Here is an 87,352-nt window from a genome sequence, read left to right on the forward strand (position 1 = left end):
CGGAAAGGCCGATTATCCAACACGCATCATCCTTGGTGACCATAGGAGCTCCTTCGCTTTCGCCTGCTATCTAAGCAAGAAAGATTATAGGAAAAGTCCCAGTATCCAAAGCGGTCTAACACAACGCATAAAAGGTACATGGGTTAAGCATTCTTTCTCAAACGCATATTACGTATGGCATCAATCATATGTACCGCATTAATATCTTGCCATCTTTCCCGCAATCACGAAGGCGCAGGACTCTTCCATCATGCCGAACACACTCTTTACGAAACGCCTCCGCAATACCGAGCACAGCATATCCTCCGACTCTGCCATGGCGTGATCGATAGACCATCCCTTTGCCTCCCGAACCGCGGCGCATAGGTGGCACCGACGTGCTGCTTCAATACGCGCGCCCCTTGCAGGGCGCGACTCGCCCAACGGGTACAAAAAGCCCTCGGGGCAGTGATTTCAATCCACGCACCCCATGCGGGGTGCGACGTTATCGCCTCCAGCCCCGCGTGGGCGTACACGCAATTTCAATCCACGCACCCCTTGCGGGGTGCGACTGTCGTTCAGCTTAATCATGGTGGCTATCTTTTCATTTCAATCCACACACCCCTCGCGGGGTGCGACTCCGAGCACCGCGCGCTCCGCCTCGTCGATGACATTTCAATCCACGCACCCCTCGCGGGGTGCGACCTGCTTCTGGGTCTTCCCCGTACTTCTCCACAAATTTCAATCCACGCACCCCTCGCGGGGTGCGACAGGGGCTCCGGTCCCCGAAGCGCTACGGCACGCGATTTCAATCCACGCACCCCTCGCGGGGTGCGACTTAGGGCGTCCGTGACGATGCCGGAGATGCCTGAATTTCAATCCACGCACCCCTCGCGGGGTGCGACCCGCAAGTACGGCGCAATCCCGACCGGCATCACGCAATTTCAATCCACGCACCCCTCGCGGGGTGCGACGCCGTTCGCCCGCTCCCATTCGACCACGTGCTTATTTCAATCCACGCACCCCTCGCGGGGTGCGACACGGCCCAGCAGTTGGACGCGCTCATGCGCAGGAAATTTCAATCCACGCACCCCTCGCGGGGTGCGACCCGGCGCGTAACGACACAAGCGCTCCTTGGCATAATTTCAATCCACGCACCCCTCGCGGGGTGCGACGCAGTCGACCTCCCTGCACTCGCCGCTTTCCGGAATTTCAATCCACGCACCCCTCGCGGGGTGCGACCGAGCACGGTCCGCCGATGGGCGGGCTGCAGTAATTTCAATCCACGCACCCCTCGCGGGGTGCGACTGTACGGCCTGGCATCAGAGTTTCCCCAGCTAGATTTCAATCCACGCACCCCTCGCGGGGTGCGACCTTCGAGCCATCCATCGGTGACGCCGATGCTCTTATTTCAATCCACGCACCCCTCGCGGGGTGCGACGGCCTTCGCGGCGGCAGTGTGACTTGATTCGTCGATTTCAATCCACGCACCCCTCGCGGGGTGCGACGGCTCCGTGTCGCGCCAGCGCTCGTGGCCGTCGAAATTTCAATCCACGCACCCCTCGCGGGGTGCGACATCGCTCTAGCCTAGCAGAAAACGACAACATGTCAGTATTTCAATCCACGCACCCCTCGCGGGGTGCGACTGGTCGCTGTATCCGCGATTGATGCCGTAAGCCTATTTCAATCCACGCACCCCTCGCGGGGTGCGACACCGCAAGGTGAACAACGCCCTCATCGCCGAGATATTTCAATCCACGCACCCCTCGCGGGGTGCGACAGCTCATTCCGTCCGGAAGCACTCCGTGCAGGATATTTCAATCCACGCACCCCTCGCGGGGTGCGACTGCTCGTTGGCGTACATCCGCCCATCGCCCGCGTAATTTCAATCCACGCACCCCTCGCGGGGTGCGACGACGGCCTCTCCTATCTCGCACTCGATGCTCCATATTTCAATCCACGCACCCCTCGCGGGGTGCGACGCAGGTTCGAACCGCCCGCGATCACGTACGTGAATTTCAATCCACGCACCCCTCGCGGGGTGCGACGCTGAAGGCCATGGTGGCGCGCATAGCGTACGAATTTCAATCCACGCACCCCTCGCGGGGTGCGACGAACGTCCGCCACGACAACAACCGCATCGACCGAATTTCAATCCACGCACCCCTCGCGGGGTGCGACGAGGAGAGCCATGAAAGGCGAGGAGGTCATCAAAGATTTCAATCCACGCACCCCTCGCGGGGTGCGACGCTAAGCCTCACGTATGGGAGCTGTCAGAACGAATTTCAATCCACGCACCCCTCGCGGGGTGCGACGCCGAGGATTCCACGGGCATAGCTTCGCAGACTTTATTTCAATCCACGCACCCCTCGCGGGGTGCGACTTCGCGGTTGTATATAACTGCATACGATGGCGATATTTCAATCCACGCACCCCTCGCGGGGTGCGACATTTGCCGTCGCTCCAGCTTGAGCCGTTTGCCGTATTTCAATCCACGCACCCCTCGCGGGGTGCGACTCCACGTTCTCCTCAAGCCACTCGGTGTAGGCGGGATTTCAATCCACGCACCCCTCGCGGGGTGCGACGCCAATCAGTCCAGCTGCTGCCGCGCTTATGGCTCCATTTCAATCCACGCACCCCTCGCGGGGTGCGACGCAGGCGCTCACGACCAAACGAAGACCTGGCAGATTTCAATCCACGCACCCCTCGCGGGGTGCGACCGACACCATCGACACCACGAACGGGGCGGTCGAATTTCAATCCACGCACCCCTCGCGGGGTGCGACATCTCGTAGTCGATGCGCTGCAACACCTGGTCGTTATTTCAATCCACGCACCCCTCGCGGGGTGCGACATCTCGTAGTCGATGCGCTGCAACACCTGGTCGTTATTTCAATCCACGCACCCCTCGCGGGGTGCGACGGAGCTGCTGCGCGGGGAGGGAGAGGGGGTCCTCGATTTCAATCCACGCACCCCTCGCGGGGTGCGACCTGGAGAAAATGGCATGCTTGGATGCATCGTATAATTTCAATCCACGCACCCCTCGCGGGGTGCGACTGCCTAATGAACGATACTGGAGGAGTTAAGGCGTTATTTCAATCCACGCACCCCTCGCGGGGTGCGACATCCATCCTGGTGTCGCAAGGCGACCTGATGCCCGAATTTCAATCCACGCACCCCTCGCGGGGTGCGACTGCGAAGTCCGTGAAGTTCGGCGTGGTTGTCAAATTTCAATCCACGCACCCCTCGCGGGGTGCGACAGGATGGAGCTGGTCGAGTCGAACAACCTCGCCGATTTCAATCCACGCACCCCTCGCGGGGTGCGACCGAAGAGAAAGGACGGAGCGTGGGCATCAAGGAAAATTTCAATCCACGCACCCCTCGCGGGGTGCGACCGAAGGGGAGATCCGCGCCCTCGATGAGCGTCTTATTTCAATCCACGCACCCCTCGCGGGGTGCGACTTTCGCCCTACGCGATCGAGGAGCTTTCCGAGGAATTTCAATCCACGCACCCCTCGCGGGGTGCGACGACCGTGGTGGAGGACGTCAACATGACCGACTCCGATTTCAATCCACGCACCCCTCGCGGGGTGCGACATAGGGCGCCTTCCTCGAGCGAGTGGGCGTCCCCAATTTCAATCCACGCACCCCTCGCGGGGTGCGACGAGAAGGAAGGCCTCAATCCGATAGAGGGCCTTGAATTTCAATCCACGCACCCCTCGCGGGGTGCGACTTAGCGGACATTAGGGATATTTAGGGATATGATAATTTCAATCCACGCACCCCTCGCGGGGTGCGACCTTTCGTAGACGAGTGCGTCGCTTCGGTCGCCTGTATTTCAATCCACGCACCCCTCGCGGGGTGCGACGTACGACCTGGCCGTGTCCGTGTTCGAGTGGAAATTTCAATCCACGCACCCCTCGCGGGGTGCGACGCCTTGCGCTTGTCTGACATCAGCCTCATGCTTGATTTCAATCCACGCACCCCTCGCGGGGTGCGACGACTTCGCCGCATTCGCATTCGATGCAGTCATAATTTCAATCCACGCACCCCTCGCGGGGTGCGACCCCGTTCGACCAGTCGCACATCATCTTGAGCATATTTCAATCCACGCACCCCTCGCGGGGTGCGACCAGACTTTCATGAATCGCGTTCTTCCGTCGAAAATTTCAATCCACGCACCCCTCGCGGGGTGCGACCGGAGAGCCAGTAACGGACTCGGGGAACGCCCATATTTCAATCCACGCACCCCTCGCGGGGTGCGACTGAATGACGATCCCGTCCCCGAAACAACGGTCGATATTTCAATCCACGCACCCCTCGCGGGGTGCGACCGCCATGGACAACCGCGAATCCAATCAACCAAAATTTCAATCCACGCACCCCTCGCGGGGTGCGACCGCAGTATATTGTACAGAAAAATGCATGCCTTACAAAATATCGGAAACGACGAAGCAAAAGCGCTTCACTTGGGTCGATATGTGCTCCCCTGCCAACCTCTCTGCTCCTACGCAAGGTGCGAACCTCACGCATCGCGCATGATTGCCCCATGTTCGCATTTGACCAAATTTGAACATTCCCGCACAGCAACTCATTCCTTTGCCGTCGAAAGGCTGTCGCATTCTATAATATCCCGTCGCATCCACTTTCCAGACTCAAAACCATCGCGACGCAATTTGCGGATACACCGCATCTGCACCACCAGCGAAGGAGCACCATTGGACATCATCACCGCGCTCGCCCGCGAGCTCAGCATCGCGCCCGCCCGCATCCAGGCCGTCATCGACCTGATCGACGGCGGGGCAACCATCCCGTTCATCGCGCGCTACCGCAAAGAGGCCACCGGCGGCATGGACGACGCCACGCTCCGCACGCTCGACGAGCGCCTGACCTACCTGCGCAACCTGGAAGCCCGCAAAGAAGAGGTCATCCGCGCCATCGAGGAGCAGGGCAAGCTCACGCCCGATCTGCGCGCCGCCATCGAAGACGCCACGGTCATGCAACGCGTGGAAGACCTGTATAAACCCTATAAGAAGAAGCGTGCCACCCGCGCATCTAAGGCGCGCGACGCCGGTCTTGAGCCCTTGGCCAATCTCATTCTCCTGCAGTCCACCGCAAAAGGCGATCCGCTTGCCATGGCAGCCCGCTACGTAAACGCCGATGCAGGCTACGCCACGCCCGAAGCGGCCCTCCAGGGCGCCCAAGACATCGTGGCGGAAGTGGTGGCCGAAGACCCCGAAAACACCGCCGACCTGCGAGCATTCACCCACAAGACAGCCAGCCTCGACGTGGAGGCTACCGACTCCTCCGAAAAAACGGTCTACGACTCCTACTACGACTTTTCCGAGCCCACGCGCCGCATCCCCAACCATCGCGTGCTGGCCATCAACCGCGGCGAGAAGGAGGGCAAGCTGCGCGTACACGTGCGGGTTGACCAGGACGCCGCCATCGCACGCCTCTCTCGTCGCATGCCGCGCCGCCATGGAATCTTCGCAGACGCCCTGGACGCCGCCGTATCCGACGGCTACAAGCGCCTGATGGCGCCCTCGCTCGAACGCGAGCTTCGCGCCGAACTCACCCGACGCGCCCAGGAAGACGCCATCGCCGTGTTCGCCAAAAACACCAAGAGCCTCCTTTTGCAGCGCCCCGTGCGCGGCGCCCGCATAATCGCCCTCGACCCCGGGTACCGCACGGGCTGCAAAGTGGCGGTGCTGGACGAAACCGGCAAGCTGCTTGACTACACCACCGTCTACCCCACCCCGCCGCGCTCCGATGCCGCGGGCACCAAGCGCACGCTGGCCGCACTCGTACGTAAACACCGCATCAACACCATCGTCATCGGAAACGGCACCGCCAGCCGCGAGACGGAGGAGGTGGTGTCCGACTTCATCGCCGAGAGCGCGCCCGACGTGCGGTACACCATCGTGAACGAAGCCGGAGCCTCGGTGTACTCGGCCTCTAAGCTCGCAAGCGAGGAATACCCCGATCTGGACGTGACCACGCGCGGCGCCATGAGTCTGGGCCGCCGTCTCCAAGACCCCCTCTCGGAGCTGGTGAAGATTCCACCCGCCTCCATCGGCGTCGGCCAGTACCAGCACGATCTCGACCAGACCGAGCTGGGCCGTGCATTGGGCGTGGTTGTGGAAGACGCCGTGAACAGCGTGGGCGTCGACCTGAACACCGCGAGCGCCAGCCTGCTCGGCTACGTGTCGGGCATCACTCCCACCGTCGCGCGAAACATCGTGACCTACCGCGAAGAGCACGGCCCCTTTACCAGCCGCGCTCAGCTCAAGAAGGTTCCCAAGCTGGGGCCCAAGGCCTTCACCAACTGCGCAGGCTTTCTGCGCATCGGGGGCGGCGCCAACCCGCTCGATGCCACAAGCGTGCATCCCGAAAGCTACGACGTGGCAAAACGCCTGCTGGAACGTCTTGGGCTCAAGCCATCTGCGCTCGCCCAGGGCGGCATTCCCCACGTGGCCGAGCGCGTGGGCAAGGTGGAGGCGATGGCGGCTCAGCTGGAATGCGGCGCGCCCACCCTGCGCGACATCATTGCCGAGCTGGAAAAACCCGGGCGCGATCCGCGCGACGATGCTCCGGAGGTGGTGTTCAGCCGTTCGGTCAAAAGCCTCGACGACCTGCGCGAAGGCATGGAGCTCACCGGCACCGTGCGCAACGTGGTAGACTTCGGCGCGTTCGTGGATGTCGGCGTGAAGCAGGACGGGCTGGTACACGTGTCTAAAATGGCCGAGCGCTTCATCAAGCATCCCAGCGAAGTGGTGAGCGTGGGCGACACCGTAACCGTATGGATAATCGGCATCGACCGCGATCGCGGCAAGATATCGCTCTCCATGGTGCAAGGTAAATAGTCAAAAGAAGGGCGGCAACTATGGCATCTGAAGAAAAGGTCTTCTCGATGAAGTTCGCCAAGGTCTATCCCCTGCTCGTTGCCAAAGCGGAACGCAAGGGAAGAACGAAGGCCGAGGTGGACGAAGTGACCGCGTGGCTCACAGGCTACGACGCGCAAGCCATCGATGAGCTTGCGCAGTCAGATGCCACGTATCGGGAGTTTTTCGAACGGGCTCCCTGCATGAATCCACGCCGCAGCCTGGTGACCGGCGCAGTCTGCGGCGTACGCGTAGAGGAAATCGAGAACCCTCTCATGCGCGACATCCGCATCCTGGACAAACTCGTGGACGAACTTGCCAAAGGCCGCCCGATGGAAAAGGTGCTCCGAAGCGCTGATGCGAAGTAGCCCCCTCGACGGCGAAGGCGGCGCGCTACCGTTCCCTATCCTCATCGGCGGCCAAGAGTTCGCGCAGGTCGGCGCGGGGTACCTTGGCTGCCAGCGGCTTACGCAGATAGCACAGCTTGTCCTCGCACTGGGCGCACGTAAGACGCGCATTGGTGCGCTCGTCGAAACGCTCGGGGTGGCGAATGGCGGCAAGCTCCCACCGCACGAGGATGACCAGCGCCATCGCAATCAGCAGCCATCCGAACCAACCGCCTACGAACACGAGCGGCGTGGCCACCATGATGGCGTCCCAATTGAAAATCTGGCAGGTAGTGCAGCAGCGGTTGCGCATGAGGAACAGCTGCAGCGGGCACCAGAACACCACGCAAATCATGTCGAACACGAAGTAAATCAGCGACCACAGAATCGCCGTGCGCTCGTTAAGCACGCCAAAGTGATGCAGCGTGACCGCCCCAATCACATTGAGGGCAATCCAGAACACGATAACCGGCACGATTTCACGCGTGCGGTCACGATAAAGCACGGCGCGTAGCGATTTATCCACTGCCAGGTCTTTTTCGTCGAACGAAAACACGTTCAGAAAGTCCACGTTGTTGAGCAGCCTGCGTGCGAACGAGACGATAGACCCGCCGCGTTCGGCAAGTGCCGCGAGCGTCTCGGACAATGCGGTCCTGCCCTCTTCCGCTAAGCGTTTACCCAGGTCAGCGATGTATTGAAACTGAGCTTGCAGGCCTTCGCGCCCACCTTTGAACGTAATCGCCGTGGGAATGTGGTACATGCGATACTGCTTGAGGCTTCCCGAGGAAATGGGCGCACGCACGAAAAACTTGGTCAGGAAGTCCGCCGCCAACGCGATGGACACGAGATCGATGAAGTTGAACCCGCCCGGCAGCCCGAACGTGCGCGACGGGCTGAGCGCTTCGCGATCCGTGACGAACAGATACACAGCGGCGCAAAGAAGCGCGAATCGGACCACCAGTTGTACGGCGTAGCTCACGAACAGCGGCGTTGGCTTGGAGCGCGAAGGCTCAGGTGCGTGCTCCGCTGCTTCGTGTTTCGCGATGTTCTCCTTGGATTCCATGAATAGCGATACTAGCGCTGCGCCGCCGCGATGAGGCAGCCATGCTTGGCGAAATCGGTGAAATCACACGCCCGGGAGTAATGCCGCGCATCAAGAATCGTTTTGCGCGGAACGCACCAAGCGAGCAAAGGACCTAAGCGCTCACCATACCGCAATGCGCGCCGCCCTCGCAGGACCATTTCGCTCTTGCCGAAAACCCGAGGTCGTGACCTACGCTTATTCGATTACAGGGCGCGCCTAGATGTATTTCCGAAAAGTAAGCGGCCGCCCGGAATCGAGGCATCATGAAGCGCATTTCCTTGGACGCCAAACGTCACTGCGCCAACAGGCCCAACAGCATGCCAGGCATCTTTCTGGCGATTATGGCGATGACGTTCGCGTTGCTGCCATTGTCGCCGCTCGCCGCTCTTCCGGCGTTTGCGGCACCCGAACCAGACGCCGCAAACTCATCATCCGAAAGCGCCATCGACTCATCCAACGAGAGCGAAACCCCTCCGGCGACCGATGCGTCGTCCTCAGCCGCCGCGCCCCATCTGTCCAAAATCGCCGACCCCGACACTTCAGCGACCTGGAAGAACATGTTCAGCGACCCCGCAAGCGAAGACGGATTCCGCGTGTCCACGCAGGACGTCGGACGCATCTGGGTAGACAAATCGGTCTACGCCACATCCGCCGATGCCCAGGCAGCGGGCATCGTAGACCCCAACGCTCGCCGACCCCGATCTTGACTTCCTCGTGGGGCTCTCCGTCATCTCATCCGCCGCCGCCATACGCACCGAACAAACGGCGCCGCACGACGTGGTGTTCGTGATAAGCCTCAATTCGACGCTCGGCTCCTACACCTACAACGGCAAGCCCTATGGCGAATACCTTGCTACCGCCCTCAATGAGGCAATCGGCCGACTCATGGATGAGAACTCCGACGACATGGGGCCCGCTGAGCCCACGCGCATCGCCGTGATCGGCTATTCCATCGACGCCACCGTGCTCATGCCGTTGGACACCTACACACCGAACGATGCGGGCGACTACATCACGTTCTCGAAATCGGTGGGAGGAAAGCCCGGGTTCCACATCGTCGCAACGCCCGACACGTCGGACACGGCAACGACAGACGGCAAGTTCGGCGGCTACGCATACCTTCAGCGTGCCATCGCACTCGCAGGCGACACGCTTTCTGACGCCGGAACCCAGGCCACGGCCGACAACCCGCGCGCGCCCGAACTCGTAGTGATGGGCACCGAGGTCGCCACGGCAGCCAACGTGAACATCGCAGAGCCGCCCGTCTACAAGGGCGAGGCGCAGGGTGACGGCGGTTTTCTGGGGTCGCTTCCCACCGGGCACAACATCGGATACGGCACCGACGTGGCGCTTGCCACGCTGCTCACGATGCAGTACGAAATCAACCGAGTGAACCAGACGTACGCGGCATCCGATGCCTCTCTGAGCCTCTACACAGTGGGCCTTGACGCCCAGGCGATGGGACAATACGTGCTCCAAACAGCCCAGGAGCAGGCGAACGACGAAATCGAAGGTACGGGAGAAGCGCTGGGAACCAACCTGTGCGACAACATCAGCGAGGCGCGCGCCGCCTACGCCCAGGCGGCTGAAGCGGGCGAAGCCTCCGTCACGCTCTCGCTGTATTCCGCCGGCAAAGGCGACCTGCAGACGCGTGACATCACGTTCCCTAACCCAATGAAAAGCCTGCTCAGTCCCGACAACGATTACGCGTTTCACGGCGCCACCGAATACTTCGCCGCGACGGACGCGGGAGCCCTCCCCGACTCGTTCAACGCCGCGGTCGACCGCATGCTGGACATCGAATACAACTCGCCGGTGAATTTCTCGCCCTCCGCAAGCATCGACCCGGCCGAGCGATTCCACATCCAGGACAACCTGGGCCCGTACATGGACGTGAAGCGCGTGAGCGGCATCGAGTTCCAGGGACGCCTCCTGGACGGGTCCCTTGCTGCCGCCGCCGTGGCGACAAGCTTCGCAGACCCGTGGGGCATCGAAGCATACCACGAGGTTCAATACCTCATGTATTCGCTCAACTCCCGCTACAGCCTGGGATGGGGCGCATACAACCTGCTCTACGACGCGTTCACCGACGGACAGATCGCCTATTCGAACAAGACCGATTTCTCGAACTTCGCCGCTTGGTACGTGGACGACGACCACGCCATGGTGCCCAGCGATTCTCAAGGGTACACATTCGCTTCGAAGGCTGAGCTTTCCGCCGTCGAATCGGGCCATTGGCGCGAGAAGGCCGACGACGACGCCCGCACGAAAATCGAGGCAGCGCAATCCGCAGGAGCGACCGCCGTATGCCAGACGTACTTCTACATCGGCAACCTGGAGAACCAATACACCGGCGCCGATGTGCCGCTCTATGACTTCGTGGTCATGGTTGAAACGAATCTGAAAACAGGAAACCAGGAGCTTTTGCTTTCCATTCCTGCACAGAGCATCCCGGCGCTGAAGTGCTACATCACGCAGCGCACCGACGGCAGTGCGGCCATGGAGCTGAGCGATGACGCGGCACAGCTTTCCCCCATAAGGCTCGTGTTCGAAGTAGGCCCGCGCGAAGACGCCGCCCAGATTGCGCAACGCGTCATGGCGGGCGAGGAGGTCGCCCCCGATGAAATCAAGGCCGCATTAGGAGACGAAGCGGTCGACGAATCGGGCGAACTGCGTCTCTACGAAGCTGCGTTCAAGGGCGGCGGGGCGGAGGGGATAACGCCCGAATCCGTCATGTCGACCATCACGGCAAGCACGAATGGCTACTATTCGTTCCTACGTGATACGCCGTTATTCCAGCTCAAACCAGGACAGACAGTTGCGGAAGGCGCGCAACCCACGGCCGATCAGCTCGAACCGCTCACATCGACGCCCCAGGCAAATTCCACCTACTATTACGAGGATACGTATTTCGAAACCTCGGGGCTCACGCCCGATTCTTCGGCGCCCGCGCACGAGTCAACAGCCTACGTCCCCTATACGATAGGCGCCAACGCGGATGAGATTTCGCAGTATTTCGCACCTGACGATTCCGGGCAATACTGCGCGCTCGCCCATACGCCGAAGTTCGGTTTGTCGACGCTCGTGGAGGACTATACCAAGAACCCCAACGCAACCGAATCCGCCCCGTTCACCAAGCAGCTTTCTTTGAGCGATTACACCGCTTTGGGCAAGCCGCTCCTCCGCGCGCGCCTGGGCAACAACGGCGTCCTGGAACTCGCCTACGCGCCGAAGGATGAGCCCGATGTTCCAGACGACCCCGGCGAGCCTGATAACCCGGACAACCCCGAAGACCCCGGGGACGACAACAACCCCGACGTGCCCGACAATCCAGGAGAACCAGATAATCCGGACACGCCGGACAATCCCAACCAGCCAAGCGACCCTGATCAACCTGATGATCCCGACACGCCCGACAACCCCGAACGGCCCGAAGACCCTGGCAACCCCTCCCATGAATCGAACGGCACGGATAACGCCGCATCGAACGACAAAACCATTGCCGCGACGAACGACCTTGCAGCGCCTCTCGTCACATTCTCCGCTATCGTCACACTTGTCGCCGGAATAGTCATCGCAATCGCCGCACTCAAACGCACATCTTCCCGAAAGTAGCCTTCTCTGGACCCGTGAAGCACAAAGGGCCGAGCATCATGCTCGGCCCTCAACATCATGTCGATTTCGAACGCGCCCAACCCTAACGTCCGACATCTCACTGAGCGTGTTCCTCGAGGCGCGCCTCGATTAAATCCAACAACTCCTGTTTGGAATGCACATTGGTCTTGGCATAAATGTGCTTGATATGGGTCTCGATAGTGCTCTTGGAAATCATCATGGCTTCTCGCATATAGGGAACCGACCTGCCCCTACCCAAATACTGCAACACCTCAGCCTCGCGTGCCGAAAGCTTGAATTCCTTGGCTATTTCGTCCATAGCGTCCTGACGCCCGTACGCCGATGTCTCCTCCTGGTCGCCGATGGCAGCTCCGTCGACGGCGAATTCGCCTCCGCCCTTAAATTCGTCGAACCTCCCCTGCAAATGCAGGAACAGCGGAAGCATAACCACACAGGCACAAATCAGGAAGAGACAGACAGCAACCACGTCCGCACCAGACCGCGTCGCCCAGGCATTCAGCAAACCTCCCAGCAGAAAGCCCAGCTGGACCACCGCCCTAAAGATGCCGAATGTCTCACTTGGCAAGCAGAGCCTGTGCGCAGTGATGCGGGCGAAAATCGCATAGAACAGCACTTCGACGCATAGCGCCGCCGAACAGGCAAGAACCGCCGCGCACATGTTGGAGAGCGGAGTCCTCAACGCGCAAAACGATAAGGAAAACACGATAAGCGGAATCGCCCACTCATAGAGAAACGAGAAATTCATCCTCCTGGTATGGGCAATAGCGAATATGGCGATAGCTCCCGTCAAAATTCCTCCGGCGATATAGAACACGATGAAATCCTGCACTTCCACCGTGAATTGCATCATAGGAAACCCCGTGACCACAAAACCCGTCGCGATGCTGCACGCCATAGAGCAGAGCGCAAGTCGGGAAAGAGGAAGGACAACACGCGAGAATGGCTCCTTTGGCGTGGGGAACACATATTCCTCTTGTTGAGCGTTTTCACCAAGCAAGAGCATCATGCATGAAACAAGCGGCAGCAGAGCCGACACCACTCCCGATACGGGCGAAGGCAAGAGGTACACCACCAATGCCGCGAGCACGAAGACCGCGAGTGACGAAGGAATGCATGACTCTGCCGTCTCCTGATCGATGCGACAAAATAGCTCACCCCAAGCGACCCATAGCAATGCCGAAGCCAATCCGCCCATCGCGCTGACCGCTAAAAGCAGCGGCCCCGACGGAACGATGAAGAACAGAAGAGTCGCCGCCGAAACAACCACGGCAGACGCAAAGACAGATTGAGGCTTCAGCGGAATCTCTTTATGTGGACGAAACACAATCGCCAGCAAACCCACCGCCGAAAACAAAAGCGAAGTACGCAGCGTAGTGAAGGCTGCCACAGAATTATCGGCCGAAAAGATGCCATGAGAAAACCAGGAGCAATATACCCAGGCAAGCAGTAGGCCAAGGCCGAAATACCTAATCCTCGCCCTTTCCAGAAACGAATCGAGCGAACGAACCCAAGCAAGCATATTTCCCTCCGACCGCATAACCCCTCTGCAGCGCCATTCTAGTTTGATACATCCCCATAAGCAACTCACGTGAAACAGGGGATGCTTTTGACCTGGCAAAACGAGAATTCACGTGTTAACACGATGGCGCATGCGCGCAAAAAGACGCACAGTAGTGGAGTCGATACCGGTGAGGGCGAAACCCCGCCGGACGACATCCGGGGACTATGCGAAAGACGCGAGGGAGACGCCTTTCGCAATGAAAGGAGACAAGGATGAGCAAGACCGAACTGACTCGTCGCAACTTCCTCACAGGAGCGCTTGTCGCAGGCGCTGCAGCCACCATGGGATTGGCAGGCTGCTCGCCCTCGACCAGCTCGAACTCCGAGGAAACGAGCGACGCCCCTGCGGAGGGTACGACCGAAGCAACCGCCGCCACGAGCGACACCCCCGCATGGCTGGGTGAGGCGCCTGCTATCACCGACGAGGACTGCGTCGAAACCGTCGACACCGAGGTGTTGGTGGTTGGCGCCGGATGCTCCGGCTTGGTAGCGGCCAACTTCGCCGCCATGGAAGGCGCCAAAACCCTTCTCATCGAGAAATACGAGGTGGGCACTGGTCTGCGCGGATCCGCCATCGGCGCCGTGGGCTCCAAGAAGCAGAAGGAGGCCGGCATTGACATCGACCCCCTGGAAATCTGCAACGACCTGGTGCACTATTCGCTGAATAACTCTTCGTTCGACCTGCATCGCCTGTGGGCCGACAATTCCGCCGAAGCTGTTGACTGGTACTGCGAGCTGTGTGACGGCGTGGATCAGTGCAAGATCGACCTCGAGTGGCTCATGCCGCCTCATGAGACCCGCTATAAGTGCTGGCCCACCGGGCATGGCGCCATGCTCGACAACGGCAAGGCAGGCAAGGACGAGGCGAGCGCCGAGGGCGTGACCTACAAACTCATCGAGGGCAACTTCCTCGCCCAGGACGGTGCCGAGCTCAGGTACCAGACCGGCCTCGAGTGCCTGATCAAGGACGGCGATAAGGTGGTTGGCGCCTACGCATCCAACGCCGATGGCGAATACATCCGCATCAACGCCTCCAAGGGCGTCATCGTGGCGACCGGCGGCTACGCCAACAACGCCGACATGTTCATGGCGCTGCAGGCCGATTCCGCCAAGAGCCTGTGCGGCGTGGTCCCCTTCGCCAACTTCAACGCCCAGGGCACGGGCATCAAGGCATGCCTGTGGGCGGGCGCCGTCAAGGACGTCAACCCCACTTGCATGATCTTCGACCGCGGCCTCATGCGTCCCGACCAGCTGCCCGGTAGTCCCTTCGACATGGATTTCGCGTACTTCCACATGGCGACGCAGCCCTTCCTCAAGGTGGACATCGAGGGCGAGCGCATCACCAACGAGTCCTCGCCGTACGACTTTTTGCCCCATGCCCTTGCACAGAAGAGCTCGCAGCGCGCCTGGTTCAACATCTGGGATTCCAATTGGCCCGAGGATATCGACCGCTTCCGCACCATCGGCTGTTCGACGCTAATCAAGCGCGAAGGTACCAACCAGATGGACCCCGAAGGCGTGGATGGAACTGCCGCGATCATCGACGAGATGGTGGAGAGTGGCCTGATCATCAAAGCCGATACACTCGAGGAGATTGCCGACGCGTTCGGTATCAACAAGGAGACATTCCTGCAAACCGTTGAGAATTACAACGCTCTCTATGACGCTCGGGAAGACACTCAGTACGGCAAGGAGGCCTGGCGACTGTCCGAGCTGCGCAATCCCCCGTACTACGGGTGCAAACTCTCCGGTATGGTTCTGTGCACGCTCGACGGTATCAAAATCAATACGAAGTTCCAGGCGCTTAACGCCGAAAACCAGCCAATTGAGGGACTGTACGTCATCGGCAACGATTCAGGCAACTACTACAACGGCACCTATCCGAACTTGGCCGCTGGCCTTAACGCGGGACGTTGCGTAACCTTCGGCATGTTGTGCGGCAAACAGGTAGCAAACCTGTAAGCACGCTTCTCGCGAAGCCCAACACACTTTTCTGCATCTGACGACACTTGTCCCTCCTTTAACGGGATGCCACACCGCTGGCGTCCCGTTTTTTCGCTCGGGCAAGAACATGATGGCGAATTCCCCTAATTGCGCCGCCTCTCCGGATTGCCGCCGGTCTTTTGTTCCCCTCGAGAACTCTTGCCGCACCTTGCACGTCGCCGGAAACCGTAGAGCCCGCATCGCTCCGCGGATAATGCCGATTTCAGAGCCCCCGCGCCGCACGCCGCGTGCACAATAGGTCGCAAGCCTTTTGCCAAACCGCCAACGATCGGAAACGGAAGACCATGGAGAACTCTTATCTCGTCGTAGTAGACATGCAGAACGATTTCATAGACGGAGCGCTGGGCACGCCCGAGGCGCAGGCCATCGTGGAGAACGTGGTGCGCAAGGTGCGCGAGTTCCCAGGACGCGTGGTGTTCACGCTGGACACGCACCGGCCCGACTATCTGCAAACGCAGGAGGGTCGCAATCTGCCGGTTGAGCATTGCATCGAGGGAACGCGCGGATGGCAGCTCGCCGATGCGCTGGAAGCCATCCGCGCCGAACGCGACCTGCCCGCCTACCGAAAGGCGACGTTCGGGTCGATGGAGCTGGCGCAAGATCTGGCACGCGAGAACGAGCAGGAGCCCATCGAGAGCATCGAGCTCGTGGGGCTGTGCACCGACATCTGCGTTGTGTCGAACGCGCTTATGCTCAAGGGCTTTATGCCCGAGGTTCCCATCAGCGTGGATGCGCGCTGCTGTGCGGGCGTGACGCCAAAAGCACACGAAGCGGCGCTTACCACCATGGCAAGCTGCCAGATCGCCGTGGAGCGATAGCGTTCCACCGGGAGAACTGATGATCAACGAAGGCATGAGCAACCACAACGAGAACGCCCGCTGCCAATCGGCCCCCGTCGCATATCCGGCGCTCCCCGATGGTCTGGAGCTGCTGGAAACCGATGAGGGGCTGACGCTTGCGGGCGACGGCATGACCCTGCGCGCCGATTTCTGCGAGATGATTCCCCGCATCAAGCAGGGGCGTCTTCAGCAGGAGCTGCTCGTTCGCGCTGCCAAAATCAAAGGCGCCGGAGAGCCCCTAGCCGTAGACGCCACTGCGGGCTTCGGGCAGGACTCGCTGCTTTTGGCCGCCGCCGGGTTTCGCGTGCTGCTGTTTGAGCGTAACCCCGTAATCGCCGCGCTCCTTCGCGATGCTTTGCACCGCGCCGCAGCAGCGCCCGAACTTGCCGGAGCAGTTGAACGTATGCAATTTGTCGAAGGAGACAGCGTGGCGGCGCTGGCCGCCATGGGGGCACAAACGCACCCCGACGTGGTGTATCTTGACCCAATGTTTCCCGCACGCACGAAAAGCGCAGCGGTGAAGAAGAAATTCCAGCTGCTGCACCGCCTAGAGCAGCCCTGCGACAATCCCGACGCCATGCTTCGCGCCGCGCTTGATGCCAACCCGCGCAAAATCGTCATCAAGCGGCCGCCCAAAGGCCCCCATCTTGCCGACATGAAGCCCAGCTACTCCCTTGCGGGAAAGGCCGTGCGCTACGACGTCATCGTCCCGCCTCGCAACAAACCGTTGCTCGACTGAGATTCCGCGCGGCGGCTAGAATAGCCGCGTACCCGCTTCATCCGCATTGCCCGGAAAGGAATCCCCATGGCCATCAAAGACGTGCTCCCCAAACTGCGCCGCGAACGCGGGCTCACCCAGGAAGATCTCGCCCGCAAACTCTTCATCACTCGCCAAGCGGTCAGCCGATGGGAAACCGGAGAAACGACGCCCGGCATCGACATGACCAAGCTCATCGCGGTCACGCTGGATGTGCCCATCACGCAACTCCTGGAAATGCCCGAGCACTACTGCCAAAGCTGCGGCATGATGTTCACCGAACCGGGGCAAACCGCACACGAGGCCGACGGCACCGAAAACCCCGATTTCTGTCGCTGGTGCTACGAAAACGGTCACTGGACCTACGAGACAACAATGGACGAAATGATCGAGGAGTGCGCTCCCCGCATGGCCGAGGCCATGGGCTGGAGCGTCGATGAGTCCGCATCGCTTTTGGGGGCGGTGCTGCCCACGCTCAAGCGCTGGAAGTGAGTCAACCTCAGTCGCAGTTGCTCACTCTTAGCCCACGCGTCAGGTAGGGCGGAAAATCCGCAAGAGGGTTGCTTGGCTGCGGTCGAGAGTCGATTTTTTCATAGGAAGCAACCGGCTCGGCGAGAACTTCGGAAAAACGAATGGGCACGCCCGGAGACGAATAGAAGCTCTTCCCCGCCTGTACGTGAAAATGAAGGTGGGGTTCCGAGCTATTGCCCGAACTCCCGCAGCATCCAATGCGCTGGCCGCATTCAACGCAGTCACTCGGGCGCACGGCGACGCTTCCTGGCGCAAGATGCGCGAGACACGAATACTCGCTATCCGAATGACGGATGAGCACATAATTGCCGCGTATATCGTCGCCTGCGCAATCGACCCGCCCATCCAACGCGGGAGGCGTGTCGGGATCGCAATCACGCGCTTCTACCACAACGCCACTCGCCGGCGCCAACACGTACTTGCCATAACAATAATATGATTGCATATCTTGCACTTCGCCTGAATATGTTGAGCCCTGGGCATCGGTTATCACGAAATCATACGCATAGCGCTGCGTCCACACATCCCACGAATGGGAGGTCTCCTCGTCGATGCCGCCGTTGAATACCGTCCACGCCCCCTCAAAGGGCAACCGATATTCAATCCGCGAGGCCCCCGTCTTAGAATTCGGAAGCTCGTTGTTGTATTTGAAGGCCATCTTCACCATGCCAAGAATTTGCTTAATGGCTTGTTTGGTGGTGGATTTCATTCGTAAGCCCCTCCTAATAGCGCAAAGCTACAGCAGATAACAATCGGGTTCGTCTTCTTCCATTCTGCGCACATTATCCCCGAACGCCGGAAGGACGAATTGAATTCCCCTCTTCTTGGCTCCCCGATTACGCCTGCCTCCAAAAGGCGCTTCTTATAAATAGATGCAAAACTCGAGCTCTTTCGTATTCTGTCCATTATTTGCCAGAGTATCATCGTCGATTGTTTTCCGCCAGCCTCCACAGTAAGCCTAGATACCCCCAATCTCGTAGCGAGGAATCGACCTCGAATCATAACGTGCGACATAGCACCTTTCTTCGACTTTTATCGAACATCTTTGCTTTGTATTGGGTTATCTTTACTTTTATAAAACCTTCTTGACCTCCTTTGAATCCTTTTTGTTTGCCGAAACGCTGCGTTTGAACGTCTTGGAGCGTCCCATGTTCCCTCGCCCCAACCCGTCCCACGATAGCATTATTATACTCGAACATTCGTTCTAATTATGATATAGTGAACGTAAGACATCCTCGCCCAACTAGGACCGACTTGCGAAATGGAGGCCGCCATGGCATTCGACTTCAAGAAGGAATACCGCGACCTGTACATGCCCAAAATGAAGCCGATGCTCATCGATGTACCCGCCATGACCTTCGCGGCCGTCGCTGGCACGGGCAACCCCAATGAAGAGGGCGGAGCATATCAGCAGGCGCTCGGTCTTTTGTACGGGTTTTCATACTCCGTGAAAATGTCCAAGATGGGAGACTGGCAACCTGAGGGGTATTTCGATTACGTTGTTCCACCGCTCGAAGGACTCTGGTGGGCAAGAGCAGGCGCCTTCGATGGCGCGTCCATTGCTAACAAAGACGCACTTTCCTGGGTCTCGCTCATCCGTCAACCCGATTTCGTAACGCCAGAGGTATTCAAGCGCATCTGCGAGCAGCTTGCCGCCAAAAAGCCAGAGCTCGCCTGCGCACTGAATCGCGGCGAGCTGCATCTGGTTCGTTTTGCAGAAGGACGCTGCGCTCAAATCATGCACAAAGGGCCCTATGACGACGAGCCGGCAACCATCGCCAAGCTCTCCGCTTTCATTGCATCCGAAGGCCTTGCGCCGGACTTCACGGAAGGCGGCGAATCACCCGAGGGGCACCTCGCAACAGCCGCCTTTGACGCCTCGGCAGCTTTGATGGCGCTTGACGCGCAGGGTGCCGCTCCAGCAATACGCCTTCACCATGAAATCTATTTGGGAGACCCGCGTCGCACCAAGCCCGAAAACCTTAAAACCGTCATCCGCCATCCGGTTCGTTAGTGTTTGCGGGCGCTCCGTCAGGATTTGCGCAATTGCCAAAAGGATTTGCTGGGTTTACAGAGGACCATAAGAGACAATAGCGGCACCGAATCGTTTACGTCCACCTGTCTCGTATGACTAGAGGAGCGCCCATGATCCAAGATAAACTGCTTGCCCTGCGCAAACGCAGCGGCATGAGCCAGCAGGAAGTGGCCGATACCGTTGGCGTCACGCGCCAGACCATCAGCAACTGGGAGCTCGGTCAGGGCTCGCCCACACTGGATAAAGCTGCCGAGCTTGCGCGCCTCTATGGAGTTTCACTCGACGATCTTGCGAGCGACGAGGTAGAAATCGTCACCCGCGAACGACGTGAGCGCAAGCACGATTTTCACATTCTCAAATCACTTGTGGGGAAAACTGCCACCCTAGAGCTCGCCGATAGCGTCGCCGACGACATCATTAAGCACGCCACCGTCTTAGACGTAAGCGATGGATGGATGCGCGTTAACTGTGACCAGAACACTGCGATGTTTGGCAGTCCCAAAACGAAACGCAAACGCGTGATTCGGCTGATAGACTTCGCCGACATAACAGCGGTCATCGTGGAGTCTGATGCGCCGCCGAGCGGAATCGCGCAAACATCCCAAGAGAGCAATCTCGCCTGACCGCCCAATCGCCCAACTACAAACCCCACGGCAGAGGAACACTTCTGGGGATACATCCAAGGGCGCGACATCAGCAATCGCCCAACTACAAACTCCGCGGCAAAGAAACACGTCACCGCGGGATAGCGACCAACCGAATGGAGAAACAATCATGGAAGACATCGGATACGTGTTCAGCTTGGCAACCTTCGCCATGGTGGTTGCCCTGTGGTCTACGATGGCAACCAAAAAGGATATCCGAAAAATCATCGATCGCGAAAGCGGTCGACCAGGAGAAATGCGCGCCCTGCTCGAATCGCGCAAAGGTCGCACATTGAGCCTCAACCTGGTCGATGCGTCGCTCGCGGCAAACGGCACCCAACTCAAGGGCACGCTCATCGACATCGATGACGAATGGGCGCTTTTTGACACTCCGCTCAAGAAAGGCAAACAATCCCCGAAGCGCGACGAATCAACGCCGAACGACGAATCCCGACATGCCGAATCGCAGCTCGTTGCCATCCGCCTGGAAAGCATCCAAAGCATCGAGGAGAACGATTAGATTTAACCTGGAGGAATGGACAGCCCTTCATTCCCCTCCTTCGCGCATGCCCCTCTGCGAGCGTACAAGCAAATCCGGCAAAAACGCCATTATTATCGACTTATGAACTCCGCGTACATGCTTATTCGCAAGTCAGCCACCAAAGCCAGCCACTGAAATCGGGGATGGCGAATACCTCATAACATTTGACCTGGGAAAACGCTGAAAGGAATCCTGGTTCCCACCTCCTTTTCGCTTTCGTGGCACAAGTCGTGCACGTAATAGCATCCCATTTGAGGCATGTGGAGTTCACAACTCGAAAATAATGGCGTTTTCTCGCGAATCAGATGTACTGAGAGTTCACAAGTGGAGAAAAATGGCACCCGACACAGAATGAGCCACAGGTACAACCCGCCTCGATCCTACCCGCCTGACTTGCAATCCAGGCTACCGCGATTTCCGCCGCTTTGTTCGCCACTAGCGGCAGGAATGGCTCATACCACAGCCACGTTCGCAGCGGCACCCCAAGCCCGCAGCCCTACCCACCGCAGCATCCAAACGCCGCAACCACGTTCATTGCAGCATCCAAGCTTCGCAGCCCTACCCACCGCAGCATCCAAGCTTCGAAGCCACGTTCGCGCAGCACCCAGACCTCTCAGCCCTGCCCACCGCAGCACCCCAAACGCCGCATTCCAATACGCCACGACACCCCAAGCGCCATCGGGTACAATGAGGAAGAGAACCTCGTGCATCGAAGGAGCCCTCATGGCAAAAATCGAAATCCATGAACCCGAATGCGAAGATTGCGCCGCTGCTAAGGCCGAGGCGCGCAAAGAGCGCCGCTATGCCGCACGTGCGCATCGCATTGCCGGTCAAACACGCTTCATCACCGCCATTCCTTGCGTAGGCCTCTTCATCGCCGCCATCGCGCTCACCATCTCCACGCTTATCTCCACGATACAGGTGACCATCGAGGTGGCGCAGGGGCATGTAGGCATGCAGGACATGCTGGTGGACTATATCGAATACGCCGACTTCTTCCTCCTTGCCGTCGTTCTATACATCATGTCCATCGGCCTGTACTCGCTGTTCATCGACCACGACATCGACATGCCGGCATGGCTGAAAATCGATACGCTCGACGACCTGAAAGAACTGCTGGTGGGCGTAATCGGCGTAGTGATGGCCGTGTATTTCCTAGGCCGCCTGATCCACGGCACCGAACCGCTCGACTTGCTGTTCATAGGCCTGAGCACCGCCGCCGTAATCGTGGCGCTCGCCTACTTCGTAAAACACGTCATCTCAAGTCACGGGGAGTAGCGCCAGGCGGAACCGCCTCCGTATCGTTTCGTTTGCGGAAGATGGGCAATCGGTCGCAAACGGCGTCTCGAACTTTGCTCCAAGCATTACGCCTGGCCATAAAACGTAATCAAAGAAGGCTGCCATGTATGCAAACAAAGATGATCTTGCGCGTTTCTTCGCTACGATGCCGGAGATGATTCCGACATACGAGCGCCTTGAACAGCGCATCAACGAAATATGCGGCGAACAGGTTGACGTGCGCGTGCAGAAGTCGCAAATCGCGTTTTTTGACAAGCATGGATTTACCTGGGCGTCGCTGCCCATCCGCCGGCGCAAAGGCTGGCCGGAGAAGTGCCTGGTGGTGACGTTTGGGCTGGAATATCGCAAGGAATCGCCCCGCATCGCCGTTGCCGTGGAGCCCTACCCTCATCGCTGGACGCATCACGTGCTCGCGCAAACGCCCGATGCCATAGATGACGAGCTCATGGCTTGGATTGAAGAGTCGCACCGGTTCTCGCTGGCAAAGCGACGACGCACGTAAAAGCCGCGCGATTGGACACGCAGAACCTACGCATCCGAGTTTTCGGCACCCGCTTTCCGTGCGCTTAGGTTTTCGGCGTTTCGCGCAAAACCGCCGAAATCATGCACTTGTTCCAACGTTGGCTACAATGAGTTCATCCAGGCGCAAGATTACCCGGCGATCCGATACAGGGATTTCGCATGGGACGAGGCGAGGTTCGCTGGCTAAGGACGCGCGCCCTAATCGTTGGTGGGTACAGCTTTACGTACGTCCATGAGCGAGATGGTCAATATTAGAGAGCAAGGGATGCACATGCGAGACGCGAAATCCATTGACGGCAGAGGTCCAGTTGCACTATCGCGGGTAACCTATGCCCTCAACCTTTGCGACGTCGCACCGGCAAAGCTCAACGTGTCGGAACTAGTCGCATCCGCCGAACGGCATCTCTGCTCGCAACTGGGCCGCATCGAAGCCGGCGAGATTCGTTGCGAAGCATTCAATACCCAACACGAATGCGTCGAAAGCCAATGCGAAAAAGCTGCAGAATGGCATGGTGTCACCGAGAGCCAATGCGAAGACCCTATAGCTCGGCGCGGTGTCGCCGGGTGCCAGTGCGAAGGCCCCATAGCTCGGCATAGTGCCACCGAGAGCCAGTGCGGCGGAGCTGCAGCTTGGCGCGATTCCGTCGAGAGCCAGCGCGAAGGCGGTATAGCTCGGCGCGATGCCACCGAGAGCCAACGCGAAGATGCCGCGACTCGACACGGCAACAACGAGACCCCGCATGAAGAAATGGACTTGCGCGAGCACCCGTGCGATAGGCCTCTTCCTACGATATCGCGCATTTATGCCGGGTCATACTGCTGTGAGCGCTCATTTCTCAGCATTCCCGACAAAGATGCCTCTGAGCTGGGGCTATTCTGCAGCACAAACGGCATCGCCCTCACGCTCGTCATGCCCTCGCCTCTCGAATCCATGCGCGAAGCCGTCTATCGCAAAGCGCGACATCTCATACGCAGCCTGGGACAATCCCTTGACGAAATATGCGTGAACGACATCGGTACGCTCACGCGCGCCATTGGAACGCACGAAAATTGGGCGATTACACGAAATGCCACCGAGACAGAAAGCGCCCCGTCTCGAGGCGACGCACTCGCGGAGGCGGGCGCACTCGACGGCGCGTCGGCGAGCGACCTGCCGCCCTCTCGACGCAACGCGCTCACGGAGTCGGGCGTGCCTGTCAAACTTGCGACATCCGCAGACATCCCAACGCGCACGCACCAAACCACGCCCCCGACCATGCCTGAATTGGGCATCGTCGCTGGACGACTTTTCTTCAAGCAGCAACGCGACCCACGCACGCCGGAGGCCATCATGCCATCGCACATAAGCGCCGCAAGCCTCGACCTCGAGCACGAGGTCGGCACGCTCTCCTGCATAGAAACCGACCTTGCCTTCACACGGCTCCATGTAGATGCCTCGATTCCCAAGAGCTGCACGATAGCCCTTCACTACCCGTTCACCCTGGTCAGCCGTATGCGCGTATGCCAGTTCGCACATGATTCGAACCCCGCATCTCCCTTCACGGCGACCGCTCCCTGTCACCTCGAATGCCGACACGCAATGATGGAGTACCGCACGCACGAAGGCGCTCGGTTCTACAAGGCAGGCAAAGCGATCATGGCGCCGGCCGGTGCATCGTTGCGTGATGCGATACGGGCGCTCCCCGCCGACCGCTCGATACGGATCGTTTGGCAGCCCAGCTTCGAGGAGGTCGCACGATGAAAATTCTCGCACCGCTCGCTTCGCTCGAGCCTGGCGCAATCGAAGCACGCTATCAAGCAGGCGCCCGAGAGCTCTACTTTGGGCTTGCCAGCGCTGCTTGGACACGCCGATTCGGCCCCTATTGCAACCTCAATCGCATGTCCGACTTCGGATCGCGAGCGAATACCATCGACGAGAAGCAGGCCGCAGATGCGACGCGCAGCATCCACGCGGCACAATGCTCAGCGTTTGTCACGCTCAACGCCGGGCTTTACGAAGCCGAACAGCTGACATACCTGAGAAAGCTGTGCCAAACCCTGGCAGAAGGCAAAGCATGCGCCGGCACCGCAGACGGCATGACGGGCGGCGCACAAGGCGATACGCAGCGCGAGAACGCTCGCATGACGAACGTCGCAGGAGACGGCGCGAATCGCAAAGACGCTGCCGCGACAAGCGAAGCGAGCGCGATCAAAGCGGAGCGGAGCAATGGCGATGCCGCCGTCAGCCACAAACGAAGAGGCACGAATGCGCCCGACGGCGTAATCGTATCGACGCGCGCCCTGGGGCGCATCGTGGCCGAAGCGGGCCTCTCCCCCGTTGCAAGCACCATGCTCGATGCCTGCAACGCAGATGTGGTCCGAACACTGCGCGATGCGGGGTTCAAGCGTATTATCGTGCCTCGCGAGATGTCGCTCGACGAAATCGGCATGCTCACGGCCGCGTTCCCCGACGTGGAGTTCGAGGCGTTCCTGATGCGCGACGGCTGCATGTTCAGCGATTCGCACTGCTTCACCCGTCACCTGCCGGGCCATGGGGCGCTTTGCGGCACGCTGCGCATGAGCGAGCGTCGTTTCGTGAGAGCGAAAGACGCACAGGGGTTCGCAGACGTCCACAACAGCGAGCTTACCGACGAACTCTACCGCAGCTTCCATATGAAACGCGCCTGCGGGCTTTGCGCGATCTACCGTCTCCTTCATATGGGCATAGCGGCGGTGAAGATCGTAGGACGCGCCGACAACGAGCAGGAGCTCCTGGACGATATCGCGCTCGTGCAGCGTAACCTCGACATCGCGCAAACGGCCCCAAGCGAGCAGGCGTATCTGAACGCAATGGAATTCCCGCCCGATCGCGCCGCCACATGCAAGCTGGGGCTTAACTGCTACTACCCCGAGGTTCGCTTTCCTCTCTAGGCCGCGCGCCGAACACGATACGAGAAACGCAAAGCGGCCCGGCAATCACCGGGCCGCTTTCGGCTTTCTTGATGGCACCCACCGAAGTGTGGATGAAAAAGACGGCGGTTTGCTGCAGTTTTCGTGCGCCTCCTAAAGTAGCCCAATCGGCGCGAGGTCGTGACCTGGGGAAACGCGAAGTCGAACGGCGGTGTACTCGGGGCATTCCTCGAAAACTGCAGCAAACCGCCGTCTTTTACTCGCAGCACCTCTAATCCGAGCTAAACACGCCGAAAATACCTTCGAATGCGCGAACCAGCCGTTTCGAAGAGCTTGTGCTAAGCGCGCGGAAAGAACCTCTCATCATAGCGAGCGAGCCGCCCCTGATACGCTTCGCGCGACATCGAGCACAGCACCAGATCCCAATATTTTCCTTCGTAGTACCGGTACTCAGGCAAGCGGGCTTCTTCGACGAAGCCCGCTTTCATATTGCCCTGAAGGCTTGCGGTGTTGAACCCATACACGGCGGAATACACCTTGCGCAGCGGATACGAGCGAAACAGCAGACCGATGAAATGAGCGGCCGCCAACGCACCCGCACCCGTCGAACGATAGCCGTGCGCAATATGCACGCAGATGCGGCAGTGCCCGTCATCGGGCCGGTAGTCGTAGGCATATACAAACCCCACCGGTTTACCCGTATCGGACGCATGCACCACATAAAACTCCAGGTAGTTGCCGCGACACTGACTCAAGAGCCACGCTTCAAAATCCACTTCGGTATTTATATGCACATTGGGAAGAATCAGGTACCGATTGCTCGGATCCATCATCTCGCGATAGAGCCACGGTGCATGCCGCTGTATGCACAGCTTCTCGAACACGAGCGGCGTGTGGCTTCGCGCGCGGGTGCTCCCGCTCTTCGCAGCCCTCTGCCCCGTGTCTTTCGCCTCAATGCCCCCGTCGGGCATCGGCATACGTGCGCCGATGCCCTTCGTGCCATTATCCGGCGAAGCGTTCATGCGCGTACTCCTTTTCCCTTCGATTGAGTTCGAGCACGTCATGAATCTTGTATGCCAGGCACCCGCCCGTGCACACGCCGCGCTCGCCCAACCCGCAATCCACACAGGCTGCCGAATGGCTCAATCGGGCGGCAACGGCGTCAATATTGACCAGGTAGTAATGCTCGAGCTGTTCGATGTTCTCGAAATCCTCTACGCGCACCTTCGTGCAGTCCGACAGGCCAAAGCAGCGAACAGCCGTCAAATCGGGCATGATGTCGATTACGGGACGGCAATGAACCGCGCGCGATTCCAGCGCCGAGGCGGGCAGATCGCGCTCGGGCCTCCCGGTGCGATACGCCTCGAACTGCGCCAGATCGGCATCATCGATCAGGCAGCTAGGCAGCTTGTTGCAATCGTAATAGGGCGTGATGCCGCGCGCCAGCAGGTCTTTGTAGAACACGAGAAGCGCCGGCTTGAACGTGGCGAAATAGTCGAGAGGGCTGCATTCTCGCAGTGCCTCCTGGTTGGGCACCGTGATGGAAAACCGCAGGCGTTTAAAGCCGTAGCGTTCGAGCAGCTCGATGATAAAGCCGTAGTCGAACTCCGGGGAATCGATGTTGAACCCCAGCGTTACGCGGTCGCCCATATGGCGTTCCCGAATCGCCGCATCGAGAGATTCCACCATGCGCGCATATAGAGCCTGACCCATGCGGTCGGGATGGTTGCAGTTCACCAGCAGGTGAAACTTGGGATGCGCAAGCTCGTTGAGGTAGCGCCCCACGAGCACGCCGTTCGTATACACCGTGACGCCTTTGATGCGCGCGTCGCCGATGATGTCACACAGAATGTCGCGGAACCGCGAGTGCGTTGTGGGCTCGCCGCCGATGAGGCCGAACGAGTTTCTCCGACCGCCGTCCAGTATGAAATCGACGACTTTGCGGTATGCCTCGGAATCGATTTCGGTGAACGACTCGTTCACGAACTCGTTTGCGAAGCAATAGGGGCAGTGCAGGTTGCACCTGTCGGTTAAGAAGATATTCGCCATGATGTCACGCCGCCGTCGGTCTACTTACCGCCCGATGACCCAGAAGAATAGTAGCCACCGTAGCTATCCGGGCTGCTGTAACCGGTGTTCGAGTTATAGTAGCCACCGTAACTATCCGGGCTGCTGTAGCCGGTGTTCGAGTTGTAGTAGCCGCCGTAGCTGTAGTCGTGGCTCGTATACCCCGTGTTCTCGTTGTAATACCCGCCGTAGCTGTAATCCGGGCTCGTATAGCCCGTATCGCTGCTGTAATATCCTCCGTAGCTGTCGGGGCTGCTATAGCTGCCGGAGCTGTCGCCACTCATACGCATCTCCTCTCTTTGCCTCGCACGCTTCGCCGCGCTTAGCATCATCGGGTGAAGCTATGCATTGACGTATCGAAACCCCAAGGTGCCCGCGAAGCATGCGCATGCGGGCGTTGTGGTTTCATATGTGCGTTATACCACATCTCTGTTTCGCCAGGAATAACTACGCGGTTTTGCGCAAATCGAAGTCAAGTCGATCGGACACAGGATACAAACGCGGCCGCACACATCCACCGGTACAAACGCAGAGCGCCCCGCTCGACCATCTCGAACGGGGCGCACCATGTCGACGCATCGCAAGAAGGCTTCAGCCTCTATTTGGCCTGCAGTTCCTCTACGTGCTCGGCCAGCGCATCGATTTTCTTCTCGGTGGTTTTGAGCTTAGTGAGGATGAAAGCGACATACACGAGCAGGATCAAGAACAGCAGCGCATAAGCGGCAATCACGAACGGGGCGGCGGTGAGCACCGTCGAATAGATTTCAGCAAGAATGGGATCCATAGGTTAGTCCTCCAATGCGTCCTGAATGCGGGCGAGTTTGTCTTCCATGACCTGCGCGCGCAAACGCAGGCGATACAGTGCAAAAGCGATGCACAAAAAGCCGAACAGAGAAATCAAGAGCGGCAGCAGCATATCGGGCGAAAGCCCCGAATCGGTGCGGAACACCACCGGGTGCACGCTGGACGGAATCAGGCGCGTGACCATGAAGCAGATGGGCACGTCGATGAAGATCAAAATGCCGAACACGCTCGCATAGGTGGCGCGGCGCTCGGGATCGGCCAGCGCATTGCGCAGAATGAAATACGCGATCACCAGTAGCATCAGAATGAAGTAGGTGGTCAAACGCGGTTCCCACGTCCACCACACGCCCCACTCATAGCGGGTCCACATCTCGCCGGTGACCATGGTGCACAGGATGAACACCAAGCCGATCTCCATGGCGATGCGGGCGCGCGTATCGAAGCACGAGCGCTTGGTCATGAGGAACCTGATGGCATAGTACGCGGCGAAGGCGATGGCCACGAAGCTCACCAACGCCACCGGCATATGCCAGTAGAAGATTTTCTGGGACAGCAACAGCTTGTTGCCCACCACCACGCCATTGATGACAGCGGGCTCGCTTACCTCCGCGCCGTTCACCAAGCCGGCGACGGTGAAGTTGAGCACGAAGCCCGCCACCGCGAGCAGCGCGCCCACGATGAGCACCGCAGGCGCCGCCTTGTCCAGCACGCCGCCAACTACGGGCTCTTTGACCGGTTTATCAGCCATAGTGCGCGTTCCTTTCCTTTCTCGTATGTAAGCCTATTATAACTTCTCTCTTAAAACTTGCAGATTCGATAGGAGCAGCGAGCAAACGCCTCTTGCCGCCCCCCTCCGGATTAATCCGACGGGCGCAGAGAGCGTGCCTGATGCAGCACTGTCCCGCGGCCCAGCTCAGGCTGCTCCGGCAAACGCAAGAAGCACGCTTCGCGCAAGACCAGGCCTGGGCCCAAAATGGAGCCGACGTTCGTGTGGCGTCGTCTTGCCTCATGCGCTAATCACGAAGTCGTACAGCACCCATGAAACAAGAATCATCACCACGTCATACGCCCCCGCCATGGCAAGAGAGGTAGCGAATGTGTTCATCCAGCCCTCCGGCGCGCACATCGCGCACGTGGTTGCCGCCACGCACGACCACAGAAGCGGGAACAGCAGCGGAATGAACATCACCGCCAGCATCACGTCTTTTCCACGCGTGTTGATGGTGATGGTCGAGAGCATGGTGCCCACACCCGCGATGCCGATCGTGCCCACCGCAAGCGGGATGAGCATCATCGGCCACGAAGGAGCCGCGCCTACCTGCCCCAGGAAAAAGAAGAAGAACAGGGGCACGCACACCACTTCCACCACCACAAGGAACAGCAGATTAGCCGTGGCCTTGGCCAAGAAGATGACCGAGCGATCCATGGGCACAAGCAGCATACCCTCCAGACAGCCCTGCTCCTTCTCATGCGAGAACGAACGGTTGAGGCCCAGCAGGCTCGTGAACAGGATGACCGCCCACAGAAGACCCCCCGCCATCTGCTGGATGTCGAGCTCGGTTCCCGCCTGGGCAAGAGCGGCGCCGTACACCACCAGAACGAGCAGCGCATAGAGGCCCATCGAGGTGATCATGTCCTTGGTGTGCAGCTCTTGGGAAAGGTCCTTTTTGAGGAGCGCGACGTAATGCGCCCAGGTGGAGGGCTTTTTGCACTCTACGGCCATTACGCCACCCCCATTCCAACGGTCTGACGGTAAAGGTTGCGAAACTCCTCGAAATCGAGCTCCTCCTTAGGCGCGAACGTCACCACGCGACCGCGCGCCAGCACGAGCGCATGAGTGCAGGTGTCGAAGCCCTTTTGCAAATCGTGGCTCACCATGACAAAGGTGCGGCCTTCGCGCAGCCCCCCTATGAGCTCGTCGAAAATCTCGACCGCATGGGGGTCGAGGCCCGCATATGGCTCGTCGAGAAACACCACCTGGGGATCGTTCATGAGGGCGCGCGCAATGGACAGGCGCTGCGTCATGCCGCGCGAAAACGTGCGCACAAGGTCGAATCGGCGATGGTCGAGCTCCACCGAACGCAGCAGCTCGCGCACGCGCTCCTCGGGGTTGACCACGCCGTAGAGCCGCGCCACGAACATGAGGTTCTCCATGGCGGTAAGATCGGGATAGAGCATGGAGTTGTGCGAGATGAGGCCGATGTGGCCGCGTACCTGGTCAGGCTCCTCTTTGGCGTCGATTCCCATCACGCGCACCGAACCCTGCGTGGGGCGCGAGAGCGTAGAGAGAATGCGCAAAAGCGTGGTTTTGCCTGCGCCGTTGGGCCCGAAGATGGAGAGAAAAGCCCCCTCCGGCAAGTCAAACGTCACCCTGTCAAGCGCCTTGCGGTCGCCAAACACCTTGGTGAGCTTTTTTATTTCAAGCGCGTTGGTCAATCGCGTCACCATCCCCTACGTATGCGAAAGCGAGGCGCAAGCCCAACGACTCGCGCCCCGCCGAATGTGGGCAACGCCCATCCGCCGCCCACAGATATGCTACTCCTTGCTGACGGCAGGCTCCACGTCTTCGCCAGCAGGCTTGTTGTCGGCCGGCGCGCTTTTCGCGGACGCGTCAACCGCATCCTTGCGGCGGCCGAGAAGCGCAATGGCCGTGCCCACCATGAGCAGGCCGAATCCCACCCACGTGAAGCTGATGAGAGGATTCACGCGCACGTCCATCGAAAGCTGGCCGTCTTCGCTCACGCCGCGATACACCACGAACAGGTCCTCAAGCGGGCTGCCGAGCACGCTCGCGTTGAGCTTGGTCTGCTGCGTCATAGCGTCGAGCTGCACCGAAGGCGCCACATGGCCCAGATACGCCCCGCTGTTCACATCGTACACGTCGAACTGCACGGTGTAGAGGTAATCCTCGCCGTTGTTGATCTCTTCGACGGAGCTGTCGGTATAGCGCAGCTCGTAGTCGTCTACCGTGAACGAATCGGCGGTATTCGCCTCTTCGTCGAAGTTGACGTACTGCACGGTTTCAGTGACATACATCGAAGAGCCGATCAGGCCTACCAAAATGATGGCCATGGCAAGGTGGGCAATGTAGCCGCCGAAGCGCGAGGAATTCTTAACCAGCAGCGTGAAGAACGAAGCTACCGGGTTCTTGCCCGTGTTCTTGGAGCGAGCACGTACGGCGCGGCCGATCATGAACAGCGTGTTGAAGAACAGCAGCGACGCAACCGCAAAGCCCACCACGGCAAGGCCGTTGTAGTACCACACGGGACCCTCGTTTGCCAAGCCCTGCGCGTTGGAATCGCCCGCCGCAAGCGTGGCCTCATACGCCGGATACAGCGTGGTCACGAAGTACACCATGAGCACGATGAACAGCACGAGCGCGAAGATCGCGGGGATCTTGGCCTGCTTAAAGAACGCGCGGCGACCAGTTTTGCCCCAAGCGAGCAGCGGACACACCGCGATGATGAAGCAGTACACGATGCCCAGCGGACGCGCCACGGCGTTGTAGGTGCCGGCGGAGAGGCTCTGGCCACCGAAGGGCAAGAAGCTCGGCAGCGCGCTTGAAACCGTCAGGTACAGAAGCAGCAGCGTGAACACGATCATGATCACGTTGTTGAAATAGTACGCGGCATCTTTGGACGCGAGCGATTCGATGGCATCGCCCTGCCCGAAAGACTTCCAGCGAATGACCAGACCCACGATGCCCATGAGCACCGAAGCCACGATCAACGTGCCGAACAGGTACAGCGACACGGGGTCGCCCGCGAAGGCGTGCACCGACTGCACGATGCCGGAGCGCGTGATGAAGGTGCCGACCACGGCGAAGGTGAATGCGAGGCAGGCGCACATGATGCTCCAACGCTTGAACGCGCCGCGCTGACGGTACACGGTCAGGCTGTGCACCAAAGCGAGCGCCACCATCCACGAAAGCAGGCTGGCGTTCTCAACGGGGTCCCATCCCCAATAGCCGCCCCAGCCGAGCACCACGTAGGCCCACACCGAGCCCAGGCCGATGCCGATACCCAGGAACAGCCACGAGAACATCGCGAAACGGCTGGAACGACGCACCCATTTGGCGCTCGCATCGTTGACGATGAGCGCCGCGATGGCGTAGGCGAACGGGATGGTGAGGCCCGCGTAGCCGATGAACAGCGTAGGCGGATGGATGGCCTGCGCCCAGTGCTCGAGCAGCGAGTTCATGCCCAAGACCGAGGCCTCGGCGGTCAGCTGGCCGTCGGAGCCGAAGTAGTAATCGGGCGTGGTGATGAAGGGCATGTTGTCCTCGGAGAACAGCAGCACGCCCACGAACGCCGCCAGCACGAGCTGCGACACGAAGAGCGCCATGTAGTCCATCGCGTCGTTCTTGCGCATGGCGCGCACGGCAACCACCGCGTTGAACACGGAGATGAGCCACGCCCAGAACAGAAGCGAGCCCTCACGACCGGCCCACAGGCCGCTGAAGCGGTACAGCGTGCCCAAAACGCCCTCTGCGCTGCTGTGATTCTCCAGCACGTACTCGATAGACATGTCGCCCGTGAGGAAACAGTACACCAGAATGCCGCAGCATACGGTGAGCGCCAAAAACGAGAGCAACGACGCCACGCAGCCGCCCCATGAGAGGGTCTCCGCAGTATCAGCGCGCCCGGTGCGGCGCAGAATCTGGCCCGCAAGCAGGCACACGATCGACACGGCCACGCCCGCGAAGGCGACGACCAGCCCGATCAATCCGAATGTAGACATGGAGGGGGAATCCTTTCTTAACTTACTCTATCGCCGCCCGCAGACGGCACACCCCGGATGAGCCGGGGTCGGCGGGGCAAGAGCAGTCCGCCTATCCTTCCTGCGCGACGTCGGTGGCAACAAAGGAGCCATCGGCCGAAATCGAGCCCGTGATCACGACCGAGGTGCCATCGGTAATCGTCTCGGGCAGCGCGCCGTCGAAATCGACAGGAACCTGCACGGAGGAGTCCTCGGCATCGCACACCACGAAGCGCGCATCGCCCTGTCCCGCCGCGGTGAGCGTGCCTTCGGCCACCGTGCCGGTCACCTTCACCGTGGTGTCCACGATATCGTCGCCGTACTCAAGCAGGCGCGATACCGCGAGAGCATCGGTGGCCGATTCGTACTTTGACGGGCACTTCGTGACCAATTCGCTTGCCACCAACACAACGCCGTCCGACCCGGAATCCTGCAGCGTGCCCGTGCAGATGGCGGTCACGCCGTTGCCGAAGGTCGAAGAAGCGGCGCCTTCATAGCGCACATTCAGAGTCTGAGACTGGTCGCCTTCGGGATCGTAGATGGAAAAGGTCAGCACGTTGTCCTGGGTGGTAAACGAGTTGTCCACCACGTTGCCTGAAACCTGGACGCGTTGGCCGCCATTGGCCCCGCCCAGGGCGTCGCTTACAGAGATGGTCTTGGCAGCGCCGCTTGAGCCGATCACGGCAAGCGCCACCGCAAGCACCACGATGATAACGCCCGTGACCACGACGAGCCTGCGCTTGGTCTTCGTGTTCATGTTCGCTCCTAAGGTATTTCATCTGGGCACATATGCCCCATACGTAAAATGGCCGCAAAAGCAGCAGCGTAAATTATAAAAAGAAAAGCCCGCTCCAAAAGGCGGGCTTTTCAGGTTTCACATCTTCGCCCCGGAAATACGCTTATTGCGGTACGGAGGTGGATGCGGTGTCGTCATGGCGGGGCGCAAACCCCGCCGTTTTGCTCGAATCAGGCCGTTCGCCCGACCATCGCGCTATTCGGCGTCGACGGTGTGCAGCTGCTTGGCCTCAGACATGGTCAGCCAACCCTCAGGAACGGGGGCGTCGCTGTGGCACTGGGTGCAATAGTTGACAGACTGAGCATGAGCCTTGTGGCACTGGGAGCAGGCCACGTCGCCGTGCTGGGTCTTGTGCGGGTTGCGCACCTCGGCCAGATCGGCGGTAGCGGCGATCAGGTCGTCGCGGTTCTTGAGCTCGGTGCCGTCATCGGTCACATGGTGGCAGCTGTCGTTGAGGCAGAACTGCTCCTCATCCTCATAGCCGACGCCCTCAGCCAGGGTGGCCAGGTCGCGCTCGGTGGGGATGGTCTGACCCTTCTTGTTGACGCCCTCGACCTCGTAAGATCCGGTCACCCAGTGGATGCCCTCGTTGATCTGCTGGCCGATGTTGGGCACATGGCACTCGAGGCAGGTGGTGCCGTCGGTGACCTTGTGGTTGTAGGCCATCATGGCCATCTTGGCGTTCTCGTCGGTGATGTCATTGCCCCACTTGTCCTGGTTGCCGGTGGCATAGGTCTCGTAGGACGCGTCCATGGGAGTGTGGCAGATGGCGTTGCAGAAGCTAGGCTGCTCGTGCCAGACCCAGAAGCCGGCGCCAGCAGCAACGATCACAACGACAACGACACCGAGGATGATCGGGAGCTTCTTCTTGCCGCCCTTGGCCTTCTTGGCCTTGGCATCCGTGGCAGTGGCCTCGGTGGTCTCTTCGACCGCCTCGGTGGCCTCGTTCTTGATCTCGTCAGCCATGGATACCCCCCTTTCGTAGTTCGTTCCTCTTCCTTCACATGTATTCCGCATGCGACTTGGAGGGGAGCGCTGCGCCGCGACGACACTGACGGCAGCTGCGCACCGGGTTTGGTAGGCCGTATGCGAAATGCATCACTGCACTTTAACACACATCCTCCATACCTTTGCCAGAAATCTCTCACCCATTTGGGGGGAATTTCCTATTCATGCAGGTAGAAAACGTGCACATGCAATGATTTCGCGTAATTCTCCTCACAAAAGAGCACATGAGCGAAACGCGAAGCGCATCGCGCCCGGCAAAAGCCCGCGCTTACAAACGAGGATTCTTTGGAAGCGCGCAGCTTATGGAGAGGGCATGCGTCGGACACGCCTCCACACACCTGCCGCACAGCATGCAGTCGCCCGCAGCCACGCGATTCTCCCGCCCCGCAAGAGCGGGCTCGAGAATCTCCGGGGCGCAGAGGCATCGCGCCTTGCACCTGTCGCACGCCACGCACGCCTCATGATCGATTTTGACGCTCAGCAGCCCAACGACGCCCACCGCTTGATAGAAGCCGCCGAGTGGACAAAGCGCGCGGCACCACACGCGCCTCGCCCAGAAAAGCTCGGCTATCACGATGGCGATAAGCGTCCACACGCCCAAAAACGACCCGAAGAGAAGCGCACGGGTAAACGCGCCCACGGGGCTGAGCGCCTCAAACAGCGGGATGGACGTAAGTGCCGAGAGCAAGAGCACCGCCGCCGCCACGCCAATTTTGGCATGGCGCGGCACCGGGGCCTCCTTAACCGCGATCCCAAGCTTCACGCGCAGCCAATCTACACCCTCGAGCAACAGGTTCACAGGGCACACCCAGCCACAGAACGCCCTGCCGCGCACGATTCCGTACACCACAAGCAGGGGAACCGCCCATAGAAGCCCCGTGAAGGCTACATCCTTTGCCGCAGCGGCCACCTGTAGCGCCGCATAGGGGTCGAGCAGATCGATGCCCGCCAGGTGCGACGAGGAGAGACTGCCCCACACGGGAAGGTCGGCAGGCGTCGTTTGCGGCTCCTCGCCGCCCGCATACTGGCCGGCGATCCCCCATCCCGCAGCAATGAGCGGAACGGCGAACAGGCACAGCATGGCAACCTGGACGATGCGGCGGGCGACCGTCCAGCCGTGGCGCCCGCCCATCTCACTCGCCTCCCAACGCGCCGGCATCGCCTAGGTTCTCATCCTCGAAATTGGCATACACCAAATCGATGCCGAGCACCCCCTCGATGCCGACGAATCCGCTCGCGGTTGCATGGCTCGCGTCGATACCAGGTGCCTCGATGGTCACCACCACTTTGCCCGCCGTCTCATCGACACCGTGCACCTCGACCCCCTCGCGTGACGCGAGCTCGCACGCCACGGCGGAGGTGTGCTGCGGCAGCGTTTCCACTATCAAGCTGGAAATGGTCATAAGGGTCACTCCTCGCCCGAGCCGTGCTGGCCGGTTTCCTCCTCGGCTTCCTCGTAGTACGAGTCGTCATGCATCTCCTTGTTCGGGTCGACCGAATGGCAGCTGCGGCACTCGTAGCGAATGGGGTCGAGCTTTTGCGTGGACGGATCGTTGTCCACGTAGTGGCCGTCGGGCATGGCAACGGCGTTGCGCGCGTTGGGATTGCCGCGGTCGGTGGCGCCGTGGCAGCCGTAGCACTCGTAGGCGGTGTCGTTGACGTACTTCTCGTGGTAGGCGGGCATGAGGCGCGGCGTGGTCTCGGTGCCAGCCACCGCATCCGAAGGCTCCTCCTGCTGGGTGCCGCATCCCGCGAACAGCGCGCACGACAGAGCGAGCACCGCGGCGGCGGCAAGGACGAACTTGGGCCTCATCGTCATCTTCATTGCAGCACTCCTCTCTCCTATGCCTTCGTAATTGCGACGCAGGTCTTTTTGTAGTCGGTCTCCTTAGACAGCGGGCAGTAGTAGTCATGCACCGCCAGGTTGACCATCGTCTCGCGCGCGAAGAACGGCGCGAACACCAGGCCGGCGGGAGGATCGACGCGACCGGAGGTGGATACCTTGATGTCAAAGGTGCCATGGCGCGAAGTCACGCGCGCCATGTCGCCGTCGGCTAAGCCCAAGCCTGCGGCATCCTCGCCATTCATATACAGAAGGGCTTCGGGCAACGCGCGATTGAGCTCTTCCACCTCGCGGGTCATAGAGCCCGTGTGCCAGTGCTCGAGCAGACGTCCCGTGCAGAACCAGAATGGGAACTCCTCATCGGGCTCCTCCGCCGGCGGCTCATAGGGGCGGAACACCACCGAGGGCTTCTGGTCGGTCGACTTGTACCAGCTCACATCACCGGCAAGCCCCTGCGTGCCGTACTGGGCGATACCCACCTCGTCGAAGCCTTCGGCTTGGTCCCCGTTGGCGAAACGCCATTTAGTTGACATCCACTTGCCGTCCACCTCGCGCACCGGCCAGCACAGGCCGTGCTGGGTCAGATACTCGTCGTAGGGCGCCAACTGCTTGGCCTCCATCTTGAGCTTCTTCTCCTCGTTGATAGCCGCGGCGCTCTCTTTGAGTTGCGGATTGGAGAAGATGCGGTACTCTTCCCATATCGCGCGGTTGATCTCGCGGTCGTCTCCGATGAAGCCGTCGGCTTGGGCATCCCAAATGAAGCCGAACAGATGCGTAAACGCATCCTCGCCGTTGATGGTTTCGCCCTCGAGCACGCGACGGGCCACCTGCATGAGCACCCATACGTCCCATTTGGCATCCCCCGGCGGATCCACCGCCTTCTCGAACACCGAGGTGCGACGCTCGGCGTTACCGAACTGCCCCTCGCGCTCCACCCACATGGCAACCGGGAACACCACATCGGCGTAATCAGTGGTCACAGTTGGATAAACCTCGTTCACCGCAATGAACGTGTTGTAGATACCCTCATGCTCGCCGTCCATCCCCAAGAAGCGCGTGAGGTTGGGTAGCGATTGCGCCCAGTTGTTATGCGCGCTCCACAGGAAGTCGATATTGCCGTTGGACATCTCGCGGAAAAGCTTAATGGTGTGGAAGCCCGGCTTGGCAATGGCATCCAAATAGCCCTCCGGCAAGTCCCAGATGGCTTCGGTGAAGCGGCGATGGTCCTCATTGGCAACCAACAAATCGGCAGGCAGACGATGAGAGAACGTGCCCACCTCGCGCGCGGTGCCACAGGCGGAGGGCTGCCCCGTGAGACTGAACGCGGTAGATCCAGGCTTACCGTATTTGCCTGAAATCAGATGCAGGTTGTGGATGTTGTGGTTCATCCAGGTGCCGCGGTTGTGCTGGTTCACCCCCATGGTCCACAGGCTCATGATGCGCAGGTCGGGGTCGGCGAAAAGCCCCGCGAGCTCGGTGAGGTCCTCCACCGACACGCCGGAAAGCTCGCTTGCGTACTCCATCGTGTACTCGGAGAGGCGCTCGGCATACTCCTCGAAGGAACACGGCGTGGTGGCGTCCACCGTAGACCCCTGCTCGCTTTGGTCGTAGCCGTCCTCATAGGCGTTGCCGATGTTTTCCGACCCCGTCTTGAACTGCAGATGGTCGGCCACGAACTGGTGGTCGTACTTGTCGTTTTGAATCAGGTAGTTGGCGATCGCGTTTGCGATGGCCAGATCGGTGCCCGGCTTGAATATCAGCACCTTGTCGGCCGAGGCGCTCGTGCGCGTCTTGCACGCGGTTAAATCGTAGTGGCGCACGTTATCGCCCGAAAGCTTATGGGCGGTCAGGCGCGAGTAGAGCATAGGGTGCGCTTCCGCCATGTTAGCGCCCCAGGTGATGAATACGTCGGCGTTGTCCAGGTCTTCGTAGCAGCCAGCCGGCTCGTCGGTTTGGAACACGTTCATGAAGCCCACCACGGCGCTCGCCATGCACATGCGCGCATTGGGGTCGATGTTGTTGGAAAGCAGGCCCGCCTTCCAGAATTTCGCCGTAAGGTAGCCCTCGGTGATGGGCTGCTGGCCGCTGCCCCAGAACGCAAGGCGGCTCTTATCGGCCTTCCAGGTTTCCTTGAGCTTGGATGCCACCAGGTCGAGCGCCTCTTCCCACTCCGCCTCGCGCAGGCCGCTGCCGGTGCCCTTGGTGCCGGCGTCATCGCGAATGAGCGGCTTGGTCAAACGATCGGGCCCATAGAGAATCTTGCCCAGATAATAGCCCTTGATGCAGTTGAGGCCGCGGTTGGATTGGTTGTCGGGATCTCCCGTGACCGAAACCACCTTGCCGTCGCGTGTCTCCACGAGCACGCCGCAGCCGCAGCCGCAGAAGCGGCACACCGCCGTGTGAATCTGGCTCTCGCCCGTTGTCGTTTGAGCGCTCTGGCCGCCCTGCGCACAGCCCGAAAGCGTTGCCAGGCTACCACCTGCCGCTGCCAGAGCGGCGGCAATCGCGGTAGCCTTTACAAAATCGCGCCTTGTAACGTCCATCCTTCCCCCTTCTCCTTCGTCTCAGATAAGTCTTTCGTATCGACCTGTTCCGTATTGATCTTTAGGTAGTGCTCTATGGGTAGTGCTCTGTGGGTAGCGCTCAGCGGGTTGTGCATTGGGCATGGCCCCTGCGTCCTCTGCGTCCCCTGCGCCGCGCCGGGTCGTGCATGCTCGCCAAATACGTCGCGTGCGCCAAGCTCGCCCCGGGGCGTCGAAAGCCCCTCGCCCAGCACCAAATCGGCTTGCCCCAAGCATCGAGGCAACCCGTTCTAGACAACGACTTTCGCCTGTTCCTCTTCTATGAGCAACATCGCTTCATCGCGGTCTCGCACGATCTTGATAGCCGGTTCGGGATCGCCTACGGGGCAGCGCTCCACGCATAGCCCGCAGCCCACGCATTTTTCGGTGTTGATGATGGGCTCGAACACCGAATGGATGTCGTCGCCTTCGCGCATGCGGTAGTCAATGGTGATGGCCTCGTCGATGAGCGGGCAGGCTCGGTAGCACACCTCGCACCGCATCGCCTTGACGGCGATGCACAGCTCTCGGTTGATGACCGCCAAACCCATGCGCACGTCGCTGCGCCCCTGGAGGGGATGGAGCGCCTCGGTAGGGCACGCCGCGATGCACGGAAGGTCTTCGCACAAGCGGCACGCCTGGCTTCGCACGTCGAGCGTAGGCGCTCCGACAGCGGGACCCACAACGGATGCATCGGCCACAAGAGCCTTGTAGGGGCACGCCTCGATGCAGCGGCCGCACTTGATGCAGCGCGCAAGAAAATCGCGCTCGTCGGCGGCTCCGGGAGGTCGAATGGCGTCGGAGGTATCGCGCGTCAGGACAAGCAACGCCTCAGCGCCCACGATGGCGCCTGCGCACACCTTCGCGAAAGTCGAAAGACCCATACGACACCCCCTGGCGTATGAATTCGCCCACTTGACATGCGGGGAAGGCGGTGGGAACCTGCGATTGTTCAGATCTTACAGGTGCATGGGCGTCTATGTTCGCCGTGCATCCCGCCCGTCTCCCCTTGTGACGGCATCTTATTGCACGGCCTTTATCGTGTTTAGGGATGCTTTCCGCTATATTTATGGGGACGCTTTTGGGGACGCTTTTCTCGCGAGGATTGCTTCGGCACCTTCGCTCGCGCGGGAAAGCTCTCCGCCCGAATCGAAAGCGTAATTGCGCGCGCCAACCCGAGCGTCGCGCTTTTGCGGCATCGAGCGTCGCAGAAGGGAGCAGGACCATGATTGCCTTGGATTTCGACTCGCCCGAACCGCTGTATCAGCAGATCTATCGCTCCATTCGCGATGACATCACGGCACGCACTATTCCTGCGGGCACAAAGCTCACCGCTATCCGCCGGCTCGCCGACGACCTCCACGTGGCACGCAATACCGTCGAAGGCGCCTATCTCCAGCTGGCAACCGAAGGGTATGTAGCAAGCCGTCCCGGATCAGGCTACATCGTGGAAGACCTGGATTTCGACTCGCTCGGCACGCCGGGGTCTGCCGCCCGGCGCGCAAGGCAGCGTATCGAGGAAGGCGTACGGTCGAGCGACCGGTTTGGCAATGAGCCCTTTAGCCGGCACATGACATTCACCTACGATTTCACCTATGGCGACCGCCCCGCCGGAAGCTTTCCCGCGCAGATATGGAGATCCCTCACTGATGAGGCGCTGTTCACGGCCAACAACAAAACCGCCTGCTACGGTAACGGCCTTGGAGAGCCAAGCCTACGCAAGCAGATTGCAAGACGCGTGCACGTGTCGCGCGGAGTGAACTGCGCTGCCGAGCAGGTGGTGATTCAACCCGGAACGCAGGTAGCGCTGGATAATCTGCTTACGCTATTCGATCCCGCGCATGACGCCGTGGCAATGGAGGAACCGGGCTATGACGGCGTATCCACGGTGCTTCGCAACAGAGGGTTTCGCTGCACGCCCATTCCCGTGCGTCCCCTTGAGGGCAAAACATGCGGCTCGCAGGCGTTTTTCGACGCGCTTGAGGCAAGCGGGGCGAAGCTGGCGTTCTGCACGCCTTCCAATCAATTTCCCACCGGAGCGACCATGCCCCTCTCGTCACGCATCAAGATGCTCGAATGGGCGAAGCGAACGGGCGCCTACATCATCGAGGATGATTATTGCCGCGAGTTTCGCTACGAAACGCGCCCAATCCCCAGTCTCCAGTCGCTGGACGAGAACGATCGCGTGATTTATATGGGAACATTCTCCAAGGTTCTTTCACCCGCACTGCGCATGAGCTACCTGGTACTGCCTCCCGATCTGCTGGCGAGATGGCGGCAGACGTTCGCGAACTACTACTGCCCCGTTCCCTGGCTTTCGCAGGAAACGCTGCGCTTGTTTATGAAAGAGGGGCACTGGGATCGCTACGCGCGCAAAACCGTGACCGAGTACCGCAAGAGGCGCAATACGCTGATGGCGGCCATCGAGCGCGAGCTGGGAGAGCACGTAGACGTACTGGGCGGGCATGCGGGCCTGCACCTGCTCATGCGCACCCGCGACGAACGCGGGCAGAACGAGCTCGTCGAGGCGGCCAAGGCGCACGATGTACGCGTATATAAAACCGAGAAGTATTGGATGGGCACGCCACACTCGATGGGCGATTATGTACTCGTAGGCTTCTCGAGCATCAAAACCGAGCTCATAGATGAAGGCATTCGCCACCTCGCGCGAGCATGGTTCTAAGACGCCCTTCCACGCGACCATCCGCCGGGCACCTCGAGCACCTATGCGCCCCAGGGTGCTTGCTCCAGGTACGCATGCCGCACGCACCTGCATACCGCATCTCCCCAGAGCCGCACAGATGCAGCCCCCTCCCCCTCAATGCCGCAGACATCAGGGCAGCCGACACAGCGCCGCCAGCGTCATTGCTGCCGGCGCTGTGCCGCCGGTATAAAAAAGTCGTTATTTGCGATGTTTCGGGGGGCGCGGTATAAAAACGGCGTTATTTGTGCGAGCAAACGGCGCCGGATCCGCCGAAACTCGGGCTCTAATCGTGGTCGATTCGTAAAACACCAGGTCAGAATCGCGCCCCCATCCATGAACCCTCCTCATGGGCCGACGCGTTCCCACATATAACGCCGTTTTCGGAAATGGCCCCCGGAAAGTTCGCAGATAACGCGGTTTTTCTACCGGGCGCACGCCGATGCGGCAGCGGTGACGCTGCCGGCCGCCGAGCGCTTGCCGCTGCCGGCCCGACCGCTCGGCGGCGCCTGAGGAAACGCCCCCAAAGACTCTTGGCAAAACCACAGGAACGCCCCTAACGATTCGCCCGGAGGCCTTAGCCCAAAGACGGAGCGCCCATCTACGCGCCCTCGCCCTCCTCATCCATGAGCACGCGCGTAGGGGCGGGGCCTCCGAAATAATCGGGGTCGGTGTTCATCTGATGCCGCTTATACATGATCACTGCCAGGTTGTACAGCGCATGCGCAACAGCGACGAGGACGATACTCCCCGAGGAAAGATACGCCACGCAAAAAGCGAGCCCGAGAAAAAACGTGTTAATCTTCTGCCCCATATCGGCATATTGGGCGTGGGCGAATACGAACAGCACCGACGAAACCACGGACGCGATGGCCGCCGAAGCGAAAGAGGGCATGACAGAGGGTAGCAGAACAACGATTGCACCCACCAGTGCGAAGCGGAAAAGGAACTCCTCGACGCACCCGACGATGCCCATGAGCGCCACGAGCACCAGAAACGGCATGCGCGGGACCTCGCCGTCGATGCCGCGACGGATAGGAATCATCTCCTCCACTCCCCGCTTCTTAATCGCACGCTTCTCGAGGATGAAGGCGACAGCAAAAAGAACTGCAGCGAGAAGAATCGCCCCACCTAGCGCGATGCTTATCGGCAGCGCGCGAACCGATTGCTCCACCAGGGAAACCCAACCCAGGCCTACCACGGCACCCAACCAGTCCCCCGAAACGATGCCAGCGAACACCGTCGCGACGACCACGCCCCAAATCAACATGATCCCCTGACTCAAAAGCATGCTCAATACGATAGCAGCAGCCTCGTCGAAATCTATTTTCGCAACCTTCATGCGCTTCCCCTTCGAGACTATCTTTCCATGCGCCCCGCGCCCTTCGCGCCGCGACCTCCCCTTCCGCGCTGTAGTCTCCCTATGCCCAACCGTAAGTCACCATGATAAAAGATGGATTCGTGCCCTTCACGCTAGACCCGCAACCTCACACGCTTCACGTCACGCTCCTTGCAATCCCGCATTGTTCACGCTGGAGGTTTACGACCCCACACCCTTCCGTGCCCCCATTCTTCGTGTCGCGACCTCTTGCCCTATCCATTTCACGTCACGCTCCTTGCAATCCCGCATCATTCACGTCGTGACCTCTCGCCCCGTCGCGAATATCAACGCCTCGCAGCGCTCTCTCAGACATTGCGGCACCCCGCATTGCGGAATGCGCCGCGATTTTTGGACAAATCGACAGGGTAGCCGGATGCCAGAGCATCAATCGAAAAGTTGCACGAAGGTTTTTCCTGGGAAAACGCCAGGACACAACGATACAGGTAAGGTCGAGCGGCCACGTGCGACCCAATCTGGACACCGATTTGCCGAAAAATCCCGGCAGACCTGAAAAGTTGTCCAAAAATCAAGGACTCACCCGTTCATGCACGCTCCACACAGCAAACTCGGCAGGGAAAACGAGTTTCATATGTCTGCCGAATGCAGGCGGCGAATAATCGAACCGGACACACATTTTGTCCTATAGCCCTCAAAATGGACGCGGAAGGGGACAACAAAAAAAGCGAGCCCGGAATTCACCGGACTCGCTAGACTTTCCTGGTGGAGATGAAGGGATTCGAACCCTCGGCCCCCACGTTGCGAACGTGATGCTCTCCCAGCTGAGCTACATCCCCAGAAATAGGCAAGACAGTATTGTGCTCTTTTGGGATCCACTTGTCAACCACCAATTGCAATCCCACCGTTTCATCACGAAACGCGAGAATGGAATCGGCGGCGCACTCCATGCGTCGCCCCAGTCACATGCAAGGAAACTTCATCCTTTGCGCTGCCTCGCATACCCTGCAGCCATCTACGAGAAAAAGAAGGGATTTGCGCCCTTCGCGCTGCTCCGCAGCAAGTCGCGAGAAGGGACACACCTCATGCGCCGTTCCACAGCCACTTTTGGGGATTGCGGGCGGCACGACCGTTTTCCGTCACCATTGAAGACCGGAAAGAAACTATGCCCCTGCGTACAGCCTCTACCCAACTCCCCAACTCATCATATAAGCCCGGCGCCCACGCAAGAAGCCTCGAAGATTCATGCAGCTGTTACCTTAGGGTATACGCGCAGCAAAAAGGGCCCCGAAGGACCCTTTGGTTGCGTGTCTGAAAACGATGCGCAGAAGAGAGGGGGACCGAATCAGAAATCGTCATCCTCGTCGTCGACATCGTCCACATCATCGAGCAGGCTGGGCACGCCATCATCGGCCTGATCATCCATGAACTTGCCGAACAGAGGCTCCCCCGTGGCGGCGTCGAACAGCTCCACCATGCCGGTGAGCACGTCTACATACTGGTACGACTGGCGCGCGGTGCGGCCACGCTTGCGATCGACTTCCAGAATGAACAGAGAGGGATGCGCCTGCTTGAGAGTTCCCTCGGCTTCAACGATTTTAGAACGGCCCATATTGGCACGAATCTTGAGACGAGTGTCGATGCGCGATGCGAGCTCCGACCGAATGTCATCAACGATGCGGGCCTGCTTTTCAAGTTCCATACAGTAAGTAGTCCTTCGTTTTGGTACGCGGCAGTGTAGCCGCAAATGATACCACGATTTGTCAAGCCCTACACCTTAGCGCAGGTCAAACCACATTTTGTACACGTTAAGCTCGATGCGAGGCGCAGAGCCCGCCGCAAAAGCCGCCCCCAAACAACCCTTACGGCTTGGCCCGCTTGGCCTCATACATCGCCGCGTCCGCCTTTGCGAGCGCATCGCGGAATGACCCTTCGACCCGCGCAAAGCCCACCGATATATCAGGCACAAGCCCCACCGAACCGGCGACGCACGCAGCAAACCGCTCCTTCACCGCGCAGGCAAACCGCTCGGCGTCAGAGGCGGACCCCAAACGCGCAAGCACCGCGAACTCGTCGCCGCCTATGCGCCCCACAAGGTCGTCGGGCGCGGCATGCCCCAACAACGCCGCGGCAAGCGCCTTGAGCGCTTTATCGCCCTCGAGGTGCCCTCGCTCATCGTTGATGCGCTTGAAGTCGTCCACATCGGACACGAAGCACCACCAGCCTTCGGGCTGCGCCGCAATCGCCTCCTCCGCACCGTCGAAGAACGCTGCGTGGTTCAACGCGCCCGTCATCTGGTCGTGGCGCGCAAGCTCGCGCATGCGGCGAGCCATCTCCATCGCCTCGCACGCCTTCTCGGAGAGCGTGCGCGGATAGTACTCCCCCGCCTTCTGCTCGAAATACGGAAGCGACTGATGAACGTGGATGATTCGCCATTCGCCATCGGCGGCATCGCGGCGGAATACCAAAGAGAACCGCGTGTCCATATCCACGAGCGCCCCGTTGTCATCCGACTTTTCGCGCACGTGAACGCCGCCGTACACCAGGTACGACGCCTCGTTTATGCAACGATGCTCGTACCATTCGTCAACGATCTCGAAGTCGATGGATGCCGACTCGGAAAAATCGAGCTCGAGCGCATGCATGAAATCGGCCAGATTCTCATAGAATTCATGCCGCCCCGTGCCGATGACCACGCACGATGAATCGAAGAGAGGCAGCAGCGCCTCCGTGCAAGAGGCACCCTCCAGCAGGTAGCCGTGCCAGATGCGCCGGGCAAGCGAACAGAGGTATGTACCGGTTGCGTCCACGATGCGACCTCCTGAAACAAAAGGCCGAACGAATTCGGCCAAGATAACGCTCTCTCAGTATACCGACCGCCCCAAATGCGGGCAATGTCGCCGCGCAGACGTTCGCTAAGCGTCCAAATACGCCCCCAGAACGCGACCGAGCTCGATGAATTCCTCGAGCGTCAGCGTCTCGCCGCGACGTCGCGCATCTATGCCGGCGCGTTCGAGGATCGCAGGGACGTTCGCGGAGGCCTCCTTCATGTTCGCCCTTCCTGAGAGATAGGTTTTCATGGAGTTGGCGATGGTCTTGCGGCGCAACGCGAAGGCGGCATCGGCCGCGAGGGATGCCAGGCGCGCCTCGTCGGACGAAATGGGCTGGTCGTTTCGACGGTCGAGTCTGATGACCGAAGACGTCACATGCGGAGGCGGAAAGAAATTGCCCGGCGACACCTGGAAGCGCCCCGCCGGCTTGGCGAGCAGGCGCAGCTTGACCGTATAAGCCCCGTAATCCTTCACGCCGGGCTCGGCGGACATGCGGTCGGCCACCTCGCTTTGCACCATCACCGTGGCGCTTTGGATGCTCTCGAAGCGTTGGAAATAGTCGAGCACCAGCGTGGCCGCCACTGCATACGGAAGATTAGCGATGAACTTGGTGGGCGCCGCACCCTCGGCCGCGGCCTGGCCAAACGCCGTCTGGAGATCGTCATTCGAAAGGTCGAGCGCGTCTTTGGACACAAGCGTGAAGTTGTCGAAGCCGCCAAGCGTCTCATCCAGAACGGCCGGAAGATCCGGGTCGCGCTCGACCGAAAGCACGTGTGCCGCTCGCGGCAGAAGCGCGGCGGTGAGCGTACCGATGCCGGGACCCACCTCAAGCACCGTATCATCCGCGCCCACCTCGGACAGATGGCAGATGCGTCCGATAACCTCGTCGTTTACAAGGAAGTTCTGGCCGAGCGACTTCTTGGTGGCAAGGCCGTGCCGCTCGAGCACCGCACGCGTCGCAGAGGGAGTGGAAAACGGTGAAAAGGGCGCAGAGGCGCCTTCGGCATGAGCAGGCTTTACCGCATCCGCGGCTTCGGCGAGACCGAGCTTGGCCGCATCAACGGTTTCGTTCTTTTGGGTACGAGCTGTAGAATTGCCCCTTTTCACGCTACTCTCCCTCCGACGGAGCGGGAAACGTTTGCTTTTCCGACTCAGATTCCGGCTGCCCCCAGCCCACGCGGTCGATCACTTCCGACACGCGGAAGCCCGCCGCGCCGAACGACGAACGAATGACGGTCTCCAACGGGGCGAACCCGAACGGATCGCCGCCCGCGCCGATGATGTGCAGCGTTACGGGACGCTTGGGGGCATCGGCAGCGCCGGGCAGCGCATGGGGGCCGCGCCGCAGCTCCCAGTAAGGCTGCAGCCTGTCGAGCACGCACTTGAACTGGCCCGGAGGCCCCGCAAAATACACCGGGCACACCACATGCACCTCTTCGGCGGCGTCGAGCATCGTGTAGAGCTTCTGCATATCGTCGCGAATGATACAGTAGCCCGAAACCCGAGCGCCGATGGGGCGGTCGATAACAACGAGATCATTTCCCGTAGGTCGCTGAAAGGTCAGCGAGGGCGAATCTGATGAGCCAAATTGGCCTGAACGAGAAGCGCCGCGTGCTTCGTGCGCAGGCGCCGAGTGAGTGCCAAGTTGGCCATCAGATTCGCCCGCAGCGTCGGCTCGTTCGCTGTTCGCAAGAACAGCGAAACGTCGTCTGCACGCCTCGCAGCCGTTGCACCCCGCAACAGACGATTCCGCCATATTCCATTGGCCGACGCGTACGTCCATACCGCGAAGCGATTCGGCGAGCTCTTCGGCATAGCGGGCGCATACCCCGCGCCTGCGGGGCGATCCCGTGATGATCAGGACGTTTTTCACGCTACCTCCTCAGGATGCTCGCCGCCGGCGCGCCTATCGCCCGCGCGCACGATATCGGCACGCAGGCATTCGGCCGCCCAATCCTCGTGCGCACGTTGCCATGACGTGGGCTCTCGGTCGAGCAGCTCCAGCGCCGCCGCGTGCATGCCCTCAAGCAACGCTTCTCGCTGTGCGCCCGGCGCAATGCCGCGCTCCTCAGCGATTCGCTGCGCCGTGTAAAGCGTGAACTCCGGCCCGCATTCGACGCCGCGAAACGGGACCGGCGCCATGTACGGCGAGTCGGTCTCGGTAAGCAGGCGCCCCTCGGGCACGATAGCGGCAGACGCGCGCAGCTCATCGCTTCGGGCGAACGTCACCGCGCCGCCGAACGCGACGAAGCATCCCCGATCGAGCCAGCGATGCAGCTCATCGGGCCCCACGCTGCAGCAATGCAGGAGCACGCCGGCAGCGGGCCAGCCCTCCTCTTCAAGAATCGCGAACCCGTCGTCGTGCGCGTCGCGCATATGGAGCACCAGCGGCAAACCCGTCTCGTGCGCCAGCGCAACCTGGCGACGGAATACGTCGCGCTGCACGTCACGGGGCGAAAGATCGTAGTGGTAATCGAGGCCCGTCTCGCCGAGCGCCGCGGTGCGCGGGTCGGCGAGCATGGCGCGCAAACGCTCCTCCACCTGCGCATCCCATTTGCTGGCGACATGCGGATGCACGCCGGCCGCGATGCGCACATGCGGAATGGGCACCTCGGCGCACGGGCAGCGGTTGGCACGCCATTCGTCCACGGTCATGTCCGCAGGCAGGGGCGCACCCGATACCGCAGCCTCCTCGCGATGGGCGGCCATCGCACGACGCGTGCTCTCGAACACATCGGGGAGAATGCGCAGCGCTTCGCCGCGCCACACGTCAAGCTCGCGATAGGTGGCCCACCCATCCTCCACGGCATCGGTCACGGTGCACACGAAATCGACGCCCTGCACGGCGCAGCGCGCGAGCGACAGGGCGGGATCGCTCAAAAGCACCAGGTGAGCATGCGTATCGGCCACCCGTCCCTCAAGGGCCGGCGATGGAGCCTCCACGATCTGCCACCTGCCATGCTTGCGCTGCTTGCGAAACAACGCATCGCGAAACACCAGATAGCCGGCAGGACTTTCAAGGTTGATCGCGGCGAAATATTCGTCAAAATGGGTCATGGCTTCTTACCAATCTTCGCTTTTCTGCACCGTGAGCCTTTCATGCAGAAAGGGGCTCCTTACGTAACGCATGGTATACTAGCAATGCACCAGAAAAGCCCGGCGGCGCTTACAACGGCGGGCAGCGCGGTGTTAGTGAATTAGAGAGACCGGTGCCCGCCGGTCTCTCTGCTTTCTCCCGACACTATCCGTTGACGCTTATGCTTCTCCTACCGCTCCAGGATAAATCCCACGACGGTTGCCACTGAGGCGAGGGCTCCGAGAACTTCAAAAACGAGTGAAATCACAACGTTCATAGGTAACGCTCCTTTCAAGCTGAACGAAGCGCTGCCCGCGTTCGGACTTTGCTGGTGACGCGCTATCTTAGCAGCCTACTGCGTCACACTTGCACAATCATTTGAAACTACAGCAGAAGACCCAAGGCAAGGGCCAAAACCGAAAAGCGCCGCTCATTTGAGCGGCGCAATGTTGAGCCCGAATACAGACCAGCACGCCCTTAAGCACCTATGCTCCTCGCGCATGAGGGAGGTCCTTGTCGAGCAAAAGACCCACAGGACTTTACAGCTGGATTTCCTTCACATCGAGGCGCGGGAACAGCGGATCGCCCTTCTCCACCGGGTTGCCGGCAGGCAGCTGACCCCAGGCGCTTGCAGCCTTGATGTCGTCGATGGCGCACACGTCGCCCAGGCCCAGGCGACGGAACACCTCGGCAGACGTGTTGGGCATGAACGGCGCGAAGAACAGCGCCAGGATGCGGCACGCCTCGAGCGCGTTGTAGAGGACTTGGGCAAGCTGGCCCTGCGTCTCCTCTGACTTAGCCAGATTCCACGGGGCGCTCTCCTCCACATAGAGGTTCACGCGGCTGGCGAGTTCTTGCACCGCGGCAGCGGCATCGGTGAAGTTCACCTCGGCCATACAGGCGTCGTAGCGTTCATACAGGGTATCGGCGAGCTCTTTCAGCGGGTTGGGCTCGGCAGCCAGCTCGGCCGGAACCTCGGGCACCTTGCCGTCGAAGTACTTGCCCACCATGTTGAACACGCGCGAGCACAGATTGCCCCAGGTGTTGGCCAAATCGGCGTTGTACACCTGCGTCATGCGTTCGATGGAGATATTGCCGTCATGCCCAAAGCGCACGTCGCTCATGAAGTAGTAGCGGTACGCGTCCACGCCGTAAACCTTCACCAGATCGGCAGGCTTGATGCCGTTGCCCTTGGATTTGGACATCTTCTCGCCGCCCACCAGAAGGAAGCCGTGGCCAAACACGCAATCGGCCACAGGCAGGCCGGCGGCCATGAGCATGGCGGGCCAAATCACGCAATGGAAGCGCGTGATGTCTTTGCCCACGAAGTGGTACTGCATGGGCCAGCGGCGCTCGAACTCGCCGGGGCGCTCGGGGTCGGCGTAGCCAATGCCGGTGAGGTAGGCCAAAAGCGCGTCGGCCCACACGTAGCACACGTGCCCCTCGTCGAACGGCAGAGGGATGCCCCAGTCGAACGTGGAACGGCTGATGGACAGGTCCTGCAGACCGCCCTTCACAAAGGTAACGATCTCGTTCTTGCGCGTTTCGGGGCGAATGAAATCAGGATGCTCTTCATAGAACTTCAGCAGCGGCTCCTGGAACTCGGACAGCTTGAAGAACCAGTTCTCCTCGCCGGATGCGCGGCGCACGGGGCGATGGCAATCGGGGCACACAAACTCGCCGTCCTCGTTCTTCTCGAGGTCGCTCTCGTTGTAGTAAGTTTCCTCGTGCACGCAATACCAGCCCTCGTAAGCGCTCTTATAGAGGTAGCCCTTCTCGTAGAGGTCGGTCCAGAACTTTTGCACCGAACGCGTCTGGCGGTCTTCGGTGGTGCGCACGAAATCGGTGTAGGTGATATCGAGCATGTCCCACGTCTCCTTGAACGCGGGCACCATGGAGTCGCACCACGCCTGCGGGGTCATGCCGTTCTTCTCGCCCGTTTCGGCAACCTTCTGGCCGTGCTCATCGAGACCGGTGACGAAAGCCACATCGCAGCCATTCATGCGCTGGTAGCGCGCCACGGTATCGGCCGCGATCGTGGTGTAGGCGGTGCCCAGGTGCGGCGCCGCGTTCACGTAGTAGATGGGCGTGGTGATGGAATATGCGGGTTTGGACATACGATCCTCTTTCTAGCGCTTGGGACTGATGATGCCCCGCGCGCCCTTGCGGCTGCGGGCGGCGAATGATGCCGTCCGTGCCTTTGCGCCGGCGGCCCAGAATGCCGCGCGACGGCCGGTCAGATACAAAGCCTGCCTATTGTAGCGCAGGAGCGATGCCATCGGATGGGGATTGCAGCTTACCGCCATAAAGAAGAGCAGACGAGCGCCGGGAGCATAGTAAGAAACAGCCGCAGCGGCGACATACGAGAACAGAGGAAGAGTGTCGGGGCGCATACGGGAAGAATCCCAAACAGCGCGCCCGGAGACGCGCTGGCATCAACCTCCGGTATAAAAACTTTCTTATATGCGAAGGAATGGACGGCTCGGTATAAAAACGAGCTTATTTGTGTGCCCGCTCGCGGTGATTATGAGACGTTGCCACCGCCGACCCTCATAAAGCCCCAGGTCAGAAGAAACGGTATCGCTTTTGGCACGAATCGTTTGCATCTGCAGGCCCAAGCAAACGCACAGATAATAGAGTTTTTATACCGAGGGGTCGAAAAGTTAGCACATAACGCTGTTTTTATACCCAAAGCACGACATGGGATTTCGCTTGGAGTAAGTATGGCATACGGGCGGGCAAATCGTCTTGCCCGGTAATTAGGACGCCAACCTTGCGACGGAATGCTTCTACAAATTCGCTGCCAGCGCGTCGCGGAGGAACTGCGTGGCCCCCTTGCCGGCGGCGCCGTCGTAGTAGGCCGTGAAGCGCTCATCGGCGAGATAGCCTTCGGCGAGCGCCAGATGCGCCTCGCGGGAATAGGCGTCCTCGGGCCAATGCGCCTTGATCCACGCCGCGTGCATGCGCGCAAGCTCCTGGGCTTCAGCGCCATGCGCATCGCCTGTCGCCATCGCAGCCCTCAACTGCTCTACGATGGCTTCGCCCAAAGCCTGCACGTCGGTCCACTCCCCCTCATCCATTGCCAGCAGCTTCTTGTTCGCCGCATCGATCGCTTCGTCCCCATAGCGCTCACGCGCCTCGCGCCCATATGCGCGCTCGTTGTCTTCGACAGCCTTGCGCTTGAGGCCCTCGAACCGTTCTTTATCGGTCATATCGTACCGTCCTTCCAACGATGCGATGGTTTTCTCAACCGTCGCAATCAGCGTTTCCAGTTCTTCCTTCTGCGCAAAAAGAGTTTTGAGATGATGGCGAAGGGCGCCCGTCGCGTCAAATCGAGGCGCCTCGAGCATGCGGCGAATTTCCTCCAGCTCAACTCCGCACGAGCGGAACAGCAGAATCTGCTGCAGCGCATCCACATCTGCCGGGCCGTATACGCGATAGCCGTTCGCTTTGCGCTGCGGAGTCAAAAGCCCCAGCTCTTCGTAATAGCGAAGGGCCCGCGTGCTCACGCCCGAAATCGCGGCCAGCTGGCCTACGGTATACATTCGGGCGGGCCTTCCAGACGCGACTCGCGCCTTTTCATTCGAGCTCATTTCCATCACCTCGCGCAGCATGGTAAACCTTTCCGCAACGTGAAGGTCAAGCAGAATCTTGCGATATTTTCTCGATGGTTTACCGGCTGGTGTCGTCGCCCTGCTCCTGCGCGCCCGCCTTGCGCGCCTCGGCCACCATATCGGCCGTGGACACGAGCGCGTCCTCGCCCTCCTGCCACTGAGGAGTGCCCGCATCCACCACGTCGCCGATCCTATCCATAGCATGCCCAACGTGCTCGACCGCCGATTCCACCGCATGCTCCACATGATCGCTCACGTGCTCGGCAGCGTCGGCCACGGCACCTGCGGCGTGCTCCACGTGCACAGCGGCGTGCTCCATGCCCTCAATCGCGCGTTCCACCAGGCGTTTCTTGGGCTTGACAACCATGAGCACCACGATGAGGGTGAACACGATGAGCGCCGTCTGAAGCCCGAAGCTCGCATGGAATCCCACCATCGAAAGCCCCGACTCGGCCGTAGGGGCGCCGGGATCAAGCTCGACCGTAGCCGCCGCCATCATCGACACCATGAAGCTCGAGCCGATCGATCCGGCTATCTGGCGCACCGTGTTCACGATAGCCGTGCCGTGCGCCACGTCGCCGCCGGTGAGCTTCTCCAGCGCATACGCCGTCATGGGCATGACCAAAAAGGTAAGGCCCACCATGCGCAGCGCGTACATCAGCGTAATCAGAATGGCATTCGTATGCTCATCCACCAGCACGAACGCGAACGTGCCCAAGCCCAGCAGCGTCAGGCCCACCGTGGCGCTCACGCGCATGCCGTGCTTGTCGTAGAAGTTGCCCACCGGCGCCGAAAGCAGAGCGTTGATGATGGCGCCCGGAAACAGGATGAGCCCCGACTGCAGCGCCGACATCCCATGAATCTCCTGCACGTACAGCGGCACCTGCAGCGTGCCCGCTATCACGCCGATCTGCGCCATGGCCACAAGCCCCACGCCCAAAAAGAAGTGCTTGCTGCCGAACAGCCCCACTTTGAGCAGGGGCTCATCCATGGCGAGCTGCTTGCGCACGAACGCCATCAGCAGCAGGAACGCGCCTAGCACGGGCACGTATGCCATCCACGAATAGATGCCCGTTTGTTCGGCCGACGTGATGCCAAGCATCAGACACACCAAGCCTCCCACGAAGAGCAGGCTCGATTGCACATCGAAGCGCACGCGCTCGTGGTCGACGGCATCGCTCACGGTGAAAAACGCCGCAAGCCAGCTCGCACCGCCCAAGCAGCCCAGAATCATGAAGATGGATTTCCAGCCCCACAGATCGGTGATCACGCCGGAAAGCGTGGGGCCGAGCACGGGCGCGAACGCGATAACCATGCCCACCAGGCCCAACGCGAAGCCGCGACGTTCTTTGGGGTAGATCGCCACCGCAACCGTCTGGATGAGCGGCATGAGGATGCCGTTGCCCACCGCCTGCAGGCAGCGCGATGCGAGCAGGCACGGGTAGTTGGGCGAGATGATGGCGAACACGCAGCCCAGCACGAAGAATCCCAGCGCGAGCAGGAACAGCAGGCGCGAGCTATAGCGCGTGATCAGAAACGCGGTCATGGCGCTGGTGATGCCCAGCACGTAGATATAGGCGGTGGTAAGAAGCTGCCCCAGCGTGGCGTCTACGGAAAACTCCGTCATGATGGCCGGCAGCGCCGAAGTGAGCATGCTGTAGGCAGTCGAAGACACGAACGCGCCCACCAGCATCACGAACAGCATAACCTTGGGATTCACCTTGAGCACAAACCTTTGCCTATGCTCGCTGCCGCCCTTGTTCGCCCGCTTCGCCGCCAGACCCATCGCCCGATTCGCCTTCTTCCTCCATTAAGCCGGCGGGCGTGCGTCTTGTGCGTCTATGCCTCCCGCGGCCAGCCGCGCTCCTGCACGCGGCATCGCATGTTTGATGAATGTCTCGGCATTGTATACCCGGTCACATGCGCAACGCACCCCACGGAAACGGCAAAGCGGCCAAAAGGGATGCGCACGCCACAACTGGCGAACAAAACGCACATATTGCGAAAACAGAAACGGACAAACGTCCCGCAAGATGAAGCGAAGGAGTTGCATTCTCGACCAATGCCCGGTCAGGCCACGAGTCAGCAAGCCCGACGTGGAGAGCCCTAGCAGGGTCCGATGTAAAACCCTCTGCTCTCATGGCAACAGGGCGCGACGCGTAAAGCCCTGCGCCCTCATACATGTCCGCATCTATGCAACGTTCCTCTTCCGCAAGAAGGCCGCCCGTCGAGGCGGCCTTCTTGTTTGGGGCATTGGGCGGCTATCGTCGAATGCCGCCTTTGAGCTTGGCCTCCGCTTGGCGCCAATGGGGCAGGTAGCGATCGAGCAACGCCTTGAAGCGGGGCCCGTGGTTCGCCTCGCGCAGATGGCACAGCTCGTGCACCACCACGTACTCCAAGCACTCCGGTGGATGCGCGGCGAGCTGCACGTTGATGCAGATGCGACCCGTTTTCACGTTGCAGCTGCCCCAGCGGCTCACCATGTTGCGATATGCCAGCTTGCCGGGGCGCACGCCGATGATGGGGGCCCATTTCTCGATAAGCGCCGGGGTGAACGCCTCCACCACCGCACGCCATTCCGCAAGCTCCGCCTGCGTAGGGGCGCCCGTTGGGCGGACCAGGCCGCCGCCGACGCCATCGCCTCGGAAACCGGAGGCGCCTTCGCCGCTCAGGGCGTCTCCGCCGCCATGCCCGCCGCGCTCAAATCCGCCCGCAACGCCATGCCCGCCGCGCTCGCCGGCCGCACCCGCAAGGCTTCCTTCGTGCATGCACGCGCGTTCCCGCTCAAGCACCTGCGCGCGATGCTTGAGAATCAAGTCCATCTTTTCGCGGATGAACCAGGCGATCTCGCTATCCGCGAAATGGAGCGGCGCGGTCACCTCCACACGTGCATCGGGCGGCTTCACGCGCACGTACATGTTTTTCTGCCGCTTGCGCACAACCCGCACCGCAAGACCGTCCACGTCAAGGGTCGTCGAGCTGCGCGCCGCCGACGCGTTTGCTCCCATCTTTAGAACGCCGAGAGATAGATCGCTTTGGCGTCTTCCATCGTGAGCTTTTTGAATCCGCCAAACACCTCGCCTTTGTTCTTGGCCAACGTGGGCAGCAACTTGTCCACGTCCTCAGGCGTCAGACCCAGCTCGCCCATTGTGGTGGGCATGCCCTGGCGCGCAAAGAAGTCCTGCAGCTCGTCGATAGCGGCCAGCACGGTTTCCTCGATGGAAGGCTCACGGCCGTCCTTGGGCTCAAGGCCGAACACATCCCACGCAAAATCAAGGAAGCGCTGCGGGTCCTCGCGCCACACGTAGCGCATCCAGGCGGGCATGATCACGGCAAGGCCCGCGCCGTGCGCGATAGAGGGGTCGAACGCCGACATCTCGTGCTCGAGCGCATGGCTCTCCCAGCCGCCCGCTCGGCCTGCGGGGTTGGTGCTGCGCCCGCATCCGGCAAGGTCGTTGTGGGCCAGCGTGCCCGCCCACATGATGTTGGCACGGGCGTCGTAGTTTTGAGGGTCGTCCACCAGCACCTCGGCCGCATCCATGATGGCGCGGATGAGCCCGCAGGCGATATTGTCGGTCACGGGAACCGCACCCACGCCGCTGAAATAGCGCTCGCAGATATGCGCGATCATGTCGGTCACGCCGGCGCCCGTTTGGAACGTGGGCAGCGTGAAGGTGAGCTCGGGGTCCATGACGGCGAGCACGGGGCGGAACAGGTCGGAGTTCACGCCCGTCTTCATACCCAGATCATCGTTGCTGATCACACACGAATTGGAGCCCTCGGAACCCGCCGCCGGAATGGTGAGCACGCATGCCACGGGCAGCGCTTCTGCGATCGTGGCCTTCTTTGAGAAGAAGTCCCACACGTCGCCGTCATAGGGCGCGCCGAACGCCACGGCTTTGGCGCAGTCGATAGTGCTGCCGCCGCCTACGGCGAGTATGCAGTCCACGCGACGAGCGCGGGCGATCTCGATGCCCTCGCGCACCAAACCGATCTCGGGGTTCGGACGTACGCCGGCGAGCTCCTCCACCTTGACGCCCGCCTCGGCAAGCGACGCCTTCACGCGGTCGAGGGTGCCCGTGCGCACCACCGAGCCCTGGCCGTACACCACAAGCGCATGGCGGTAGCCGCGAGCGGCGAGCTTCTGGCCAACCTTATCGGTCACGCCGCGGCCGAAGAAGAACTCCGTAGGAGAATAGTAGGTGAAATCGTTCATGGATGCCTCCTGGGTGTTTTATCGATCACATGCGACGCTGCAAGCGCGCAGGCGCCGCACGCATCTGATGCCGAGCGCATGATACCGCGACGCATGAAGGCCAGTCACGCCATCCGGGAAAAGCGCGATGCAGATGCGTTAAAACATGGCGAAAGGCATTGGCTGCGCCGTGCCCCGCCAACCCCGGCACCCCGCGCATGCGCGAGCGCCATTCGACATGATCGAGGCGGTGGATGGCGTCCACGCAACATCCCCGCACATACGCGAGCGCCCTCCTGTGCTCCGTGCACCAACTCGTACGCCTCGTTGCGCGATATGCCGAATTCGTCGCGCAGCGCACGCACTATGTCTTTCTTGGAAAGCTCGCCCGCGCGCAAGAGCTCGGCGGCGCGCTCGGCGGCGCTTGCTGTGGCGTCCTGTGCGGCCGCCTGCTCTTCGGCCTGCGTGGGCGGGCCTATGACGAGCGCGATTTCGCCGCGCACGCCCCCCTCCGCATCGCGGCGGGCAAACTCCGACGCGGCAGCAGGCGCCGCCGCGCGAAACACCTCCTCATACAGCTTGGTCAGCTCGCGGCACACGGCCACTTCGCGATGGGGGAACACCTGCGCCACCACGGCCAGGGCATCGGCAATGCGGCGGGGGCTTTCGTAGAACACCAGCACCGCGTCGAGCGCCGCAAGCCCTTCAAGCGCCGCGCGCCGCTCCCCCTCCTTGCGCGGGAAAAAGCCGCCGAAATAGTACCGCGGGTTGTTGAACCCGCTGGCCACATACGCCGTAGAGGCGGCCGAGGCGCCCGGCAGAACCACCACGTCGCACCCCTCGCGCTGCGCCGCCTCAATCAGGCGTGCGCCGGGGTCCGACACGCCCGGCATGCCCGCGTCGCTGCAAAAAGCGATGGCCTCGCCGGCTGCAACGCGCTGCGCGACATGCTCCGCCTGACGCGTGATGGTGGCCTCATCCAGGCGCTCGAGCCGCTTCTCGATGCCAAAATGCGCCAGCAGCTTGCCTGTAACGCGCGTGTCCTCGGCGCACACCACGTCGGCCGCACGAAGCTCCTCGAGCGCGCGCAGAGTCATGTCGCCCAAATTCCCTATAGGCGTAGGACAAATGATGAGCCTTCCCGGCATAGCCGTCCTTCCTCAAGTCTGGTTAGGTATGCATTCGGCAAGGAATTATATCCAACGAAATAGCAAAGAGGCCGCCGGCTTGACGCCAACGACCTCCCACATGTTAAAACACAAGCCCTGTTCACCGAACGGGCATCTTGGACTACAGCGCGCAAGCGGCCAGATAGCCTGCGGTTACGGCCTCGTCGATAGCGGCAACCTCGTTGCAGTCGCCCACGAAACTCACAGGGATGCCGGCCTCCTCGAGCGGCGATGCATCGAACGACACCGGTGCGGTGCCCAGCGCCAGCACGGCGAAATCGCATGGAACCTCACGGCGCTCAGGCGCTTCGCCCTCGCCCCCGGCGACTTCCACAACGACCGCGGGCACATATCCCGGATTCTCGACGAACTCGACCACCTTGGCACCCGTGAGCAGCTCAACCCCATGCTCTTCGAAATCGGCCATCATCGTAGGCAGCACGGTATTGGACTCCTGAGCGGCCACCTTGTCGGCCATCTCAACCACGGTCACGCGGCAATCGGAAAACGCGTTGACGATGAACTCGGCCGTCTCGGCGCCCACCAATCCGCCTCCGATGACCGCCACGTTGCCCTTGAGCCGGTAGTCGCCCGCGAGCACGCGCCACGAATCCAGCACGAACGGTGCACCGATCCCCTCGATGCGAGGCCAGGCGTTCTTGCCGCCCGCAGCCACGATCACGGCATCGAATCCCGCCTCGGCAAGCTCACGCGCGCCTACAGCAGCGCCCGCGCGCACCTCCACGCCTGCGGCATCAAGCGCGGCCTTCCACCAGTCAAGCGAGCGGCCCATCTCGGATTTACGCGGCGGGACACACGCGATGGTCAGCTGGCCGCCCAATTCGTCACATGCCTCGAACAACGTGACCGCATGTCCTCGCAGCGCCGCCACGCGCGCGGCCTCCATGCCCGCCGGGCCCGCGCCCACAACGGCAACCTTCTTGGCCTCGGCTGCCGGCTCAATGGTGCGCTCGTATTCGTAGCCGTTCTCGGCGTTGAGCACGCACGAGAGGAACCTGCGGTTCTGGATGGCATCCGTGCAGCCCTTGTTGCACATCATGCAGTGACGAATGAGCTCCGGCGTTCCCGCCTCGAGCTTGCTCACATAATCGGGGTCGCACAAAAGCGAGCGGCCCAGGCCCACGTAGTCGCAGGCGCCTTCCTCGATCAGGCGCTCGGCGTCTTCCGGCATGATAATGCGGCCCACCGTGGACACCGGCACGCTCACGACCGCCTTCACTTGGCGCGAGTATTCTTCCATGAAGCAGTAGGGGCGCGTGCCCATCACGGGAATGGTGTCGTTCATGTTACCGGTATGGTTCGCCTGCCCCACATGGAAGGTATCCACGCCCGCCTCCTCGAGGAGCTTCGCTAGGCGCACGGCCTCGTCGATGAAAAGGCCGCCGCGGCCGATCTGCGGGTTTTCGGTGATGATGGGCAGCTTGTAGTCGATGCAGATATCGGGCGCGCCCGCACGAATCGCACGCACCACCTCGAGCGCAAAACGCGTACGGTTTTCAAAGCTGCCGCCGAACTCGTCGTCGCGCTGGTTGATGAGCGGCGAGCAGAGCGATCCAACCAGGCGGTCGCCGTGAACCTCGATCGCGTCCACGCCCGCCTTCACGCAGCGCTGCGCAAGCGCGGTGATCAGCCCGAGAATCTCCTGCAAACGCTCGGCAGTCACCTCGTTCACGTAATGTTTCATGTCGTGCATGAGCTTAGCGCGGGCACCCTGCATGTCGCCCGCGCGGAAAAGCTCCGCCACGGCAACGGTGTCGTACTCGGGATGGAACACCTGCAGGCCCAGCTTGCAGTCGAATTCGTGCAGCGCATCGGCCAGGTGTGCAAACGAGGGGATCTGCTCGTCGGTCACAAGCTTGGGCGTAGGCGAGATGGTATGCACCGGACTCACGTCGCCCACCACAACGTAGGCTACGCCGCCCTGGGCAAGACGGCGATAAAAGTTCACGCTCTGGTCGGTGATGGAGCCGGCGCGATCTTCGTATCCGGTGGTCATGGGCGGAAACATCACGCGATTCTTGAGCGTCATGTGGTTGATTGCGAGCGGTTCGAGCAGCTTCATGAGCATCCCCTTTCGATGGAATTTCTTTACCCATTATAGCCGCTTTGTCCCAGAAGCACGTAAGCGCCTTGTGGTCGTTGCCGCCCTTTGCTCATGGCGCCGATTGCAATGCGGCACCGCCTTTCCGATCGCCTCGTCCGCGTCGCTTAGGTCGTCATGCGACCACACCCCAGCGCCGCCCGACCACCCCGCAATTTTGGGCTGCTACTGCCTCGTCTTAAGCTGCTACTGCCTCGTCTTAAGCTGCTACTGCCTCGTCTTAAAAAAGGGGATTGAAATTTTCGTTTTTCTACCGTTGCCTCCCCTCGACAGCACGATTGAGCCACACAAAAAGAGTTTTCCAGGAAGACATCCTGGGGATTTACGTTGAGTTTTTGCTTTGCCGTCATTCCCGAAGACACGCAACGGTAGAAAAACGAAAATTTTTATCCCGAAATCGAGAAACCCCTGAATCCAGTCGTTCGAGTACTCGTCTTTCATGGAGAACAAGATGCTCAGATTGCACATTCTCGCAAGCGGGAGCCGCGGCAACGCATCGGTGGTCGAAGATGCCGCCACCGGACGCGCCGTGCTCATCGACTGCGGCATAAGCAAGAAGGACTTCATGGCCCGCTGCGCCGACGCGGGCTTTGACCCGACGCGCATAGAAGCCGTCTTGGTCACGCACGAGCACACCGACCACACAAAAGGGCTCGGCGTGGTGCTGCGCGGGCTGGCAAAACTCGGCGCGCATCCCACTATCTATGCGAATCCCGCCACAAGCGCCGCAAGTAAGCCGCTCCAAGAGATTGCCGAGACGCACCTTGTGCTGCCGCTTGGGACGGATGCGTTAAGCGTTCGTTCGACCGACCTCGAAATCGCCGGCATGCGCATCTTCCCCTTTGGCACATCCCACGATGCGGCGGCATCTTTTGGGTTTCGCGTCGAGTGCGACGGCGACGCGCTTGGGTTCATGACCGATTCGGGCATTGTCACGCCCTCCGCCCATGAGGCGCTCCAAGACGTGCGTCTGCTGGCGCTCGAATGCAACCATGATTCTCACATGCTCGAGCGCGGGCCTTACCCTTTCATGGTCAAGCAGCGCATCGCCTCCGACCGCGGGCACCTTTCAAACGATCAGGCATCCGACGAGCTCACCGCTCTTTTGAGCAATCGCCTTGAGGCAGTTGCCGCCATGCACATCTCGGAGAACAACAATGAATACGACCTCGCTCTCAAGACGTTCACGGAGACGCTTGCTCGCGAGGGGCACTCCGCTCGCGCGTGCTGCGGCTACCAAGGACGTCTGACCGACGTCGGATAAATCCCGCTCTTCCACCACTTCAAAAAAGCATTCTATACAGTGTATAGAATGCTTTTCATCTGCAGTTATTTATCCCATCTTACCTGAACCGATCTCGCGCCCACGGCATCGGCAAGGCCGCCCGCATCGTCGATGCGCCCGATGCGCGTGTAGCTGTAGCTCGATGAATGCGTACCGTAGAACAGCACCAAGCAATCGGAGCCGAACAGCATGACGTCGCCCGCGTTAATGGTGCCGGGGTTGGACGCGTTTTGCGGCAGGCTCTCATCGAGATAGAAGTATTTCTCATTGCCGTTGAGCTCGCTCATCTCAAGCTCCATCGGCAGCATCGCCGCCAACGCGCGAGCGGTGTCGTTATCCTCGAGCGTCGCCTCAAACGTCGCGCCGTTTATGGTCAGGGTCATTCCCGCGGTTTCCGCCATGGCGGATTCATCCCTTCAATTGTCGTTTGACGTGATATCGATACCGAAGAACCGATTGGATAGCTCAGCGAGCTCGCCCGAATCGCGCATGTCAGCAATGGCCCCGTTCATGGCGTCGAGCAGACCCGCCGTCGCCTCCTCGCGGCGAAGCGGAAACGCCACATGCGTAGGCTCATCGTTCACGGCGGCGATCTTCAGATCGGCATCGGGATGTTGGTCCATGTAGTCGTAGAACACCACCTCGTCGTTGAGCGTGGCGTCTATGCGTCCCTGCGTAAGCAGCTCGATGGTCTGGTTGAAATCGTCCACGCCCGTGTTGGTGGCGCCGTGGCTTTCGGCCAGAATCGCATAGCTGGAACCCAGCGTGTTGGCCGTGCGCTTGCCAGAAAGGTCATCCATGGAGGCAATATCGCTCGACCCCGTGGTAATCACCACGATGTTGTTGAACGCGTACGGATCGGTGAAATCGTATTTCTGTCGGCGTTCCTCGGTCACGCTTACGCCGTTTGCCATGGTGTCGTACCGGCCGGAATCAAGACCGGCAAGCAGGCCGTCCCATTCGCCCTCGGCGAACTCCGCCTTAACGCCCAAACGCTGCGCGATCCCGCGAGCCACCTCGATGTCGAAGCCGGTGAGCTCGCCCGCCTCGTCGTGAAACGTCCAGGGGCTCCACGTTCCCTCGGTGGCAAACGTCATCGCGCCGCGCTCTTGAATCTGCGCCAGCAGGTCGCCGCCCTCCTGCGCATCGCCGGAATCGCCGCCCGCCGCACCGCCGGCATCACGCGAGCCGCTGCACCCGACAAGCGAACCCAGCACCAATGCCGAGGCGGCGCCCACCAAAAACTTCCTACGAGAAATAAACGACATGCCTCTTCTCCTATGCTTTCCATCCGGTCTCTTTGTCTCTTATCCGCCCTTTTCCATGGATCCAAAGCTACGCCCGCAGCGGCCTCCTTACGGCCAAAACCGCGCTCCCAGCGCACGCCAGGCGGCGATCGCCCGCCAACGCGATCACCTTGCACGTAAGCGGCAGCATAATGCACACGTCCGCTCGCCCATGCGACTTGCCCGTGCCTAGCCTGCACCCTCCACCGTGCGCAGAAACGCACGCACGCGATCGTTTGCGGGATGGTCGAAAAACTCCCGTGCGGAGGCTTGCACCTGCACGCGCCCGTCTTCCATGAACACCACGCGATCGGCCACGTTGCGAGCGAAGCTCATCTCGTGCGTCACCACGACCATGGTCATGCCTTCGTCCGCCAGCGCGCGCATAGCCGCCAGCACCTCGGAGGTAAGCTCGGGGTCGAGGGCGCTCGTGGGCTCGTCGAAAAACACGATTTTGGGGTCGGTGGCCATGGCGCGGGCAATGGCCACGCGCTGCTGCTGCCCGCCGGAGAGCTGTACGGGATATGCGTCCAATCGATTGGCCATGCCCACGCGCTCAAGGCAAGCGACCGCTTTTTCACGGGCGTCGCCTTTGGGCATGTTCCTGGCAGTCACCAGCCCCTCCATTACGTTTCCCAACACGGTGCGGTTGCGAAAGAGGTTGTAGTCCTGAAACACGAAGGCGGTTTTACGACGCACCTGGGCTATTTGGCGCGCGGTTGCACGATGCATATCAAGGCGCTCGCCATCGAAGACCATAGTGCCCACGTTTGCTCGCTCCAAAAAGTTCGCGCAGCGCAGAAGCGTGGTCTTGCCTGAGCCCGAAGGCCCCAGAATGGCAACCACGTCGCCACGATTCACCGCAAGGTCGATGCCGTGCAAAACCTCCACTGCGTCGGCATTCGCCTTTCGCCTCGATCCAAAGCCTGCCCCTGTGGCGCGCCCCGCAGCGGCTTCCTCGCGAGGCATGCCCGCCGCATCAGTGCCGCCAAACGCCTTGCGCACGCCTTCCAGGCGGAAAAATTCCTTGGACATGGCCTATCCCCTTTCTGCCCCGCGCTGGGCCAGTTTCTTCTCGCCCACATGCTGCAGCCAGGTGAGCACCGTGGAAAACAGCAGATAGATGAGCGCCACCTCCAGATACAAAGGCAGGGCCTCATACGTGCGCGAGATGATCTGCTGCGTGGCCATGAGCATCTCGAGCACCGTGATGTTGGCCGCAAGCGAGGTGTCCTTCACCAGGGCGATCAGCTCGTTCGACAGCGGAGGAAACGCCGTACGCATTGCCTGCGGCAGCACGATTCGTCGCATCACCTGCGCGTACGTCATGCCCACGCAATAGCCCGCCTCAATTTGCCCTCGCGGCACCGCCTCAAGCGCAGCACGGATCGACTCGGCGGCATAGGCGCCTGTGTTGATAGAGAACACGATCACGGCAGCCGGAAACGGATCCAGCAGCACGCCTAGATCGGGAAGACCGTAAAACACCACGTAGAGCTGCACCAGAAGCGGAGTGCCGCGCACCACCCAAATGTAGAAGCGCGCAAGCTGTTTGAGCAGCGGCACACCCGCAAACTGCACAAGCGCCGTTGCCGTAGCAATCACCAAGGCAATGGCGAACGAGATGACGGTAAGCGGAATGGTGGCCGTAAGCCCCGGAATGAGGATGGACGTGAACGAATTCACGAGGATATCCCACACACGCTCGCTCAAAGGCTCCCCTCTCTTTTTAGCCGGCGCCGTCCACGCACTCGACGGTACCTTTTAAAAACTGACATCGTGTTGTCAATTCAACAACTTGGAGTTAGCTTCAAGTCAAGAACGGACGCCACCCCGCAACTACGCTCCATCCTTCCTCCATAAAAGCGGGCTGAACCAAAGATTCCAGCAAAAAGAAAGCGGCCCAGGCAAGCGCCTGAACCGCTTTTCCCATTATCGCTCTTGCCGGCTATTTCGCGCGACGCTTCGCGTAGATGAACCAGTAGGACAGACCAACCAGCAGCCCGCCCACGATATTTCCCAGCGTGGCGGCCGAAAGGTTGTAGGCTATGCCGCCCAGCGACATCACGCCCGGATCGCCCACTCCCATCACGTTCAGAATAAACGCCATGGGCAAGAAGAACATGTTCGCAACGCAGTGCTCGAAGCCGCACGCAACGAATGCCGAAATGGGCAGAATGATGCCCACCACCTTATCCGCCACAGTACGACCCGCAAACCCAATCCACACCGCCAGGCACACGAGCACGTTGCACATGATGCCCTTGAAAAACAACGTGACCCAATCGGGAGACACCTTGCCCGCAGCCACATTCACCATGGCCTCGCCCACGGCTCCGCCGTTCATTGCCCACACCTGCGCGAAGTACACGAGCGCCACGGCAACCAGCGCACCCACCAGATTGCCCAGCCATACGATAACCCAGTTCTTGAGCATGGCGCCCCAGCTAATCTTGCCGGAGGCTTTCGCCGCGCACATGAGCACGTTGCCGGTGAACAGCTCGGCCCCGCAGATGAGCACAAGCGACAGGCCAAGGCAGAAGCAGATACCTCCCACCAGGCGCTGCACCGCAAACGGAATGGTGGGATCGCCCAGAAACAGGCAGAAGAACATGCCGCCGAACGCGATGAACGCACCCGCCAGCATGGCCGACACGAAACACTTCGCAGGCGCCATGCCCGCTTTGGTAACGCCCACGCCCTCGGCCTTCGCCTCGGTTTGGGCGGGCGAGAGCGCATCCGGCTTAAGTGCGTTCAAATCCTCCTGCGACAATGCCATATATCGGCCCCCTTCACCTTGATTCAACGATATATTGTGGTTTGATATTCGATATGGAACGCATAGTATCGCCGAATCCGACAGCCGCACTCCTCTATGAGGTTTTTCTTGGCGAGCGGCTGCGAGCTTCTGCGCGCGCGGCCCTACCGCGACCGTTCAGCGCGCCTGGCGCGCCGCTCGGCTCGGGCAGCGGCAAGACGCGCAAGCGCGACCTTCTTGACAGCTCCAGGAAGCACAAGCGCGCATAACGCGCACGAAGCCGCCACGAACACGCAGCCCACGAATCCGATGGAGCCCATGCCCAATCCGACGCTCGCCACGCCGCCAATTGCGGCCCCGGTGCCGATCCCCAGGTTGTAGATACCCGAATAGATGGACATGGCCACGGGAGAAGCGTCCTCTGGCGACACTTTGATCACCTCGGCCTGAAGGGCCACGTTGGTGGCGGTGCCGCACACGCCCCACAGCATGCAGAGCGCGAACGCCGACGCAGGGGCAAGGGCGGCCACGCGCAGCAGCACCAGCGCCACGGCGATTCCTCCCACCGCGATCGCGAGAAACGCGAACCTCCGCGTGTCGTACAAGCGCGAGAACAGCACGCTCGCCGCCACGCCCGCTACGCCGAACAGCGCGAGCGCAATCGTGATGCTCTGGTCGGACATGCCGCCTATCTGCTGCAAGAACGGCTCGATATAGCTGTACGCCTCGTAATAGCCCGTTGCCATGAGCGCAGTGATGACGTAGAGCGCGAGCAGGGCCGGATTCTTCAACAGCTCGGGCAAACGGCGCAGCGAGAACGGCGCGCCGGAATCGAGCTTGGGAAACACGAACGTGAAATATGCCAGAAGCAGCAGCGATACCACGGCTATGCAGATGAACGTCGCGCGCCACCCCAACGCAAGGCCTATCATGCGACCCAGCGGAAGACCCGCGATCATCGCGATTGACGAGCCGGTCACGATCACGCTCATGGCCATGGGGCGATAGCGCAACGGCACCAGGCGCACCGCAATGGGCGACGCGACCGACCAGAACACCGCATGGGCGCAAGCCACCACAAGACGGGCACCCATAAGCATCCAATAGTTCGCAGCGATGGCCGATGCCGCCTGACCCAGCATGAACACCGCAATGACGCCCAGAATCATGCGACGGAAATCGAACCGCGACGCGAAAATCATGAGCGGCAGCGACAAGATCATGACCGCCCATGCGTACACGCTCACCAGCATGCCCGCCTGCGCCTCACTCACCTGGAAATCTGCGGCAATATCCACGAGCAAGCCCACCGGCATGAACTCTGACGTGTTGAAGATGAACGTGGAAACCGCCATGCCGATCAGCGGCAGCCATGCCTTCGCCGTCATTGGCTCGTTATTGTCCATGCCCTTTGCCATGCGAATCCATTCCTATGCGCAAGGAGCCCATCCGCAAGCACCGGCACCTGCAGCCGCCCGAAAAGCGGAGCAGGCACGGCAGCCTATGCAACGGCCCAATCCGCAGCATGTGCGGCCGCCGCAATAACCTCGCCGCCATTGCGTCAGGCATCCCGTTTCCAACAAAGCGACGCGGGATTATAGCAAAGGAATGTCAGGTGAATTTCAAAAGAGCATACCATCGGAAGAACGTCACGCAGAGCGCACATTGCGGTAACGGAACAGCATGAGAAATCGGCGGAGCCAGACAGCGAGAACGCCCTACTCGTGGGCATCTCCCGCTCCGTGGCCGGAACCGTGACCCTGGCCGTGCCCCCGACCGGCGCCCTGGCCCGATCCTTGGCCCTGGCCGCTTCCCTGCTCTGCGGCACCTGACCCGTCATCGTCGCAATCGTCGGATGCTTGGGCGCCCGAACCATCGGGAGAGCCGTTGCCATTGCCGGCACCATGACCTGCGCCATGGCCCGAACCGCAACCCCATTCGATATCGACGCCCGCCTCGGTGCCTAAATCGTAGAGCTCGCGCATGGTCATATTGCTCGCTTCTTCGGCAGTGATATCTACGCCGGCATCGCTGAGCGCCTGGTACGCGCGATACTTGCCCATGCCCATGCCGCATGAGGAGGCGGCATGGTGGTCATCGGCGGTGGCGCGCGAGCAATGCGCACCCGACCCCGACCCACTGAAGCAGTTCAGGCAGGCCGATTCGATTGACGCGTACCGGCTATCGTCGTCACATACCACGCTCACTTCCACCACGGAGTCCTGTGCGATGTAACCCTGCTCGGCCATGGCGGATTCGATTGCTGCAAGCGCGTCGGCATACGCCATGCCCTGCACCTGCGCCTGGTCGAGAACGGCCTGGCCATCGTCGTTGTATGCCTTCGTCTCAACCACGTGGTCGAAACGGTTGATGCCCAGCTCTATGGAAGGGTTCACGTCTATGCCCACGTACGCGGTGGGCGTAGCCACGGCGAACCCGCCTACACCAACGGCGGCAAGCAGCAGGCACGCCGCCACGGCGATTTTGGCGCCCAGCAGGCGGAACCCACGCCCTGCCTTACGTGTGCGAGCGCCCCGGGGGCGGCGCTCCATCTCGCCCGCGTCGCGCACGGCGCGCTCTTCAAAAGCCGCATGCTTTTGCGGTGCGGTTACCGCGAAGTCGGAAGATTCAGAAGATCCAGAAGAATCGGCCAGCTCCGCCCGCTTGGCCTCAATAAGGGCGAAGGTGCTCGCCTTCACGCGCTCGGGCGCATGCACGGCGTCGAAGGCGTCATGGACGCGCTTTTCCATATCGCTCATGACAACGCCTCCTTAAGCCGCGTTTTGCCGCGCGAGATCCATGAATACACCGTGCCCTCGGGCATGTCGCATATCTCCGAAATCTCACGGGCAGAATACCCTTCGTAGAGCGAGAGATAGAGCTGTGTCTTAGGCGGATCGCCCAGCGAATCCATTGCGTCAAGGATCTCGCGCACTCCTTGCGAGCTGCCCGACTCCACGCCCAGGTCTTCATCGCCGCAGCTCTCCAGTCGTTCATCGAGCGAGGCGTTCTTGCGGCGCGCCGATTTGAGCACGTCCTTGCATCCATTCATAGCCACGCGCAACAGCCACGCCTTGATGTGCTCGTCGCCGCGAAAAGACGCATCATGCATGGCGAACTTGAGAAACGTGTCTTGGAACACGTCTTCGGCATCTGCGGGAGGAAGGTACAGAATGCAGGCGCGCCATACGGCATCGCCGAACGCCCCCATGATTCGCTCTATTTCGCGCGAAGTGCGCACCCATCCCCCTTGAACACCTATCAGTACGTCCTTGGCAACCTTCATGCGAAGCGGGTCGCCCTGCGACCCGCCTTGCCGTTAGCGTTTACTTACCAGCGGCCGCAGCCATGACCGGCACCGTGATGGCCGCCGCCGTTGCCGCATCCATAGCCGTTGCCGGCGCCCGTTCCGTAGTTGTCGCACACGCCGTCGTTGTTGGAGTCAACGTAGCCCGCACCGGCACCGTTGCCGTAGTTGTCGCAGACCCCGTCGCCGTCGGCGTCAACGAATCCCGGGCACGATCCCGCATTGGCGCCGCAATTGTCACACACGCCGTCGCCGTCGGCGTCAACGTATCCGCCGCACGCGCCGCCCTGGCACCAGCCATGCGAACCGTGACCGTAGCAACCGTTGCCGTAGTTGTCGCATACGCCGTCGCCGTCGGCATCGACAAAGCCTGCGCACGACCCGGAGTTGGTGCCGCAGTTGTCGCAGATGCCGTCGCCGTTTTCATCGACATACCCGGAGCACGTGGCCTGAGCGCCGCGCGCCGTAGAGCCGACGGTCGCCTGTTCGAGCGCGGATTGGGTGGCGGCCACTGCCCGAGAGGCATCCGCCTGAACCGCCGACTCGCCGCCTTCTGCCGCATTCGCCGAGCAGCCCGCCAGCGCGGCCATCGCGGCAACCATCAAAGCGACGGTTGCGGCAGCAATCCATGCCCGCTTCCCGAACGCCTTCTTGCCTTCGCTAGATACCATGCTCGCTTTCGCCTTCATGATCGCACTGCCTTTCTCTCGCTATCATAGTGTACGTCTTTTCTCAGTTGAGAGGGGCACCTTAAGCTTTTTCTTAGCTCCCTTAACCCCTTTCACCATGAACACGAGCCAGCCCGACGAATCCTTGCAAGAATTTGAAAAAATTTTTCGCTCTTAACCCTCTTTGACGTCTTGCGCTGCCTGGGCCTCACGCTGCGCTAACCTTGCATCGATAATCTTTTTGAGTACGCGTTCATCGGTAATGCACGATACATCCTCCTCGGTCTTAACCATATCGTCCCCCTCACGAATGTAAGTGACCACCCGTCGCGGCAAAGCGGAATGCATCCCGCGACGTTCGAGCCCTTCGTCAATCATGATTTTGATAACCGCCTGGCGAGGAATGCTCAGCCGCGCAGCCTCCCTATCGAGTTGGGTAATCATCCAGACAGGAAGATCAACATTAACTTTGCGCGTTTCCATATTGGGAGCACGAACCGACCCTTTGACTATGTAGGGAGTGATGTCCATGCCATCATCAAATAGCCTGTCAAATTCCGATTCGATAAATTTCTCTGTCATAAAATGCAACCTCTTTTCTCGCCGCCTTCCTTACCGAGATGATTCTCACTATTTCGCCCCGATATGTTGCTATTGCAACCCAAAGTCCGTCCGAAAGATTGCCAATAACTGCAAAGCGATACTCCCCCTTATATTCGGAATGCATCTCGAGTTTTCTGGGGTCGCCCCACAGCGCCTGAGCCTCTTCGAAATCGATTCCGTGCTTCTCCATATCCTGGTTGCTTTTTCGAGGGTCGTATTCGAAGCGAATTTTACTATCTTCTAGGTATTCATTGGGTATCTTTTCGCCCCTTATTAGCCTAAAACGGCCCTTATCTTTATGCTTTGCCATGCCGGCCTCCCACGTCGAGCTTCCGTTTCAAGCATGGCATACAAACCTTGCAAAACCCTTTCCCAGCACCGCCCTAAACCTGCCCGGGTCCATCCCGGATCCTCCTACCGCATGCGACGAATTATTCCCATAGCCCTTGCAAGGCATATGTTGATTCATCGCGCCATTCCCTCGATTTCTGACCAAAACCTTACCGGATTCTTGTCAAAATCCATCAGGCTCACCACGGCCAGAACGCAACCGCACCCGCAGCCGTTCTCGGTCTCGATAGGGAGCACACTCCCATCGTTGCGCCTTTGTAAAATGTAGCGCTTTAACACAGTAGAGTGTTGACGCAGCGAAGACGCTACGTTATCCTTCGTCCAACGTTTTCGAGCATACCGCCAAAACGTCGGATTCTTCAACCAACGCCGCGCGCCCTGCGGCAGCATGAAAGGCACTGCGTGACCATCGCCTCCAACATATCTTCGAGGCTCGCCGAAACCGGCTCGCTTGCGCACGTTCCCGCATGCGCCGTCCAAGGCGCCATGGGCAGTGCCGCCTTTTACGCAATCTATTCCTATCGATATCTGTAGCACGCGGTCGGGCAGTCCGTGTCGGCGTCGCATTTGCGATGATCTCGCCCGGTTCGTGTGCGCCTTCGCCGTTTGAGCGGCGTTTCTTGTGCTGAGCATCGCGATGAGAGGTCGCTTTCCTGCGCTTCGCCTCTAACGCTTCGCTTTTGGCATCGTGTTTCAAGCACCGCATGCCGCATCCCTCGCAAAGCACAGCTTTGCAGCCGCAGCAAAAGAAACGCTCCGTCAAGCACCCCTGCCCGGCTGCGCGCCAACGGGAACCCCGCAAATGCCCCGGCGCCGCAGCAGCCCGCACCTCCCGACCGGACACCCGCGCACGACCTGCTTGCACAACGCCACGGCGCAAGCTATCCCGCCATTTTACGCAGCAATTCGCCTGACTCGACCAGATCGGCGACCAAATGACGAGGCTCCCGAGCCGATTCGCCCACGGCACCCAGGCAGCGCGCACCAAGCACTTGCACCCCTGCTCGATAGGAACCACCATGCTCGTCAAAATCATCATGGTCGCAGCGTTTGCCGCCGTGGCCGTAGGAATCGGATTCATTTGCCGCCGCCACGCCGCCAGCGTCGACGGCTTCGTCCTGGGAGGACGCAACGTGGGCCCCTGGCTCTCGGCGTTCGCGTTCGGCACCTCGTACTTCAGCGCCGTTATCTTCGTGGGCTACGCCGGCCAATTCGGGTGGAAATACGGCCTAGCTGCCACCTGGGTGGGCATTGGAAACGCCATTTTGGGAAGCCTGCTTGCCTGGTGGGTGCTCGGCCCGCGCACGCGCGAGATGACGCAACGACTGCGCGCCTCCACCATGCCGGAATTCTTCGGCAAGCGCTACTCAAGTCGAGCCCTGCGCATCGCGGCAGCGGCCATCATCTTCGTGTTCCTCATCCCCTACACCGCCAGCGTCTACAACGGCCTCTCGCGCCTGTTCGGAATGGCGTTCGGGCTGCCCTACGAGGCGTGCGTCATCGGAATGGCACTTGTGACCTGCATCTACGTTGTCATCGGCGGCTACATGGCCACCGTAGTGAATGATTTCGTACAGGGTATCGTGATGCTTTTTGGCATCGTGGCGGTGGTGGCGGCCGTGCTCGCCGGCAACGGCGGGTTCAGCGAGGCAGTCATCGAACTTTCGCAGGTGCCAGCGGAAGGAACCGAACTGCAAGGCGCGTTCGTGAGCATGTTTGGCCCCGACTTGCTCAACCTCCTAGGCGTCATCGTGCTCACCAGCCTGGGCACCTGGGGTCTGCCGCAGATGATCCAGAAGTTCTACGCCATCAAAAGCGGCCCCGCCATCAAGCAGGGAGCCATCATCTCCACGCTGTTCGCCATGGTGGTGGCCGGCGGAAGCTACTTCCTCGGCGGGTTCGGGCGCCTCTACGGCGACCAGATCGCCTTCGCCGCCGACGGCACGCCGGTCTACGACTCCATCATTCCCACAATGCTGTCCGGCCTGCCCGACATCCTGGTTGGACTCGTGATTGTCCTGGTGCTTTCGGCCTCCATGAGCACGCTGAGCTCACTCGTGCTCACCTCGTCCTCCACGCTCACGCTCGATCTGATCAAGGGCAACCTGGTGAAGGATTTCGGCGAGCGCGGGCAGCTTCTGTGCATGCGCGGGCTGCTGGTGGTGTTCGTGGTCATTTCCGCCGCAATCGCCATCGTGCAGTACAACAGCTCCATCACGTTCATCGCCCAGCTCATGTCCATCAGCTGGGGCGCCTTGGCCGGTGCGTTTCTGGGCCCGTTCCTTTGGGGGCTCTACAGCAAGCGCATCAGCCGCGCTGCTGTGTGGGCAAGCTTCATCGTAGGCGTGGGGCTGACCACGGGCAATATGATTATGGGGTTCGTGGGCGAGCCGCTCATCGCAAGCCCCATCAACTGCGGAGCCATCGCCATGCTGCTTTCGCTCGCCATCGTGCCGCTGGTGAGCCTGGTCACCAAACCCGCACCGTTCGAGCTTGAGATTGCGCATCCCAGCCGCAAAAGCGCCATCGACCGCGAGCTCGAGGCCGAAGCGCGCGAGGCAGAGGCAGGGGCTTCGATATCCGAGCAGTAGGTCAGCACGTCCCGCATCGAGCATTTCAGCGCCTCAAGCACTTCGAGCGCTTCGCGCGATCCGAGCATTCCGCGTACGTCGAGCACTCCGAGCAACCCAAGCGCTTAGAGCGCATCAGACCCGGTTGCTTACGCCAGCACTGCCAGACCGCCGGACCCTCGCAGCGGATGACCGCCACGTCATAACCGTTTGCGCTTGGATGGGCAGCCCGATTGGTGGGGTTGCCCATCCAAGCACAGCTCGCATGCGTATGGCGCATCTGCAAACTGTGCTCAACCGAGCTTGCTCATCCGGAATCCGGACGCAGCTCGCATCTTTGAACAGGTCCGAACGCCGTCGCCATTGCGCGCCACCGCCCCGTTTAGCCCATCCGACGCAGTACCTCCGCAAACAAAGGGCGATTTGCTGCAGTTTTCGAGGGCAGTCCAAAGTATATCGCCGTTGGACTCATAGTTTCCCCAGGTCACAGAGGCGACAATTATGGGCTACTTGGCATGATGGGTGAAAACTGCAGCAAATCGCCCTTTGTTGCAACTGCTATCCCGCCAGTTCCGCGGAATCAAGCACTCCCGACCGCGGATAGTAGGTAAGAAGCACTTCGCTCCCTATTTCGGTCACGCCGGCCACCGCATACCGGTCGGCCTCCGCCACGGTCACATGCACCTCGTTGCCATCCTGCGCAGCAAAGGAAAGCGAAATCGTATCCTGGCGAAAGCCCGCAAGCCTGCCCGTTGGATGGTGCTCGTCGAACTCTTGCAGCACGCACGCGACGGTGCGTGGCCCCGTGACCAAATCAGATGCCACCTGCGAGCCAATAATGAGCCCCGGAATAAGACCCACAAGCGTAAGCGCGGCAAAGAGCAAAAGCACACCTACGTTTGAAAGCATGGTGAAACGGGCGCCACTTCGCACACGATGGCGCCTCCATAAAATGATGGCGGCAACGCACGCCGCGCACACCACCGCAACGAGCGCCACATGCGTAAACGAGTTCGCCCTGTCGAGGGAGGAGAACGCGCCCAATGCCAGAATCGACCCGCCGCCGTAGATGAGCAGGTTGAGCAGCAGCATTACGACCTCGCGCCCTAGCACCGCCTTGTCCGCTCCCTGGATTGCGTTATCGGTGCCCGATGCGAGGCGAGCATCGGGCCTCTTTGCCGCGATCGCGGGCGATGCGCGATGCCCCATCTCAGAAAGAGCGGACGCTTTTGCGGCAGCCCCCTTCGCACCGGCATGTGACCCCCAAAAGATACGGCGACCCGTAGGCGCAATTGTCTCAGCGACAAACACGGTAAGAAAGAGACCCATCGAAACCCCGAGCAGAGCGAACCCCACCGCAAAAACAAGCCTGTTTACAAGCCCCGCAAACCCTACGGAAGGCCCCCATTCGCTACCGAAAAGGCACACGAGACAGCACGGCAAAAGGACGGCGCCCGCAATAATCAGCGCGCGCCGCCATCCGGTTCGTCTTTGGTCTGTTGACGTTTGAGTCATATATCAAGCACATCCGCGCCGATCGTCATCACCGGCAGACAGCCATGGCCTTTAGTCCTCGATAATCTCCTCGTTTTCCTCAACGTATTCGTACTCCATATCGGCATGAACACCCAGCCAATCAAGAGCGTCCTCAATCACGGCATCCTTGTCGAACTCGTTGAAAATCTCATGGTACAGGCCGGCATAGATGCGCAGGCTCTTATCATCGGAGGCAATCTCGTCAAAGAACTGCAGGCTGTCCTTGGGGTCGACCAGGCCGTCGGAGCCGCCATGCAAAATGAGCACCGGGTCGGTAAAGCGACCGGCGTTCTCCTTCATCCACGCATGCCCCTTGGAAAGGTTGCGGAACAGACCCAACGAGATTTCCTTCTCCACGTACGGATCGTCCACGTAGGCCTGCACGACCGCGGGATCAGAGCACACGCCATCGCCCAGCTCGTTGGGCGTGTAGTCAAGATCGTCGCCCTCGGCGGCAGCGGCACCCGCGCCCAAGCCCTTGTTGTCACGCGTCCATGCGCCGGAAAGCACATAGCCGTCCACCTTGCCCGGGAACATATGGCCGTAGAGAGCAGAGCAATAGCCGCCCATGCTGTGACCGATGATGAACACGGGGATCTCGGGGTTCTCATCGATGGCACGATCAACCACCACGTCGGTGTCCTTCGCAATCTCGTCGAAGGAGCTGTAGTACACCTTCTGGCCGCCGCTGCGCCCATGGCCGCGATGGTCGAAGCGATAGACCGAGTAGCCCTGTGCATTCAGGCGCGCGGTCAAGTAGTCGTAACGGCCCTGATGCTCACACAGGCCATGCACGATTACCACCGCAGCACGCGGCATGGTCACCGCGTCGGTCTTGCCGTAAAGCTCGGTGCCGTCAAAGCTCTCGAACGTGTACTCTTCAGCCATGGAAACGCCTTTCTCTCTGAGAGTTCGTCGCAGCAGCCGCCAAAGTAGGAGAGCCGCCGCAACCAAAGTCTTACGCGCGAGCGTTCAGGCCCCATGCCTTCGCAAACCCGGAACCGCCCACCCCGCGTTCGCTCGAATTATACCGCGCATCTAAGTCACGACAGCTGACGCAGCGGCCAACTTCCCAACCGTCGCGCCACGCGGCAGAATATGCGAGCGCAACAGCGTTTTTCAAGCCCGCCGCAACACCCGGCGCAACACTTGCCGCAAATTCAGAGCTCGGAGCAACGGCGCCCCACGCTGAGCTCATCGAACGCTTAGGCGGCTTTCGATGCTTTTCCCAACTTCTTCTTGGCAATCGCCTTGCCCTTGCCGCACTTCGGCTTAGAAAGCGGGCAGTGTTTACTGCAGCAAGGACACGTGAAATCAGCTAGATTGGCGGCTGCCTTCTTAATGGCCTTTTCCTTTTTCGAAGCGGCTTTTTTCGCTTTCTTCTCTTTCGCCATGATGCTCCCCTTTTCTCGTTTTGGGTGCATCATACCTTATATATGATACTAAGTTAGTAACATATAACTTTTCCATAGGCGAATGGATGAACGCTGCAGAATCGGCTAATCGTTATCCCGCCTGAGCGCCATCCTGCCCGAGCGTCATCCAGTCCCACCACCCCGCCCGAAGGCGACAAGCCGGCGAAGCAGGTGACTGCCTTGAAATGTAGCGCCCGACATTGGGGTTGAAAGTTCCATGTACAACCCGAATAGCGAAAAACGCCAGTTTTTCGAGTTATGAACTACGCGTACACCGCTCCCTGGCAAACAACGAACGCCCCTCGATTACACACTCCTTTGACCTGGGATTATGTAGCATCCCTAAACGAGAACCGTATCGATTAGAGCATCGAACCACCACGAGACCACAGAATCATCGGTAAATTGCACGCTGTCGAGTTCATAAATCGACAATAGTGGCGTTTTTTCCCGAAACGATCGTACGCGGAGCTCACAAACGTTAATTCCTGGCGCCCAAAACGTCCGCATTCCCAGCGGACGCCCCCGCATCCAACCCCCTGCAATCACGAACATGGCGCACAATGCGAAGAACTGCGTAGACGATTCCCAGCATGAGGTAGATTGCTACAACCAGCTGCGTTTCGGCCCTGCCCGCTAACACCGACGGCAAGAGGAAGAGCAACAGATGCACAAACATCAATCCAAAAAAGACGTACGAGCTCCTCTGCACGCGCTTCCATGTTGCGGGGCTCATGCCATGCCTCACCACAAGGAAAGACGTAACAAACAGCATGAGCCCGACAACTACAAGGAGCATAGCGAGAACGAGCGAAACCGCCACATTATTGAAATCGGAAAGAACATTACTTGCGAGATACGATCGTGCATAAAACGCAATATGCGGCACCAACATGATGCAACCCGCTATAGATAGTTGCCTGCGAATGGGTCCCAACATATCTCGAAGCCTCGAAACCTGGGGCAACACACCGATGTACATTACAACAGTAATAAGAGCAAAGCCCAACGTTCCACGCTGCATTACTTTCAAAAACGTCGCATACCAGTAATTGACGCGCAAATCCGGGGCAACAAAAGAAGCAAAGTAAACCGCGCACAGCGCCAGAGCCACAAGATAGAATGCCCCAGGATGCTTACGAATCGCAGTATGGAATAGGATAGAAACCACTAGCACCAGGAGCAACGCAACAAGAACTCGCATGAAGCACTCCTTACAGTCTAAACGACATATGAGGGCATTGGCAAACGCAATCGGCATCTTTAATGATTGCGGCCGAGACAGAAACCCGCCTCGGCCGCACAGGAGGGGAAGACGACGAACGCGCTAAAGGAGGGAGGGGATGCGCAGTTGCGACTAAGTCAACATCACAATTGCCGTCTCAATACAAGGTTTATGCGCCGGCAGCGTCAATGACGTCCTGATTAATTTCGATGGGCGTATCAAGCACCTCTTCGGCGGTATCATCCGGCTCCTCAACAAGCAACGGATCGACGGTAATAACGAAATTCGGTTTCGTTCCCGAGTTTTCGTCGGAAACGATATCTGCCTGATGAGTGCTTTGCAGTTCTTCCATCTCGCCAGCAGCAATGTTCATGCCGGGGCATGCAGCAACACATGCGGGCAAAAGCCCCTGCTCCTGACGATCAATGCACATATCACATTTGAACACCTTGCTCGTTTCCTCGTCATAAAACGGAGCATTATAAGGGCATGCCTCTATACAAGTCTTGCATCCAATGCACAGCTCATGGTCCTGCTGAACAACGCCATTGTCCAGCTTTGTATACGCGCCAACAGGACAATTTGCCATACACGCAGGTGATTCGCAATGGTTGCAAGCCATAGACAGGAACGAAACCGCCAAGGGCTCGTTCTGCTTAATCTCAACCACATGACGTAACTGAACGCCTTTGCCGAGCTGCTTTTCGCTCTTGCACGCAATCGAACATGTCTTGCAGCCATAGCAATCCTTATTGTTCATCCAAAATCCGAGCGCCATGGTGCTATGCCTCCTTTTTCAGCTCAACGAGCGTATTATTGCAACAATGCGTACCGCCCAAGGTCTTCCATTTGTCGTTGGTCACATAGCTGCTAGAGCCACCTTGCTGCTCCCACCAGCCATTCTGCAAGCCCACGACACCCTTCTTGATCCGGTCGCACACCTCGGCAACACCGTGATGCTCGCCACGGTCGTTCACTACAAACACCGCATCCCCATTAGCAATGCCGCGCTCATCCGCATCTTCCTGATTGATGAGAATCACAGGACGCTTATCGTAAACCTCATCCATCCATTCAAGATTGTTAAACGTAGAGTGCACGCCTCGATACGTCTTGCGTTGAACGGCGAAAAGCGGGTACTTGGAGGCCAGCTCATTATCGTTTCGCGAATCCTCCTCTGCTCGTTCGTAGCTTGCAATGGGATTGAAGCCCTCATCTTTCCAAGCGCGAACCCAGAATTCTGCTTTCTGGGATGCAGTCAAGAAGATGCCGTCCTTGTAGGGGATGTAATCCTGACCCACAACGTCAATGGCCTTTTCTTCAACAAGCTGATCGTAGCTCAATCCAGCGGGCTCAACCACTTTCTGAATCATTTCGCTCATAGGCTTGCTGAAAGCATCGCCAAACCCAAATCGATTTGCAAGTTCAGCAAAAATATCAAAATCACTCTTGACCTCACCAGGACCGTTGACGGCCTTTTCGCACAATTGGATCCAATGACTACGATGATTCGCAAGCACATCTTCGTGCTCAAATTGTCCAGCGACAGGCAACAAGAGATCAGCATAGAGGCCAGTGGACGTGAGATATTGATCCACTACCACAACAAACGGAATCTTCTCGAGAGCCTTTTTCACCATATTGGTATTGGGCCACTGCGTCATAGGATTGCCCGTCATCGACCAAAAGACATTAACCTTCAGAGGGTCTTCGTTAAGCACGGACTCACCGAATTTAAATCGCGGAATTGAAGGTGCAGGATTTGCCACCTCGGGAACATCGATGGGATTGCCCACTACGACTTCATTAATTCCGCCAGCGTCGCTAATGCCATCGCCCTCATGCCCAACATGGCCGCAAAGTGCAGCCAGATACAATTGGGTCGCAACGGCATATGTTCCGTTTTCCGTACGCATGAAGCCGCCCATGTTCTGGATTATCATGGCCTTGTCAGCTTCGGCGTATTCACGAGCAAGCGTAGCAATAACATCTGCTGCGACGCCACACTCTTTCTCGGCCGCATCGAGTGTCCAAGGCTCTGCCTCAGCATAAATAAGCTCAAATTCGGTATTGTATTTATCGGCAGCCGAAGTGCCATCGAGCACAAGCGCTGCCTCGATTCCCTCTTGGTCGTGTCGCACTATCTCGCCGCTCACTGTGTCGAACACGACGAACGAAGCCGGGTCGTTAGCATCCTGCAGAACAGGCTCGCCAGTCTCTTTGCTCACCAAGCATGGAGCACAAGTGTGGGCAAGGGCGTACTCCTTGTCATACAGCTCTTCGTCGATTACAACCTTGAGCATCGCCAGGGTCATAGCGGCATCCGTCCCGGGATAGGGATCAATCCACTGCGACGCCTTAGAGGCTGATTCCGAAAAGATGGGGTCAATTACAACCACCTTGCCGCCGTTTGCCACAACCTTCTCGAAGCGTTGGTGATATCCACGTTTCGAAATTGCGGGATTGGTACCCCAGATGATTACATAATCGCTGTTCTCAATCTGATTGCGCGTGTCCAAAAACCGCTGCCCATAAATAGGAATTTGCGCAGCCGTCGTACCCGCACAACACAGCGAGCCAACCGTGGTGCTAGCGCCACCCAAGTGTGCGAAAAAGGCATTTGCAACCGGACCATGCATGGAGCCAAAATTACCGGATCCGGTCACGTAGCAAATGGACTGCACGCCATCGGTGTCGATTGCCTCCTGGAACTTCTCCTGAATCAGATTAAACGCTTCGTCCCAGCTTATTTCTTCAAATTCCCCTGAGCCTTTTTCGCCGGTTCGCTTCATAGGCATAGACAAGCGATTGGGGTCGTTGACCATCTGGGAGCGAGCTATGCCGCACGCACATGCGGCGCAGTCGTTAAGCGAAGACGACTCAACCTTAACCAATTTGCCGTCCACCACATACCCAATCAGATTGTGATGCTGGCATTCCGGCGGACACGTAGTATAGAACACTTCCGCATTCGCCAGCGGGTCTTCCGCAGCGTCTTCGCTTCCGCCGTTGCTCGAAGCTTGCGGCGAGCAGCTTGCGAGACCACCCACTGCCGCAACACCCGCAGTAGCAGCGGCGGCGCCAACAAACGCCCTACGAGACAAAGACGGCATGGTCTTTTCCGCAGATTTCTTCATCGCGTTCCTTCCCCCTTCTTTCTTGTGCCTCGGGGGATCGGCGTAATACCGTGCGCGCTTCGAAGTGTGCCAATGAAGCAAACTGCCAGTCCGTGCGCGGCTTCACCTGACGCTCGATTGCGCATCATCGCTCGATGCAATCGACTTTCGAATCCCCCTCATGCACAGATTCTCCATATTCGACCCTATCCATGCAATTTAATCCGCCCAAATTTTTCATGAACAAAGTATTCCAATTCATAAAAAAGTATTACCATCTGCCATCGTCAACGGCATCAATGCATACCTGATGGATAATTTACCCATGAATGAAACCGCAGATTGAAGCTACGTTCCAGCAATCAAAACCTGCGTTTCAAACACATAGAGGCGATTATTCATGACGAGGTTCCGCAAGCGGACGAGGGGGACGTCATGCAGCAGAATACTTCCGATGTAAAGAAGCCTTTTCGCGGACTTCGCTTCAAATTTGCGGTCATTATCGGTGTGCTGGTTACCGTTCTGATGGTGGCAGACGCTTTCGTCAGTATCTACGTGCAAACGCAGCAGGCTGAACGTGAAGCACTAGAGAAAGCAGAAGTTCTGGCGGACGAAATGCGCGCCGCCTGGGATTTCATCGATATGAATCAAGATGTCATCAACCGAAACGAGGACGGAACATTTCGAACGAAAACACTCGTATGCGCCGTTGCCGCAAAATCCATTAGCACTCTTTTTACCTCAGGAACCGACTACACTATACGATTCACAAGCGAGACGCCCCGCCAAAAGGCCAATGCCCCAGATGGTTTTGAGCAAGAAGCATTCGACGCATTCAACGCAGATAGATCACTAGAATCATATTGGGGCGTACAAATCGATGCAGAAACCGGAGAAAGCGTCTTTCGCTACGTGGAGCCGCTTGAAGTAACCGAGACGTGCCTGGAGTGCCACGGCAGCCCAAAGGGCGAGCTTGACCAATATGGATATGAAAAAGAAGGCATGCAGGTCGGCGATATAGGTGGAGCGATGTCCATCACCGAGCCCATGGACATCTACGACACCGCCATCAGCGCATCGGTAGCACAGCAAGTCTTCATGATGCTCCTCATGCTTGCCATCGCCTGCGTGAGCATCTACGTTTTAGTCAATCGAATAATTCTGCGGCCCATCGACAAGCTCAGCTCCGCAGCAGAGCGCATAGAGCAGGGAAGCTTCGAAGGCATCCATGATATCGCACCCGAAGGGAAAACCGGGCCCGACGAGTTAACGGAATTCGCACGCGACTTCGAACGCATGGCGCACCAGCTAGAATTGCTCTATACCAATCTCGAAAACGAGGTGACCAAACAAACCGATGAGCTCAAAGTTCTCAATGATCTGCTTCTTTATCAGAAAAGGGAACTTAAACTCGCACTAGATAAAATCAGCGAAGAGGCTGCATACAAAAACGAGTTTTTCGCCATCGTAAGCCATGAGCTTCGCACTCCCCTTACGTCCATTTTGGCGTTTGCCCGCATTCTCCAAGAAAGCACAGAGCTCGATGATAAAGCTCGATCTTCCATTATGGAGATAGAATCCAACGCCACCCTTTTGCTCAACCTCGTAAACAACATTCTTACTATCTCGAAAGCAGAAGCCCACAAAAACGAGCTTCTGCCTGAGCCCGTGGACTATGTTGACCTTATTGGCTTTATTCGCAAATCCCTCGAGCCCCTGGCCGCAAACAAAGATATAACGTTCACAACAAAGGCTGAATCCGATGTTCCCGTTTCTATGGCAGACTGGGAAAAGCTTCGTCGCATTGTTGAGAATCTTACGGATAACGCAATCAAGTACACCCATCGCGGCGGAAAGGTGGGAGTTCACGTTCACTTCGAGGAGAACCAGAGCCTCAACGGCTCCCCTGGAACCATAGTTATTGATGTCGCAGACGACGGAATGGGAATCGCCGAAGAAGACCTAGCCGATATATTCGACCTCTACAAGCAAGCAGGGCAATCCGCCAATAGGCGCTACCGAGGCACCGGGCTGGGCCTTGCCGTAGTCAAGGAGCTTACCGAGCTGCATGGCGGGCGTGTTTCGGTTGTTTCCCAACGAAAACACGGCAGCACCTTTACTGTTGAGCTGCCTTATGTTCCCGTGGACGAAGAGGAGGAAGACGATGAGGATTCTGCTTGTTGACGACGAATCCAGCATCAAGAGACTCGTATCCGACCTTGTTTCCGATGCGGGATACGATTTTTCTTATGCAGAAGACGGGCTCGAAGCGCTTTCAATCGTTGAACGCGAGAATGTCGATCTCATCATAATGGATGTCATGATGCCCCATCTAGACGGTTTTTCTACCTGTCGAGAAATCCGATCGAGAGGGCTTACCGTGCCCATCATCTTTTTGTCGGCAAAAGGCGACATCGTTGATAAAGGCATTGGCTTTCAGGCGGGCGGCGATGACTACATGGTCAAGCCTTTCGACCCCCGGGAACTCATGATGCATGTCGAAGCACACCTTCGCCGTACACAGATGGCCTCGATAGATGCCCGCCCTAAGTCAGAAACAATATCCATCGGACGATTCGTTATCAATCTTAAGCAATACCGAGTTTCTAAAGACGGACAGCCCGTGAAGCTCACCTTGAAGGAGTTCAAAATCTTTAGCGCCCTAGCAGAAAACCCCGGCGTGGTTTTATCCAAGGACGAGCTCATCGAGCGGGCATGGGGGAAAGAATTCGTTGGCGAAACCTCCAGTATCACGGTGTTCATTAAAAAACTGCGCAGCAAAATTGAGGATGATCCGTCAGATCCGCATATCATCCAAACCGTCTGGGGAGTCGGATATCGGCTTGAGCCCGAAGCGTGCTAGACCCTATTGCAACCAGCTCAAAACTTCTTCGAAGCACCGCCTCAAATACAGCAAGGACCAGAGGCGCCGGAAGGACCAAAAGCGCTGGCCAGAAACATTTCAGGATCGTGTTCAAAGCCGAACAGCTGCTGCGCACGACACATGAAAATGCCTCCCGTATCATGCACTAATCGCAGGTCAAGATACGGGAGGCAATCTACCAAGAGCACGTTCGACGGCAGCACGGCAGCGCCAACCGGTGCGCAATTGAACGGCTAATCGTGGAAACGATTTGCACGCGCCCTCTTTTTGAAGGCAGCTAGGCACACCGCAAGACTCGCCAGCACGGCAACCGCAGCCGCGGCAACCCACGCCACAGATGCAGCATCGCTCGTCGCAGCAAGAGTCCCGCTGTTGTCGCCGGCATGAGAATCGCTCGGGGTGCCGGCATTGCCGCCCTGGGCAGACCCACCGTCCGAATCAGCATCCTGATCGGGAGCGGGATCGGGGTCGGGATCAGGGTCGGGATCAGGGTCGGGCGCGGGGTCAGGGTCGGGAGTCGGGTCGGGGTCAGGATCAGGACCAGGATCCGGAGCCACAGAATCGCCCGGCTGTGCCGCCGTCTCCATCGCGGTAACGCTCAGCAATCGATAAGGCTCTTCCATCATCGAAGAAAGCACATACAGTCTGCCGTCGTACGCGAGGGCAGAAGACATCTGCAACAGATGTTGCGAAGCGCGCTTCTCGTAGGGTGCAGGCGTTGCGCCCTCCTCATCCGACAGCGTATAAGTATCGGCCTGGCCATCGCGGCTTTGCGGCCCTACTAGCACAAACCCGTCGGCGGCAGACCCTACGCCATATATCAGCTGACCCGTGCCGTCCACCACGCCCGACATGTCGACCTCGGTCGCTTCAAGCGACCCGTCGGACGCTATAGAAATGCGCTCCACGTTCTGCACGCCCGCGTATTGAAGCGATGCAGCTATGCCCCCAGCCACCAGGAACTCGCCATCGCGATAGGTTACGTTGGGAGAGACGCGTCCTCTCCCAAGCTCCCCTGCCTTTACGTGCGTGCCGGACTCGGGGTCTACGCTAAACACCTCAGCCGTCTCCAAGCCAGTCACATTATCAAGACCGCCGAATGAGTAGAGCGTTTCGCCATCAGAGGCAAGCGTGCCAAACAATGCAGTAAGCGGAACCTCGGGAGCGCGCGTGGTGAGCACGCTCCACTCGCCCTCAGCATTCAGGGATATAAAAGTTATCACGGCGTACCCATTCGCACTCGCGCCGGTCAGACGCAGCACCAACGAGCCATTTACCGTAGCGCCTGAAATATCCAAGATTTCCACGAACCCCTCCGACTGCACAATGTCGGCAGGAAGATCAACCTGCAACCATTCGCCCGCCTCCGGGTCGTAGCAATAGATAAACATCGGATAGATAAGGGACGTGCAGCTATAACGGGGCAGGCAGTACGCCTTGCCTGCGAATCCCACAAGCTGCCAGGCGCCCCATGTTTGCACTTCAGCAGGAACTTCAAGGTTGGCTTGGTCGTACAAGGCGGAGCTTGACGCCAAAGCGAACGCAGCGAAGAATCGCCCCTGCTGGCCGTCTGCCGCCGTCACCTTCACCTCGGTTCTGCCGCCCTCAAAACCTTCGGGCTTTTCTGCGGTGATATACCATTTTTGGGGATTGCTGGCATCCTGCACGCTTTCTGCGACCTCAACCGCAGCATCCCCAAGCGACACCATGGCTCCGTCGCCAAAGAACCAGCCCTCTACACGAACCTCAGAACCCAAATCCTCCACCGATGAAATCACCGGAGAGGGGTCTTCTGCGACATCCACGTCCACAATGCCGCCCGTTTGGCAGAACTCAGACCAATCCACGCCGCCTATCGCCCGCGCGCTGCCCTTAACGCGAGCAGCACGCTCATCGGCCGCATCGTCGGGGAAACGCTCGGCCAAAACCGCGACAGCGCCCGACACTGCGGGCCCAGCCATAGAGGTGCCCTGCAAATACCGGTACGGCATCAACTCGCTACCAAGGCCGATGCTATCGATAAGCACCGAGCCTTCAACGGGCGCAATGACTCTCTCGCCGCCTTCCATCTGAATATCGAAAAGCTGGTACAGCAGGGCGATTTGGAAATGCTCCCAATCGGTATTGTCAGGCAGGGTCCCAAAGCCACCGCCCCATGAGTCGCCGTATGCCGAGAAAGCATTGTCGCCAAAATCCACGTCGACAAACGTGCCATCTGTGGTTCGAACTCCCAATATGACATTGCTTACGCGTTGCTCCGTGCCCCACTCAGACACCGGCGTAGCGAAACGTACGCTCACATACCGCGGCCGCTCGTCTTCGGGGATACTCGACAGATCTATCTCTTGTGTTTCCGCTTGCTGAGAGCCATAGTCGCTCTGAACTGGGTCGTAGGGAAGCGCCATCGATTTTTCGCCATCGAAGCGCTTCACATCCGTTTCCTGGGCCGCGCTCTCATCGGAGAACACAAGGCGCGCTCCATCCACCTTTGTACGGCTTTTGCCATCAAAGCTCTCATACAGCACGGCATCATCATCGACCTCTCCCAGATATTGGGACAGTTGAACAGGAATCGTGGAGAGGATGCTCGTACCAGGCGCCATCGTATGCGTGCTCTGCTGGCCGTAGTTGCTGAACACCGAAACATCGCCCGAAGGATCAATCGAGTTCACCACCACCGCATATGGATTTTCAGAAAGCACTCCCGCGGTCATGGACTGGGCATCCATGTCGGTAGCGGAGTTGGCAGAGCCGAACACGCAGACCACACCCGCCTGCTGGCCAAGCTCCATGACCGCCAGATTTATTATCTGCGACTGATCTACCCCAAGGGTCCACGAATTATTGGCGACTTTCACGGGCACGCCGTAAGCTGCCGCAAGCTGAATATAGTTGAAGCCTTGGATTATACCGCCCAAAAAGCTAGTAACCCTGACGCTCATAATCTGGGCGTTTTGCGCCATGCCCGAGACGCCGGCGCCGTTCCATGCGGCGGCAATGATGCCGGCGCAGTGAGTGCCGTGACCTTCTGAGGTATCGGCGAACCCACTGCATGACGATGAGTAGGGCGTGGCATAGCACCCGTGCTCGTCAACACCCAGCATGCCGCCGCTCGAAGACGCGAACCGTTCGGCTGCTGCCTGGAATTCGGGATATTCGGAGGCATTAAACATCTTATCCGCCAGATCGGGGTTGGAGGCATCCACGCCCGTATCCACCACGGCAACCACCACGTCATCGTCGCTTCCCTGCGCGTCATTCCACCCGTCATAGCCCATGTCAAAACCTGCCGAGCCCTCCCCGCCAAAGGTGCCCAGGTTGTTGTACGCCCACTGGAATTCGGTCATGTCGGGAATCTCGCCTGCCGCCGATGCATCCGAATCAGAAGCGCCGTCGACAGAGGAGCCATCCTGCGACGCAGAGGAATCGGGCAGATCGCCAGAGCCCGCTCCTTCGGCGCCCAAACCTACCCCGTCGTCGATGACGGTCGCATAATTGGGCTCCGCCACAATCACGCGCGGATCCGCAGAAAGCTCCGCTATCAGCTCTTCGGTTGTTTTGGACTCGTCCCGCACGAGAACGATACGCCCTTCTCCGGCATCGTCATCAGCGGCAAGCGAACGAGCCCGCGCCGCAGAAGACGCAAAGGAGTCATCCGCGTTTGCCGCCGCATCGAACGCCTGCGCTGCGGCCTCGGGGCTGATTTCCATGAGGCTCTGGGCGTTCGCAAGAAGATCGTCGCCCAAAGAGAAGGTAGTGTGCCGATTGTTGGTGTCAAGATCCCGTTCGGGAGGCGCGGGCCGCAGGCCCGCCCGAGCGAACGGGACATCGCCCAGGATCGCCTGCATTCTACACCATCACGCTGCCCTCTTCGCCT

The 87,352-nt window shown here is 59.7% G+C and carries 72 protein-coding genes, 1 tRNA gene and 1 CRISPR repeat array; of the genes, 21 read left to right on the top strand and 52 right to left on the bottom strand.

The window, feature by feature from the left end:
• Positions 1-450: 450 nt before the first annotated feature.
• A CRISPR array of direct repeats spans positions 451-4,379; the repeat unit is 33 nt; unit sequence ATTTCAATCCACGCACCCCTCGCGGGGTGCGAC.
• A gap of 318 nt (positions 4,380-4,697) precedes the next feature.
• Together DMP06_RS06805 and DMP06_RS06810 are read left to right on the top strand one after the other, a co-directional pair.
• Positions 4,698-6,845 carry a Tex family protein gene (locus DMP06_RS06805; RefSeq protein ID WP_245962416.1) on the top strand — a complete coding sequence of 716 codons (2,148 nt, stop codon included), beginning with the start codon at positions 4,698-4,700 and terminating at the stop codon, positions 6,843-6,845.
• A 20-nt stretch (positions 6,846-6,865) separates the two neighbouring features.
• Positions 6,866-7,231: a DUF2200 domain-containing protein gene (locus DMP06_RS06810; protein WP_123208997.1), complete on the top strand. Its 366-nt coding sequence runs from the start codon at positions 6,866-6,868 to the stop codon at positions 7,229-7,231.
• Between the two features lie 25 nt (positions 7,232-7,256).
• Here the strand turns inward: DMP06_RS06810 and DMP06_RS06815 are convergent, their stop codons facing one another.
• Entirely contained in the window at positions 7,257-8,312 is a 1,056-nt protein-coding gene (locus DMP06_RS06815) for a hypothetical protein (protein ID WP_123208998.1), read from the bottom strand.
• Positions 8,313-8,596: 284 nt separating this feature from the next.
• On the opposite strand from DMP06_RS06815, the gene DMP06_RS06820 reads away from it, so the two are divergent.
• Complete coding sequence (locus tag DMP06_RS06820; protein WP_123208999.1) at positions 8,597-9,040, top strand: hypothetical protein; 444 nt, start codon at positions 8,597-8,599, stop codon at positions 9,038-9,040.
• A 70-nt stretch (positions 9,041-9,110) separates the two neighbouring features.
• Positions 9,111-11,948: a hypothetical protein gene (locus DMP06_RS11575; protein WP_148042505.1), complete on the top strand. Its 2,838-nt coding sequence runs from the start codon at positions 9,111-9,113 to the stop codon at positions 11,946-11,948.
• A 97-nt stretch (positions 11,949-12,045) separates the two neighbouring features.
• Here the strand turns inward: DMP06_RS11575 and DMP06_RS06830 are convergent, their stop codons facing one another.
• Positions 12,046-13,488, bottom strand: coding sequence for a helix-turn-helix transcriptional regulator (locus DMP06_RS06830; RefSeq protein WP_161957856.1), 1,443 nt, complete (start codon positions 13,486-13,488; stop codon positions 12,046-12,048).
• 254 nt (positions 13,489-13,742) lie between these two features.
• On the opposite strand from DMP06_RS06830, the gene DMP06_RS06835 reads away from it, so the two are divergent.
• The 4 genes from DMP06_RS06835 to DMP06_RS06850 all read left to right on the top strand — a co-directional run bounded on the left by DMP06_RS06835 (position 13,743) and on the right by DMP06_RS06850 (position 17,621).
• Positions 13,743-15,491: an FAD-binding protein gene (locus DMP06_RS06835; protein WP_123209002.1), complete on the top strand. Its 1,749-nt coding sequence runs from the start codon at positions 13,743-13,745 to the stop codon at positions 15,489-15,491.
• Between the two features lie 326 nt (positions 15,492-15,817).
• Positions 15,818-16,351, top strand: a complete 534-nt coding sequence (locus DMP06_RS06840; protein WP_123209003.1) for a cysteine hydrolase family protein — start codon at positions 15,818-15,820, stop codon at positions 16,349-16,351.
• A gap of 19 nt (positions 16,352-16,370) precedes the next feature.
• On the top strand, positions 16,371-17,111 hold the full coding sequence (locus tag DMP06_RS06845; protein ID WP_123209004.1) for a class I SAM-dependent methyltransferase: 741 nt from the start codon (positions 16,371-16,373) through the stop codon (positions 17,109-17,111).
• 66 nt (positions 17,112-17,177) lie between these two features.
• The gene (locus DMP06_RS06850) at positions 17,178-17,621 is read left to right on the top strand and encodes a zinc ribbon domain-containing protein (RefSeq protein WP_123209005.1); all 444 of its coding nucleotides are present in this window, start codon (positions 17,178-17,180) and stop codon (positions 17,619-17,621) included.
• Between the two features lie 7 nt (positions 17,622-17,628).
• On the opposite strand, the gene DMP06_RS06855 is transcribed toward DMP06_RS06850, so the two are convergent.
• On the bottom strand, positions 17,629-18,369 hold the full coding sequence (locus tag DMP06_RS06855) for a M23 family metallopeptidase (RefSeq protein ID WP_123209006.1): 741 nt from the start codon (positions 18,367-18,369) through the stop codon (positions 17,629-17,631).
• A 564-nt stretch (positions 18,370-18,933) separates the two neighbouring features.
• Here DMP06_RS06855 and DMP06_RS06865 point away from each other — a divergent pair.
• From DMP06_RS06865 to DMP06_RS06885, 5 genes are all read left to right on the top strand, one after another.
• Positions 18,934-19,674: a GyrI-like domain-containing protein gene (locus tag DMP06_RS06865; RefSeq protein ID WP_123209058.1), complete on the top strand. Its 741-nt coding sequence runs from the start codon at positions 18,934-18,936 to the stop codon at positions 19,672-19,674.
• 131 nt (positions 19,675-19,805) lie between these two features.
• Positions 19,806-20,318 carry a helix-turn-helix transcriptional regulator gene (locus DMP06_RS06870; protein ID WP_123209008.1) on the top strand — a complete coding sequence of 171 codons (513 nt, stop codon included), beginning with the start codon at positions 19,806-19,808 and terminating at the stop codon, positions 20,316-20,318.
• Positions 20,319-20,469: 151 nt separating this feature from the next.
• Positions 20,470-20,859: a hypothetical protein gene (locus DMP06_RS06875; RefSeq protein WP_123209009.1), complete on the top strand. Its 390-nt coding sequence runs from the start codon at positions 20,470-20,472 to the stop codon at positions 20,857-20,859.
• A 744-nt stretch (positions 20,860-21,603) separates the two neighbouring features.
• Positions 21,604-22,158, top strand: coding sequence for a YqhA family protein (locus DMP06_RS06880; RefSeq protein ID WP_245962417.1), 555 nt, complete (start codon positions 21,604-21,606; stop codon positions 22,156-22,158).
• Positions 22,159-22,282: 124 nt separating this feature from the next.
• Positions 22,283-22,681, top strand: a complete 399-nt coding sequence (locus DMP06_RS06885; RefSeq protein ID WP_123209011.1) for a DUF5655 domain-containing protein — start codon at positions 22,283-22,285, stop codon at positions 22,679-22,681.
• 399 nt (positions 22,682-23,080) lie between these two features.
• On the opposite strand, the gene DMP06_RS06890 is transcribed toward DMP06_RS06885, so the two are convergent.
• Positions 23,081-23,467 carry a hypothetical protein gene (locus DMP06_RS06890; protein ID WP_123209012.1) on the bottom strand — a complete coding sequence of 129 codons (387 nt, stop codon included), beginning with the start codon at positions 23,465-23,467 and terminating at the stop codon, positions 23,081-23,083.
• On the opposite strand from DMP06_RS06890, the gene DMP06_RS06895 reads away from it, so the two are divergent.
• Both DMP06_RS06895 and DMP06_RS06900 read left to right on the top strand, forming a co-directional pair.
• Positions 23,456-24,442 (top strand): hypothetical protein, encoded by a 987-nt coding sequence (locus DMP06_RS06895; RefSeq protein WP_148042506.1) that lies wholly within the window; start codon positions 23,456-23,458, stop codon positions 24,440-24,442. The two genes, DMP06_RS06890 and DMP06_RS06895, sit on opposite strands and share 12 nt — an antisense overlap.
• Positions 24,439-25,611, top strand: a complete 1,173-nt coding sequence (locus DMP06_RS06900; protein WP_123209014.1) for a U32 family peptidase — start codon at positions 24,439-24,441, stop codon at positions 25,609-25,611. The genes DMP06_RS06895 and DMP06_RS06900 overlap by 4 nt, the downstream gene beginning before the upstream one ends.
• A 317-nt stretch (positions 25,612-25,928) precedes the next feature.
• Here DMP06_RS06900 and DMP06_RS06905 read toward each other — a convergent pair whose 3' ends face one another.
• The 15 genes from DMP06_RS06905 to DMP06_RS06975 form a co-directional block, all read right to left on the bottom strand.
• Positions 25,929-26,612, bottom strand: coding sequence for a GNAT family N-acetyltransferase (locus tag DMP06_RS06905; protein ID WP_161957857.1), 684 nt, complete (start codon positions 26,610-26,612; stop codon positions 25,929-25,931).
• Entirely contained in the window at positions 26,593-27,639 is a 1,047-nt protein-coding gene (locus tag DMP06_RS06910) for a radical SAM protein (protein ID WP_123209016.1), read from the bottom strand. The genes DMP06_RS06905 and DMP06_RS06910 overlap by 20 nt, the downstream gene beginning before the upstream one ends.
• A gap of 20 nt (positions 27,640-27,659) precedes the next feature.
• The gene (locus tag DMP06_RS06915) at positions 27,660-27,941 is read right to left on the bottom strand and encodes a hypothetical protein (RefSeq protein WP_123209017.1); all 282 of its coding nucleotides are present in this window, start codon (positions 27,939-27,941) and stop codon (positions 27,660-27,662) included.
• A gap of 314 nt (positions 27,942-28,255) precedes the next feature.
• Complete coding sequence (locus DMP06_RS06920; protein WP_123209018.1) at positions 28,256-28,441, bottom strand: hypothetical protein; 186 nt, start codon at positions 28,439-28,441, stop codon at positions 28,256-28,258.
• Positions 28,442-28,444: 3 nt separating this feature from the next.
• On the bottom strand, positions 28,445-29,209 hold the full coding sequence (gene ccsA, locus DMP06_RS06925) for a cytochrome c biogenesis protein (RefSeq protein ID WP_123209019.1): 765 nt from the start codon (positions 29,207-29,209) through the stop codon (positions 28,445-28,447).
• Between the two features lie 258 nt (positions 29,210-29,467).
• On the bottom strand, positions 29,468-30,184 hold the full coding sequence (locus DMP06_RS06930; protein WP_123209020.1) for a heme exporter protein CcmB: 717 nt from the start codon (positions 30,182-30,184) through the stop codon (positions 29,468-29,470).
• Positions 30,184-30,897 carry an ABC transporter ATP-binding protein gene (locus tag DMP06_RS06935; protein WP_245962418.1) on the bottom strand — a complete coding sequence of 238 codons (714 nt, stop codon included), beginning with the start codon at positions 30,895-30,897 and terminating at the stop codon, positions 30,184-30,186. The genes DMP06_RS06930 and DMP06_RS06935 overlap by 1 nt, the downstream gene beginning before the upstream one ends.
• Before the next feature lie 99 nt (positions 30,898-30,996).
• Entirely contained in the window at positions 30,997-33,201 is a 2,205-nt protein-coding gene (locus DMP06_RS06940; protein ID WP_123209022.1) for a heme lyase CcmF/NrfE family subunit, read from the bottom strand.
• 91 nt (positions 33,202-33,292) lie between these two features.
• Positions 33,293-33,976, bottom strand: a complete 684-nt coding sequence (locus DMP06_RS06945) for a cytochrome c maturation protein CcmE domain-containing protein (protein ID WP_123209023.1) — start codon at positions 33,974-33,976, stop codon at positions 33,293-33,295.
• A gap of 234 nt (positions 33,977-34,210) precedes the next feature.
• On the bottom strand, positions 34,211-34,981 hold the full coding sequence (locus DMP06_RS06950) for a cytochrome c3 family protein (RefSeq protein WP_123209024.1): 771 nt from the start codon (positions 34,979-34,981) through the stop codon (positions 34,211-34,213).
• Positions 34,982-35,291: 310 nt separating this feature from the next.
• On the bottom strand, positions 35,292-36,155 hold the full coding sequence (locus DMP06_RS06955; protein WP_123209025.1) for a 4Fe-4S binding protein: 864 nt from the start codon (positions 36,153-36,155) through the stop codon (positions 35,292-35,294).
• A gap of 1 nt (position 36,156) precedes the next feature.
• Entirely contained in the window at positions 36,157-36,426 is a 270-nt protein-coding gene (locus tag DMP06_RS06960) for a chaperone NapD (protein ID WP_123209026.1), read from the bottom strand.
• Between the two features lie 5 nt (positions 36,427-36,431).
• The gene (locus DMP06_RS06965) at positions 36,432-36,848 is read right to left on the bottom strand and encodes a nitrate reductase cytochrome c-type subunit (protein WP_123209027.1); all 417 of its coding nucleotides are present in this window, start codon (positions 36,846-36,848) and stop codon (positions 36,432-36,434) included.
• 17 nt (positions 36,849-36,865) lie between these two features.
• Complete coding sequence (locus DMP06_RS06970; RefSeq protein ID WP_123209028.1) at positions 36,866-39,409, bottom strand: molybdopterin-dependent oxidoreductase; 2,544 nt, start codon at positions 39,407-39,409, stop codon at positions 36,866-36,868.
• A gap of 269 nt (positions 39,410-39,678) precedes the next feature.
• Entirely contained in the window at positions 39,679-40,311 is a 633-nt protein-coding gene (locus tag DMP06_RS06975; protein WP_123209029.1) for a 4Fe-4S dicluster domain-containing protein, read from the bottom strand.
• Positions 40,312-40,652: 341 nt separating this feature from the next.
• On the opposite strand from DMP06_RS06975, the gene pdxR reads away from it, so the two are divergent.
• Complete coding sequence (gene pdxR, locus DMP06_RS06980) at positions 40,653-42,110, top strand: MocR-like pyridoxine biosynthesis transcription factor PdxR (RefSeq protein WP_161957858.1); 1,458 nt, start codon at positions 40,653-40,655, stop codon at positions 42,108-42,110.
• A gap of 619 nt (positions 42,111-42,729) precedes the next feature.
• Here the strand turns inward: pdxR and DMP06_RS06985 are convergent.
• From DMP06_RS06985 to bilR, 15 genes are all read right to left on the bottom strand, one after another.
• Entirely contained in the window at positions 42,730-43,470 is a 741-nt protein-coding gene (locus tag DMP06_RS06985; RefSeq protein WP_123209031.1) for a CPBP family intramembrane glutamic endopeptidase, read from the bottom strand.
• 757 nt (positions 43,471-44,227) lie between these two features.
• Positions 44,228-44,303, bottom strand: a tRNA-Ala gene (locus DMP06_RS06990).
• Positions 44,304-44,809: 506 nt separating this feature from the next.
• On the bottom strand, positions 44,810-45,166 hold the full coding sequence (locus DMP06_RS06995; protein ID WP_123209032.1) for a Veg family protein: 357 nt from the start codon (positions 45,164-45,166) through the stop codon (positions 44,810-44,812).
• 160 nt (positions 45,167-45,326) lie between these two features.
• Positions 45,327-46,274 (bottom strand): diguanylate cyclase domain-containing protein, encoded by a 948-nt coding sequence (locus DMP06_RS07000; RefSeq protein WP_148042507.1) that lies wholly within the window; start codon positions 46,272-46,274, stop codon positions 45,327-45,329.
• A gap of 105 nt (positions 46,275-46,379) precedes the next feature.
• Complete coding sequence (rsmA, locus tag DMP06_RS07005) at positions 46,380-47,243, bottom strand: 16S rRNA (adenine(1518)-N(6)/adenine(1519)-N(6))-dimethyltransferase RsmA (RefSeq protein ID WP_245962422.1); 864 nt, start codon at positions 47,241-47,243, stop codon at positions 46,380-46,382.
• Positions 47,244-47,403: 160 nt separating this feature from the next.
• Entirely contained in the window at positions 47,404-48,168 is a 765-nt protein-coding gene (locus DMP06_RS07010; RefSeq protein ID WP_245962419.1) for a flavodoxin family protein, read from the bottom strand.
• Positions 48,165-49,352 carry a TatD family hydrolase gene (locus tag DMP06_RS07015; protein ID WP_123209035.1) on the bottom strand — a complete coding sequence of 396 codons (1,188 nt, stop codon included), beginning with the start codon at positions 49,350-49,352 and terminating at the stop codon, positions 48,165-48,167. The genes DMP06_RS07010 and DMP06_RS07015 overlap by 4 nt, the downstream gene beginning before the upstream one ends.
• A gap of 558 nt (positions 49,353-49,910) precedes the next feature.
• Positions 49,911-51,488 carry a methionine--tRNA ligase gene (gene metG, locus DMP06_RS07020; protein WP_123209036.1) on the bottom strand — a complete coding sequence of 526 codons (1,578 nt, stop codon included), beginning with the start codon at positions 51,486-51,488 and terminating at the stop codon, positions 49,911-49,913.
• A gap of 12 nt (positions 51,489-51,500) precedes the next feature.
• Complete coding sequence (locus DMP06_RS07025) at positions 51,501-51,764, bottom strand: hypothetical protein (protein WP_123209037.1); 264 nt, start codon at positions 51,762-51,764, stop codon at positions 51,501-51,503.
• 396 nt (positions 51,765-52,160) lie between these two features.
• The gene (locus DMP06_RS07030; protein WP_123209060.1) at positions 52,161-52,916 is read right to left on the bottom strand and encodes a MerR family transcriptional regulator; all 756 of its coding nucleotides are present in this window, start codon (positions 52,914-52,916) and stop codon (positions 52,161-52,163) included.
• Between the two features lie 127 nt (positions 52,917-53,043).
• Entirely contained in the window at positions 53,044-54,771 is a 1,728-nt protein-coding gene (locus tag DMP06_RS07035; protein WP_123209038.1) for a DHA2 family efflux MFS transporter permease subunit, read from the bottom strand.
• Positions 54,772-55,246: 475 nt separating this feature from the next.
• A complete protein-coding gene (locus tag DMP06_RS07040; protein WP_123209039.1) occupies positions 55,247-55,993 on the bottom strand; it encodes a M48 family metallopeptidase in 747 nt (248 codons plus the stop codon).
• Positions 55,994-55,995: 2 nt separating this feature from the next.
• On the bottom strand, positions 55,996-57,201 hold the full coding sequence (locus tag DMP06_RS07045) for an iron-containing alcohol dehydrogenase (protein ID WP_123209040.1): 1,206 nt from the start codon (positions 57,199-57,201) through the stop codon (positions 55,996-55,998).
• 104 nt (positions 57,202-57,305) lie between these two features.
• Complete coding sequence (rsmI, locus tag DMP06_RS07050) at positions 57,306-58,328, bottom strand: 16S rRNA (cytidine(1402)-2'-O)-methyltransferase (RefSeq protein WP_123209041.1); 1,023 nt, start codon at positions 58,326-58,328, stop codon at positions 57,306-57,308.
• 142 nt (positions 58,329-58,470) lie between these two features.
• On the bottom strand, positions 58,471-60,432 hold the full coding sequence (bilR, locus tag DMP06_RS07055; RefSeq protein ID WP_123209042.1) for a bilirubin reductase, long form: 1,962 nt from the start codon (positions 60,430-60,432) through the stop codon (positions 58,471-58,473).
• A 490-nt stretch (positions 60,433-60,922) separates the two neighbouring features.
• Between bilR and DMP06_RS07060 the strand changes: the two genes are divergently transcribed.
• Entirely contained in the window at positions 60,923-61,735 is an 813-nt protein-coding gene (locus DMP06_RS07060) for an MBL fold metallo-hydrolase (RefSeq protein WP_123209061.1), read from the top strand.
• Positions 61,736-61,800: 65 nt separating this feature from the next.
• Here DMP06_RS07060 and DMP06_RS07065 read toward each other — a convergent pair whose 3' ends face one another.
• The 11 genes from DMP06_RS07065 to DMP06_RS07115 form a co-directional block, all read right to left on the bottom strand.
• Positions 61,801-62,157: a cyclophilin-like fold protein gene (locus DMP06_RS07065; protein WP_220092546.1), complete on the bottom strand. Its 357-nt coding sequence runs from the start codon at positions 62,155-62,157 to the stop codon at positions 61,801-61,803.
• Positions 62,158-62,172: 15 nt separating this feature from the next.
• Positions 62,173-63,024, bottom strand: a complete 852-nt coding sequence (locus DMP06_RS07070; protein ID WP_123209043.1) for a transporter substrate-binding domain-containing protein — start codon at positions 63,022-63,024, stop codon at positions 62,173-62,175.
• A gap of 207 nt (positions 63,025-63,231) precedes the next feature.
• Entirely contained in the window at positions 63,232-64,077 is an 846-nt protein-coding gene (locus DMP06_RS07075) for an amino acid ABC transporter ATP-binding protein (protein WP_245962420.1), read from the bottom strand.
• Positions 64,078-64,080: 3 nt separating this feature from the next.
• Positions 64,081-64,755: an amino acid ABC transporter permease gene (locus DMP06_RS07080; RefSeq protein WP_123209044.1), complete on the bottom strand. Its 675-nt coding sequence runs from the start codon at positions 64,753-64,755 to the stop codon at positions 64,081-64,083.
• A gap of 235 nt (positions 64,756-64,990) precedes the next feature.
• Positions 64,991-65,821, bottom strand: coding sequence for a formate/nitrite transporter family protein (locus DMP06_RS07085; RefSeq protein WP_181443031.1), 831 nt, complete (start codon positions 65,819-65,821; stop codon positions 64,991-64,993).
• Between the two features lie 143 nt (positions 65,822-65,964).
• Entirely contained in the window at positions 65,965-67,218 is a 1,254-nt protein-coding gene (locus DMP06_RS07090) for a sugar transporter (RefSeq protein WP_245962421.1), read from the bottom strand.
• A 300-nt stretch (positions 67,219-67,518) separates the two neighbouring features.
• A complete protein-coding gene (locus DMP06_RS07095; RefSeq protein ID WP_123209045.1) occupies positions 67,519-68,559 on the bottom strand; it encodes an anti-sigma-I factor RsgI family protein in 1,041 nt (346 codons plus the stop codon).
• Positions 68,556-69,086 (bottom strand): RNA polymerase sigma factor, encoded by a 531-nt coding sequence (locus DMP06_RS07100; RefSeq protein ID WP_123209046.1) that lies wholly within the window; start codon positions 69,084-69,086, stop codon positions 68,556-68,558. The genes DMP06_RS07095 and DMP06_RS07100 overlap by 4 nt, the downstream gene beginning before the upstream one ends.
• A 44-nt stretch (positions 69,087-69,130) precedes the next feature.
• The gene (locus DMP06_RS07105; protein ID WP_181443032.1) at positions 69,131-69,796 is read right to left on the bottom strand and encodes a hypothetical protein; all 666 of its coding nucleotides are present in this window, start codon (positions 69,794-69,796) and stop codon (positions 69,131-69,133) included.
• A 153-nt stretch (positions 69,797-69,949) separates the two neighbouring features.
• Positions 69,950-70,357 (bottom strand): type II toxin-antitoxin system BrnA family antitoxin, encoded by a 408-nt coding sequence (brnA, locus tag DMP06_RS11580; protein ID WP_220092547.1) that lies wholly within the window; start codon positions 70,355-70,357, stop codon positions 69,950-69,952.
• Entirely contained in the window at positions 70,326-70,688 is a 363-nt protein-coding gene (locus DMP06_RS07115) for a BrnT family toxin (protein ID WP_123209047.1), read from the bottom strand. The genes brnA and DMP06_RS07115 overlap by 32 nt, the downstream gene beginning before the upstream one ends.
• Before the next feature lie 443 nt (positions 70,689-71,131).
• Between DMP06_RS07115 and DMP06_RS11795 the strand changes: the two genes are divergently transcribed.
• Together DMP06_RS11795 and DMP06_RS07120 are read left to right on the top strand one after the other, a co-directional pair.
• A complete protein-coding gene (locus DMP06_RS11795) occupies positions 71,132-71,263 on the top strand; it encodes a hypothetical protein (protein WP_273122373.1) in 132 nt (43 codons plus the stop codon).
• A 485-nt stretch (positions 71,264-71,748) separates the two neighbouring features.
• On the top strand, positions 71,749-73,320 hold the full coding sequence (locus DMP06_RS07120; RefSeq protein WP_123209048.1) for a sodium:solute symporter family protein: 1,572 nt from the start codon (positions 71,749-71,751) through the stop codon (positions 73,318-73,320).
• A gap of 537 nt (positions 73,321-73,857) precedes the next feature.
• Here the strand turns inward: DMP06_RS07120 and DMP06_RS07125 are convergent.
• The 6 genes from DMP06_RS07125 to DMP06_RS07155 all read right to left on the bottom strand — a co-directional run bounded on the left by DMP06_RS07125 (position 73,858) and on the right by DMP06_RS07155 (position 80,612).
• Positions 73,858-74,628, bottom strand: coding sequence for a hypothetical protein (locus DMP06_RS07125; protein ID WP_148042508.1), 771 nt, complete (start codon positions 74,626-74,628; stop codon positions 73,858-73,860).
• 237 nt (positions 74,629-74,865) lie between these two features.
• Positions 74,866-75,723 (bottom strand): alpha/beta hydrolase, encoded by an 858-nt coding sequence (locus tag DMP06_RS07130; protein ID WP_123209050.1) that lies wholly within the window; start codon positions 75,721-75,723, stop codon positions 74,866-74,868.
• A 317-nt stretch (positions 75,724-76,040) separates the two neighbouring features.
• Entirely contained in the window at positions 76,041-76,229 is a 189-nt protein-coding gene (locus DMP06_RS07140; RefSeq protein WP_123209052.1) for a hypothetical protein, read from the bottom strand.
• Positions 76,230-76,731: 502 nt separating this feature from the next.
• A complete protein-coding gene (locus tag DMP06_RS07145; protein WP_123209053.1) occupies positions 76,732-77,454 on the bottom strand; it encodes a hypothetical protein in 723 nt (240 codons plus the stop codon).
• A 190-nt stretch (positions 77,455-77,644) separates the two neighbouring features.
• On the bottom strand, positions 77,645-78,253 hold the full coding sequence (locus DMP06_RS07150; RefSeq protein ID WP_123209054.1) for a 4Fe-4S dicluster domain-containing protein: 609 nt from the start codon (positions 78,251-78,253) through the stop codon (positions 77,645-77,647).
• Between the two features lie 4 nt (positions 78,254-78,257).
• Entirely contained in the window at positions 78,258-80,612 is a 2,355-nt protein-coding gene (locus DMP06_RS07155; protein WP_123209055.1) for a molybdopterin-containing oxidoreductase family protein, read from the bottom strand.
• A gap of 414 nt (positions 80,613-81,026) precedes the next feature.
• On the opposite strand from DMP06_RS07155, the gene DMP06_RS07160 reads away from it, so the two are divergent.
• Positions 81,027-82,775, top strand: coding sequence for a sensor histidine kinase (locus DMP06_RS07160; protein WP_123209066.1), 1,749 nt, complete (start codon positions 81,027-81,029; stop codon positions 82,773-82,775).
• Positions 82,756-83,454 (top strand): response regulator transcription factor, encoded by a 699-nt coding sequence (locus DMP06_RS07165; RefSeq protein ID WP_123209056.1) that lies wholly within the window; start codon positions 82,756-82,758, stop codon positions 83,452-83,454. The genes DMP06_RS07160 and DMP06_RS07165 overlap by 20 nt, the downstream gene beginning before the upstream one ends.
• Positions 83,455-83,708: 254 nt before the next feature.
• On the opposite strand, the gene DMP06_RS07170 is transcribed toward DMP06_RS07165, so the two are convergent.
• On the bottom strand, positions 83,709-87,323 hold the full coding sequence (locus DMP06_RS07170) for a S8 family serine peptidase (RefSeq protein ID WP_123209057.1): 3,615 nt from the start codon (positions 87,321-87,323) through the stop codon (positions 83,709-83,711).
• Between the last annotated feature and the right edge of the window lie 29 nt (positions 87,324-87,352).

Origin of the sequence: Slackia equolifaciens (assembly GCF_003725995.1) — a bacterium.
Lineage (GTDB): Bacteria > Actinomycetota > Coriobacteriia > Coriobacteriales > Eggerthellaceae > Slackia > Slackia equolifaciens.

Coding starts and splice junctions, on each gene's coding strand:
- DMP06_RS06810 (WP_123208997.1), top strand. CDS start 6,866: ATGGCATCTGAAGAAAAGGTCTTCTCGATGAAGTTCGCCAAGGTCTAT.
- DMP06_RS06815 (WP_123208998.1), bottom strand. CDS start 8,312: ATGGAATCCAAGGAGAACATCGCGAAACACGAAGCAGCGGAGCACGCA.
- DMP06_RS06820 (WP_123208999.1), top strand. CDS start 8,597: ATGAAGCGCATTTCCTTGGACGCCAAACGTCACTGCGCCAACAGGCCC.
- DMP06_RS06830 (WP_161957856.1), bottom strand. CDS start 13,488: ATGCTTGCTTGGGTTCGTTCGCTCGATTCGTTTCTGGAAAGGGCGAGG.
- DMP06_RS06835 (WP_123209002.1), top strand. CDS start 13,743: ATGAGCAAGACCGAACTGACTCGTCGCAACTTCCTCACAGGAGCGCTT.
- DMP06_RS06840 (WP_123209003.1), top strand. CDS start 15,818: ATGGAGAACTCTTATCTCGTCGTAGTAGACATGCAGAACGATTTCATA.
- DMP06_RS06845 (WP_123209004.1), top strand. CDS start 16,371: ATGATCAACGAAGGCATGAGCAACCACAACGAGAACGCCCGCTGCCAA.
- DMP06_RS06850 (WP_123209005.1), top strand. CDS start 17,178: ATGGCCATCAAAGACGTGCTCCCCAAACTGCGCCGCGAACGCGGGCTC.
- DMP06_RS06855 (WP_123209006.1), bottom strand. CDS start 18,369: ATGAAATCCACCACCAAACAAGCCATTAAGCAAATTCTTGGCATGGTG.
- DMP06_RS06865 (WP_123209058.1), top strand. CDS start 18,934: ATGGCATTCGACTTCAAGAAGGAATACCGCGACCTGTACATGCCCAAA.
- DMP06_RS06870 (WP_123209008.1), top strand. CDS start 19,806: ATGATCCAAGATAAACTGCTTGCCCTGCGCAAACGCAGCGGCATGAGC.
- DMP06_RS06875 (WP_123209009.1), top strand. CDS start 20,470: ATGGAAGACATCGGATACGTGTTCAGCTTGGCAACCTTCGCCATGGTG.
- DMP06_RS06880 (WP_245962417.1), top strand. CDS start 21,604: ATGGCAAAAATCGAAATCCATGAACCCGAATGCGAAGATTGCGCCGCT.
- DMP06_RS06885 (WP_123209011.1), top strand. CDS start 22,283: ATGTATGCAAACAAAGATGATCTTGCGCGTTTCTTCGCTACGATGCCG.
- DMP06_RS06900 (WP_123209014.1), top strand. CDS start 24,439: ATGAAAATTCTCGCACCGCTCGCTTCGCTCGAGCCTGGCGCAATCGAA.
- DMP06_RS06905 (WP_161957857.1), bottom strand. CDS start 26,612: ATGAACGCTTCGCCGGATAATGGCACGAAGGGCATCGGCGCACGTATG.
- DMP06_RS06910 (WP_123209016.1), bottom strand. CDS start 27,639: ATGGCGAATATCTTCTTAACCGACAGGTGCAACCTGCACTGCCCCTAT.
- DMP06_RS06915 (WP_123209017.1), bottom strand. CDS start 27,941: ATGAGTGGCGACAGCTCCGGCAGCTATAGCAGCCCCGACAGCTACGGA.
- DMP06_RS06920 (WP_123209018.1), bottom strand. CDS start 28,441: ATGGATCCCATTCTTGCTGAAATCTATTCGACGGTGCTCACCGCCGCC.
- ccsA (WP_123209019.1), bottom strand. CDS start 29,209: ATGGCTGATAAACCGGTCAAAGAGCCCGTAGTTGGCGGCGTGCTGGAC.
- DMP06_RS06930 (WP_123209020.1), bottom strand. CDS start 30,184: ATGGCCGTAGAGTGCAAAAAGCCCTCCACCTGGGCGCATTACGTCGCG.
- DMP06_RS06940 (WP_123209022.1), bottom strand. CDS start 33,201: ATGTCTACATTCGGATTGATCGGGCTGGTCGTCGCCTTCGCGGGCGTG.
- DMP06_RS06945 (WP_123209023.1), bottom strand. CDS start 33,976: ATGAACACGAAGACCAAGCGCAGGCTCGTCGTGGTCACGGGCGTTATC.
- DMP06_RS06950 (WP_123209024.1), bottom strand. CDS start 34,981: ATGGCTGACGAGATCAAGAACGAGGCCACCGAGGCGGTCGAAGAGACC.
- DMP06_RS06955 (WP_123209025.1), bottom strand. CDS start 36,155: ATGGGCGGGCGCCACGGCTGGACGGTCGCCCGCCGCATCGTCCAGGTT.
- DMP06_RS06960 (WP_123209026.1), bottom strand. CDS start 36,426: ATGACCATTTCCAGCTTGATAGTGGAAACGCTGCCGCAGCACACCTCC.
- DMP06_RS06965 (WP_123209027.1), bottom strand. CDS start 36,848: ATGAAGATGACGATGAGGCCCAAGTTCGTCCTTGCCGCCGCCGCGGTG.
- DMP06_RS06970 (WP_123209028.1), bottom strand. CDS start 39,409: ATGGACGTTACAAGGCGCGATTTTGTAAAGGCTACCGCGATTGCCGCC.
- DMP06_RS06975 (WP_123209029.1), bottom strand. CDS start 40,311: ATGGGTCTTTCGACTTTCGCGAAGGTGTGCGCAGGCGCCATCGTGGGC.
- pdxR (WP_161957858.1), top strand. CDS start 40,653: ATGATTGCCTTGGATTTCGACTCGCCCGAACCGCTGTATCAGCAGATC.
- DMP06_RS06985 (WP_123209031.1), bottom strand. CDS start 43,470: ATGAAGGTTGCGAAAATAGATTTCGACGAGGCTGCTGCTATCGTATTG.
- DMP06_RS06995 (WP_123209032.1), bottom strand. CDS start 45,166: ATGGAACTTGAAAAGCAGGCCCGCATCGTTGATGACATTCGGTCGGAG.
- DMP06_RS07015 (WP_123209035.1), bottom strand. CDS start 49,352: ATGACCCATTTTGACGAATATTTCGCCGCGATCAACCTTGAAAGTCCT.
- metG (WP_123209036.1), bottom strand. CDS start 51,488: ATGTCCAAACCCGCATATTCCATCACCACGCCCATCTACTACGTGAAC.
- DMP06_RS07025 (WP_123209037.1), bottom strand. CDS start 51,764: ATGCGCCCCGACACTCTTCCTCTGTTCTCGTATGTCGCCGCTGCGGCT.
- DMP06_RS07030 (WP_123209060.1), bottom strand. CDS start 52,916: ATGTATACCGTAGGCCAGCTGGCCGCGATTTCGGGCGTGAGCACGCGG.
- DMP06_RS07035 (WP_123209038.1), bottom strand. CDS start 54,771: ATGGGTCTGGCGGCGAAGCGGGCGAACAAGGGCGGCAGCGAGCATAGG.
- DMP06_RS07040 (WP_123209039.1), bottom strand. CDS start 55,993: ATGGGAGCAAACGCGTCGGCGGCGCGCAGCTCGACGACCCTTGACGTG.
- DMP06_RS07045 (WP_123209040.1), bottom strand. CDS start 57,201: ATGAACGATTTCACCTACTATTCTCCTACGGAGTTCTTCTTCGGCCGC.
- rsmI (WP_123209041.1), bottom strand. CDS start 58,328: ATGCCGGGAAGGCTCATCATTTGTCCTACGCCTATAGGGAATTTGGGC.
- bilR (WP_123209042.1), bottom strand. CDS start 60,432: ATGAAGCTGCTCGAACCGCTCGCAATCAACCACATGACGCTCAAGAAT.
- DMP06_RS07060 (WP_123209061.1), top strand. CDS start 60,923: ATGCTCAGATTGCACATTCTCGCAAGCGGGAGCCGCGGCAACGCATCG.
- DMP06_RS07065 (WP_220092546.1), bottom strand. CDS start 62,157: ATGGCGGAAACCGCGGGAATGACCCTGACCATAAACGGCGCGACGTTT.
- DMP06_RS07070 (WP_123209043.1), bottom strand. CDS start 63,024: ATGTCGTTTATTTCTCGTAGGAAGTTTTTGGTGGGCGCCGCCTCGGCA.
- DMP06_RS07075 (WP_245962420.1), bottom strand. CDS start 64,077: ATGTCCAAGGAATTTTTCCGCCTGGAAGGCGTGCGCAAGGCGTTTGGC.
- DMP06_RS07085 (WP_181443031.1), bottom strand. CDS start 65,821: ATGGCATTGTCGCAGGAGGATTTGAACGCACTTAAGCCGGATGCGCTC.
- DMP06_RS07090 (WP_245962421.1), bottom strand. CDS start 67,218: ATGGCAAAGGGCATGGACAATAACGAGCCAATGACGGCGAAGGCATGG.
- DMP06_RS07095 (WP_123209045.1), bottom strand. CDS start 68,559: ATGAGCGATATGGAAAAGCGCGTCCATGACGCCTTCGACGCCGTGCAT.
- DMP06_RS07100 (WP_123209046.1), bottom strand. CDS start 69,086: ATGAAGGTTGCCAAGGACGTACTGATAGGTGTTCAAGGGGGATGGGTG.
- DMP06_RS07105 (WP_181443032.1), bottom strand. CDS start 69,796: ATGAAGGCGAAAGCGAGCATGGTATCTAGCGAAGGCAAGAAGGCGTTC.
- brnA (WP_220092547.1), bottom strand. CDS start 70,357: ATGACAGAGAAATTTATCGAATCGGAATTTGACAGGCTATTTGATGAT.
- DMP06_RS07115 (WP_123209047.1), bottom strand. CDS start 70,688: ATGGCAAAGCATAAAGATAAGGGCCGTTTTAGGCTAATAAGGGGCGAA.
- DMP06_RS07120 (WP_123209048.1), top strand. CDS start 71,749: ATGCTCGTCAAAATCATCATGGTCGCAGCGTTTGCCGCCGTGGCCGTA.
- DMP06_RS07125 (WP_148042508.1), bottom strand. CDS start 74,628: ATGGGTCTCTTTCTTACCGTGTTTGTCGCTGAGACAATTGCGCCTACG.
- DMP06_RS07130 (WP_123209050.1), bottom strand. CDS start 75,723: ATGGCTGAAGAGTACACGTTCGAGAGCTTTGACGGCACCGAGCTTTAC.
- DMP06_RS07140 (WP_123209052.1), bottom strand. CDS start 76,229: ATGGCGAAAGAGAAGAAAGCGAAAAAAGCCGCTTCGAAAAAGGAAAAG.
- DMP06_RS07145 (WP_123209053.1), bottom strand. CDS start 77,454: ATGCGAGTTCTTGTTGCGTTGCTCCTGGTGCTAGTGGTTTCTATCCTA.
- DMP06_RS07150 (WP_123209054.1), bottom strand. CDS start 78,253: ATGGCGCTCGGATTTTGGATGAACAATAAGGATTGCTATGGCTGCAAG.
- DMP06_RS07155 (WP_123209055.1), bottom strand. CDS start 80,612: ATGAAGAAATCTGCGGAAAAGACCATGCCGTCTTTGTCTCGTAGGGCG.
- DMP06_RS07160 (WP_123209066.1), top strand. CDS start 81,027: ATGCAGCAGAATACTTCCGATGTAAAGAAGCCTTTTCGCGGACTTCGC.
- DMP06_RS07165 (WP_123209056.1), top strand. CDS start 82,756: ATGAGGATTCTGCTTGTTGACGACGAATCCAGCATCAAGAGACTCGTA.
- DMP06_RS07170 (WP_123209057.1), bottom strand. CDS start 87,323: ATGCAGGCGATCCTGGGCGATGTCCCGTTCGCTCGGGCGGGCCTGCGG.